Genomic DNA, 115,343 nt, shown 5'->3' with positions numbered 1-115,343 from the left:
ACTGGAATCGAAACAAGTGAAATTGTCCACGGGATCGTTGAAAAATCTAAACCTGACGTAGTAGTAGCCATTGATGCTTTAGCTTCTATGGCCTTAGATCGTGTAAATACAACGATACAAATTGCTGATACAGGTATTCATCCTGGTTCTGGGATTGGGAACAAGAGAAAAGGACTAAATAAAGAAACGTTAGGTGTACCCTGTATTGCAATAGGAGTTCCAACGGTTGTGTATGCTTCCACTATTGTAAATAATAGTATTCAAATGGCGATTAATCATTTTAAAAAACAAACGGACAATACAGAATTTATTTTTGGAGCTTTGGATAAAATGACGGATCAAGAACGATTAAATTTAGTAAGAGAAGTTCTAAATCCCATGGGACATGATTTACTAGTTACACCGAAGGAAATAGATGAATTTATTGAGGATATTGCAAATATTATTGCTAATGGCTTAAATGCATCTCTTCATGAGGCAGTGGATACAGATAATGTAGCAGCATACACACATTAATGATTATAGGAGATATCCATGAGAAAAAAGCTACTATTGTACCTTTTCATTTTTTTATTTTTAATTTTACCCAACAATTCTTTAGGATTAGAAAAAAGGTCAAATCAGAATTTAAAACAAATCGTTATTCAAATACAGAGCTCAGAATCATCCAACCACACGTCCACTTTAGCGATAAGATCCAAAGAATTATTTAAAATGGTTGAGAAAATACTAACAGATAAAGATACAATGAAAACCAAAGTAACATATCATGAATTGTCTGATGCCACGCTAACAATACAAAACAAGAATCAAACAAAAACCTACGTGATAAATGAAATGTTCAATCTAATAGATGAAAAACAGGGTATATTATTACAATTGCCAAGTGATTTTAAAAAAAAATTAAATAAATATGTAAGTATCGTTCGCCAAAAACATTATGGGCAATTAATAACTTGGGATCAGGCAAGGCAAAAATTACCGAAATATTCGATCTTTACAGTCATTGATTTAGAATCAGGATTAAGTTTTAAAGTTCAGAGACGAGCTGGGAGTAAACATGCTGATGTACAACCTTTAACAGCAAAAGATTCCAAAATCATGAAACAGATTTATAACGGACAATGGAGTTGGAATCGAAGAGCAGTATTGATACAAGGCGAAGACTATTCGATAGCAGGTTCAATGAATGGCATGCCTCATGGTGGAGATGGCATACCACATAATGATTTCTCTGGTCATTTTTGTATTCATTTTCTAGGGAGCACAACACATCGTTTAAGAAATGCAGATCCATCTCATCAATCCATGTTATATAAAGCTGCAGGATTGTGGAGACAGTACATTCAAAGTGCGACTCCGAATGATGTCATTGAGAGTTTTTTTATTGCACTGAATCAAAAGGATTTGTTTTTATTAAAGACATTATTTCCCCATAAAAACCATGAACAAATTAGATCCTTTAAAGTGGAGATGGAATCCACCTCAAAAATTCGTAGATTATCTTCATATTCTGAAGAACAACATGAGGATTTGTGGTTAGAAATCCCAATTAAAGTAATTTTGACAACAAAACACAATAAAAACCAGATTGTAGTATATACTTTTCATTTACAAAAAAATGCCATCACAAATGAATGGAAAATATACTATGTGACTAAAAATATTTAAATTGTTATTTTCAAAAGATCACCGACAGGTGATCTTTTGCTTTTTTTGCCTGCACAATTATAACTTTTTTGAATTACAATCCATTTGAAAAATAGGTTCTATCTTTTTTTCAAATTCATAGATTATAAATAGATAGATTCAAATAAGACATGCTGCTTTGGAGGAGAGATTATGAACCAATCTACTATTTTCGGGGTGATATTAAGAGTTTTTATTACTTTATCCTTAGGAACACTCACAATGTTTCTGATGCTTTCCATTGGAAGTTATACTCAATCAAAAATGGTTACATCTCCTATTGTTACAATGCAGGGGTTAGGTACTTCTGTATCAAGTCAATTTTTTGTGGATATGATGGCAGTAGAAATACCACAAATGAAAAGTGGGTTAAATAGCACTACATTTTCTCAAAAAAATGTTCTTAATTTTTTGTTTAGATATATGACTAGCATTAATCCAAATGATCCCAAAAGTTTGCTTGCAAGTGAAGTCCCAGGCCTTGCTTTTGAAAAAGTAGTTTTACTTCGAGGAGGATCAGATAAAAATGATGTAGTAGAACCACTTGATTTACCTCCGACTCATTTTGATTTTAATGAAAACAATGATGAAAATCTTCAAAAACTAGATCCAATTATAGAAACTCAACCCCAAGAGGATACTATAGACCAGACCACTGAACCAGGCTCAAGTGATGACAACTTAAATGTAGAAGATCAAGAAGTTAAAGTTGCAGCGGATGGTAACCCTCTTGTTTTTATATACCATTCACATAATAGAGAATCTTGGTTGACAGAATCGGGTCAAGTTTACGATGGGAAAACGAATGTAACAGCTTTAGGTAAACGATTAGAAAAATCCTTAAAAAATTTAGGAATTGTAGCAGTTAGTTCAGATAAAGATTATGAAGAGAGTGTAGGGGGATACAATTGGAACTTCTCATACAAATATTCTTTAAAAACAGTAGAAGAAGCATTTGCTGTAAACCCTACATTTAATTATTTTATAGATATTCATAGGGACAGCCAAGGGAGAGAAGTAACAACAATCAATATTGATGGAGTTGATTATGCCAAATTTTATTTTATCATCGGAGCAAGTAACCCAAACTGGAGAGCTAATGAAGCTTTTGCGACCAAGATTCATGATGCTATAGAAAAACAATATCCTGGTATTTCTCGTGGTATCTGGTCAAAGTCAAGTACTGATGGTAACGGTGAATATAATCAGTCGTTTTCTCCAAATAGTATTGTTATTGAAGTTGGAGGCGTTGAAAATACGATCGAGGAATCAAATCGGACAATCGATCTTTTAGCAAAAGCTTTATCAGATATCGTTTGGGAGGCTGAGAAGGTAGATACTGGAGTGGGAGGTTAATGTTATGGCTCGATTTAGTATCCAACTATTGCTTTTATTTTTTATTGTTAGTTTTTGTGTTTTTTTTGGTGTTGAGCTTGCTAAACAAGGTATTGAAGAAATTCATGGTCCCTTGGAGACGGGGGCAGAGGAGATTTCCACTTCAAGTGAGATCCAATCAGAAAATCAAAAATCGGATGATGAGATATCCGCTGAAGAAGAGGAGGATTCCCCAAGGTTAAGTTTGACCACTCCTACGGAAGAATCTTCTGGATTAAGTGTTAAAATCGGAAATGTTCTCCAATCGACTGCACATAAAGGTATTGAAGTCATAGTTTCTGTATTTCATGCCCTGTTTTCCTAACCTCCAATTGTAAGCAATGTTCACTTTACATACACTTGTGGTATAATAAAGGGAATGTATATTTGCAAGTAATTTATGGGGGTTTAGCATGACAGACGTACATGAAAGACAAAGTCGTATTCGAAATTTTTCAATTATAGCACACATTGATCATGGAAAATCTACTTTAGCAGATCGAATTTTAGAATTTACAGGCGCGTTAACCTCAAGAGAAATGCAGGATCAAGTATTGGACAAGATGGATTTGGAGAGGGAACGCGGCATTACAATAAAATTACAGGCTGTCCGATTAAACTATACTGCGAAGGATGGTCAGGAATATATTCTTAATTTAATTGACACTCCAGGACATGTCGACTTTACATATGAGGTTTCTCGTAGTTTGGCGGCTTGTGAAGGAGCTTTGCTTGTAGTAGACGCAGCACAGGGCACGGAAGCTCAAACCTTAGCTAACGTGTATTTGGCTTTGGACAATAATTTAGAAATATTGCCAGTTATCAATAAAATTGATTTACCAAGTGCTGAACCTGAAAGGGTTAAGCAGGAGGTTGAAGATGTAATTGGCCTGGATGCAAGTGATGCTGTTTTAGCTTCAGCTAAAGCAGGCATTGGTATTGAAGATATTCTTGAACAGGTTGTATCCAAAGTTCCAGCACCAACAGGGGATGCTAACAATCCATTGAAAGCATTGATATTTGATTCACATTATGATGCATATAAAGGTGTCATTGTGTATGTGCGTGTTATTGATGGATCCATTAAATCAGGGACTAAAATTAAAATGATGGCTACGGATAAAACGTTTGAGGTCATTGAAGTAGGAGCATTTAAACCCAATATGTCTATCGTAGATGAGCTTCAAGTAGGTGATGTTGGTTTTATTGTAGCAGGGATTAAAAACGTCAAGGACACAAGAGTAGGGGATACGGTTACAGATGCCACTCATCCTGCACTAGAAGCATTGTCAGGGTATAGAAAAATTAACCCTATGGTGTATTGTGGATTGTATCCGATCGATACAGCCGATTATAATGATCTTAGAGAAGCTTTGGAAAAGCTAGAACTGAATGATGCATCTTTAAAATATGAACCTGAGACCTCAAGTGCATTAGGATTTGGATTCCGTTGTGGATTTTTAGGCTTGCTGCATATGGAGATTATCCAAGAGCGCATAGAACGTGAGTTTAACATACCATTAATCACTACGGCACCGAGTGTCATATTTAGAGTGACTCAAACTAGTGGTGAAATGATTGAAATTGACAATCCGTCTAACATGCCTGATCCGCAAAAAGTCGATTATATAGAAGAGCCTTACGTGAAAGCTTCAATTATTGTACCTAATGACTTTGTGGGGTCTGTAATGGACTTATGTCAAAATAAACGCGGTGATTTTATCAACATGGAGTATCTGGATACAAACCGAGTACAAGTGATTTATGATATACCACTGTCTGAGGTGGTTTATGACTTTTTTGATATTTTGAAATCCAGTACAAAAGGGTATGCTTCCTTCGATTATGAGGTTTCTGATTATAAAAAATCAAAATTAGTAAAAATGGATATCTTATTAAACAGTGAACAGGTGGATGCTCTGTCTTTTATTGTCCACAGAGATAAAGCCTTTTATAGAGGACGTGCAATATGCGGGAAATTAAAGGATCTGATTCCTCGCCAAATGTTTGAGGTACCTATTCAAGCAGCTATAGGTCAAAAAATAATAGCACGTGAAACGGTAAAAGCAATGCGTAAAAACGTACTTGCAAAATGTTATGGCGGTGACATTTCAAGAAAGAGAAAACTACTTGAAAAACAAAAAGAAGGTAAAAAACGAATGAAACAAGTGGGAAATGTTGAAGTTCCGCAAGAAGCATTTATGTCTGTTTTAAAGTTAGATGAATAGTTAATCTGAAATGGTGATAGAAGATAATGAATGACGGAAGGCCGAGAAAATTCTCTCGGTCTTTTAATTGGAATGAACGAGCATTGATTATATGGGAGAGGTCTATATGGATATTTGGGAATTAATTAAATATATGTTTTTAGGTGTTTTACAAGGATTCACTGAGCCTATTCCTGTATCTTCCAGTGGACATGTTTTATTGGCAAGGCACTGGTTTGGGATAGAAGTTGAAGGATTAAGTTTTGAAATCTTAGTGAATTTTGCTTCCTTACTTGCAGTGCTTCTCATTTATAGATCTGATTTAATTCATATATCAAAACAAAGCTTTAAATTTTTACAAACGAAGGACATCAAATATAAAAAAGATTTTATGTTTGTTGTATATTTATTGATTGCTACTATTCCCGCGGCGATATTAGGAATCACTTTAGAAGACTTCATTTCAGGGGCATTTAATGAAAATGATGTGAAAATTATAGGTGCTGCATTAATTATTACAGGTATAGCATTGTGGTTTATCAGAAATTTAAGAGGCAGAAAAAGCGACCAGAATATTACTTTATTAGACGCGATAATCGTTGGTCTAGCACAAGCTATCGCATTAATACCAGGGATTAGTCGTTCAGGGGCAACCATTGTTGCAGCACTTGCTAGGGGATGGAAACAAGAGACGGCGATGCGTTTTTCTTTCTTTTTGTACATCCCAATCAGCGTTGGAGTCATGGTGTTTGGAATGTCCGATATGATGAGTGAACCCGAAATAGAGTCAAGAATCATTCCTTATGTTCTAGCCTTTCTTGGTGCATTAATTGCTTCATATTTTTCACTGAAATGGTTTATGGGTATTATGCAAAGAGGTAATCTAATTATTTTTACAGTGTATTGTTTAATCGTTGGAACCATTGTTTTATTTTTTTAGCCTATATTAGTTGGTATAACCAAAAGGATGTTGATCATGACTACTTTCAATTCTTCTGCCGCAAAGGCTGTATATATTCATATTCCCTTTTGTAAACATAAATGTTATTACTGCGATTTTAATACGTATGCACTTCCAGTACCACCTATCGATGAATATTTAGTAGCATTGGAAAAAGAACTAAAAGCTACAGTTGAGAAGTTTCCACCAGGACAGATAGAAACGATTTTTGTAGGGGGTGGAACGCCTACGATTTTAGACCCTCAACAAATGAAAAGTTTTTTACAATTAGTGAATCATTATTTTCCAAATCAACATGAACAGCTTGAATTTACAATGGAAGCAAACCCAGGTACTACGGACGTAGAAAAATTAAAAGTCATGAAATCAGGTGGAGTGAACCGCATCAGCTTTGGAGTTCAGTCATTTCAAAATGATATATTAAAGGATATAGGGAGAATCCATGATACTTTTGAAGTATATGAAAGTATCAAAAATGCTAAAGAAATAGGTTTTGATAATTTATCCATTGATTTAATGTTTGGTCTTCCAAATCAAACTTTGAAAAATATGGAAGAAAGCTTAAATCAAGCCTTATCACTAGATTTACAGCATTATTCTATATACAGTTTAAAAGTAGAAGAAAACACAGTTTTCCATTCCTTGTATCAGAAAGATAAATTGCCTCTTCCTGCTGAAGAGGAAGAACTGAATATGTTTTTACTGATTATGAACCGGTTAAATGAAGCTGGATATCAACAGTATGAAATCAGTAATTTTGCAAAACCTGGTTTTGAAAGCAATCATAATAAGATGTATTGGAACAATCAAAGTTATTACGGTATAGGTGCGGGAGCTCATAGTTATATGCAAGGAACAAGATATATGAACGTAAGAGGCGTACAAGATTATTTGGATGCCGTTAATCAAGGGCTTCCTGTAATAGAAGAACATCAAGTTAGTCCAAATGAAGCAATGGAAGATTTTATGATGGTTGGATTACGTTTGATGGAAGGTGTCAACAAAGAAGATTTCATTCAACAGTTTTCACATTCTATGGATCAAGTATTTAAGAAGCAACTGAATAAATTAATCAACCATCAACTGTTAGAATCAACTGAAAACGGGTTTAGATTAACAAAAAGAGGAATATTGCTCGGAAATGAAGTGTTTGCTGAGTTTATTTCTTCACTATAATTTTAAAAAACAAGACTGCTGTGATGAAATTGCTGTGTTAAAAAGACTGGATTCACTTGACAACACATGATTTGATTTGGTATTTTGTTATTAGTGATTAGCACTCGACTTGAATGAGTGCTAACGATAAGGTAAAAGTTCATTTTAATTTTAGTTCTTGAAGAGATTCAATTTTGAGATGTTTTCACTTTTTGGCGTATATTTTATACCTCACTTTTGTGGGTAACAATAAGGAGGGGAAGTAATGCTAACAGAACGTCAGAGAATGATCTTAAGTGCGATTGTGAATGATTATATTCACTCTGCAGAGCCAATTGGTTCAAGAAGCATATCAAAACGCAGTGATGTTGGGTTTAGTCCTGCTACGATAAGAAACGAAATGTCTGACTTAGAGGAAATGGGTTTTTTAGAACAACCTCATACCTCTGCTGGACGTATTCCCTCTCATAAAGGTTACAGATATTTTGTGGATCATCTCATTAGTTTAACGAAGTCAAAAAATCAAGAGATAGTATCTATTAAAAATTATTTTAAGAAGAGACTGAATAAAACAGAAGAAATTCTGCAAGAAGTAGCTTCAATTTTATCAGATATGACTCAATATACTTCCATTGCGCTTGGACCTGAATTATTTAATACAACCTTAAAACATCTTCAATTCATCTCCATTAATGATGTTACAGGTGTCCTCATTATTGTTACAGACACAGGTGAAGTTGAAAATAAGAAGGTTCAAATTCCAGAAGGTATATCCATTGACGAAATTGAAAAATGTATTAATGTTTTAAACAGCAGATTGCGTGGAGAACCTCTCATCTCATTGAAATCAAAACTTTACAATGAGCTAAGCAATGAATTGAAAAAATATGTCAACCAACACCATGAATTAATGCACATGTTAGATGAAGTATTTGAAACGAACAAACAAGAGCGCATTTACATGAGTGGCACAACCAATATGTTAACACAACCTGAATTTAACGATGTGTCAACTGTAAAAAATATTTTAGACTTAATCAATGAAACAGAAACATGGGTCGAACTATTTTCTAATGTACCCAAAGGGATTCAAGTAACAATAGGACCTGAAAATGATGTGAAACAAATTCAAAATTGCAGCTTAATTACAGCAACTTATAAAATGGAAGGTCATTCAATTGGAACAATTGGTATCCTGGGCCCCACACGTATGGAATATGAAAGAGTGATAAACTTATTAAATCATTTAACAGATGACTTAGTTAAATTCTATTATAGATAAGTGAAGATGATAGAAATAAATAATATTATTGGAAATGTATTTATTTCACTAAGGAGGTGATTGTATGAGTCAAACAGATCAAGCAAAAACGAATGAACAAGAACAAATACTAAACGATCAAGAGAACGAAGGTTTAGAAAATATGGCTGATGAAAATCTAAGTGACGAAGAAGAGCAAAACGTAGAAGAACAAATACTTATGGATAAACAAGATATTGATGAACTGAAAAAAAATGCTGATGAAAGTCAACAGAAATTACTTAGAACTCAGGCAGACTTTGATAACTTCCGTCGCAGAACTAGACTGGAAAAGGAAGAAGCTCTAAAATACGCTTCAAAAGGACTCATCGAGCAGCTGCTTCCTGTTATAGATAATTTTGAAAGAGCCATTTCATCAAGTGCTGAAACGAAAGATTTCGATTCATTGATGAAAGGAATTGAAATGGTATTTGATCAAATGAAACAAACATTTGACAGTGAGGATTTAAAACCAATAGAATCCGTAGGTCAACCATTTAATCCAGAATACCATCAAGCTATCATGCAGGTAGAATCTGAAGAACATGAGGAAGGTATCGTAGTGGAAGAAGTTCAAAAAGGTTACATTCTAAAAGATAAGGTACTCAGACCTGCGATGGTTAAAGTAAGTAGTTAATAATACACAAATCATCATGATTAATAAAAATAAAAGTAGGATTATTATAAGGAGGGTTACTCATAGATGAGTAAAGTAATAGGTATTGATTTAGGAACTACAAATTCATGTGTTGCTGTTATGGAAGGTGGAGAAGCGATCGTTATTCCTAATCCAGAAGGGAATAGAACTACACCGTCCGTTATTGGATTTAAAAAAGATGGTGAACGAATCGTTGGTGAAACGGCTAAACGTCAAGCGATCACAAACCCAGATGGAACAGTTATTTCCATCAAACGTCATATGGGAACTGATTTTAAAACTACAATTGAGGGTAAAGAGTATAGCCCACAAGAATTATCTGCAATTATATTACAGAAATTAAAGTCAGATGCAGAAGCATATTTAGGATCAACGGTTACACAAGCAGTTATTACTGTACCAGCTTATTTTAATGATAGTCAGCGTCAAGCAACTAAAGATGCTGGTAAAATTGCTGGACTAGAGGTGCTTCGTATTGTAAATGAACCAACAGCTGCAGCTTTAGCATATGGTTTGGAAAAAGATGAAGACCAAACGATTTTAGTATATGATTTAGGTGGAGGTACATTTGATGTATCTATTCTTGAATTAGGTGATGGATTTTTTGAAGTAAAAGCTACAAGTGGGAATAATCGTTTAGGTGGAGACGATTTTGACCAAGTGATTATCGATCATCTAGTATCCGAGTTCAAAAAAGAACATGGAATTGATTTAAGTAAAGATAAAGCGGCTGTTCAACGTTTGAAAGATGCTGCTGAAAAAGCGAAAAAAGAACTTTCTGGAATAGTGACTACTACGATTTCATTACCGTTTATTACAGTAGTAGATGGAGTTCCTCAGCATTTAGAAGTGAACTTAACTAGAGCGAAGTTTGAAGAATTATCAACAGATTTAATAGAAAAGACGTTAGCACCTACTAGACAAGCAATCAGTGATTCTGGTTTAAGTGCTAGTGAAATAGATAAAATTGTATTAGTTGGTGGTTCTACTAGAATTCCAGCAGTACAAGAAGCAGTAAAAAAATTAACGGGTAAAGAACCTCATAAAGGTGTAAATCCAGATGAAGTAGTAGCACTTGGAGCTGCGGTTCAAGCAGGTGTACTTACAGGTGATGTTCAAGACGTTGTATTATTAGATGTTACGCCTCTTACATTGGGTATTGAAACTGCTGGTGGTGTATTTACGAAGATGATTGACCGCAATACAACAATCCCAACAAGTAAATCACAAGTGTATTCAACATATGCTGATAACCAAACAAGTGTTGAAATCCATGTTCTTCAAGGGGAACGTGCAATGGCAGCAGATAATAAAACATTAGGACGTTTTATGTTAGGAGATATTCCTCCTGCACCACGTGGAATCCCTCAAATTGAAGTTACATTTGATATCGATGCGAATGGAATCGTGAATGTATCAGCTTTAGATAAAGGTACTGGTAAGAGTCAAAAAATCACGATTACTTCTTCCAGCGGTTTATCTGATGACGAAATTGAACAAATGACTCAGGATGCTGAGAAATTTAAAGAAGAAGATGAGAAGCGCAAAGCAGCTGTAGAAGCAAGAAATGAGGCAGATCAGTTAGTTTATACTGCTGAAAAAACATTAAATGATCTTGGAGATAAAGTGGATCAAGCAGAAATTGATAAAACGAACGAAGCTAAGGATAAAGTGAAAAAGGCTTTAGAAGGCGATGATACTGATGAGATCAAAAAAGCTTCTGAAGAACTTACTGAAATAGTACAACAATTATCTGTAAAATTATACGAGCAAGCAGCTCAAGAAGCACAAGCAGCTGAAGGGGCAGATGGAAATGCAGAGCCTGGTAATGCTGCAAAAGATAACGTCGTAGATGCAGATTACGAAGTTGTAGATGAAAAAGAGAACAAATAATCTTAAACAAAAATAAAAGGTTTAAAGAATAGTCAAAGTCAAGCAATATCTTGGCTTTGACTATAAACTTGTATATACAAAGGTAGTTCAAAAAGTCCACTTTTGCCGGCACAGGACGTGCTGGTACTGCGTTAGTCACAGGGAAGTGACTGGTATTAAGTAGTGATCACGAAGTTTTTCGAGGAAGTGGTTTCGACATCGAATAAAGACTATACCCAAAAAAGTGTAGAAGCACGGTGTAATTAAACCTATTACTTTTTCGGGGCCCTAACATTCAAAGAAGCCAGCCCTGTGCTCATGTAATCTAGTGCTCCGTTGTTTTCGGGGTCCCCGAAAAGTATTCGGAATTACATCTATGGGGTTCTTCACTTTTTGGGGTGATCTAAATGTTCGTACAATCTTCTCGGTACTGAAAACTGAACTTTTTGAACACTCATTTAAAGGTTATATGTTTAATTGGAATAGAATGGAGTGAAGTGATGAGTAAACGAGATTATTATGAAGTTCTCGGTTTAGGCAAAGATGTTTCAGGCGATGAAATCAAAAAAGCTTATCGCAAGTTAGCTCGTCAATATCATCCGGATGTAAATAAATCTTCTGATGCTGAAGAGAAATTTAAAGAGGTTAAAGAAGCATATGATGTATTAAGTGATGATCAAAAAAGAGCGACCTATGATCAGTTTGGTCATGTGGACCCCAACCAAGGAATGGGCGGAGCAGGTGGTGCTGACTTTGGTGGTTTCGGTGATATCTTCGATATGTTTTTTGGTGGTGGCGGCGGACAAAGACGTAATCCAAATGCACCACAAAGAGGTGCAGATTTACAATATACGATGACGATTGAATTTAAAGAAGCGGTTTTTGGGAAGGAAACGGAAATTAAAATTCCTCGTACAGAAACATGTGATCGTTGTTCAGGTTCCGGGGCTAAACCAGGTACTAAAAAGGAAACTTGTTCTACATGTAATGGATCAGGTCAACAGGAGGTTGTTCAGAATACTGCATTTGGACGTATCGTAAATCGTCGAGTATGTACTACATGTAATGGTCAAGGTACGACCATTAAAGATAAATGTGGTAAATGTCATGGTTCAGGACAAGTGAAAAATCAAAGAAAAATCAATGTGAAAATTCCTGCTGGAGTAGATGAAGGATCACAAATTAGAATCTCAGGTGAAGGTGAAGCAGGGAAAAAAGGTGGACCTTCAGGTGATTTATATATCGTTTTACGTGTTAAATCTCATGAGTTTTTTGAAAGAGATGGCGATGATATATATTGTGAAATACCACTTACCTTTGCACAAGCGGCTTTAGGTGATGAAATTGAAATCCCCACTCTAACTGAAAAAGTGAAATTGAAAATCCCTGCAGGAACACAGACAGGTACCTATTTTCGTTTGAAAGGAAAAGGTGTGCAGCGTGTTAGAGGATACGGACAAGGTGATCAACATGTAAAAGTGGTTGTTGTAACGCCTTCCAAATTATCCGAAGACCAAAAGAAATTATTACGAGACTTTTCAGCGTTAAATGGAGAGCATACTCATGAAAAACACCAGTCCATTTTTGAAAGAATGAAAAAAGCAATTTTAGGTGACTGATAAATTTATCATTTCTAAATAGAACCAAAAAACCGTGAGAGCAATCTTGCGGTTTTTTTCTTAGAGGGCATACAACAAGTAATTTCGTTACAGAGCAAGGGTTATTTCCGGTCACTGTAAAATCGCAAATTATTGATTAGATCAAAAGGATTATTTGCGATTTTAAAAGCGAACGTTCCACTCCTCCAACAATCCCTTGCACTTCCACTGACTTCTGAAAACCCTCTAATTACTTTTTTTATTAAAGGGGTGAGATGATGGAAATCAAACGAATCAGCAAAGAACAAACTTGGGGTTTGAGACATATAGTCATGTGGCCCAATAAAGAATTCGATTACATAAAATTAGATCAAGATGACTTAGGAATTCATTTTGGACTATTTCAAAAGGGTCATCTTATAACCGTAGTATCTCTTTTCATTGAAAAAAATACTGCTCAATTTAGAAAATTTGCTACACTTCAGAGTGAGCAAGGTAAAGGGTATGGTGGCATGTTGTTACATCATGTTATTGAGGAAGCAAAAAAAATGGGTCTTACAAAGATATGGTGTAATGCGAGGGAAAACAAAACAAGTTTTTATGAGAAATTTGGACTTAAGAAATCCAAACAAACGTTTCAAAAGAGTGGAATAAATTATATTATTATGGAAAGAGTATTGAATTAGGGTAAAGGAGATTAAAATGAGATATGAAGATTTGAAGACATATTGTTTAAAGAAACAAGGAGCTGTGGAAGATTATCCTTTTGGACCAGAACCATTAGTGATCAAGGTAAGCAATAAAATGTTTGCATTGATTTCAGATGGTCAAGAGCATCCTTCCATTAGTCTTAAGTGTGATCCATTTTTAGCAGAAATTTTACGTGAAAAGTATAAAGCAGTTACAGGAGGTTATCATCTAAATAAGAGACATTGGAATACGGTTTTAATGGATGGTAGTATTCCAGATGAAGAGATATTAGAGATGGTCGATCAGTCATATCAGCTAGTATTTAATAGTTTAAAAAAAGCAGATAAACAAATAGTATTGAATTCTTAAAAACTCGCCAATCGGTGAGTTTTTTTGCTGAATAAAATTACTGATTGTTGTAAAACATATATGGAGTTTGAGGAGATTCAGAAAGGAGGGTAAAAATGAATCAAAAAAAGCCAGAGAAAAAGTTACCTATTGCCAGAAATGAAGATGTGGAATTTTCAGAATCATTAGCAGATGAAGATGATTTGAAAGCTCAAGAAAGAGCAAAGGAAGCTGATCAAAGACAAATTAATAAATAGGGAGTTTTTGTTATGGGTAATAAACATATTATTGCTTATTTTGACACAGAAGATCAGGCGGAAGGTGTGGCAATCAAGTTACAAAAATTAAAAACAAAAGATATCTCTGTAGAAAGAATACTAACTGATAAACAAGTAACAGATAATTTTCCAGCAATGCCTCAGAGCCTTGGGAATTATTTTCAAGGATCATTAGGTTTTGTTTATCCGGCAGCATGGGGGTTCACAAACATAGGCAACCAAAACCTTAACTCCAAAAATATTATGCTTAGTTTTGTTACTGCACAAGAATCAATCAATGATGCAATTGATTTTATTCATCAGGGTCGGGGTCAAATAAAATGACAAAAAAAAACATATTAGCGTATTTTAATTCTCCAGAACAAGCAGAAGGAGCTGCAGTGAAATTAAAATCTTTAAGGGCAAGCAACCTCAATATAAACCGCTTTAGTAAATATCAAGGGGAAGGGATAACTAAAATATCAAATCCAGTGAATGGGGATACTACGAGTATAGGAAAGTTGTCCTTACATGCTGATTTTAGCGAGCCAGATGCTGGCATATTAGCTGCGGCTGATGTAAGTGCAAGTGGAATGAGTGATGGAGGGCAAGGAGCCCCAACTGGTAAAGATATTTTATTAACTGTAAGCATAGATGAGGCTCAATATCAACATGCACTTCAAGTTATTGAAGTTTGTGGAGGTATGGTATAGATACTTAAAAAAGTAAGTGATTAGTACTTGCATACCTAAACAGTCAAAAGCCCTACTTGACATAGCAGGGCTTTTATTTTATCTAAAATTATTACTGTGTTAAATGTTGTTCTAATAACTTGTCTAAAGATTTTGCTACTTCAGAAGTATATAAATAATTAGCATCATCTAGGTTCTGTAAATACTCTTTTATAATAAGAGTGGTACGTGAATCAGGATATGTTTCAATCCATTGTGTATAGTTATCAATGAGTTCTTGATTGAATTTTTTTGATTCTATATCATATGCTGGTGAGTTAGGTAATCCTTGTAAATATGGTATCAAATAATTTAAGTACATTCTTTCTACCACATTTGCTCTGACTGACTCTGGATAAGAGGATAAGAATTTTTCAGTATGAGCTAAACGATCTGAGAGTTCGTCCCACGTAATGGTTAACATTAAATCTTCCTCGTATAGTTCTGAAGATTCCTTCGCTTGAATCGTAATATATTCAGACATTTCTTCAGTCACATTCACTTTGTATTTTTCCATTTGAGTATAATCAATTTTAATTGAATAAAATCCTTTTAATAATTCGATTTTATATCCATTCTGTACGATTTCAGATAATTCTTCTTTTAGTGTTTCATCTTGTATTTCTTCAATCTCAAAAGTGTTTTCATTGAATATTTCCTCTAGTGTTAATTGAACCTCATCACCTTGTAGAACTTGACTAAAGTCTTCAAATTGTGCTGATAACTGATCCTCTATACCTATTAATAAATTCGTAAGAACATCCTTAGAAATATTATCTAATTGTTCATCTATGAACTCATATAATTGACCTGGTTTTGTATTATCTTCAATGAGTTCTTGAAATTCAACCGTTATTTTGAAAGACTGTTCATCAGTTTGATTTTCTCCAACAGGTTGATCTGTTAGATCTTCATTAGTACAACCTATTACAGTGATAAAAATGATAACTAATAAAATATAAAGCAAGTTTTTGATACTCTTTAACATGGTGTCTCCTCCTGATGTCTTCTATATCTATTCCTGATGTAGGATTTTACCACGATTGCAAACTATTTTCAATACAATTCATTATTCCATTTAATATACAAAAATATGAATGGAATTGGATTTTGTCTTAAGATGAAACTATGATAAAATAATAGGTCAGATAAAATAAGTGCGGAGGGTTAATGATGAATTGGTACGAAATATGTATTTATACAACTGAGGAAGCTAGTGAGCAAATATCAAATTATTTTCATGAAAACGGAGCTGGTGGAGTTTCAATAGAAGAATCAGGGTCTTTGAATAAAGAAAGAGATACTTCTTTAGGTCAGTGGTATGAAAAACCTTTAAATGATTTCCCAGAAGGAGATGCAGAAATAAAAGCCTATTTTCCAGAAGAAGTTGATATGGATGAACTTCTGATGGGCATAGAACGTTTTGTTAAAAACTTAATCGAATTAAATATTAACGTAGGAAAAGCGGATGTGAAATCACAAGTAGTAAACGAAGAAGATTGGGCAAATGCTTGGAAACAATATTTTAAACCTGTTCGTATTACGGAAAAGATTACGATTAAACCTACCTGGGAAAATTATGATGCAGATGAAAATGAGTGTGTGGTTGAGCTTGATCCAGGGATGGCTTTTGGTACAGGAACTCATGCAACTACATCCTTATGTTTGAAAGCATTAGAAAAAGCACAAGTAGAAGGCAAAAACGTCATAGATGTCGGGACAGGTTCTGGTATATTATCCATAGCAGCTATGAAATTGGGAGCGAATCAAGTGTTAGCTTTGGATTTAGATCCAGTTGCAGTTTCAAGTGCAAAGGAAAATGTACGTATCAATCAATTAGAACAAAAAATTACTGTGCAACAAAGTGATTTGTTACAAGTCTTTCAAAAAAATCAAAATAACACTGATCAACCAAAGACACAGATTGTTGTAGCAAATATTTTAGCAGAAATTATATTAACGTTTATTGATGATGTATACCATGTTTTGGAACATAATGGATTATACATTGCTTCAGGAATTATAAAACAAAAAGAAAAAGATGTAATACAGGCATTAGAAGAAGCCCATTTTGAAATTTTGGAAAAACTTGAGCAGGAAGATTGGGTTGCTATCATTGCAAAAAAAAGATAGGAGAATACTATGGAGTTTTTGGATCTTTTGATTTTTTTTGATTTAGATGAACTGCCATTTGTTTTATTAGCATTTTTATTTGCTATTACCATACATGGATTTACACAGGCCTTTACATCGAATAAGTTTAATGACCTAACTGCTAAAAAAAAGGGAAGAGTTACTCTTAATCCACAGACTCACCTTGATTCTTTAGGGATGCTTCTATTTCTTTTTGCTGGTTTTGGTTGGGGTAAACCTGTTCCAGTAAATAGACATCATTTTAAAAAACCGAAACTCATGGGGGTAATCACATCTCTCGTTGGACCACTCAGTAATTTGTGTTTTGTCTTGATTGGTTTTTTATTTTGGTATTTATTATTTATGGATTCGATTCATGTATGGTTTTCACCTGAAGTTTTTAATGCCTTAAATACCTTTTTAGAATGGTTTATACGAATTAATCTCTTGTTACTTGTATTTAATTTCATCCCTCTTCCACCATTGGATGGTTATAGGATATTAGAGGACATAGCTCCAAATCATGTTCGAGCAAAAATGACAACTTTTGAACCATACTCTATTTACATCTTTTTATTACTAGCTTTTATTCCGCCACTTAGAATGGTGACTATCCAACCCATATTGGACTTGCAATTTGTTATATATCATGTACTAGATCGTTTTTTTGCTGCCATTTTTTAAATCTAACTTATTTTATGGTAAAACTAAACAAATGTGGCGTAATCAGCTTTGTTTGTAGTAAGATATATTTTGGGTATTTATATATAATAATTATTAGAGGTTGGTAACATGCAGCGATATTTTATTTCAAAAAATCAATTTGTTGAAAATAAAGTTCACATTGTAGATGAAGATGCGTTTCATCTTATCAAAGTAATGCGAGCAAAAATTGAAGACCAATTTATCGTTAGCGATGGAGAGACACGTGACGTTTTGGTTGAAATAGAAGAGATGACAAAAAGTAAGGTCATAGCTTCGATAATAAAAGAATTAGATCGGACCAACGAACCGATTATAAATGTTTGGATTGCTCAAAGTTTACCTAAAGGTGATAAAATGGATACCATCATTCAAAAGAATACAGAAATTGGTGCAGTACAATTTATTCCTTTTATTTCGAAGCGAACGATCGTACAGTATGATCAGAAAAAAACGAAAAAACGAATGGAACGTTGGAATAAAATTGCAAAGGAAGCTGCTGAACAGGCTCATAGAAACATAGTTCCCCAGATTAAAGAAATTAGTACTTGGAAGGAACTTCTAAAAACTATTCCTGAAGTTGATGCAAGTTTTGTTTTTTATGAAAATGAAGATCAAATCTACTTAAAGGATATAATAAATAGTAAGAAAACTGATCATGATACAACTCCAACCTTTTTAATGGTAATAGGACCAGAGGGTGGATTTACTGAAAAAGAAATTTTACTGCTAGAAGAAGCAGGATGTCATATCGTGAGTTTAGGAAAAAGAATATTAAGAACAGAAACAGCAGCCATGGTAGGGCTGACGTGTTTGTTATATGAATACGGTGAGATAGGAGGATCTTAACATGAAAAAAGTTGCGTTTCACACATTAGGGTGCAAAGTGAATTTTTATGATACAGAAGCGATATGGCAGCTTTTTAAAAATGAAGGATACGGACAAGTAGACTTTGACGATACAAATGAAACAGCGGATGTTTATGTGATAAATACATGTTCTGTAACAAATACAGGCGATAAAAAAAGCAGACAAATGATTCGTAGAGCAATTCGTAGAAACCCAGAGGCAATTATAGCCGTCACAGGTTGTTATGCTCAAACGGCATCAAAAGAAATCTTAGAGATCGATGGTGTTGATCTTGTCATAGGTACACAAGATAGAGAGAAAATAATGGATTATGTCAAACAAATCCAAAAGGAAAGACAACCGATTAATGCTGTAAGAAATATTATGAAAACTCGTAACTTTGAAGAATTAGATGTACCAGATTTTTCTGATCGTACTAGAGCATTTTTGAAAATACAAGAAGGCTGCAACAATTTTTGCACATTTTGTATTATTCCTTGGACACGTGGATTAAGTCGCAGTCGAGATCCTGAGGATGTGATCAAACAAGCAAGAAAGTTAGTAAACTCTGGTTATCAAGAGATTGTTTTAACAGGGATTCATACGGGTGGATACGGTGATGACTTAGACAACTATAAATTAGCTGATTTATTATGGGATTTGGATAAAGTAGAAGGTTTGAAACGTATTCGAATTAGTTCCATAGAAGCAAGTCAGATTACAGATGAAGTGATTGAGGTATTAAAAACATCAGATAAAATGTGCCGTCATCTGCACATCCCATTGCAGGCCGGGGATAATGATGTTCTTAAAGCGATGCGTAGAAAATATACCATTGAAGAGTTTGGGGAAAAGATAAATAAAATTCATGAAATTATGCCAGACGTTGCAATTACGACAGACATCATCGTAGGGTTTCCAGGGGAAGACGAAGAAAAGTTTAATAACAGCTATAAGTTCATAGAAAAGTGTAAATTTTCTGAGCTGCATGTATTCCCTTATTCTAAACGTACAGGTACTCCCGCGGCGAAGATGGATCAGCAAGTGGATATGGAGGAGAAAAATCGTCGTGTTCATGAATTGATTGATCTATCAGAAAAAATGCAATTTGAATATGCAAAAAAATTCGAGAGTCAAGTAATTGAAGTAATTCCAGAGACAGCAAAAAATAATGAAGATACTCAAGTCATTACTGGGCATTCAGATAACTATTTACAGGTTATAATGGAGGGTACTGATGATTTAATAGGAAAAGTGTGTAAAGTGAAAATTACCGAAGCTGGAGTGAATGAATGTCAAGGTAAAATCGTAAGAGTTTTAGAGCCTTCGAATGTGAATGTTGTATAAATTAATAAGTTCTTAGAATAACGGGATTGAAGTTTTGTTAGACCCCATATAAAGGTGATTCCTAACTTTTGTGGGGTTGAGTCAAGGGGAATTATTATTGAGGTGTGGTGAAAGATGAATATGAAAACAGAAGTTTCAGCCGGTGGTGTTGTATATAAATATGACAATGGTAAATTACTCATACAAATGATACAGGATCGCTTTGGAATAACGACTTTAGCTAAAGGTAAGATGGAGCAGGGGGAAACGATAGAACAAACTGCTCTTAGAGAGATTGAAGAAGAAACAGGTATGAAGGGTACAATCAAGGAATCAGTTCCTCTGAAGATTGTTAATTATCAATATGATTCACCTCAATTAGGCATTGTGGATAAGGAAGTTCACTATTTTTTAATTGAAGCCAAAGAGGGAATTTTACAAGCTCAGGTAGAGGAAATATCTGATGTAGAATGGTTGACTCCAGAAGAAGCTTGGCACAAACAATTACATAATGGGTATGATAACAATAATGATGTTTTACAAAAGGGATTAATAAAATTAGGATATGAGGTGCAAAGGAATGAGTAAACCTATTGATGTATCACAATTACCAAAATATATTGATCATACATTATTAAAAGCAGATGCAACGAAAGCGCAAATTGCAAAGTTATGTGAGGAAGCGAAAACCTATCAGTTTTTCAGTGTATGTGTAAATAGTTACTGGGTTCCAACCTGTAGAGAACTATTAGAGGGATCAGAAGTGAAAATAGCAGCAGTCGCTGGGTTTCCTTTAGGAGCTAATTCTAGTAAAACCAAAGCTTTTGAAGCGGCTAACTGTGTAGAAAATGGGGCTAAGGAAATTGATATGGTACTTGCAGTTGGTTCTATGTTAGATGGAGACACTGATACCGTATTTAAAGATATTCAAGCAGTAACAAAGGCGGTTGAAAATAAAGCGATCGTGAAAGTGATATTAGAAACAGGTTTTCTAAATAATGATCAGATCAAGGAAGCGTGCCAATTATCTGAGCAGGCTGGAGCACATTTTGTAAAAACCTCAACTGGTTTTGGACCAGGAGGAGCAACTGTGGATCATGTACGATTAATGAGAGCAACAGTTTCTGATAAAATGGAAGTGAAAGCTTCTGGTGGAATTCGTGACTTAACGACAGCATTACAAATGATCGAAGCAGGTGCCACTCGTTTAGGTGCTAGCTCAGGTGTATCGATTATGAAAGGAACATCTGGTACGAGTACTTATTAATTTCAGAAATCTTTAAATAAAGAAAAACGAAAGACGTCTCTGGTGAGGCGTTTTTTACTTTCTACATTTTATAAGATGAGCACTATTAATAGCTTTGATAATTGAATAAAGTGCTTACGTTTTTCCGTTGACAATTCATATAAACCAAGCTAGAGTAAATATTAGTAAATTCATAATATTCAGACTTCATCATTCTATCTTGGGAGGGTTATAATGAGTGGAATTTGGATAGCTGTTTTTGGAATTCTGATGTTCACAGTAGGTTATCGTTACTATTCCAAATTTGTAGCAGAAAGGATTTATCGATTAGACCCAAATTATGAAACACCAGCACATAAGTTTCAAGACGGAGTAGATTTTGTTCCAACGAATAAATTTGTACTATGGGGTCATCACTTTACCTCTGTGGCTGGTGCGGCTCCGATTGTAGGACCAGCAATTGCAGTGTACTGGGGTTGGTTGCCTGCTTTAATATGGGTAACTTTTGGTACTGTTTTTGCAGCTGGAGTTCATGATTTTGGTGCGTTAGTATTGTCCGTTCGTAATAAAGGGCAATCGGTCGGTACGATTGCTAGTAAATTAATAGGCAAGCGTGCGAAAACATTATTTTTGTTCATTATTTTAATTCTAGTGTTAATGGTTAATGCGGTATTTGCATGGGTCATTTCTAGATTATTCATTTCATATCCGGCCTCAGTTCTTCCCGTATTTCTTGAAATCCCACTAGCAGTATGGATTGGTTATAAAGTTTATAAGAAAAAAGGCAGCATGTTATTACCTTCCATTATTGCTTTAGCCGTAATGTATATAACTGCAGTGATTGCAAGTAATGTACCCGCTTTACAAATTGATCTTGTTAGTTACTTTGGAGGAGAAGAAAGTCAGACTTTGTTTGGATTAAATGGATTATCCATGGCATTTTTTATTTGGATTATCGTACTTATGGTTTATGCTTATATTTCATCTACTCTTCCAGTTTGGAAGTTATTACAACCACGTGATTACATCAATTCTCATCAGTTAGTGGTTGGTTTAGCTATATTGTACTTAGGTTTGTTATTTTTAAATCCGACTGTGACAGCACCGATGACGAATGGTAAAGCTGAAGTTTCCTGGTTCCCTCTTTTATTTATTACTATCGCATGTGGAGCCATATCTGGTTTCCATGGTCTTGTTTCCTCGGGGACTTCATCAAAACAACTCAACAAGGAAACAGATGCTCGTTTCGTTGGATATTTTGGGGCAGTAGGAGAAGGTACATTAGCTTTAATTGCAATTATTGCAGTAGTTACATTCTTTGCAAGCCCTGGTGATTTCACTGCAACATATAGCAGCTTTCAAAATGCAAGTGCAGGTGGACTAGGTGCATTTATAGGTGGTGCAGGTCAACTTGCTACAGGTTTATTTATTCCTGAAGGTATTGCTTCAACAATTGTAGCTGTAATTGTGGTTAGTTTTGCAGCTACAACGCTAGATACTTCAGTACGTTTAATGCGTTATATTATTGCTGAATTAGGTAGTGAATATAAAGTATCGGCATTAACAAGAACTCATGTAGCAACATCCATCGCTGTTATCTCAAGCGCAGCTCTAGTTTTACTCCCAGAAGGACCTAAAGGTTTTGGTTCAGGTGGTTACTTATTATGGCCTCTATTTGGCACATCAAATCAGTTACTAGCAGGTATAACTTTATTACTTATATCGATTTGGTTGAAAAATCAAAATAGAAATTATCTAGTTACATTAGTTCCAATGATATTTTTATTATTTATGACTTTGTGGGCAATGATTCAGCAAGTTGTATTTGATTGGTCAGGGCTTGGAGAAACAGAAGGAAATATGTTGCTCTTTATTTTTGGCTCTCTCATATTAGGATTTACACTATGGATATTATTAGAGGCAATTTCAGCTCTTTCTACAAAAAACAAATTTTCAGATATAGATTATAAAGCATAAAAATTAAAACAAACAGGATCAGATCACTCAATAACTGGTCCTGTTTTTTTGAATTAAGTAGAGAAGGGAGTGTCCATGATGAAAATAAAAAATTCTTTTAAAAAACTTATACAAGGATATGATGAGATGTTAAGCTTGTCTCATCGAACTGAAATAGCACGAGAATTAAGAGATGAAGATGATTTATTTTTATTTTTATGTTTTTCTGAAATGTTTGGTATTCCGAATCCAGCATTTTATTATACGTTAGAATTATATCCCTATATGCTTGAAAAGTTTCATGATTGGCACTTAAGAATGGGGATGGAAAACTCGCCATTAGATGGAGTGAGATGTTGTTAATTTTAATATGTGAATAGAAAGGTAGGGGAAACAGAATGAATCAATTATTAAACAAAAAAATTATATTTGTTGGAGGTAAAGGAGGAGTTGGAAAGTCAACAAGTGCCTCTGCCATTGCTATGGGATTTGCGAAAGCTGGGAAAAAAACACTTTTAATCTCAACAGATCCTGCTCACAATACAGGTGACATTTTTCAAATAAAAATAAATAATACTCCTACCAAAATATTGAAAAATTTATCAGGTATTGAGGTTGATTCTGAACAAGAAACAAAAAAATACATAAAACAAGTAAAAATGAATATTCAAGAGGTTGTGAAAGTGAAGATGCTTGAAGAAGTACATCGTCAGATCGATACTGCTGCAAGTGCACCAGGTGCAGAGGAAGCTGCATTGTTTGATAGAATAGTTTCCATTATTTTGGATGAACAAGATCATTATGACCTGTTAATATTTGATACGGCTCCGACTGGACACACGATAAGGCTGCTTTCCTTACCAGACCTGCTTGAGGTATGGATAAATGGGATGTTGGAAAAACGAAAATCAACAACAGATCGATATTCAAAATTATTAAATGATGGAGAACCGATAGAAGATCCCATATATGAGGTTTTATTAAAGAGAAAACAGCGTTTTTCTGCTGTACGTTCAGTTTTATTAGATGGAACAAAAACGGGGATAGTTTTTGTACTGAACCCTGAACGATTGCCAATTGTTGAAACAGAAAAAGCAATCTTGTTATTAAAACAGCATGATCTACAAGTTCAATCACTTATCGTCAATAAAGTATTACCTGAGGAAGCAGATGGACAGTTTTTAGAACAAAGAAGGAGGATAGAGAAGAATTATTTAAGTGAAATAGAAACACGTTTTAGTGCACAGTCAAAAATTTATGTTCCTTTGTTTGCAAATGATATATCTTCAATCGATGATATTCAAAAAATATCATCCTATATAGCTGGTTAATTTAATAAATGAATGAACAAAACTAACTTTCCATTCTCTTAATAAAAGATAAGTAACAAAACGGTAAAGCAATTAAAGAACTAACAACATTATAAATGGTCTGAGCATGAGCTATTTGCTCGGATGGGGTGGAGGAGATAGAAGCAGAAATGTTAGCTAGTAATGACAGTAATGGGAAAAACAAAATAGCGCCCCCAACATTTAAAATAACATGTGACAACGCAACAAATTGCCCCGATTTACTTCCTCCTACACTTGCAATCAATGATGTTACACATGTTCCAATATTTGCTCCTACAATAATGGCAATGCCTAATTCAAGTGAAAAAGCATCTAATGTAATTAAACTCATTGTAATGGCAACCATTGCTGCACTGCTTTGAATAATCGCCGTTATACACATACCTGCAATGATACCCCATAATAAACTTTGCTGAGATTGTTCCAAAAACCAAGTGAACATCCCTCTTGACTGTAAAGCTGGAACCATAACCTGCATGATTTCCACACCTAATAGTACACATGAGAATCCCATAATTGCTAAAGAGATATATCTTAAAATCAATACGAAACGAATGAAACTAGTTGGTTCTTTTTGTTCTTGGAAAAACCAACTGAACATCCAAATGATAAAACATATAATAAGCATTGGGAGTGCAAGATGGCTAATATTTAATCCTATTAATTCTGTTGTAATACAGGTACCGATATTTGTACCTAATATAATTCCTAATGTTCTTGGGAAGGTCATTATTCTAGCATTCACCAAACCAATTGTAATTACTGTAATCGCACTGCTACTTTGTAAAAATGCTGTTAAAGCAGTCCCTGTCACCATCCCCCTTAGAGGTGTCTTCGTAAACCGTTCTAAAATATTTTTAAGATGAGAGCCCGCCCAGTTATGTAAAGCTAACTCCATAATTTTCATTCCAAATAAGAACAAACATAATCCAGCAAATAAAGGAAGTAATATATCATTTATCATTCTATGAAAATCCTCTCCAAAAAGATATACTTATATAAGAACTTTAATAAGTGACTTTTTAATGGCTCTGGGTCCCCGGAAAGTATTTGGAGTTAGCGACTATGACTATCTTCATTTTTTGGGGTGTAACTATATATATGAAAAATAATAGACAAGCATGACAGCAGCAACTGAACAAGAGCATAATTATGGAATTATAATTGAAATACAATGGATTAATTGCTGGTATTTCAATTTGTTTTGAACTAGGGGGTTATTAGGTTGTCAGTTCAATTTGTAATTGGTAGAGCAGGGACTGGTAAAAGTCAGTTCTGTATAAATGAAATTAGTAAGGAGTTAAGAGAGAATCCAATGGGAGATCCTCTCATAATGTTAGTCCCTGAGCAGGTCAGCTTTCAAATGGAACATGCGATTGTCACAGCACCAGATCTAACTGGAATGATGCGTGCTCAGGTTTTAAGTTTTCGAAGACTAGCTTATCAAATTATGCAGGAGACGGGAGGTACAACACTTTCTCCTATAGATGATACAGGTAAAAAACTACTATTATATAAAATCTTAAAAGAACATACTAGTAAGTTGAAATGTTTTCATCAATCTGCCAGAAAGATTGGTTTTTTAGATGAGATAAATGATTTATTTAATGAATTTAAAAGATATTGTGTAACGTCTCCAAATATAAAAAAATATTTACAAAAATTTGAGGATCAGTTCAAAGGTGAAGACCAAACTTTTGAGGATAAATTACATGATATTCATTTGTTATATGAACATTATGAAAACTTGTTTCAATCACAATATATTGATGCAGAGGATTATCTAGATTTATTGGCCAACCAAATTAAAGATTCACAATACATAAAACAAGCAGAACTATGGGTGGATGGATTTCATGGTTTCACACCATTAGAATTTAAAATCTTAGGACAGATTCTTCAAACTGCAAAAAAAGTGAAGATAACACTTACAATTGATCAAGAATATCAAATACAGGATGAAACAAACGAATTACATTTATTCCATCCTACAGCTAAAACCATGATTCAACTGCAAAAAATGATTCAGGAATTTAATCTTCAACAAAAAGAAACAATCATATTAAATCAAACAAAACGTTTTATTAATAATGCACCTATTGCTCATTTAGAACAGCATATAGAAACAGGTCAAAAGTGGACAGGTCAAGATGTTAACGAACATATAGAATTACATGCTGCAGTTCATCGTAGAGCGGAAGTTGAAGGAGTAGCTCGTCAAATGGTTCAATTGGTGCGTGAACAAGATTATCGCTGGCGAGATTTTGCAGTATTAATAAGAAATATGCAGGATTATCAAGATCTCTTCGCTACTATTCTTTCAGATTATGAGATTCCGTATTTTATTGACGAAAAACGTGAAGTGATGAATCATCCATTAGTTGAATTCATTCGATCTGCGTTAGAAATCGTGAATTATTATTGGAAGTATGAAGCCGTTTTTCGCTGTATAAAAACAGGGTTTTTCCAGCCGATTGAGCAGTCGGATGATCATGAATCTCAATTTTATACATTTGATGAATTAGAGAACTATGTTTTAGCTTTTGGCATTCAAGGTTCTAAGTGGACAGATAACACGCCTTGGAAATATAAAATGAAATCACTAGAAGATGAAGAACAGTTCACAAATAAAAAAGAAGAAGCCCTGTTTTTTAAACGTTTGAATCTCACGAAAGACCTTGTAGTACAACCGATTCTAAAGCTTCAAAATCAAATGAGTAGGGCTAAAAAAGTACGTGAAAAAGTTTCAGCACTTTTTGAATTGATGGAATCTATGCATATTTATGAGAGATTGGAGCAATGGAGTATAGAAAGTTTAGAACAAGGAGAGACGGAGCAATCCAAAGTTCATACCCAAATATGGGGTAATGCAATGGATGTGTTTGATCAGCTAGTAGAAGTGATCGGTGAAGAAGAAATCACAAACGAATTATTTGCGGAGTTAATCGATACAGGATTAGAAGGGATAAAGCTGGGACTTGTTCCTCCATCTATAGATCAAGTATTAGTTGGAAGCATGGAACGCACACGCTCCAGTTTAATTAAATATAGTTTTTTGGTTGGGTTAAATGATGGCATTCTACCTGCGACAATGAAAGAAGATGGGATGTTAACTGAACATGAACGTGAATTTTTACTAGAGACTGGAATTGAACTAGCCCCTAACAGTAGAAAAAAACTAATGGAAGAACAATTCTTAATCTATACAACATTAACAACAAGTAATGATAAGTTATGGATTAGCTATCCTATGGCTGATGAAGAAGGGAAAACACTCTTATCCTCTGAGGTTGTATTTAAAATCAAAAAAATGTTTCCAGATCTTGAAACAAAACTTCTTTTAGCTGATCCATCTGGTTTAACTAATATGGATCAAATCATCCCATTTTTTGAGCACCCAGAGCGTGTTTTATCTTATTTGATGGTGCAATTACAGCAATGGAAAAATGGAATTCCGATATCTGATATATGGCAGCAAGTTTTTCAATGGTTTCATGTTAATGAAAAGTGGAAAGACAAATTGGAACGTTTATGTTACGGTGTTTTTTTTACAAATGAAGAGCAATCCTTATCGTTGGATACAGGTTTAAAAATATATGGGGATAAGTTATATTCCAGTGTGTCTCGAATGGAGAAGTTTATTTCATGTCCGTATGCGCACTTTGTTTCTTATGGATTACAATTAAAAGAAAGAAAAGTTTATCGTTTAGAAGCACCAGATATTGGACAGCTTTTTCATGCTGCGTTAAAGATGATTTCTGAGCAATTACTAGAGAGTAAGATGAAATGGTCTGATTTATCCAAAGAGGACTGTATTCAACGTGCACAACAAACAGTGGAGCTGTTATCTCCCAAGTTACAGAGTGAAATCTTATTCAGCTCTAAAAGGTATTTATACATTACAAAAAAATTAACTAACATTATCAGCCGAGCAACATTAATATTAAGTGAGCAAGCCAAAAGATCAGATTTTGAACCGATTGGTTTGGAAATCGATTTTGGTTTAAATGGCACATTACCCCCCTTAAAGCTAGAGTTAGATCAAGGATATGAAATGGAGATAAAGGGGAGAATCGACCGCGTTGATCGCGCTTATAATGATCAAGGGGTTTTACTCCGAGTTATTGATTATAAGTCAAGTGAAAAAACTTTAAATTTGTCAGAGGTTTTTTATGGTCTGTCCTTGCAAATGCTCACGTATCTAGATGTAATCATTACTCATTCTGAAAAATGGTTAGGGGAGCAAGCGAAACCAGCAGGTGTATTATATTTTCATGTACAAAATCCAATGTTGAGTTTATCAAATCACCTTTCCCCTGAACAAGCAGAAGAACAGTTGTTTAAACGTTTTAAAATGAAGGGCCTTTTGCTTGCAGATGAAGATATGGTGAAAAAGATGGACTTACAATTAAATAGTGGTCATTCAAATATGATTCCAGTAGCTGTTAAGTCTAAAGGTGGATTTTATAAAACATCTTCAGTTGTAGAACAAAAGCAATGGGAGCAGTTAAGAGGTTATACAAGACAAATGATGGTTAATATCGGTTCAGAGATTATGAATGGAAATGTTGGTATCAAACCGTATCGAATGGCTAAGAAAATGGCTTGTACTTATTGTGAATATAAATCGATTTGCCAATTTAATACTTTATATGAAAACAATGATTATCGTGAATTACAAATGAAATCCAATGATGAGGTATTAGCAACAATGGAGCAAGAAACTGAGGAAAGAGGTGAGTCGACGTGAATTCAGTACCAAAACCAAAAGGTAGTTTTTGGACAGAAGATCAATGGTTAGCCATTTCAACTAGAGGAGATAATGTACTCATTTCAGCAGCAGCTGGATCAGGAAAAACAGCTGTTCTTGTAGAACGCATTATACGTCTGATTTCTTCTGAAGAGGAGGGTATTGATGTCGATCGTTTGCTTGTTGCAACATTTACGAAAGCTGCTGCTTCAGAGATGAGACATAGAATTAGAGAAGCTTTGGAAAAAGAGTTATCCCAAAAACCTCACTCAGGGCATTTGAAAAAACAACTTACTTTAGTTCATAAAGCCAATATTACAACCTTACATTCTTTCTGTTTGGAAGTGATTCAGCAAAATTTTCAATCTATTCAAATGGACCCTAAATTCAGGATAGGTAATGATACAGAAACAGAATTAATTAGACAGGAAGTTTTAGAAGAACTATTTGAAAGACATTATGAGAACAGCCCTCCAGATAGTGAATTCTGGAAGCTTGTAGAAGCTTATACTGGAGAAAGGAACGATGATTTACTATTTCATTTAGTACTCCGTTTATATCATTACTCTCGAAGCCACCCATGGCCAGATAGATGGTTACAACAAATGGCAGATACATTTCAAACTGTAAGCAAACATCATAAAGATGACGACGTTGAACATGGTCAGTTATGGTTGCAAAGTTTAATACAAAGTGTGCAAATTGAATTAAATGGTATTTTAGAGTTGTTAAAAGAAGCGATAAAATTAGCAAATGAACCGAATGGACCTTTCGTTTATGTGGATAACATATTGGAAGACATTCAATTAGTTGAGCAACTATTATCTGCAGCTAATGAAAAGGATTGGAAACGATTATATCTTTCCTTTCAAAATATTCAATTTCTAAAACTCAAATCAACTAGGAATCAAGAAATAGATCCAAAATTACAAGATCAAGTGAAGGAACTAAGAAATGAAGCCAAGAAACTAATTGGTGGAATACGTGAGGAACTGTTTGAAAGATCACCAGAAACCTTTTATCAAGAATTGAAAGAAATTGCTCCACTTATGCAAGTACTGGTAAATCTGATTCAAGAATTTTCTGAACAATATCAACTTGCAAAAGCAGATAAAGGTTTAGTGGATTACGGGGATTTAGAGCATTTTTGTTTGCAAATTTTATGTGATGTAGATCATGACCTTTATGGTTTTCAACCTTCTCAGATCGCATTGAATTATCAAAGTTATTTTGAAGAGGTATTGATAGACGAGTATCAGGATACAAATATGGTCCAAGAAGCCATTTTATCTTTAATTTCCAAAGCTAAACCTGGTAATAGATTTATGGTAGGGGATGTAAAACAAAGTATTTATCGCTTTCGTTTAGCAGAGCCCGGATTATTTTTGGATAAGTATAATAAATATGAGAATGTGGATACAGCAGTCCAATATCAAAATGGAATTAAAATTGATCTTTCAAAAAACTTTAGAAGTCGTAAAGAAGTCATTAATGGAGTAAATTATATATTCAAACAATTGATGAATAAATCAGTGGGAGAGATGGCGTATGATGAGAAAGCTGCTTTAATTTATGGGGATGGTTTTTCTAAAATAGAACAACTAGGAGATGCTAACTCATCGATTCACATTCAGCTCATTGATAGATCATCTGAAGTAAATCATCAACAGGATATTGATCATGAGTCAGATTTATCTATATCTATTGATTCACAAGATTTAGAAACGGCTCAATTGGAAGCATTAAATATTATTAAACAAATTAAAAAAATAGTAGGTGAAAATGGAGAGCCTTTTTACGTCATAGATAAACAATTAGGAAATGCTCGTCCAGTAACATATAAGGATATCGTTATTTTACTTAGATCCACTCAACAATGGTCTCCCATTTTTACAGAAGAATTTAAAAAGGCAAACATCCCCTGTTATGCAGATTTGGATTCAGGTTATTTCGAAGCAGGGGAAGTAGAAGTGATGTTGTCTGTATTAAAAGTAATAGATAACCCTTATCAAGATATTGCTTTAGCGGCGGTTTTACGTTCTCCAATCGTTCAACTTTCTGCTGATGAGATGGCACTAATCCGTCTTGCTGATCCGAACCAGTCCTATTTTGAAGCGCTGCAGGTTTTTATAAATCAAGAGGAAAACAACGAGCATAAACTAAAGAAAAAATTGGATCAATTTTCAATTCAACTGGAAAGCTGGCGTATAAAAGCTAGACAAGGGTCCCTTTCCGATTTAATTTGGCATATTTATCGCGAGACACTGTTTTATGATATGGTAGGCGGAATGCCTGGAGGGATACAAAAACAAGCGAATCTTCGTTTATTATATGATCGAGCTAAGCAGTATGAAAAAACTTCTTTTAGAGGTTTGTTTCGTTTCTTAACTTTTATTAATCAAATGCGTGATCGTGGTGGAGACTTAGGAACAGCAAGAACAATAGGGGAACAAGAAAATGTGGTAAGGTTAATGTCCATCCATAAGAGTAAAGGTTTGGAATTTCCAGTTGTTTTTGTTGCGGGAATAAATAAAATGTTTAATTTTCAAGATTTGCACAATCCATTTTTAATGCATAAGCAGTTGGGTTTTGGTCCTAAATATATGGATATAACCAATAGAATATCATATCCTACATTGCCTAGCTTAGCTATTAAAAGAAGACTGCAACTAGAAATGTTAGCTGAAGAAATGCGTATACTTTATGTTGCATTAACACGTGCAAAAGAAAAACTATTTTTAGTAGGTACCGTTAAAGATTTGAAGAAGAAGTTATTGAAATGGCGTCCAATCATTGAAAATACTTCTCCACAGCTCCCTGATTATGTATTAGTCAAAGCTCGCTGCTATTTCGATTGGTTAGGTCCTGCATTAATACGTCATGATAATGCAAAACCAATGAGGGATTTATTAGACCATCATTTGGCACCTAGATTTAAAGAAAATAGTTATGATTCGGAATGGGAATTTGAGATTGTTCCTGCTCATGAATTAGTAGAGGAACAAAAAGAAGATGAATTAATGACAGAAACTAGAAATCTAGCGTCTCTTACTCACTTACAAAAATTTGAACATAAAACAGATTCAGGCATATTCGATTTGTTATCTTATAAATTTAATTGGAAAGATCAAAATAAATTATCTCAAACTTTGTTATCTAAAACCTCCGTTTCAGAAATGAAGAGGATTACTGAAATTAAGACAGAGATGATTTCTAAAAATGATGAAGAGACGATTAATTCTTTATTAAAACCATTCCCTCAAAAAAATAATTTAAAGAGAAGACCTCGATTTATGGAGCAAAAACAAGTGAATGCTGCAGAAAGAGGGACAGTGTATCATGCTATCATGCAGCACATTCCGATACATGAACCTATTTCTTTAAAGGTAATACAACAAACTATAGATCATCTATTAATGAAAAACATGATTTCTATAGAGCAAAGCGAACAGGTTGATATTTCTGTTATTCATACTTTTTTTCAAAGTGAATTAGGAACAAGGTTAAATTTGTCTAAAAGGTTCTACCGTGAAGTACCCTTTAGTTATGGACTACCTGCTAAAGATGTATATGGTAGTCGTGAAACTGGAACTTCTAGTGAAATTGTATTAGTACAAGGAATTATAGACTGCTTATTTTTAGAAAATGATCACTTTATACTCATTGATTATAAAACAGATGCGATTTATGGAAATAAATTAAATGAAATAAAAGAAAGATATAAAATGCAAATTGAAATGTATTCAAAAGCGGTAGAACACATATGGAAAATTCCTGTTTTAGAACATTACTTGTATCTTTTTGATGGTGCTCATACTGTAAAAATAAACTAGGTAAACACCCATTTTTAATCTTTTAGTAGCCTTTTGCCTACGGGTGAATATCATGGTTGGTGTAGGAGGTGTTTACTAAAAATGAATAATAATAATGCTGGGGTATCCCCTATATCAAATAACACAAATGCTGGGATATCCCCTATATCAAATAATAATGTAGCTCCAATATCAAAGGCAGGAGTATCTCCTGTGTCAAATGAAAATATAGGTCCGATATCAAAAAATGGAGTATCTCCAATATCAAATGAAAACATATCCCCTATGTCAAAAGCAGGTGTAGCACCATCACATATGAATGGTATGAAAGACGTTTGTTGTGAAAATATGCATCGATATGTCATGGTTGAAATGATGGATGGAACTACCCAAGATGGATTTGTTGAGGGTGCTGATGAGGAAAATTTATATCTAGCTTGTCCAAGATGTGAGAATGTAATGGCAGCTGAAGATCATATGATGCCAAACAACATGCATCACTCTCATCAATATCATCAATCTCACCATATGAGACAATTTGGTTATGGTGGGTTTGGTGGATTTGGATTTCCAGGATATGGGTATGGTTTCCCATATGGTAGAAGATTAGGTTTCTACAGAAGAATATTTCCTTTCGGCTTTATAAGAAGATTCGGCAGATTACCGTATTATTGATATATATTCATCTAAAGTAATTTATTAGGATAATTTAATAGTTATTTATTTTTTAGAGATTAGGTCAATTTGATTTAGTCTCTTATTTTTTTATTTGCGAATCATTTTATCCACTGATTTTCGTTATACACTACATGATTGTTCTTCTTTTGTTTTGTTGGTACCTAATGAATCATTTTCCATATATTAATATATAACATATCTCTACGAATGGAAATGTATAATTGAATATGATTTATGGGTTTTTGTAAAAGTAACTATGAACTTTTTGAGGCAGGAGAAGATAATATGGGGAGCGTTACAATTAGTCTTTGTATGATCGTAAAAAATGAAGAGGAAGTCCTTGGTCGATGTTTATCATCTGTCACTGATTTCGTAGATGAAATTATTATAGTGGATACCGGTTCAACGGACCGTACCAAAGAGATTGCAAAACAATACACGGACAAGATATATGATTTTGAGTGGGTAGATGATTTTTCCAAAGCGAGAAACTACTCTTTTTCAAAAGCGACAAAAGATTATATTATGTGGTTGGATGCAGATGACATTGTGCCAGAAGAAAGTCGTTTACAAATATTGGAGCTAAAAAATAACCAGATCAACAATCAAAAAATGGATTGTATTTTTATGGAATATCAATATTCATTTGATGCTGAAGGTATTTTAATCTCTACTCACCGTCGAGAGCGTATGGTAAAAAGAGAATGCAATTTTAAATGGGTAGGGCTAGTTCACGAGAGGCTTGAAGTTTCTGGAGAAGCATTTATAACCAATATTAATATAAAACATATGAAAAACAAGCCACATTCAGGTAACTATATAAAAATTTATGAAAAAGCGATGGAGCAAGGAAAGAAGTTAATTGCAAAAGATAAATTGCACTTTGCGAATGAATGTTTTGAATATAAACAATATAAAAAAGCGATGAAGTTGTATGAAGAAGTGTTGAACAGTAAAACAGTAATTAAAAATGAACAAATTTATGTCTATTTAAAGATTGCTGATTGTCATATCCAGTTTAATGAACTAGATCAAGCGATTACAAGTTGCCTGGATTCTTTCAAATTAGATTCACCTAAAGGTGAAGTTTGTTGCAGGTTAGGTTATATTTATTTACTAAAAAAACAGATTCATATGGCTATTGATTGGTATAAAATATCTTCTAACATTGATGTTTCAGGTGAAAGCACCTACACACAACAACCTTGTTATACATGGCTCCCACATACACAGTTGTGTGCTTGTTATATGTTGTTAGGTGAATTTGAAGAAGCAAAAAAATATAATGATATCGCAGCTAAATATATCCCTAATAGTTCTTATGTTAACACTAATGAGAGGTTACTAGAGGAAATGAAGTCTAAAGAGAACATGTAAAAAGTCATGCAGAATTACATCGTTAGCTAATGGGTGTATCGATAACGTTGTAAAGCTCAGAAGGATACTCCCCTATTTCGGGGAGTGAGGGAAAACCGTTTTTGTCTGTGACCATATTATTATGAGATGTAATCTTCAACTTTTGTAATATGGCATGTTGATATGGCAAGATGAGAAAGAGTACCTACAGAATCATTCATTAGAGTCACTATACCTTCTCCGACTTTTTCAATGATCCCCAAGTTGAAAAAGGTACCTCCTGATGTTGTTCCTATTCTACCATCATATTCAACTCTCACTGTTTTTCCAATCTTAGATTTTAATTCTTCTGTAGCAGGGTCTTCACAACAGCTACACTCACCTTTTTCATCCACTCGCACTGGTTTTAAAGTAAGATCAAAATTTGGGTCTGACAGGGTCCTTGCTCTGTCAATTCCTACTGCAGTGACATTACATATCGGATACGACCCATTAATAATGGCCCCTGATGCCTCTCTACTGGTTTTTGCTAAAAAATTATCTGCAGAATTGATTGTGACATAAACATCATTAACAAGAGAAGTAGTGGCAATTGCCACCGCACCTTCGCGATCCGTTAATTGTTGCATAACACATTGCATTGGACATACACAACAATCGCAGACACTTCGATCGAATTTACCCATGTTTTCACCTCCGTTCTAGATCAATTCTTGTTATTTTATGTTATAAGCACTTGACTAGATTGTGCGAATGACCAGATGAATACCTCTTTTATGTAAAATCCGCATTTGTCTGTATTAAAGAAATTGCTAGGTGTTTTATTAATTCTGGTACTTTAGATATGAGTCCACTCCTTTTTTTATGTTTTGAATATATTATATTAACTAATCAAACTAAAATAGAAAAGGAGTGGTATGTATGACTGTTTTTAATGTGCCTGACCCAATACCCACCATTACAGCTGCCCTTGCTATGGCAGGCCCAAATGACACAATTAGGATAGGGTCTGGAACTTTTCCTGAAGCTTTAATTATTGGTGGTGGCAAAGATGGTATAAGAATCATAGGATCAGGAGTTAAAACGATTATTGAGGGGAATAATGCTCTTACAACAGCATTTGATATTACCGGTTCACAATTAGTAACCATTGAATGCCTTACAGTTCAAAACTATACAAATGATGGAATTGAGATCAATACCAATAGTAATATTCTTAAAAATCTTTTAGTGACTGGAAATGGCGCAGAAGGAATCCATATAACAGCGGGAACTCACAATCTTATCATGGACGTTGAATCAATAGGAAACTCTAGTGATGGTATTGATTTAGATACTAATTTTAATTATTGTATCAATTGTATCGTGAAAGATAATGGGATTGATGGGATTTCAATTACTGCTGATTGTAATTTTATATTTAATAATTTAATTCAAGGAAATGGCGATGGGATTTTCACAACACCTGCAGCAACTGATAATTTGTTTATAAATAACTGCCTAATCAGTAACACAGATTCTGGTTTAGATGCTGAAGGCGATGGAAACTTAATTTATTGTAATCAAGCACTAAGTAATACGAATTTTGGTTTTGAATTCGAAGAAAACAATTTAGTGCTTGGCAATAAAGTAGCCAAAAATGGAGCAGATGGAATCATGACCGCTGATGGATCATCTGGGACTGACAATCGAATATTGAAAAATAAAATCATTCAAAATCTGATGAACGGTATAAATATTACAGGTATAGATAGTATTATAGACAACAATTGTGTTATAGATAATACTTTAGCAGGTATATTATTGTCGGCTACATCTGATAATAATGGAGTCCGTTCAAATTGTTTAGAAGGAAATAATCCGGATATACAGAATGATGGAGGACCAGCCAATGTCATTGATGAAAATAAATGTGAAACAAGTGTACCCGATGGACTTTGTGAAAACTGTGGATTCAACTCAATCAAAACAAAAGGTCGGTTTTTTACCCCACATTTCAAATGATATAGTTTGCTGTATATCTGCATAAAATTAGCCGTCTGAACATATTCAGACGGCTAAATGAAGTTTAGAATATTATTTTTTGAAATTATAATTTCTGTTCACTTTTTTGGTTGCTTAAAAAGGATGTTGATTCCATTGTTGTCCGCCATCTAATGTTATGCATTCGCCATTCATATAAAGAGCCTTGTCTGAGAACATGAAATAAGCTAATTCTGCTATTTCTTCAGGTTTTCCAACTCTTCTTAAAGGAATACTGTTTAATGTTCTTTTAGCTGCAGCTTCAGATTGGAATAGTTTTTCAGCTCCACCAGTTCTTTCTATTGGTCCTGGTGCGATAGCGTTTACACGAATGCCATAACTTCTACCCCATTCAACAGCTAATGTTCTAGTCATAGCAAGTACCCCTGCTTTAGCTGACGCTGAATGAATCACTCCTGGACCTGCGTCCCAAGCATACGTTGCAACAATGTTCAAAATGCTTCCTTGCATATGTCTATCAATCCAATATCTGCCTACCGCTGAACTGCAATAGAATGTTCCATTTAATACAATATTAATGACTGCATTCCAACCATTAACGGATAGATCCTCTGCCATACAAATGAAGTTTCCAGCGGCATTATTAACTAGAAAATCTATTCTACCAAAAGTTTGATCTGTTTTTTGTATCATTTGATCCACTTGATCTGGTTCTCGAACATCCATTTGAATACATAAAACCTGTCCATCATAAGTTTCAATTTCTTTTTTTGTTGCTTCTAATTTCTCTAGAGTTCGTCCTGTGATAGCGACCTTTGCACCTTCCTGAGCAAATTTTTGTGCCATATGTTTGCCCATTCCATTAGAACCACCTGTAACAATGACTACTTTATCTTTCATAGTTATTCCCCTTTCAATATTGTACAATTTTATATTTAGAGAAAATTCTCAGGAGCCCGATGTTCATGTGTATAAAATATATTTTTAATAGAGACCAGATTTATTTAAGATCTGGTCTCTAATGTTGAACGTTTTACATGTTTATTTACGAAACTGCTTTGGAATTTTGCGAGCTACGTTCGTATTTATAGCTGCTTCAATGACATTACTTCTGACTTTCTCTACAACCTTTTGATTGAAAACACTAGGGATGATGTAATAACTGTTTCTTTCTTCTTCTGATATAACTGATGCAATCGCTTCAGCGGCTGCTAGTTTCATCTCTTCGTTAACTTCTGTTGCTCTGCAGTCTAAAGCCCCTCTGAAAATACCAGGGAAAGATAATACATTATTAATTTGGTTAGGATAATCTGATCTTCCTGTCGCCATCACACCTACGATGTCTTCAATTTCTTTAGGATCAATTTCAGGTGTAGGGTTAGCCATAGCAAAAACAATCGGATCTGCCGCCATGTTTTCAACATCTTTCCTCTTTAAAATTCCTCCAGCAGATAATCCAATAAACACATCTGCATCCTTAATGACATCACTTAAGCTTCCACTTAATTGATTAGGATTTGTATTATCAGCATACCAATTCCACATTTCGTTATTATAGGATTGACTATTAACTAGTGCACCTTCACGATCGACACCAATAATTTCTTTTACTCCTGCCGCCATTAATATCTTGCTGCATGCTATTCCTGCAGCTCCAATTCCAGTAATCACTACTTTTATTTCATTTATTGATTTTTTCACAATTTTTAAAGCACTGATTAATGCAGCATATAACACAATCGCTGTTCCATGTTGATCATCATGGAAAACAGGAATATCTAACTCTTCATTTAATCTAGACTCGATTTCAAAACAACGCGGAGACGAAATATCTTCAAGGTTGATCCCACCAAATGTTGGAGACAGCGCTTTCACTATGCTAATAATCTCTTCAGTGTCTTGTGTATCTAAACAGATTGGAAATGCATCAACTTCAGCTAACTGTTTAAACAGCATCGCTTTACCTTCCATGACAGGCATGGCGGCATGAGGTCCGATATTACCTAAGCCTAAAACAGCACTTCCGTCAGAAATAACAGCTACTGTATTTTTTTTAATGGTTAATGTATGAGCCTTTTTCTCATCCTCATGAATGGCAGAACAGATTCGCGCTACTTCGGGTGTATACACACGGGATAAATCCTCACGATTTTTAATCGGTGTTTTTGGTTGCATTTCAATTTTTCCACCTAAATGCAGTAAAAAGGTTCGGTCAGATACGTGAATTATTTTTGCACCCTTTAATAATTTTACCCGATCAATGATTTCATTAATTTGAGTTGTTTCAGAAACGGTAACAGTAAGGTCACGGACTGTAATTTGTCTATCTGTTTGTATGACATCAATCGCAATAACATCTCCACCTGATTCTGATATAGCGGTTACTACTCTACCAAATTTGATTTCTTCTGTATCCATTTCGATACGGAGTATGATGCTTTTCCCACCTAGGTCTCTACTTGACACGATGATTTCCTCCTAATTCCAATCCATTAATTTTAGATAAAAAAGATAATTATCTTTTTTATAACTTAAGAATTTATAAATTTTTCAAATTCTAAGATAAGAGCTTTTGTTTAATTTTCTCTTAAAAATTCGTATTAATCAATAATAAATAATATGGATTATATATATTATATAACATATATAACTAATATCTAGTTGATTCCTTCAAATTACTAATAGAACTAAAATATCAATATGAACAAAAAAATTAATTGGCATCAAAAATTTGTAAATATTGGACTCTGTATGATTTTTTCGATATGATTAATATTTAATATGTACTTAGGAGGTGATTGAAATGGATTGTATTTTTTGTAAAATTGTCAAAGGGGAGCTTCCTTCAAAAAAGGTATTTGAAAGTGAACAAATTGTAGCTTTTCACGATATACAACATGATGCACCTGTACATATATTGTTTATTCCGAAAAAACATATTCCATCGATGAATGATATTACAGCAGAAGATGCAGATGCGATTTCAGAAATTCATCTAGCAATAAAAAAAGTTGCTAAGGAATTGGATATACATGAAAGTGGGTACAGAATCGTTAATAACTGTGGTAATGACGGGGGACAATTGATTCCTCATTTGCATTATCACTTGCTTGGTGGAGACAAATTAGGACCACTAAATGCAAAATAATTTGTTTTAACAATAAGTGATAGGTTGACACTATCTTCTAATATAACATATAATTTTTATGATAAGCCGTTTTTATGTTGGACGGTCTGTTTGGAGGGAGGGAAAACTGGTGTCTGAAACTAAAGTTCGTAAAAATGAATCACTAGATGCAGCACTTCGTCGTTTTAAACGTTCTATGGCAAAAGATGGAGTGATTGCTGAAATAAAAAAACGTAAACATTATGAGAAACCTAGTGTTAAACGTAAAAAGAAATCTGAGGCTGCGCGTAAGAGAAAGTTCTAGGGGGATTTTTAAATGAGTTTAAGCGAAAGATTAACTACGGATATGAAACAAGCAATGAGAGATAAAGAAAAATTAAAACTTACCGTTATCAGAATGATTCGTTCAGCAATCAAGGATGTAGAGATTAATGAACGAAGAACACCAGATGATAACGATGTGCTTGCTATCATTTCTCGTGAGATAAAACAAAGAAAAGATTCCCTCCAAGAATTTAAAAACGCAGGTAGAGATGATCTTGTAGAAAAATTAGAAGCAGAAATCAATATCATTAATGAGTACCTTCCGCAACAGCTAAGCGAAGAAGAAATTATCGAAATTGTTCAACAGACCATCCAAGAAGTTGGGGCTTCTTCAAAAGCGGACATGGGCAAAGTGATGGGTGCACTCATGCCTAAAGTAAAAGGTCGTGCTGATGGCAAGATAGTGAATCAAACTGTTCAAAACTTTCTACAATAAAAAAATTAATGAAGTTATTTTTGAATAAAAAGAAACAAAAGACATCTCCTAATGGAGGTGTCTTCGTTTTATACTTTCATTTATAAGGATCTTTTTATTGAAACCTGATCAATACATTTACGTATTAAGTGAATATGAGTTATCATTAAACCGAAAGGAGGAATATCATTGAAACGGAATTTATTTAGGCTTATTTATATAAGCGCTTTAATTTGTTTCATATTATCATCTTTTATTTCAATACAAGCCAAAACAAATGATCCTACAAAAGATTTGGTTTATGTCATTCCAATTGAACAAAGTATCGAGTCAGGTTTACAAAAGTTTCTAGAGCGTGCTTTTGATGAAGCATATGAAAATGGTGCAGATCAAATCATATTAACTGTGAATACATTTGGTGGTTTAATTACCGATGCAATTGATATAGGTGAAATGATAAGAATGAGTCCTGTACCTACTACCGCTTATATACAAGGAAAGGCACTTTCGGCTGGAAGTTATATTTCACTTAATGCTAATCAAATTATGATGCAGCCGGGTAGCTCCATTGGTGCAGCTGCGGTTGTAGATCTTGCAGGAAATAAAATCGAAGATTCTAAGGTCATTTCAGGATGGTTGAGCTCTATGAAGGGCGCTGCAGAATTAAATGGCCGTAATCCTGAATATGCAATGGGTATGGTAGATGATAACTTGATTATCAACGTAACTGAAATTGATCGCACCTTTGGTAAAGGAGAATTAATCTCTTTTTCTGCTAAAGAAGCCGTACAAGCGGGATATGCAGAGGGTGAAGCGAGAAATATTAATGAAGTTTTGGAGAACTTAAATATTGTGGATTACGAAATTGTTGAAATAAATCAGTCTCCTGCAGAAACATTGGCAAGATTTGTTACAAACCCTATAGTAATGAGTTTATTATTACTTGTTGGTCTTGTAGGTGTTGCTTTTGAAGTGTTAATGCCTGGTTTTGGGTTCCCTGGAATAATTGGCGTGAGCGCTTTTGCATTATATTTCTTTGGTCATTATATTGCTGGTTTTGCTACAATTGAGCATGTTCTTTTATTTGCAGCAGGTGTGGTATTATTACTAATAGAAATATTTGTTCCAAGTTTTGGGGTTTTTGGGATCTTAGGTATTGTTTCTTTAACAAGTAGCGTAATATTAGCCGCTTCAAACACAGGAAACGCTATGTTATCACTCATCATAGCTATGGTGACGGCTATTGTTGTAATTGCTATTTCCATTAAATATTTAGGTCACAAAGGGATTTGGAATCGTTTTATTTTACGGGAATCTCTTACAAGTGAAGAGGGATTTAATTCAACCGAATTAAAGGGAAATTTAGTTGGTGTGAAAGGCGAGACACTAACTCCTTTGCGCCCATCTGGGATGGCGAGATTACAAGAGGAAAGAGTGGATGTAGTTACAAGAGGAGAGTTTATTGATAGGAATGCGAAAGTTGTTGTTGTAAAAGTAGAAGGAACACGAATTGTAGTTAGGGAAGTGTAAAACAATATTCATTTTGATTAAATTTTAGGAGGTTATTATTATGGCAGGTCTAGACCCTTTAGTAATTTATCTGGTTTTAGGTGCTTTGATTGTAATTGTTATATCTGTATTTTTAAGTTTTGTGCCTATTATGCTTTGGATATCCGCACTCGCATCAGGAGTGAAAATCGGTATTTTCACTTTAGTAGCGATGAAAATTCGTAGAGTTGTTCCAAGTCGCATAGTAAACCCTATGATTAAAGCAACAAAAGCTGGATTAGGATTATCCATCAATCAGTTGGAAAGTCATTATTTAGCTGGTGGTAATGTGGATCGCGTTGTAAATGCTTTAATTGCAGCGCAAAGAGCAAATATAGACCTTGTATTTGAAAGAGCAGCTGCGATCGATTTAGCTGGACGTGATGTACTACAAGCAGTACAAATGAGTGTTAATCCGAAAGTGATTGAGACACCACTAGTAGCAGCTGTTGCAAGTGATGGAATTGAAGTTAAGGTTAGAGCTCGTGTTACAGTTCGTGCCAATATAGATCGTTTAGTTGGTGGTGCTGGTGAAGAAACCATTATTGCCAGAGTTGGTGAAGGAATTGTAACTACAGTAGGTTCAGCTAGTTCTCATAAAGAAACATTGGAGAATCCTGATACCATTTCTAGAGTAGTTCTAGAAAAAGGGTTAGATTCTGGTACAGCCTTTGAGATTTTATCTATAGATATTGCTGACGTAGATGTAGGTAAAAATATTGGTGCAAATTTACAAACTGAACAAGCGGAAGCGGATAAACAAATTGCTCAAGCGAAAGCCGAAGAAAGACGTGCCATGGCAGTTGCTCAAGAGCAAGAAATGAAAGCTAAAGTAGAAGAGATGAGAGCTAAAGTAGTAGAAGCAGAATCCAAGGTACCTCTTGCTATGGCAGATGCATTAAGAGATGGGAAGCTTGGTGTCATGGATTATATGAATCTGAAAAATATTGATGCAGATACAAATATGCGCGATTCATTTGGAAAATCTACAGACCCTGATAAAACGGAGTGATGACGCATGGATTTTAAGTTTATCATAGCGATCATAGCATTTTTTGTCATTAGCAATCTATTCAGAAAGCTTAGTAAACAAGTTCAAACGAATAGAATGCCGACTTTCGGAGGGTCTGATGATGAAGGACCCATGAATTTGGAACCAACTGAAATTGAACATACGATTGTAATGGAAGAAAGGAAAAATGAAAAGCCAATTCACTCTTTTAATTCAACAAATTTGGGTGAACACAAGGTTTTGATGGAAAAATATCAAACATCAAGTAGTGGGTTTGGGAATGAAATCTTGAATAACCCAAGTATAACACCTAAAAAAAAGAATGAAGTTTTAGAAAAAAAGGGGCTTAATCCTAATCAGGCTATACAAGGTATGATGTGGTCTGAAGTTTTTGGTCCACCTAGAGCAAAAAAAACTTACAGATATCCACAAAAGTAGGATTCAGGGACTCAGGAACAAAAATACCCAAAAATGTGAAGTGAACTGTGTTCTACAAATAAGTAGAGGAAAATAATATCCTTTTTAAGGATAAAAAATTTCCCTCTACTTTTTTTTCTCATATTAATTGAGCTTACTGATGAATTATGAGTTAACCTGTTTGTCATCTCTTTAATACTCTTTCCTAACTTAGTATCTTGTGTCATAATTCTCCATTTCGTTTCATATCGATTTGTATATGGTTATAGTTGTGTGCTGACCCTTTAAAGGAGGGGCTTTATGAGCCGCATTAAAAAAAAGCTACGAAAATTTACAGCAAATGTTCTTGACTTACCGAAGGATGTCATATTTGATTTGCCAAGAATAACGATGATTGGAAATATGCAACTGTATGTAGAAAATCATAAAGGTGTTCTTCAATTTACAAGTGAGAAATTAACTTTGAAGTTAGATGTAGGTAAGTTAGAAATTAAAGGTAAGGAACTTGTGATTAGAGCCATTTTGTCAGAGGAAGTATTTATCGAAGGAGTTATCGAAGATGTTGATTACATTCAGTAGATATTAAGATTTTAAGGGGGGAGAAAGGTGCAATACCAACTTATTACATATTTTAAGGGTCATGTTAAAATTGAAGTAAGAGGAAAAGATATAGAAAGGCTTATGAATGAGCTTATTCTAAATAAAATAAAAATTTGGGATGCAAGAAGAGTATCTGAGGGCTCAATTGAATTTCATATCCAATTGAATGATTTTTTTAAGCTTCGCCCGTTTTTAAAAAAGACAGGCTGTAGAATGAGTGTATTAAAACGATTTGGTGCGCCATTTTTTTTAAATAAATTTTTGAAGAGAAAATTTTTTATTTCTGGCATTGCATTGTTCTTAATAGGAATTTATATTTTATCAACGATGGTCTGGAATATAGAAGTGATAGGTAATGATAATTTAAGCTCCGAACAGATTTTGGAAGAAGCAGAGGCGTTGGGTATACATAAATATCAATTTAAATTTAAAATGGACGACCTAGATATCGTTTCGAAGGAGCTAACAAGAAATCTGCCAGAGAGTAGCTGGATCGGTGTAACAATGAAAGGAACAAAAGTTCAAATTAAGGTTGTTGAGTCAACTATCCCTGATGAGCCCCCATTACTAAACCCTAGAAATCTTGTATCAAATTCTGATGCCATCATTACTGAAATCTTTGCAGAAAAGGGAAACCCTTTAGTCAAGGTTAATTATCGAGTGAAAAAAGGGGATGTTCTTATATCTGGTGTTATAGGTGACGAAGAGAATCAAGAAATTGTTGTTGCCAAAGGAAGAATCAGAGGTTTGGTCTGGTATGAATATAACGTTAAAGTTCCTTTAAAACAAGAAGTGAAAGTTTATACAGGGAGTGTAGTGGATAGAAAATATTTAGTTTTTGGAAATCGAGCTTTAAAAATAAGGGGTTTTGGAAGTTTGGAATTTGAAAAATCTGAAAATATACTGTCTAAACATATGCTTGGTTGGAGAGAATATCCTTTACATATCGGATGGATGGATGAAAAAGTGCTGGAATCTGAAGTAATGGAAAGAGAATTAAGTTTGGAGGAAGCACGATCTGTTGGAATCCAACAGGCAAAATCGGATATTCTTTTTAGTACAGGAGTTGAATCTAAAATACAAGCACAAAATATGATTGAAGCAAAGGAAAAAGATGGGGTTGTATATATGAAAATCCTTTTTGAGGTAGAACAGGATATTATGACTGAACAACCTATTACTGAATTTAATGAAATATTTTAGAATATATTGTTGCAATCCTCTACAGTTATCAGATACACTTGGACATATAGATATATAGCTTTTACACTTACTAAGGAGTATGAGATATTTGATTGAACACAAAAACAAAGAATCTATAAAATTAGAAGATACATCGGAAGCATTATCTTTATTTGGACCACACGATAAATTTTTGAAGATTATTGAGCAGCATAGTGACTCGAAAATACTATCTAGGGAAGCTGAAATCTCCATTGAAGGTAATGCGAATGAAGTTGCATATTTAAAACATTTGTTTGAAGTTTTACTTGATTTAATTCGGAGCGGATATACACTTTCAGAAAGAGATATATTGTATGCTCTTGAATTAAGCAAAAAGTTCCAAGCGGATCAGTTACTTGAATTATATAAAAATGAAATAACTACAACCTTTAAAGGAAAGCCAATTCATATTAAAACCATTGGACAGAACCATTATGTTTCTGCGATAAAAAAGAAGGACATCGTATTTGGGATCGGTCCAGCTGGTACTGGAAAAACTTATCTTGCAGTAGCTTTGGCAGTTAAAGCTTTGAAAATGGGTGATGTTAAAAGAATCATTCTTACACGTCCTGCTGTTGAAGCAGGCGAAAGTTTGGGTTTTTTACCAGGAGATCTACAAGAAAAGGTAGACCCTTATTTAAGACCACTGTATGACGCTTTACATGATATTTTAGGTGCAGATCAAGTTGTAAAAGCAATTGAAAGAGGAATTATTGAAATTGCTCCTCTTGCTTATATGAGAGGGCGTACATTAGATGACTCATTTATCATATTAGATGAGGCACAAAATACAACGCCTGAACAAATGAAAATGTTTTTAACGAGACTTGGGTTTGGATCGAAAATGGTCATAACAGGTGATAAAACACAAATTGATTTACCTAGAGGGAAAAAATCTGGTTTAATCGAAGCGGAAAAGGTATTAAATAATATTGAGGAAATTGGATTGATCCAATTTACAGAACAAGATGTTATTCGCCATTCTTTAGTACAACAAATAATTGTGGCCTATCAGAACTATACGAATTTGGAATAAGAGGGGCTGAACATTTCATGATTTCTACAAAATCCAGTGAGAAAAAACAAGCCTTCATTAATGGTTGGAAACAAAGTAAACTGGTTAGGGTGTTTCTTTACTTCATCTTAATATTAGTTTTCTTTTTATCCGCCTTTCAACATGTAATTGTCCCAGATAAAAATATGGGGGATACTACTTCAGAGAAGGATTTAAATCAAGATACTCCTATTTATACTGAGTATTCTATTAATCCATTGGATTTTTTAGATCTTATATTTGACAAGCTAGAGCAAATTAATTTAGATGCTACGTTAACTGACGAAGAAAAAACAGAAATTTATAGATTGTATTTTTTTGAAGAATACAATAAATTTGTTGAAGATAATGTGAAAAAAATGCAGGAATCTGAAGATTCCCTAGATGCATCTTTTATACAGGAAATAGAGAAACAACTTTTAAATCAACAGTATGTTTTTCCTGTGGAAGCATTTTTTAAACTCCCCCGTTTGAGTCAGGCGGAAATCATAAAGATGAGTCCAGTGGCTGAAAGCATCGTTAATAATTTAATGAAAGAGCAAATAAAAGAAGCGGATATCATCCGTGGAAAAGTTGCAGAGATGGTCAATGCTTCAAATTTAAGTGATGATGATTCAAGGGTACTGGTTACTGAAATTGCTCGATTTAGTATATTTCCTAATTATTTCTATGATGCTGCTGCGACAAAAGAGGCTTTATCTTCCACTAAAACAACAGGAACAAATTACTTACAGGTGATTGGATTAATATTACTTGTCATATTATTTGTAATCTTTTTGTACATGTATATTAAACAAAGTAGTTTACAAATTCGAAATAATAATGTTCAACTATTAATGTTGGTATTTATATTTATCATTAATTTGTTGGGCATGAAGATAGTAGCTCTAGGACACAATTTAGATTATCCATATCTTGGATTTTTAGCACCTGTGGCAATGGGGAGTATGTTAATTGCAATTTTGTTAGATTATAAACTTGCATTTATTTCCTCTATAATATTTAGTGTTTTTGCCAGCATCATTTTTAATTTTGAAAATCAAATGTTTTTGTTTGATTATAGATATGGTCTAGTTGCCTCCGTCATTTGTTTCACATCCATTTTTGCAGTACATAAAGCAAGTCAAAGATCGAGTATATTAAAAGCAGGTATATTTATAACTATAGCCGCATGCACAAGTATTACTGCTATATTTTTAATAACAGGTGAAAACGTAATTTCTAATTATATATTTTCAATGACTTTTGCTCTTATGAATGGTTTATTAACGGCTGTATTTGTGATAGGAATACTACCATTTTTTGAGGCAGCTTTTGGCATTCTTTCACCAGTTAAATTAGTGGAGTTATCTAACCCTAATCACCCATTGTTAAGGAAACTTTTGACTGAAACCCCAGGAACCTATCATCATAGTGTCATGGTTGCAAATTTATCAGAAGCAGCTGCAGAATCCATTGGAGCAAATGGTTTATTATGTAGGGTAGGTTCATTTTATCATGATGTAGGAAAAACGAAGCGACCAAATTATTTTATCGAAAATCAAGTAAATAGTGAAAATCCACATGATACAATAGATCCTGATTTAAGTAAGTCAATCATTATATCTCATGCTCGAGATGGGGTAGAATTGTTAAAAGAGTATAAAATGCCTAAGTCGATCTGTGATATTGCAGAACAGCACCATGGTACAACATTACTAAAATATTTTTATTTTAAAGCAAAAAAACAACAAGAATTAGAAGGGGATCTAGAAGAGGAAATTCAAGAATCCGATTTTCGTTATCCTGGACCTAAAGCACAATTTAAAGAGGCTGCAATTGTTGGTTTATGCGATTGTGTAGAAGCAGCAGTACGATCATTATCAAACCCTACAATGGATCAAATTAATACAATGGTTGATAAAATCATAAAGGATCGATTAGAGGATCATCAATTAAATGAATGTGACTTAACGCTTAAAGAAATTGATACCATCGCTAAATCACTAAAAGAAACTTTACTTGGGATTTTCCATTCAAGGATCGAATATCCTGAATTACCAAGTCGAGATAAAAAAGGAGTCACAAAAGATGAAGCTACAGTTAGCTTGTAGTAACGATCAGAACGAAATTGAAATAACAGAGGAATGGATACAAAAATTAGATGAATTATTACAAGTAGCAGGTAAAATTGAAAACATTTCATCTGGTGAAGTGACATTAACTTTTGTCGATGATAAGGCTATTCATCAATTAAATAAGGAATATAGGGGCATAGATCGCCCGACAGATGTACTTTCCTTTGCTATGCAGGAGTCTGGGGTCGAAGAGACTGAGATTTTTTATGAAGATGATGTTGAAATAGATGAATTAAGTACAATGCTTGGAGACGTGGTTATTTCAGTAACAACAGCAAAAAGGCAAAGTGAAGAATATGGACATTCCTTGCAACGAGAAATAGGTTTTTTGTTCGTACACGGATTTCTTCATCTAGTAGGATACGATCATCAGGATGAACAATCAGAAAAAGAGATGTTTAATAAACAAGAACGAATCTTGCAAGAAGCAGGATTAACAAGATGAACAGGTGGCTCCACAGTTTTAAATATGCATATGAAGGTTTAAGTTATGCTTATTCAACTCAAAAAAATATGAGATTTCATTTTTTTGCTGGAATCATCGTACTTATTTTTGCTATTTATTTTGAATTACCTCAGTTGGAAATCCTTTTTGTATGTACAGTGATTTGTTTAGTTATCGTAATGGAATTAATAAACACAGCGATTGAAAAAACGATAGATCTGACTGTAAAAGATAAGCATCCTATTGCTAAAATTGCAAAAGATGTTGCCGCAGCTGCTGTATTAGTATCTGCGGTTTTTGCTGTAATTGTTGGTCTAGTCGTGTTTTATAATCCCATACTAATTTGGATCAATGGCGAGTTTGTGAAAACTCATGAAATCTCGAGAGTAATAACATTAGTAGTGCTTAGCTTGGTATTTTTGTGTACAATAGTAATTCAACAAACTATATTCAATAAAAAAAACACAACTCAAATTAATCTAATGTCAGCTTTAAATGCTTCCGCACTTACGATGGTTGTATTAAGTGATACAAATGCAATTCATATACTACTAACATGTTTTATATCTATACTGCTTGTATCAGTTTTATTAGCTCAAAAAGAAATAAAGATAAGTTCCATTTTATATGGGGGAGTATTAGGTACCATCCTGACATTGTTTATTTATTTTTTTATATAGGGTAAAGTAAAAAAAAGATATTTGGAGGAGAAAAATATGGATAAGGAAACCTTAATTAAAAAAGCAATTGAAGCTATGGATAGTGCATATGCACCGTATTCCAATTTTAGAGTAGGTGCTGCATTATTAAGTGATGATGGTGTCATACATATCGGTTGTAATGTTGAAAATGCTGCATATGGCCCTACTAACTGTGCAGAAAGAACGGCAATGTTTCGTGCGATTGCAGATGGGTATAAACCTAAATCATTTAAAGCGATAGCTGTTGCAGGAGATACAGAAGATCCAATAAGCCCTTGTGGTGTCTGTCGACAAGTATTAGTGGAATTATGTTCTGAAAAAATGCCAGTGATATTAGTAAATCTAAAAGGTGATCAATTAGAAACAACCGTTTCTGAATTGTTACCGGGAGCATTTCAACTTTAGGAGGAATAGAATCATTATGAGTAAATCGCATAAATCGGGGTTTGTATCTATTATTGGTAGACCTAATGTTGGTAAATCCACTTTTTTAAACCAAGTAATTGGACAAAAAATAGCCATTATGTCAGATAAACCTCAAACAACAAGAAATAAAATTCAAGGTGTATATACACAAGAGGATACACAAATTGTGTTTATAGATACGCCAGGAATTCATAAGCCTAAGTCAAAATTAGGTAGGTATATGCTAAGTATCGTAGAAAATACATTAAGTGAAGTTGATGTTATTTTATTTGTGGTGGATGTGGAACAGGGGATTGGTCAAGGGGATCGTTATATTATTGAACAACTAAAAACGGTCAGAACACATGTTATTTTAGTATTAAATAAAATTGATCTTGTACATCCTGAAAAATTATTGCCGACAATTACCTCCTATAAAGATTTATATGATTTTGCAGAAATCGTTCCAATTTCAGCTAAAATGGGGAACAACATTCAACCATTATTAGATCAGATTCGGAAATATTTGCCAGAAGGTCCACGGTATTACCCGGAAGATCAAGTTACTGATCATCCAGAGCAGTTCATTTGTGCTGAATTGGTACGAGAAAAATTGTTAGAGGTAACACGTGAGGAAGTACCGCATTCCATTGCTGTACAAATCGAACAAATGAAAAAAGAAGATAATGGTGTTGTGCATATTTCCGCATTAATCTTTGTAGAAAGAAAATCTCAAAAAGGAATAATTATTGGTAAACACGGTGCTGTCTTAAAAGAAATTGGTAGAAAATCTAGACAGGATATGCAGAGGTTGTTAGGATCAAAAATATTTCTTGAGCTTTGGGTAAAAGTGAAAAAAGATTGGAGAAATCAAGATGTTGTGTTAAAGGACTTAGGATTCCATCACGATTAGAAATATTAAGTTTCACTTTTCACGAAACATCAGATTTCCTGCTTTGAAAGAAAGGTTCACTAATTTGGTACGAATTACTTCGGATATTCTTTTCATAACTGTTTAACCTAATAATAGACATCAATCATTTTACGACATAGCCACTGAAAGGAATGACTACCATGCGAGATTTTTCGTGGAAGTATTTTATTAACACTGGAGATGTCGACGCCTACTTATTATTTAAAGAAATTCATGAAAAAGTTGACGAAGAACCTAATCAGGAAGAAATTCAGGATGATGTATGGATTGATTAATTAGGGAAGAGGAAGAAGGATGTTATTTAAAGTTGATGGTATTGTCATCCGCACAATTGATTATGGTGAAGGTAACAAAATTATTGTAATATACACGAAAGAAACGGGGAAAGCAAGCATTATGGCTAGAGGGGCGAAAAAATTAAAAAGTCGCCTTTCTAGCGTCACTCAGTTATTTACTTATGCTGAGTTTACATACTATAAAAAAGGGAAGATGGGGACCCTGAATGATGGTGAAACCATAAAATCCTTTCACGATCTGAATTTAGATTTATTTAAATCTACTTATGCGGCTTATCTTGTTGAATTAGTTGATCGCATGATAGATGAACAAGAAGGAAGCTCTTATATTTTTGAGCAATTATTAGCATCTTTGGAATTTATAGAGGAGGGGAAAGACCCACAAGTCATTACCCATTTATTTGAGATGAAAATGCTTGAATTAGCAGGTTATTATCCAGTTTTAACAGAGTGCATTTCATGTGGTGCAGAATTAGCTGATAGTTCTTTTTTTTCAGTTTCTCTCGGAGGCACCCTTTGCTATAAATGCAAAACCAGAGAGCAATATGTTAAAAAAATAAATACAAGATCTTTAAAGTTACTTCGATTGTTTCAAGAGATGGATATAAGAAGGTTGGGGAAAATAAATATCTCAGATCCAATAAAAAATGAAGTGAAAATGTTGATGCGTGATTTTATGGATACACATGTGAATATTAATTGGAAGTCTCGATATGTAATGGATCAAATAAGCAAAACTACCCCAAACAATTTAGAACACCCCAAAAAGTAAAAAAAGATCAACAGGTGAGAAGAACAAAATTTGACTTTTTAATTATGCCGTAATATACTATTAATTAAATGTTTTTTAACTTAATAGGTACAAAGAAGGAAAAGAGTAACCAAATGTTTTGTTTAGCGAGTCAGGGATGGTGGAAGCCTGATCAAAGGATTTGATGAACGGCATTCTGGAGTATCTTAATAATAAAGCGGATAGTTATGAGTTCAACTATCAAATAGGGTGGAACCGCGGGTAACTTCTCGTCCCTATGTCATTTTATTGACATAGGGATTTTTTTTATTTACCCACAAAAGTGAAGTGAAGCTTTGAAGTGTATACCCAGCCAATTTAATACCTAGTAAAAAAGGAGAGTGGTTTTATTGAATTTTCAAAATATGATTTTAACTCTGCAGCAATTTTGGTCTGAGCAAAATTGTATTATTGTTCAACCTTATGATGTTGAAAAAGGTGCAGGGACGTTAAATCCGATGACATTTTTACGCAGCATTGGACCAGAACCATGGAATGTGGCATATATTGAACCTTCTAGAAGACCAGCGGATGGTCGATATGGTGAGAATCCAAACCGTTTATATCAGCATCATCAATATCAAGTTATTATGAAGCCTTCTCCAGATAACATTCAAGAAATATATTTGGAAAGTTTAAAAAAGTTAGGCATTCATGCTGAAAATCATGATATACGTTTTGTTGAAGATAATTGGGAACATCCTGCTTTAGGAGCATGGGGGTTAGGCTGGGAAGTATGGTTAGATGGAATGGAAATCACACAATTTACATATTTTCAGCAAGTGGGGGGGATTGATATGAACCCCGTTGCAGTAGAAATTACGTATGGATTAGAACGTCTTGCATCCTATATTCAAGATAAAGAAAATGTGTTTGATTTAGAATGGGTTGAAGGAGTAAAGTATGGAGATGTGTTTCTTCAACCAGAGTATGAGCACTCAAAATATACTTTTGAAATATCAGATACAAAAATGTTATTTACTCTTTTTAATATGTATGAAGAGGAAGCTAATAAAACATTGGAACAAAATTTGGTTTTTCCTGCTTACGATTACGTTTTAAAATGTTCCCATACATTTAACCTATTAGACGCAAGAGGAGCTATTAGCGTAACAGAACGAACAGGTTATATTACAAGGGTAAGGAATCTATCAAGATTATGTGCATCAACCTATTTACAAGAAAGGGAACGTTTGGGATTTCCACTTTTAATGGAAAAAGGGGTGAGCATCAATGAATAAAGATTTGTTGATTGAAATTGGAATGGAAGAAATACCTTCTAGATTTATTCGTGATGCTGTTAAATTACTAGAGAAAAAAATAAGTGAATGGTTAATGGAGTCTAGAATTCATTTTTCTAGAACTAAAATTTACGCTACTCCGCGTCGATTGGCTGTTATTGTTGATAATGTATCATCAAAGCAATCAGATCTTAGAAGTGAAGTGAAGGGTCCTTCCAAAAAAATTGCTCAAAACGATCTTGGTGAATGGAGCAAAGCTGCATTAGGTTTTGCAAGGAGCCAAGGAGTTGAACCATCTAACTTGTTTTTTAAAGAGTTAAATGGTGTAGAGTATGTCTATGCTGTTAAAAATGAGGTTGGCATTGAAACAAAAAATATATTATCCTTGGGGATCAGTAAGATCGTCACCTCTATGGTGTATCCCAAAAATATGCGTTGGGGAAAGTATGAATTAAAATATGTTCGCCCCATTCGATGGATTGTTGCCTTATATGGTGACGAAGTGATTCCAATGGAAATCACAGAAGTAAATGCTGGTAGAAAGTCAAGAGGACACCGTTTTCTTGGTAGTGAGGTAAACATCGATTTTCCATCTACATATGTAACTCAATTAAAAGAGGAATATGTATACGTAGATATAGAGGAAAGACAACAGCTTATTGTTGAACAAATTAATACATTAGCTGAAAATAAAAGCTGGGATATATCTGTAAAAGGGGACTTATTAGAAGAAGTGCTTTTTCTAGTTGAATACCCTACTGTCCTTTTTGGATCCTTTCAACCAGAGTTTTTAGAAATACCCCAGGAAGTATTAATTACATCCATGAGAGAACATCAACGTTATTTTCCTGTTTTTGATCAAAATAATAAATTATTACCTCATTTTGTTACGGTTAGAAACGGAGATAAAAAATCTTTAGACGTAGTAGCAAGAGGTAATGAAAAAGTATTAAAAGCTAGATTGGCAGATGCAAGATTTTTTTATCAAGAAGACCAGAATTCCCCAATAGAAAAAGCGCTAGCTAAATTAGAGAAGATTGTATATCATGAAGAACTGGGTACAGTTGGAGATAAGGTGAGAAGAACCCGTTTAATATCGGGTCAAATTTCTAGGTTTTTATCCGTAGATGAACAAGTGAAAGATCAAGTGTCGAGAGCTTCTACCATCTGTAAGTTTGATCTTGTAACCCAAATGGTTAATGAATTTCCTGAATTACAAGGTGTAATGGGAGAAGATTATGCTTTAAAAGCTGGAGAAGACCCAGTGGTATCACGAGCTATTTTTGAGCATTACCAACCTCGTTTTTCTGGTGATTCTTCACCTGAATCCATGGTTGGTGCAATTGTTAGTATTGCAGATAAAATGGATAGTATTATTGGTTGTTTTTCTATTGGTATTATCCCTACAGGGTCTCAAGATCCATATGCGTTACGTAGGAGCGCAGCTGGGATTGTTCAGATCATATTGGACCATAATCTGAAAATCAACTTATTTAATTTATTTGATATTTGTATTGAAGTGTATGAAGAGAGTAGTTTTTTAAAGACGGAAATTTCAGAGCTTCGAGCAAAATATTTGGAATTTTTCTCATTAAGAATTAAAAATGTACTTACGGATATGAAAATAAGATATGATGTGATTGATGCAGTAATGGCAACTGACATTACTAATATTCCATCTGTAATAAGACGGGGTAAAGCTTTAATGGGGTTTGTAAAACAACCTGATATAAAGATCATTGTCGAATCGTTCAATCGTGTAGAAAATTTAGCATCAAAAGCAGAAGATGAAATCATTATAGAAGAACACTTTGAAGAAACGGTTGAAATAGAATTATTTAAAACATGGGAACAAATACATCCTACGTTTACAGAAAAATTAAATGCATCATTAGAATTTGAAGCGTTAGAGATGTTAAAACAACTGCAAACTCCAATTACTGCTTTTTTTGAAAAAGTCATGGTCATGAGTGAGGATGAAAACTTAAAAAGAAATCGTTTAGCTTTGTTAGCGAATATATCTTCTGATATTGTTAAAATTGCTGATTTCCAAAAAATAGTATTATAAATTAAACAGATAAGTACTTAACTATGAGTAGTGATATACAAAGGATAACATTGTTTGTCACAAATAAAGGATTTTATATTTATTTCTCGTATATAATAAACTAAAGCTACTCTAAATAGAAATTGGTGATTCACAATTAAAAATATTTTTATTTTTGTTGATGCTGATGCGTGTCCCGTGAAGAACGAAATTGTCAAACTAGGTAAGCAATTTCAAATCAAGATTGTAATGGTTGCATCTTTTGATCACTCATTAAAAAATGAAGATGGTGTCGAAAACATTCAGGTTGATCGTTCTGATCAATCAGCAGACTTATATATTTCAAATCATATTTCTGCGAATGATATTTTAATTACACATGATTTTGGTTTAGCTTCTATTTGTTTGGGGAAAGGGGCTAAAGTAGTGTCACCTCGTGGTAAATTTTACTCTGCTCAATCCATTGATTTTTTATTGGAAAACAGACATGAAAGTGCTAAAAAGAGAAGAAATGGTCAATATAGCAAGGGACCAAAACCATTTACAAAAGAGGATCGAAATGTTTTTCTACAAACAATGACAAATTTTTTAAAAGATTTGCAGGAGATTTAGTCAAAGTATCGAAATATAAGATTGTTAATAATAGATGAAGGTGGTTAAGTGTCAAATTTAGGTATCCCGGATGAAATTATTGAAACTGTCTTGAAACATCATGATATTGTAGATGTGATTAGTAAGTATGTTCATTTATCAAAGCAAGGTAAAAATCTAAAAGGACTTTGTCCGTTTCATTCTGAGAAAACCCCTTCATTTACAGTTTCACCCGATAAACAAATTTTCAATTGCTTTGGTTGTGGAATTGGTGGTAATGTAGTTAAATTCATGATGGAAATTGAAAATTATTCGTTTCCTGAGGCCATTCAACAATTGTCTGAAGATGCTGACATTCCTTTTCATTGGCATAATCAAAGTGAGCATCCAGAACAGCAGAAAGAAAAGTCTGATTTATTAAGAGCACATGAGCTATCTCAAACTTTGTTTCATTATATATTAAAAAATACTGCACATGGAAAAATTGCTTTAGAATACTTGAACAATAGAGGTTTCTCATTAAAGCTTATGAATCAATTTCAAATCGGTTATGCCCCGTCGATGCGAAATACTTTGACTGAGTTTTTGCATAAAAGAGAGTTTTTACTTCCTTTGATGGAACAAGGTGGACTTTTATCTAAAACGGGTCAACAGCAGTACGTAGATCGATTTCGGGATCGGATCATCTTTCCTATTACAAATGTTAGAGGAAAAGTAATTGCCTTTGCAGGAAGAGCCTTAGGAGATGGTCAACCAAAATATTTAAATTCACCCGAAACCATTCTATTTAATAAGAGTAAAACATTGTATAACTTCTCTCAGGCAAAAACTGAAATTAGACGAACTGGGCGAATTGTCTTATTTGAAGGGTATGCAGATGTGATCAAAGCGTGGGATGCAGGGGTATTGAATGGAGTAGCAACAATGGGGACTGCTGTTACTCGGGAACATGCAACCACCTTAAAGCGATATGCTGATCAAATTATTTTGTGTTTTGATGGAGATGAAGCTGGTCAAACAGCAGCCATAAAAAATCTATCGATATTAGAAAAAATGAAATTTCAAGTTTATGTTGCTATGCTTCCTGACCAAATGGATCCTGATGAATACATTACAGCTCATGGTTCAGATCGTTTTAATAAAGAAATTGTTGAGAATGCTGTAACTGCTACAAAGTATAAAATATTGTATTCACAAAAAAGATTTAGGCTAAATGATGCTAATGAAAAATTACGTTATATTCGATCCACTTTAAAAATTATTGCTGAACTTGAATCACCGACTGAAAGAGAACATTATATAAAAGAAATAGCAAATGATTTCGATTATTCATTTGAAACTTTAAAACAAGAAATGTTTGAGATCAGACAGGATACAGAAAAAAAACGCTTCAAAGGGGATAATAACGTAAATCGGTGGAATAATGTAATGAATGGAAGTGGCAGGGAGGTTGTCCCTTCATTATTACCTGCTTTTCATAATGCCGAAAAGAATTTGTTGGCCATTATGATGCATAGTCGAGAAATAACGATTTATGTAGAAAAAGAGATAGGTGATCAGTTTAATGTTGAAGTTCATGGGGCCATAGCAGCTTATTTATATGCATTTTTTGCTCAGCATGAAAAACCTGATATTAGTAAATTCTTAACAATGCTGCGGAACGATGAATTGGAAAATGTAGCTAGTTCAATTTCACTTATAGGTGATCATCATGCTACGAATTCTAAAGTTATTGATGATTACATTAAACAAATCAAAAATAATTCACAAAAACATATTATAAAACAAAAGAAAATAGAAAGAGATCAAGCAGAACGAGTAGGAGATTATATACGGGCTGCAGAAATAGGAAAAGAGATTATAACCCTAGAGAGAAACCATAAATTATAAAGCTAAATGATTAATCTAGGGAGGAGGGAGTTGGATCAAATGACGAACGATCAACGAACTCAAATTGACGAAACTGAATTAAGCTTGGAACAAGTGAAAGAACAGTTAATTGATTTGGGTAAAAAACGTTCATCACTTACTTATAAAGTTATTATGGAGAAATTATCTCCATTTGACCAAGAACCAGAACAAATTGATGATTTTTTCGAGCATTTATCTGAATTAGGTATTGAAATTGCTAATGAAACAGATGAGAATATACCAGCTTCTGCTTCAGGAGCGAATCAACAAGAAGATTTTACGTTGGATGATGACTTATCATTACCCCCAGGAATAAAAATTAATGATCCAGTTCGCATGTACTTAAAAGAAATCGGACGTGTACCATTATTATCTGCAAAGGAAGAAGTAAATCTAGCTATTCGAATTGAACAAGGTGATGAGGAAGCCAAGAAAAGATTAGCTGAGGCAAACCTTCGACTTGTTGTTAGTATTGCTAAGAGATATGTAGGCCGTGGAATGTTATTCTTGGATTTAATACAAGAAGGGAATATGGGTCTAATTAAAGCTGTTGAAAAATTTGATTATACAAAAGGTTATAAATTTAGCACTTATGCAACTTGGTGGATCCGTCAGGCTATAACACGAGCGATAGCAGATCAAGCTAGAACGATTCGAATCCCTGTACATATGGTTGAAACCATTAATAAATTAATACGTGTTTCTCGTCAATTGCTTCAAGATTTAGGTCGTGAGCCTGCACCAGAAGAAATCGCAAAAGAGATGGAATTGAGTACAGATAAAGTGCGTGAGATTATGAAAATTGCACAGGAACCGGTTTCTTTAGAAACACCGATTGGGGAAGAGGATGATTCACACCTTGGTGATTTTATTGAAGATCAAGAAGCATTAGCACCATCAGATGCCGCAGCTTATGAATTGCTTAAGGAGCAGTTAGAGGACGTTCTTGACACATTAACAGAACGTGAAGAAAATGTGTTGCGCTTAAGATTCGGATTGGATGACGGTCGTACTAGAACGCTAGAGGAAGTTGGAAAAGTATTCGGAGTTACTCGCGAACGTATTAGACAAATAGAAGCAAAAGCCTTAAGAAAGCTTAGACATCCAAGCCGAAGTAAAAGATTAAAGGATTTTCTCGAATAATTTTTGTGTTTTTTTACCATTTAAAGACCTTTCTGCTTGCAGTGAGGTCTTTTGCTTGCACACTTTAATTTTTTTAAAACTTTACCATTTTTATTTTAGTGTTTTCTGTTTAGCTCATATTTAGTTTAACCTTTTTCCATTTTTAATGCAAATTTTTAAAAAAATGTTTTTTTATGATTTTATTTCTATAAATGATAAAAATTGAAATAATTAATGGAGTTGTTCCTATATGGTGATAATATCTCAAAGACTGAAAAAAATAGCAAATAAAATACTGCCTAATAGTAAATTAGCAGATATTGGTTCAGATCATGCTTTATTACCTACATACTTAGCGCAGAAAAATATTATCCAAATGGCAGTTGCGGGTGAGGTTAATAAAGGACCTTATGAAGCTGCAAAAAAACAGGTTGAAAACTCAAATTTACAACATATGATTCAAGTGAGGTTAGGTAACGGATTGGAAGTACTCGATAAAGAGGAAGTAGATACGATTGTGATTGCTGGAATGGGCGGAGGATTGATTACAGATATCTTAAATCATTCTTATGATTATACCGGTGTAAAGCGACTTGTATTACAACCAAATGTTGCAGAGGATAAGGTGAGGCGCTGGTGTATACAAAATCACTGGCAATTAATTGAGGAAGATATTTTGGAAGAGGATCGTAAGATTTATGAAATTCTAGTTGCAGAGCGCAGTGAGAATGCATATGAAGAATCTAATGAACAAATATTTTCCGAAGAAATGTACGAATGGAATTGTGATTGTCATATTCAGCTTACTCGTAAATTGAAAATATTAATGGGACCACATTTATTAAATAATCCATCTCCTGTTTTTATAAAAAAGTGGAATAGGGAAATTGCAAAGAGAGAAAAGGTAATTGAACAATTATCACAATCTAATTTAGAAGAAGCAGTTCATAAGAAAAGTGAATTTTCTGCAGAAGTTGATCAACTGAAGGAGGTACTCAAGTGTTTGCAAAGGGACAAACAATAACTCAAATCTTAGAACATTGGACACCTAAATATTATGCTGTTCCTGATGATAAAATTGGTTTGCAACTTGGGACGTTAAATAAAGAAATTAAAAATGTAATGGTGACTTTGGATGTAACAGAACAAGTTGTTGATGAAGCGATCGAAAAAGATATTCAATTGATTATTGCCCATCATCCCATTATTTTCAGACCATTAAAACATATACAAACAGATTTATCAGCAGGTAAAATTTATGAAAAATGTATCAAAAACGATATTGCTGTGTACGTTGCACATACCAATCTAGATGTTGCAGAAGGTGGCATTAATGATATGATGGCAAATGCGCTGGGATTAACAAAACTTTCACCACTTGAAGAAGTACATACTGAGAAATTAAGTAAACTTGTTGTTTTCGTACCAGAAGAAGCACATAACAATGTATTGAAGTCCATATTTGCTGCTGGTGCTGGATGGATAGGTGATTATAGTCATTGCAGCTTTAATATTAAAGGAGAAGGTACATTTTTGGCTCAAGAAAATACAGATCCTTACATCGGGGAAAAAGGGAAACTAACTAAAGCAAATGAAATTCGTATAGAAACAATTGTACCTCAGAATATTCAGAGAAAAGTAGTTCAAGCGATGTTAAAAGCACATCCTTATGAAGAAGTTGCTTATGATTTATATCCGATGGATTTAAAAGGGAAGTCCTTTGGTTTGGGTAGAGTAGGACGTTTACCTGATAAGAAAACCTTAGCTGAATTAGTATCAACTGTAAAAGAAAATTTTGAAGTACCTATGGTAAGAACGGTTGGAGATCTAAATAAAGAAATAAGTAAGGTTGCTGTTCTAGGGGGATCAGGAAGTAGATATGTACAACAAGCAAAATATGCTGGTGCTGATGTTTTAATAACAGGAGATATCGATTTTCATACTGCTCAAGATGCTTTAGCAGATGGATTATCTATCATAGATCCTGGACATCATGCTGAAAAAATAATGATCAAACATGTTTCTGATTATTTGCAAACAGAATTTTTTACTAAAAAAATAGGAACAAATGTAATTCAGTCAACTACAGATACCGATCCTTTCACTTTTTTATAAGATTCAAAGGACTTTGATTCCTAAAAAATAACATAATAAGTTGTTATGTTTGTTTAAGTGTAAAATTTTCTATAATTTCTAAAATTAAGTGCTTGTTATTTATGATTTCAATCTGTTATACTAATCTTCGTGACGGAAAGTTTGACGAACAATCGCTGGAGATATTCTCGAGAGGAAAGTCCGGGCTCCACAGGGCAGGGTGCTGGATAACGTCCAGTCAGCGCGAGTTGAAGGATAGTGCCACAGAAATGGACCGCCGATGGCATACATTTATTTGTATGCACAGGTAAGGGTGGAACCGTGGTGTAAGAGACCACGAGGATTTATGGTGACATATTTCCTGGTAAACCCCACTTGGAGCAAGACCTAATGAAACGCAGTGATTTCTAATCACAACTTTAGCCCGAGGTGCGTTTAGGTTGGTCGCTTGAGCTGTATAGCAATATACAGCCTAGATAGATGATTGTTACTTCATTGGTGGGAGGGATGACACCCGTTAATACCACTGGAAGATACAGAACCCGGCTTATGGCAAGCTTTCCAATATTAGGTCGTTAAAAGGGAGTGGATTTTTCCACTCCCTTATTTTATAACTTAAGAATTTAATAAATTTACAAATTTTAAGTTTTAAAGAAAAAGTAAACTCTAAGATGTTAATCCTAGTACATCTTTTGTTTCTTCTCAATCAAACTTACTGTATCAATTCTAATATTGAAAGTTTATCTAACTTCAGAGGGGTTTTTATTAGGATTTAATGAGTCGATTAATCTCTGAAACCAAGATTTTTTCTCCTTTGATTGGACTGTCTGATTTCCACTTGCATTTTCCAATGCATTTACAACATGAATTAATCCAAAACCATAATAATTATCTTTTCCAGCATCACCTAAATCTACAGCCGTGTTCCGAATTATTTCCATAACTTCAACATTTTTTAGTTTTGGATTTATTGACCGAATCATCGCGGCTAAAGCAGATACATGTGGACTAGCCATAGAAGTGCCAGACAATGCAGCATACTGTTTGTCAGGGTACGTACTTGGAATGCTGACACCCGGTGCCATCACATCTAAATAATCACCAAAATTAGAAAATTCAGCCTTATTTGATGATTCATCTGTAGCTGATACAGCAATCACTTCAGGGTATGCAGCTGGATAGCCTGGTTGATTTGTATTATCGTTTCCTGTTGCAGCAATCAATACAACATCTTTATCATAGGCATATTTTATTGCATCATGGAGAAACTGAGTCTCTGCATAATTACCTAAGCTCATATTAATCACTTTAGCCCCCTGATCAGTTGCCCATATGACACCTTGAGCTACTGCATAGGTACTACCAGCCCCAGTTGAATCAAGTACTTTAATTGGTAAGATTTTATTATACCAGCTCATTCCTGCAATCCCTTCAGAGTTATCTACTTTGGCTGATATAATACCTGCAACATGTGTTCCGTGTCCAACATCATCTAAAGGTTGTGCCTCTTCATCCACGAAATTAGCCCCTTCTAACAATTGACCTTGTAAATCAGGGTGGTTTAAATCCACACCAGTATCTATAACTGCTACGATAATTTGATTACTCCCTTTGCTTAAATCCCAGCCATTTAAAGTATCAATATTAGGGAGATTCCACTGATAAGGGTCATATAAAATATCATTAGGTTCATTTTCAGCAGATTGAATTGTTTCATTGGTCATATATAAATAATGCGGTTCTGTATATTCCACATCCCATTTGTTAAAATAACTCATCATTTGTTCTGCATCCATAGTATTGGAGCTAAATACATAAGTATATCCTAATTTTTTCATAGAAGTTGCCTGAATATCAGATTTAATTTTCTTTAAATCTGATGCTGAAGGTTCAATTTTGAATTTAACTACGATTTCTTTCAGATGATAATGACTTGTTCCTACATTCTCTTCAGGATGATCTACTTTTACATCTTGAAGTGTATCAGAATCAACGGATTTTATGCCATATCTTTTATCACTTGGATAGGGAACTATTCTTAAATTTTTTCTTTGCTCGATTTCTACCTGATTTAGAAAATCTTGTTTAATCACACCTATTAAGGCAGAATTTTTTTCTTGGGAAGGTACTGCTAAAACAAAATACTTCTCTTTGCCAACTTGAATTGTTTCAGATTGATAAAGTTTATTTTCTTTTAGGACTTTTTTCCCTTCATTAATTAAAGGTGATACTTTACTTTTCAATTCTCCACTAAGATTGCCTATCGCTTCATTCTTATTGTTATTATTGTCCATCCAAACAACTTGAACCACATTGGTGTGATTTTCTTTTATCTGTGATAAGATTGATTTTTTATCGTTTGAGCCATTCATATTATCCAAAGCTTGAGTGAAATGCCTTGTGCATTGAATGCGACATAGTTCATTTGTTTTGCTTACATCTTGATTCATTAGTGATTCTTTCATCTTTAATTCAGAATTTGTATTCATTTGTATTTTCATATTTTCATCAATTTTTTGATCACCAACTGGGAATATTAGTAAACCAATTACAGTTAAAATAAAAACAGGAAAAGCAATTTTAACAAATTTCATATGAAACCCTCCTAATATATATTGAAACTTTATTGATGTAGGTATAGAATATCTTTAGATTCTAAAAAAAGCAGTTCTTTTATTCATTTTCATTTACATCAATTACATGAAAAGCTGTGCAATCTATGTTACGATTGAAATGTAGTCATTATAGGATGGTTGTCAGTTTAAGGAGGATCTATTTTTATGACTAAAGACAATGTAAAAAATTTATGTGAAATTACAAAAGGAAAATTAAAGGGAGTCATTGATAAAACAGAAGAATTTTTAAATCATCATTCGCTAACTCAACTAAACATAGACAATGATATTGAAATGGAACAGTTTTATCGAGATATTTTATCTGATGTACGGCATTTGCTTGTGTTTTCAGAAGTTTTTTATGAGAAAATTGGAATCTGCTTACGAAGACCTAATTTTAATTTAGATTTTTCCGAAAAGGTTTTGTTTGATGTATACCATAAGTGTATAGCTTCATTTTTCTACCCTAAGCACGAATGTTATGCAGAAGATGGCAGATATGCATATACAGGTCAAGATGCGATTCGATTTAGAAAAAAACCATCACGTGAAATTAGAGATCTTATTCTAGGGTTATCTAAAACATTTGAGGAATTACGTGATGATCTTGCGTTTTATGAAACAGATTATTTAACAGAGAAAAAATTACAAGGTAAAAGTGTATAAAAAATTAATGATGATGTTGGAGACCATCCTATGGGATGGTTTTTTTGTTATGGGTAAATTTATTAAGTATAGATCATCATCAATACGGAAAAATAAAAATGGGGGTGATCAATAATGCCGCAAGTAAAATGCAGCGTGGCAAATTGTGAATATTGGGCAGCAGGTAATAACTGTAATGCAGATAAAATTAATATTGAAGTAGATGAACATGCAAATATCAATTTTAATGAAGAATTCGCAGGCGAAAATTTTGATTCCAATCATCAGGATAAAGCTTCAAAGGAATCGAATACGTGTTGTCACACGTTTAAAAAGAAGTCTTAACATGTCCCTGTTGAAAGGAGGTCAAACATGGATTCAGAAAACATGAACATCGGAAATAGAAATGAACGAAATCAAATGAACGATAACTTATCTAATGATAATGTTGAACCATTTGATGAGGAATATGCTGAAGAATATGCTCCTTTTAATGTAGCTAATTTCAATAGGGAACGAAATGAGACAATACAATCTGATGTGGAAGAGGCAAGAGATATAGGTGCTAATACTACATTAGGCATAATATCCCTTGTATTTGCACTTGCATCATGGTTTATTTATCCCTTGATTTTAGGTCCTGCTGCTGCTGTATTCGGTTTTGTTGCATGGTATCAGGGGAGCCGTACACTTGGCGGTTGGTCCATTGCATTGGGAGTCATTGCTTTTCTCGCATATATGGTATTACCTTTATACACCTAGGATATACAAAAAACAAACCCTTTTTATTGGGTTTGTTTTTTATATATCTTATGTGTGCATCCAAACTGAGAGCAACTTAAAAGGTTTTACTTCACTTTTGTGGGTGTATTAGTGTAAAATCGTTGAAGGAGTGAAATCATAGTGTTTTAAAGGGGTTTATGAAAAATGTATTATTTTGACCACTCTGCTACAACACCTCCATTTAATGAAGTGACGGATACTGTCCTTGAGGTTATGAAAAATTATTATGGTAATCCATCTTCACTTCATCAATTTGGAATAGATGCAGAACAATTGATGAGAAGAGCTAGACATGTAATCTCAGAGTCGTTAGATGTAAATGGAGAACAGCTTATATTTACTTCTGGAGGGACTGAGAGCAACAACATGGCAATTAAAGGGGTTGCATTTCAATATCAAAACAGAGGGAAACACTTAATTACGACAGAAATTGAACATGCCTCTGTATATGAAAGCTTTAAACAACTTGAACAATTAGGTTATCAAGTAACTTATTTACCTGTGAATCATACAGGTCAAGTTTCAATAGAAGATCTACAGAATGCACTTACAGATGAAACAATCTTAGTGAGTATTATGCATGTAAATAATGAAGTTGGACGAATACAGCCGATTAAAAAAATAGCTAGTTTGTTAAAAAAACATAAACGTATTTTTTTTCATGTTGATGCAATACAAAGTATAGGTAAAATACCTCTATATCCTGAAGAGTGGGGGATTGATCTAATGAGTGTTTCTGCTCATAAGTTAAATGGTCCAAAAGGGGTTGGGGTATTATACTATAGGAAAGGAATTAAATTATTTCCTTTATTGTCAGGTGGTGGACAGGAAGCAGGCTATCGTTCAGGAACTGAAAATGTCCCACTGATTGTTGGTATGGCTAAAGCAATAAGAATTTCAATGGATAAACAGAAAGGTAATCTCGAACATTTGTATCGTTTAAGAAAAAAATTAACAGATTTTATTCTTCAAATTCCTGAACTTAAATTAAATGGATCAGTTGATCCTGAACATATGGCACCTCATATCGTACATTTTTCATTTACTGGTATGAAATCTGAAGTGATCGTCCACGCATTGGAAAAAAAAGGAATTTATGTTTCCACAAGATCTGCATGTGCTTCTGGTGAAAGTAAAGCAAGCCGTGTACTTAAAGCTATGGGAACATCTGAGAATAATGCGAATAGCGGTATACGTATTAGCATGTCTGCTGAACACTCTGTAGAAGATATTGATACGTTGTGTAATCAGTTAAAGCAAGTTGTTCATGATTATAAAGGGTTTACAAAATAGGGGGACACAATAAGATGAAGCCAGATTATATATTACTTCGTTTGGGAGAACTTACACTTAAAGGTAGAAATCGAAGCGTCTTTGAGAATCGAGTTCTAACTCATATTCGTGATTTTTTGAAATCATATCCTAATATTCAAATTATAAAAAACTATGGTAGGGTATATATTCAATTAAATGGTGAGTCATTTGAAGGCATTGCTGAACAATTAAAAAAAATTTTTGGACTTGTATCGTTTAGTCCTGTGAAAAAAGTAGATACAGAACTTGAAGCAATGAGAGAAGTAAGCCTAGAATTAATGAATAACTTGGTACCAAAACCAAATACTTTTAAAGTTAATGTTCGCAGAGCATATAAACATTTTCCTCATGACTCACAAGAGCTTAATCACTTAATTGGAGGATATGTATTACATCATACACCAGGATTAAAAGTAAATGTTCATGAACCAGATGTGATTTTAAAAGTAGAAGTAAGAGAAGAAGGAACATTTATTTATTCGGAGACGATATCAGGATTAGGTGGTTTTCCGCTAGGAAGCAGTGGTAAATCTATGTTAATGTTATCAGGAGGGATTGATAGCCCTGTTGCTGGTTATCTTGCGATGAAACGCGGAATGAAACTAGAGGCAGTCCACTTTCATAGCGCACCTTTTACTAGCGAACGTGCTAAACAAAAGGTAATTGATTTGGCAAAAGAATTAACGAATTACTCTGGAAAAATGAAAGTGCATATCGTACCGTTTACAGAAATACAAACACAGTTTAATGAACATGCTCGTAAGAACTTAATCATTACATTCATGAGAAGAGCGATGCTTCGAATTACTGAAAAATTAGCTGAGAAGAACGGAAATCTAGGCATCATTACTGGAGATAATTTAGGTCAGGTGGCAAGTCAAACGTTATCTAGCTTGAATGTTATTGGACGTGCGACTGGAATGCCAATCTTACGTCCTTTAATTACGATGGATAAAAACGAAATTATTAAAATTGCACAAGATATTAATACATTTGAGACTTCCATACTTCCTTATGAGGATTGCTGTACTATTTTCCTACCTAAAAATCCAGCTACAAACCCAAATCTAGGTTTAGTTGAAAGAATTGAAGACTCGATGGAATGGCTTCCGCAAAGTATTGAAGATGCAGTGGAAAATACGGAAACCATCATCGTTTCTAATCAAGAAGAAGAAAAACTAAGTCATTTATTTTGAGCCTTTTAACTGGGCTCTCTTTTTTTCTTTGCTTACGTTAACTAGCTTACCTATTGCTACTACACCGATAACAATTACAGCAACAAGGGTCCACTTTAAAGAGGCATTGTTTTCAAAAAAGTGTACTAACTTTGGTTCATCTGTAATCATTTTTGCTGCTGTGTAAGCTAAGATGCCGGAACCGAAATAAATGATAACAGGATAACGATCAATGACTTTTATAAACAACGTACTACCCCATACGATAATTGGGACACTAATGATTAATCCCAGGATAACAAGAATAAATTCTCCTTCTGCTGCCCCCGCGACAGCGATAACATTATCAAATCCCATCGATGCATCTGCAACAACAATGGTCCATACTGCTGCCCACAAACTTTTTGCAGCATTCACATCATGATCACCGTCTTCAACCAAAAGTTTATAAGCGATCCATATTAACAGCAGCCCTCCAGCGAGTAACAGCCATGGAACCTTTAGTAACCACACAACAAATACCGTTGCAACAATACGTATACCTACAGCACCTATCGTTCCTAAAATGACTACTTTTTTCTGTTGGTTTTGTGGTAAGTTTCTTGCAGCTAAACCAATCACTATTGCGTTGTCACCAGCTAAAACTAAATCAATAAAAATAATGGTGATTAGTGCAGACAAAAATTCAAGTGTAAAAAAATCCATTCCGTGTACGCTCCTTCAGTTTTATTCATCGTAAGAGTCAAACAAAAAGACCCTTACCATGGTATTGGTAAAGGTCTTGCTAACAACGTATTGTTGCCAACAAAGCCGGGGAAAATTTTTCCCGAATTGACGACTTTGTTGTGACAGCTACTCCCCTAAACTCATTACAACCATTATAAATGAATGTTAATTTATTCGTCAAGAAAATCAAAGGACAACTTTAATACATGAATCTCTTTTTATTGAATAAACATGTACAAACTGTAGTAGGTGGTGTAATGAGTGGTAGAAAATATATTCATTATGGTAGAAATCATTGTTATTAATATTGTACTAAGTGGAGATAATGCAATTGTCATTGCATTAGCAAGTAAAAACCTTCCACAACAACAGCAAAAAAAAGCAGTGTGGTGGGGGGCCTTGGGTGCAGTTTTTCTTAGATTAGCTTTAACTGTAGGTGCAGTTTTTCTTCTGGATATCCCATATATTCAGGCTATTGGATCAGGACTCTTGTTGTACATTGCTATCGCTCTTCTGATCAATGACAGTGACCATTCTGTCAAGGAGGTTTTTTCACTTGGAGCAGCGATTTGGACCATCGTCGTTGCAGATTTCGTGATGAGTTTAGATAATGTGTTAGCGATAGCTGCAATAGCACAAGATGATTATATTTTATTGTTTTTGGGAATTGGTATGAGTATTCCATTGATCGTTTGGGGTAGCACTTTTTTTATGAAATTGCTTGAGAAATATACTTTTTTAGTTTATATTGGTGCGGGTATTTTAGGGTACACTGCTGGTGAAATGTTATTAAATGATCAAAAAGCGATTGAACTGCTTAGAGATACTCACCATTCATTGCATTGGTTTATCCCAGCTTTTTGTACGGCGGTTGTATTATTAGCAGGATTATTCTTTTCTAAGAAGACATAGAAAACATTTTCTTATTAACAACCTTCTAACTCACTTTACTAGTGAATTAGAAGGTTGTTCGATTATTGAAATAGCTGTCGTATATATATTTAGAGAGGGGTTTAATGCAACTTTTACCAATGGTAAGGGTATATAATTAGTGTTGAATGATGTATTGTGACATATAATTCAACCTTTTATTGATTATTAGCAGCTAAAAATAGAAGGAAAAATAATTTGGAGGGAGGAATTATATAATAATGGAAAGGAATCGAGCAACAATAGGTTTACTCATTATAGCAATAGGAATCGTATTAATTTTATTCAAATTAGATACTTTTGATTTTGTTTTTGATTTCTCATGGCCGTTTATATTTATCTTCGTGTCCATCGTATTTCATGTATTATTTTTCATAAGAATCTTTCCAACCGGTGTTCTAATTCCAGGTGGTATTCTTGGTACATACGGTTTGTTGTTTTTATTTCTGAATTTCACGGATTGGCATTATTTGCAGTATTTATGGCCGATCTTTGTTTTTGGTGTTGCGGTTGGTTTATTTGAATTTTATTTCTTTAACAGACAAAATCCAAAAGATGTACTTACAGCGGGGATTGTTTTAACAATCATTTCAATTGTGTTCATGTCATTTTCACTATTGTATTCGATTGGTATTTACTTTATAGCAGGTATTTTAATTCTCTTTGGAATATGGTTGATTTTTGGCAGAAGATGATTTTAAAAACATTGCTTTTTATTGTTTCACATAATATAATGTATTTAGCTTAAAGCGTCGGAGTATGTCCGACGCTTATTTTATGAAAAAAATAAACAATTTTTATGTTGAACTCATACAGATTGTTATTATACAGTGGAGGGAAAAAACAAACATGTTTAACAGAGAAATGATCAGAAATATTGCAATTATTGCTCACGTTGATCACGGGAAAACGACATTAGTGGATAAATTATTACAACAGTCAGGTGTATTTCGTGATAACGAAGCAATTCAGGATAGAATGATGGATTCTAATGACTTGGAAAGAGAACGTGGAATTACAATTCTTGCAAAAAATACAGCAATTGAATATAAAGATTATTTAATCAACATCGTAGATACACCAGGTCACTCTGACTTTGGTGGTGAAGTAGAACGAATTATGAAAATGGTTGATGGTGTATTATTAGTTGTAGATGCTTTTGAAGGATGTATGCCGCAGACTAAATTTGTACTCAAAAAAGCTTTGGAACAAAACTTAACACCTATCGTCGTTTTAAATAAAATTGACCGTCCTAATGCTCGTCCTGCAGAAGTGATTGACGAAGTTTTAGAGTTGTTTATTGAGTTAGAAGCATCAGATGAACAGTTAGATTTTCCTGTTGTTTATGCTTCAGCATTACAAGGAACCTCAAGCTTAGATGCAGATAAACAAGAAGACAATATGTTCTCCATGTTTGAAACGATTACAGAACATATTCCATCTCCTAAAGAAAGTGTAAAAGAACCATTACAATTTCTAGTTACTTTGATGGATTATAATGAATATTTAGGTAGAATTGGTGTTGGGCGTGTAAATCGTGGTAAGATTTCACAAGGTCAGGTTGTGACCGTCATCAATAGAGAAGGAAAACACAAACAAGCACGTATTGAAAAATTGTTTGGTTTTCAAGGATTAAAAAGAGTTGAAATCCAAGAAGCTGGAGCAGGCGATATTATTGCTATCGCAGGTATTAAAGATATCAACATTGGTGAAACAATTGCAGACCCTACTAATCCTGAAGCCCTTCCTGTGCTTAAAATTGATGAACCAACACTTCAAATGACATTTTTAGTTAATAACAGTCCTTTTGCAGGTAAAGAAGGAAAATATGTTACGTCAAGTAAACTTCGTGAACGACTGTATAAAGAAATTGAAACTGATGTTAGTTTAAAAGTAGAAGATACAGATAGTCCAGATGCTTTCATTGTATCAGGAAGAGGAGAACTTCACTTAGGAATTCTGATTGAAAATATGCGTAGAGAAGGTTTTGAACTGCAGGTTTCTAAACCTGAAGTCATCATTAAAGAAATTGATGGTGTAAAATGTGAACCAATGGAACATCTTTTAATTGACGTACCAGAGGAAAGCATGGGTGCTGTAATGGAAAGTTTGGGAACACGTAAAGCAGAAATGCAGAATATGATCAACAATGGAAATGGTCAAGTAAGACTTGAATTTATGATTCCAGCAAGAGGGTTAATTGGATATGGAACAGAATTTTTAACTATGACTCGTGGATATGGAATAATGAATCACTCCTTTGAACGTTATGCACCATATGCTGGTCAAGGTGTTGGTGGGAGACAAAAAGGTGTACTGGTATCTACAGAAACCGGAATAAGTAAATTATATGGTATCTTGAATGTAGAGGATCGTGGAACGTTATTCTTAAAACCTGGTACAGAAATATATGAAGGTATGATTGTTGGAGAACATACAAGAGATAATGATATTGTTGTGAATATTTGTAAAGAAAAAGCACTAAATAATATTCGAACTGCGAATAAAGAAGAAACAGTAAAAATGAAAACTCCTCGTATTTTTTCATTAGAGGAAGCATTAGAATATTTGAATGAAGATGAATATTGTGAAATCACACCAGAATCTATCCGTTTACGCAAAAAGATCTTAAATAAAAGTGAACGTGAACGCAGTGAAAAAAATCGTAAATTAGCAAAAGCTAATGCTTAATGTTTAATGATTGATATAGTAAGGAGGGGTTTAGATGTTTTTATTAACAGCTGAACCAGTAGATATTCAACCTATTGATTGGGGTGCATTTATCCAAGATCATTGGTATAAATATATTATCATTTTTATTTGCCTTATTTATGTGTTTAACAAGGTGTTTAGAGTGAAAAAGTTACCAATATTAAAAGACTTGGTTATTTATTCAATCATTGCACTGTTTTCATTTATTTTATTAATATTTGAAATTGATGTTGATTTACCTATAATTTTTAGTTTAATGATTGCAGTTGCACTCATGTTCACAGTTCGCATCCGTTATTTTTTCGAAGATCGTAAAAAGAAAAATTAAATGTTATATAAAGATGGGAATATATAAATTATGAATTTACAAGATGCTTTTTTTAACTGGTTACAAATGAAAGTAGTTTATAATGCACGTCCAAACGACAACTCTGCATTAAAAACATTAGAATTTTTTGAAACCATCCTTTTAGAAGATCACCATCTGACAAATATTGATATGTGTTTGTCAGATGATGATTTGATGTATCAAATCACATATACTCAACAAGGTGAAGTTAAAACGAAAAAGTTCGATCGAGAAATTGTGGATAAACTTTTAGACGAAATTAATTCAAACCCCAAATATAACTAGTTAAAGTGGTTCGATGAAAAATCCTATGTTATAATTTACCTGAGATGTGGATACATAAATAGGAGGGTTGAATAGTGACAGATATTTTGACCGAGTTAAATGAAACGATATTTTCTCAACTCCAAAAAGAAAAATTAGTTTTGTTGCATACGATGGATGATGAGTCAGGTTCACCAACAAGTAGTGTTATTTCTTGGATTTACGCAGTGGATTCAATAACAGTTAGATTTGCCGTTGATCAACGCTCTAGAATTGTTAATAACCTAAAAAATAATAAGCTTGTGTCTTTAACAACTTTCGCTTCAGCAACGGTATATGAAATTGCTGGATCAGCTGAGCTTTTAACTGAAGCAATGGAAGAAGTGCCATTCAAATTAGCTTGTATAGAGATAAAAATAAAAAGTGTAAGAGATGTGATGTTTTACGGAGCGCGCATTTCTACAGAACCTGAATATGAAAAAACCTACGACAAAAGGGCAGCAGAGAAGCTGGATAATCAGGTTTTTGAAGCAATTAAAAAGTGCTGAGTAAACGGAGATTGGGATCTAACCAATCTCCGTTTTTATTACGTAAAGGTAACAAGTATATTCTACAAGAATATGCTACAAAGCATTTCTTCACTTTTTGCAGGATATTTCAGTATTATTAAGTGAACTTACTACATATATGTCTAATATTAGGTTGATCATCTTTTATTGATGGGTGTTAAGTTGATTTTTATCTGCTTCATTTTTTGGCTTGTTTATTTGCTTATTTTGCTGGTTTTGTATTGCATTCTGTGGAAACTGTGGAATGACTCGACCTACAATATCAGCTAATTCTTCAGCGAAACCAGAAATTGGTTTACCTTTCATGATATCGTTTCTGATTTCTTTAATTCGTACATTTAAATCCATGTCAGCTGTAATTACTGCATTTGCACCGTAAGGATCTTTACTTAAAGCTTCTGCAACAGAATATTTTACACTTCCAACTTTTGACCTTTCTAAAGTTCCATCAATATCGATACCTACTAGTGCTGTATTTCCAATTACTACAATATTTGCTGCATTCACTTCTGGTATAGAAAGGGTTAGTGTTTCTAACCTTTTTGTCACCTCTGCTTGATTCATATTTTTATTTTCTGATGAAGTTTGAAGTTCTTTGACAGTTTGTTTATCAGTGTAATTTTCAGATTGTTGATTACATCCGAAGAGTATACACAACAAACTCATAAATAAAATTAACATTCTCATTGCTTTTCTCCCCTTCAGTTAATTTCCATTTTACTTGTAATGCGACCTTAGCAAGTAAAAGAAATTTTAAATGCGTGTATTTTATTTTAGTTTGTCCTCTAGATTGTTATCTATGTATTTCCTACTTTGAACTCATTTAGCGGAGGAGATTTTAATGAAAAAGATATATGTGTTAGATACGAATGTTCTTTTACATGATCCGAACGCACTTTTTAGCTTTTTAGAACATGATGTAATTGTTCCGGCTATCGTATTGGAGGAAATCGATTCAAAGAAAAGAAATGCTGATGAAATTGGAAGGAATGCAAGATATGTATCGAGATTATTAGATGGATTTCGAGAAAAAGGGAAACTTCAAGAAGGAATTTCGTTGGAAAATGGTGGTCGACTAAAAGTTGAACTTAATCATCTTAGTTTTTTAAAAATGAAAAATATATTTGCAGAAATTACTAATGATAATCGTATATTGGCTGTAGCATTAAATTACAAATTAGAGGAGGAAGAAAAATCACACCCTAAATCTGTAGTATTAGTCAGCAAAGATACTCTTGTAAGAATAAAAGCAGATGTTTTGGGAATAAAAGCAGAGGATTATCTATCTGATCGAGTTGAAAAAACAACCGATTATACTGGGTATAATACGTTGAATATACATCCTTCAATTATTGATGAGTTTTATACTTTCAGAAATATAACGATTGATCATTTAAAATTCAAACATAACTTAAATCCACATGAATTTGTTATTTTGAAAGATGAGTTAGGAACTTCGAAATCAGCTCTTTTAAAAGTGGATGAGCAAATCAAAAAGTTGGATGCTTTATATTTGAGTAATGATCCGATTTGGGGGATTGCTGCAAGAAACGTACAACAAAGAATGGTTCTAGAGTTATTATTAAACGATGATATCCCGCTAGTAACGATTACTGGAAGAGCGGGTACTGGTAAAACTTTACTGGCGCTTGCTTCTGGTTTATTGAAAGTAGAGGATGAAAATAAATATAAAAAATTGCTTATTGCAAGACCTGTCGTACCTATGGGTAAGGATTTAGGATATCTCCCGGGTGAAAAAGAAGAAAAATTACGACCTTGGATGCAACCTATATATGATAATCTTGAATTTCTATTTAATACAAAAAAATCAGGTGATTTAGATAAAATATTAGCTGGATTAGGTAGTATTCAAGTTGAGGCATTAACCTATATAAGAGGACGTTCTATTCCGAATCAGTTTATCATTATAGATGAAGCTCAAAATTTATCCAAACACGAAGTGAAGACCATTTTATCACGTGTAGGTGAAGGTAGTAAAATTGTTCTTATGGGTGATCCTGAACAGATTGATCATCCATATTTAGATGCTTCTAGTAATGGTTTAACACATGTAGTTGAAAGATTTAAAAATGAAATGGTTAGTGGTCATATTACCCTAAAAAAAGGGGAAAGGTCTCATTTGGCTCAGCTAGCAACAGATTTATTATGATTTCTTACAATTTTTCGATTAAGTTTGATTCCAAGATTGCTCTAACTTCATATGATATTGAAATAATGAAATTTTGGGGCGGTATATGATATGAGTTTCAAAACTATGGAGAGAATGAAAAGAGTAACTTTGAAACATTTGGAGGATATTCAGAAGAATCTGAATAGAACCAGACATCAGCAAGATAAGTCAAGATCTAATTACGATATGGATTTAATGATAAAGCAAGTTTTATATCAACGAAAATCTCCCATTAAAAATACGATAGATCAATTTGAAAAAAGAATTTCAAAAGCAAATGATATTTCAAGTGTTGAGCAATTGGTTCATATGAAAAAAGAACTAAAGAAATTATTAATCTCCTTAGAGGAAAAGATGTAACAGATTTTAGATCTCTAACGAATAATTAGTTTCAGCAAGGGAGAGTATTATCCCTTGCTGAAACTAAGTTAGATAAATTTAATTTCACAATGATATGCTTTAGATATCCCTTCCACTAATTCCTCTAGATGTTTTTCTACTGCATAGTATGTGACCATATCTAAGCTATACTCAGCTAACTTATGCTCTTCAATTTGATGAATGGCTTGACTAGTGTTTGATTCTTGAACTTGAGTAAAATAAAATATACTCGTGAGATTCTCATATAAATAAGTATTTCCAAACTTACTCGTAAATCCAAAATCTGAAAAATAGGTTGTTAGTTTGGCATCCTCTGGCAATAGGAAAAGAGTACATGTTTCGAAGTTAATTTTAAAATGATTCATTACTTCTATAACAGACTCTAACTCATTTTTTGAGTTAACTATAAGAACTTCTTTATCTCTGTCAAATAAATTTGTTTTATTTGCTAATGATTTGACTACTTGAGCGTAATAACCTGGTATTTTACCCTCAGGTAAATCCATTATAACTGCATGTTTAATCATAACTATTCTCCTTATGTTTGATATCACTTTTTCTATTATCCAATAAAACCTAATTTAACTCAATGTACATTTTTGTTATTATAGAAGTAAGTATGATTACTATAGGGGAGAAACCGATGTTAAATAAAAAGGGTTTATTTATGTTTTTTGGGATTATATTAATTTCCTTTAGTATAGTTACTTTCATTGGAGGTACTGAGCCTAATATAACAATTAATGAGAAAGAAACAAATGAGGAGGAAAGACCTTTTTACAATCAGAGAGAATTTCAATCAGCCAACATTTTGGAGATTTCAGTTTCACTTGATGAAAATCAGTTACAATTATTAAAAGAATTTAATAATAAATATGAAAAGACTCACTCAGGGGTATATATACGTTTGAATTCATATCATAAAGAGCAAGCTTACGATGAGTTTATACAAGCATCACAAATTGGATCTGCTTCAGATATTTTTCTAGTGGAAAATGAATGGATCAATGAGTTTGCAGCGAGTGGATATTTGATACAATTGGATGAAATTATTAATAGTATGGATATTGAAGTTCATAACTTGTTACATTCTCAAACGAAATGGAATGGTTTTGACTGGGCAGTTCCAATCGATTCAGATATGTATGTTTGGGTTTGGAACCCAGATCAATTGAAAGAAACTAATGTATTCATTCAACCAAATACAATAGAAAACTTAATTGAAATCATGGCTCTTCATCCAGAAAAAGTATATGTAGATCAAAAAGATCCTTATAGTATGCTTCAAATCATTTCTATGTTAAATTCTATAATAAATGATGGATCATTTGTTCAAAGTAATGCTTCGGAGATACAATGGGATATTGTAACTAGATTTGCAGTTGCTGAAAACACGTGGGAATTACTAAATAATGGAGAAATATTGTTGAAGTTAACGACATTAAAAGACTATTATAATCATCAGGACGAAAATTACGAATATACACCCATATATTTAGAATCTGAATCTGTGAATTCATCTCCAATAGGAGGAGTAATCAAAGGGAGCAGCTTTGTAGTTTCATCAAATACGAATGTACAAAAAGAAGCCTTTGAATGGCTTCAAACGCTTCTTGTAGATCCATATTATTCAAAGATTTTTGATAATAAACGGGTAGATGACATTCAGCTTGATGATATGAAAGCTTTAAAACCTAATCCAAATCTACCAGATCAGTTAAATCGATTTATACAAGATCTAAACCAATTGTATAGTGTGAATCAGAGTAGCTTTTTAGAACAATATTCAACCCTTTGGACTTCACAATGGATGGGTTATGATCAAAACTAAATAAATCAACAATTAATTTAGTAATTTTAAAAATATTTTCAGATTACCTTCACTCAAATCTATTTCTTTTGCCTCAACAAAAGGGGCTATTTTTTTTGGATAAAAAGCTAAGTCAAACTCCTCTTCCAATGCTCTAATCGTTGTGTCTGGCAGTAAGAAATCGTTATATTGTAACTCATTAACTTGAAACTGAATGATGTTTTCGGGCTCAAACACAATCTGATACATACCAGATAATTTGATATTTATTTGTTCATTCGTTCCGTAGGCAACAATTTCATCTTTTTGAAATTCAAATTGAAAAGGTTCAAACAAAGGATCTTGTTTCCTTAGGAATTCATTGAGTTCATCGTCTGTAATTTGAAAAACAAATTGGAGTCCTTCTAATTGAAGATGTTGTTTATTGTCAGTAAGGATATCGGGTAAATTTTGCATTGCATCTGCTAGAGCTTGAAAGTATGTTTTAAATAAAGGTAAACCTTTACTTTCCCAAGCCATCGTTAGTTGATCAATTTGCTCTAAAATGCTTTCTCCATCCTCTAGTTGTTCTATTTCATCATCTAGTTCATGTTGCAAAGAGATTAAACGTTCTTTTTCAAAAACAAGTGCTTTTTTAATATGAACTAGTTCTGTCTGAGTGTTTAATAATTCATGATACAGAATTTGAAGTTCATCATAATCATTCTGGAAATCAGATAAGATTTTTTGATCTCTTGATACAATAGCTTGCATAAATTCCAGTACAGATAGAACTTCCGATATAGATTCACTTGAAAATAAAAGATGAATAAGATCATCTCGTTCTTTTGTATAGTATTTTTTTAATACTTCTCCTGATTTTTTTCTGCTTTTTTCTACCAATTTATGTTGTGTTAGGATATTAGCTTCTGTAACTGAAATGGCTTTTTCAACTTCTTTTTCTTTTATGTTTAGCCTTTCTAATTCCTGGTCTATTTCAAAGATAGTTAGTCCTTTTTCTAGCAATTTTATTGTTTCATCTAAGGAGAGATCATCTGTTTGCAAAGCATAAGATAGATTTGAATAGTAAAAAGATAAAAAGATGCATAAATAAAAGATTAGTATTTTTTTAAAAAACTGCATAAAGATTCTCCTCCATATCTATCCTACATAGTATATCATTTATATGACAATTTTGACGATAAGATGATTATAAGCAAGAAAATACCCATTTAGATTGAACAAAAGATGATACTTTGATCAATCCGAATGGGTATGTTAAAAACGTAAATCTATTATTTGATTTTTTGAATTTTCCATTCTGATTCTACTTTACTTATTGTAAATGTGAAACCACTCATGAAAGGTTTTTGATCTGGGTTTGCTTCATCAACGGATTCGTATAATACACCAACATTAAAAGATTTTCCTGATTTATTTTTAAACTGCAGATCTTCAACTTGTAAAAATCGATATAAATTGTTTTGTATAAGCTCCCAGCCCACTTCAGCATTTTTTTCAGAAGAAAATGTAGAGAAGAACTGGTCTTTATTTTTTTCGATCATGGATTCTAAATTTTTGTTTATAAGATTAAGAATTTCTTGCTCTGTCGATTGATCAGAATATTGAGTTACGGGAATGAAGATTCCAGGTTCAAATGTAAACTCTGGCAAACTTCCTAACTCTTCTAAATATGTAAAAAAGTCAAATAGTGACAATGTTTGTTCTGGTGTTTTGACTAGTGAATTAGAGTTTTGATTGCTAATGATTTGATGATGAATAGTTAGTGCTTGATCCATCAAACTCAACTTTAAATCTTGGTCCGTAATCTCTCCGTTTGCATTCATTACAAAAGTGATTAAATTAGACTGAGCTTCCGCTGTCTCTGTATTTTCTGTAGTAAGATAAGAATTTAAAGATCGATCCATATTTGAACGTAGATCATCTGGGATGATCTCCTTCATTTCATTTAATAAAAAATCTTTAACAACTAACACTAAATCTTGTTGAGATATTTCTATTTCAATGATTTTTTGTTCCTGAAGCTCTTCATTTGTTTCAGTAGTTTTGTCCTGAAACTTTTGCGCATCTGTTTTACTTATTAATTCTAACAAAAATTGCGTATATAACGACTCAAAATTAAGGTCTGCATTCGCTAATAATTCATTTTTCTCTGCTTCAAAATATTCATCTTCAGGATTAATGACTGGTATATTAAAAAATAATTTGTCATTTGTAATAATAATAGGTACATTTAAAGAAGTTTGATTTGATTCAAATAAAGTGTTTATTTCTATTGAATCATCAACGATGTTGCCATCCCAACTTAGTTGTCCATTTTCTGAAAAAGTTTGTATTATAGTGTAAAATGGATTGGATTCATTTGAAGGTAATTGTAAATGCAGCTTTGCGCTACCGCTAAATGCAATATCTGATAAATTGCTCTCCTTCATTAAGGAGGTTTCTACTTGTTCTTTTAATGCGTCTTTTTGTGAGGTACAGCCCGTAATGAATAAAAAGAATAAAATAAAAGTGCTAAGAAATGTTAAAAATAAAATCTTTTGACTGGTTTTTTTCATAATTTTGTTTCTCCTTCTTTATGTAATGAATCCATGGTATGAACAGATTATATTATAACATAAGACAGACGCTGAAGGGATAAAACATACAGGTGGTTTTTTAATTAAAATCTTATTAAGGGAGTATATTTTTATGACTAATATAGGGTGTATGCCATTAGTGGAAATTATTAAAAAAAAAATAAATAACTGTGAGATGAAAGCTATTTCATTTTATGATTACATGTCATTGTGTTTGTATCACGAACAGTATGGCTACTACGTTAATAACCAGACCAAAATTGGTAAAAAAGGTGACTTCTATACAAGTTCGTCAGTAGGGACAATCATGGGAGAAATGCTTGCTAATTACATTTCCAATCAACTCCAAACAAATGATGGAAAAAATATTAGTATAGTTGAATGGGGAGGAGGGACAGGTAGATTAGCTAAGCAGGTATTAGATGAATTACAAGATAACCATATTGAGATCTATGAGCTTATAAAATTCATCTCTATTGAAGAAAGTGCTTATCATAAACAACTTCAATCAAATTCTTTAATTGAACATATTGGGAAAGTACAATTTGTTTCAGCAGAAGAATGGCTAAATGAGAAGCATTCAGAGAATGTAATCATATTCAGCAATGAACTTTTGGATGCATTTCCTGTTCATCGCTTGATTTATGATGATGAGGAATATAATGAAATATTTGTTAGCTGGGATGATCAAGAGAATAAATTTATTGAAAAATACATAAAATGCACAGATCAACTTTTACTAGTTTATATAAAAAATGAAAATCTACAATTGAAACAAGGGCAAAAATTTGAAGTCAACTTAGCAGCAACGAAATGGTTGAGAAAGTTAATGAATAATTTAACTTCTTCAACGATCATTACCATTGATTATGGAGATTTAAAGGATGAGATATATGCAGCACACCGAATGAAAGGAACACTAATGTGTTATTACAAACATCAAGCTTCACAGCAGCCATATTACCATGTCGGCGAACAAGATATAACTTCACACGTTAATTTTTCTGCTTGTATCTCGGTAGGTGAAAATATGGGGTTTAGTTATAGTTACATGACACAGAAAGAATTTTTATTTCAATCAGGGATTTTAAACAAATTACAGCAGCATAACATTACTGATCCTTTTCATCCTACTGTAAAAAGAAATAGAACAATTAGGCAATTGTTATTGAGTGATCAAATGAGTGAATTATTTAAAGTGTTAATTCAAAAAAAAGATGTGTAAAAAGAAAAAAAGGGATAGCTATAAGCTATCCCTAATCTATACATGCTTTCATAAAAACACACGATATTAATAAAGCGGCATTTTAAAGAAAGACCAGTAAGTAATTCCAATACCTGCTACTAATAAATAACCCCAAAAAATCAATATGTATGCTTTTTCAGATAAATTCATATATCCTAATAAAACAAAAACAGCTGTTTGAGCAAAAGATATTAAAGCTAGCTCAATCATATGACCAGCTAATGCCATTAAACCAATTGCTAAAGTCCAAAAACCCATGACACGGTACATTCTTGGCATACAGCATCCCCCTTTCCGTTTGCAAACTCACTCCAATATATCATAAATTATAAGGTTTTTAAACATTCATGTAAACCACACAAAATTGACGAAAATAGTAACATTTTTTGAATTTTAATCATCAAGTAATGTATGAACCTTATTTTGTAAGAAGATACTAAATCAACTTCACTTATTGTTCGTGTTAAAAAAAGTTCAATTTTAGACCGAGAAGGTGACTCGGTCATGAAGAATCAATATCATTTCGGCCTAAAAAAGTAATAGGTCTAAGCTTCAACGCTTTACTACATACTTTTTAGGTAGAACAGGGTTTTTTGAACAACCTCTATTAGGATGTTTATAGTTTGACCATATATCAAAAAAATATGTATGAGGTTGAAAAAAATTGGTAATACCAAATAGTATCAAACAAATAGATTCTATGAACTCTATTATAGGCATAAAGATAAAATAAGGAAACTTTGCCAAACACATTGAAATCACGATTAGGAGGTTTAACATGACAGCAGTAAGACAAGATGCTTGGACTCCGGATGATGATTTGATTTTAGCTGAAATCACATTACGTCACATTCGAGAGGGAAGTACACAGTTATCAGGGTTTGAAGAGGTAGGTCAGAGAATTGGAAGAACTGCAGCAGCTTGTGGATTTAGATGGAATAGTTGTGTCAGGAAAAAATATGAGGCTGCAATACAAATTGCAAAAGGACAAAGACAAAAAAGAAATCAAACTAAAAAAGAAGTTAGTCCATCACCTTTATCGATTGAAAATCATGATCCTTTACCATCAAAAGGAGAGATGCCTAATTTAGAGCAAGCTATTTCAATCGAATCCGTCATTCGTTTTTTGCGTCAATGGAAAACAACTTATCAAGAATTAACACAACACATTAAATATTTAGAAAAAGAATTGCAGAAAAAAGATGAAATACTTATGGAAGTATCATCTGAAAATGAACAAATTAAAAGAGAAGTTAATGAAGTACAGTCGGATTATAGAACAGTAAATGATGATTACAAAGCGCTCATTCAAATTATGGATAGAGCTCGTAAAATGGCGTTTTTAGCTGCTGATGAAGAAGATGCTTCAAAACCAAAGTTTAAAATGGATGCAAATGGAAATCTTGAAAGAATTGATTAATGTTGTTCAACTCGTTATTGAACAGTCTTTTTAAAAAACTAACTAAATGGTATATTTAATGAGTAGTTACATTTGAAGAAGGTGACATGATGAAGTTCTGTATTGTCGGTGGCGGCTCATTAGGTCTATTATTAACTGCAAAGTACACTCTAGCTAATATACCAGTAGTATTAATCACTAGAACGAAAGAACAGGCCAAAATCATAAGAAGATATGGGCTGCAGCTCACTGAGGAAAAAAGAGAGCATGCAGCCAATTTTGCATGTTATTCTATGGTTGAAATAAAGGAAAATGATGTGGATTTGAATTTGGATTGGATATTTTTAATGGTGAAACAACATCATATTAATCTATCATTAGGTCAAGACATATCGACTTTAATGAAGGCACATACTAAATTGCTTTGTTTTCAAAATGGAATTGGTCATGAGGAGAAATTATCATCATGGATTCCAAGTAATAAAATCTATCTCGCAATTACTACTGAAGCAGCTAAAAAAAACTCTGCTCATAAGGTAGAACATACAGGTAAAGGCAATATATGGATAGGACAAGAATCTCAGAAATCGGAATCTTTTGATAAAAGTGAAAAAAAATTGATAAAATCGTTAAGTGATGCAGGATTTAAAGCACAAATGACGAACAATATGAGTAGCATAATTTGGAATAAGCTATTAATTAATTCCGTAATCAATCCTCTGACAGCCATATTAAAAGTTTCTAATGGAAAATTGCTTACATCTGAAAATTGGATGCAGCTTATGAAAAATTTATTGGAAGAAGGTAAATTAGTTGCAAAAGCAGCAGGTATAGAAACAGAAGTACACCTATGGGATCAACTCATAGAGGTTTGTCAAAAAACGTCAAATAATACATCATCTATGTTACAAGATATTCTTGAAGGAAGAGAAACAGAAATTGATAGGATTAACGGCGGACTGATTCGTTTAGCTTCTGATTACAAAATTGATGTGCCAAATCATCAAGTAGTTTTCAATATGGTAAAAGGATTGACCAATTAAAAGTCAGTTGGATAAATAAATTCATGAGGTTATTATCTCCATTGTAAAAAAACTGGAGTTAAATATATGATGAAATTGCAGGTGGATTTTATGGGGTATGTGATAGACACGGTATCAATAATCTATGCTATTTTTTCCATTTTACCCTTTATATCATTTGGGTTATTTTGGATCATATTGTTCTTTATGTATGAAAATAAAAAAAAGGTTACAAATTTAGCCATGGATTTTACAACACCTTTTTTAATAGGTGCGGTAGCAGTTATGTATGATATTATTTTTCAAAGCTCAAGTTTTGGTGGGATTTGGATCATTGTATTGATCTTCTTAATTTTTGGAGGTTTAGTTGGTAATTTACAAAACCGATTAAAAGGAAAGGTACAGATTAAAAAATTATTTAGAGTGATTTGGAGATTAGGATTTTTGGTATTAAGTACATCTTACATTTTGTTTTTATTCATAGGTGTTGGAATATACTTTGCGAATTCATAACTTTAGATTTTTTATTTACATAAGATTTTGGATGTAATCTTTTTATACTACTCAAAGATTACCAAGTCATAGTCAATTATTGCAGTTTCCCATTTGTAAACAGATAATTCATAATCAGTTCCAGGGGAAAGATTCTGATTAAGAAGATAAAGAAAAAGAAGGAGGGGGGCCTCCTTCTTTTAAAAAGATTTTTTACTATTGTTTATTCTACAAGCAAATGATAATCAATCTGTAAATTTTCCCATGTATAAACCGAAATTTCATAAAGTGTTCCAGGACTAAGATTCATTGTTTTTTCATGGACATTGCCATTTTGGGATGCCCAGTCTACCCTTACCCCAGTATTAGCTTCGTACAATACCCAGGTGATTGCATCATTAGCGCTTGAAGCTGTTAATGTGATCGTGGTTGTGCCGTTACCTTCAGCGGTAAAGTAATAATATACACCTGTGTTAGTACTGTCCAAAGTTCCATTTTCCTCAAGGATAACACCAGGAGGTGTTGTATCTCCTACAGTAATTATACTTGCAGTAGTATCTGTACCTCCTTGATCATCCGTAACAGTTAACCTCACAGTATATGTTCCTGCCGCTGTAAAGGTGTGTGCAGGATTTGCTTCTGTACTTGAATTGCCATCCCCAAAGTTCCAATCATATGATACCAGAGTACCGTCTGGGTCATTAGAACCATCGCTTGAGAAATTAACCGTTTCGTTTACAAGAACATTACTTGGAAAACTCATTTGTGCAATTGGTAGTTCATTTGTTGGAGTTGTCGAACTATCACCAGTAACTAACAGGCTATAAGGAATGGTAGCTGTATCTCGAGTAGATACACTAACTCTATATTCTGTTCCAGGAGTTAAATCATGTGTTCCTTCAAAAACATTTCCATTTTGAACGCCTCTTGCAATTCTTGTTGAAGTACTGATATCAGTTAATGTCCAATTAATTTGGTCATTTGCACTAGGGGCGGTTAAAGTAATTGTAGTGGTACCGCTTCCTTCAGCAGTAAACACATAACTATCTCTAGTATTTTGACTATCCAGTGTTCCACTTACATCTAAAATAATTTCAGTTGGAGGTTCACCAACATCGTTTACAGTAATTGTAACTCTATCCGTATTCGTAGCTCCCTGATCATCCGTAACAGTTAAAGAAACGTTGTAAGTGCCAACAGTTAAGAAGGTGTGTGTTGGGTTTGTTAAGGTGCTTGTCATCCCATCATCAAAGTTCCACTCATGAGATACAATTGTTCCATCACTGTCAGATGAACCATCACCATTGAATGAAACCAATTGATCTACATCAACAGTTGTAGGAGTAGCAGTAGCATTCGCTACAGGTGGAATATTATCAGGAGGTGTACCTTCCCCGGTATATAAACCATGGAAGACAACATCAAACTCATAATCTCCGCCAACAGTACTATGATCTACGAAGTATGCTGTAACAGTACTGTATCCACTCCATAAATTACTGTTTTCTAATTGGATTAAAGCATTATTGATGATTGTATTCATTTCGTTGACATCATCTGATTGACCATTTGAACCATTACCACGATAAGTTCCTGTTAAAGTGAATGTTTCAAAGAAACGAGATGAATTGTCTGTAGAGATAGTAACGTTAGATAAGTTTAATCCGTTAATATTTGTAATGTCATTTTGTATCGTTTCTAAGGAGCGTTCTACATGGTTTTCTAAATAATCGTCTGGTACGAGTACCGTTCTATATTCTCCTTGTTGGTAAGCTGCTAGTATATCGTCCAAATGATTTTGAAAATCTCTATTGAATGTGGTGTTATTAGAGAGATCATCAACATAATTCAAGAAATTTTGTACTCTTGTATTTTCATTCACATTTGCAGTGATGATATCTATCAAATCGTTTAACACATATAGATATTCTCCGTTGTTAAATTTAGTTAAAAAGTCGAAAAAGGCGTAATAGTAATCATAATAATCAAAAAAGTCTGCTACTTCGAAATCAGGATGAAGGATTTCATCTACAGTGAAAAATCTGCCTAATGGTGGGTTTTCAATCTCTGCAAACTGTGTTTCTCGACCCTCAACAGCTATTCTAGTTGATCCAGCTAAATGCTCTGCTATACCTTCACTGAACCATGTAAAATAATCATTATCGTAGTCAGTTAATGGGGTTTCACCATTTAGTCCAGGAACAAGGTACTTACCAACTAAATAATGTGTAAATTCATGTCTGAATAGTTCTTCAAACTCTAAAGCGCTATCTGTTGGTACAACTCTGTCATATGAGTTAAATCTACCAGCAAAATCATAATAAATACCACCAGAGCCAACTCTTGAATTATAACCATCAGTTGAATGTGTAAAGAACCAATTAGCTTGATATTCATGTCTGTTATTAAAGACTACTGCTGTTAAACTATCATCTGGATTGCCAACTCCGTCAACTGGAGAAACCGTACCAGCTAAACGGAAGAACTGAGACTGCACTTCTTTTATAGCCCAATAACTTCTTTTGATTTTTTCCTGTGAAATATCACCACCAGCGAGGATAGTGATTTCCCCATTATCAAAAACATACTCTTCTGGAAGGAATCGGTTCATAAAATCAGGAGTAGGATCATTAACTCTGTTACCATAAACATCTTGACCGTACACATCATGTAGGAAGTATTCTAAATAGTATCGTTTCCAAGACCATTGACTTTGAGCGTTGCGAGCATCTGTAATAGTTTGATGACCATAGTTATTATCTTGGTGATTCCCAAACAGCCAGTTAACATCTTCTAAATACCAGAGTAAAGTTCGAGTTAAATAAGCGAACTGCCAGTGATCATTAGTATTAAACAAATAACTTGAAATTTGATCTAACATATAGTCCATAGCGTTGCTCTCGCCAGGTTGAAAATAGGATACTGATTGATTTATGCCATCGATTAAATCAAGAAATAATTCTTGACTTTCTTCTAATAATGCTTCTTCATCAGAATATATCACTGCAAGATCGGTGTAGTAATCAACATTATTCATATAGTCTCTATATAAATCTCCTATATCATAAAGAAAATCTGCAGTAGGGTTTGCGTACTCAGTTGAGTATCTTATTTCCGTAATTAACCTATGATCTCCTTCTGATTCACCGAGTCTTACATTTGTATTATTTAGTACTGCAGATACTAAGCTAGCCATATCAGTTGCGTAGCTTAAATCTAAAATATAATCTAGTGAGGGATCATTTGAGGCATAAGCTGTTCCAAATCCTTGACTGTAAACATCTAATAATGCAACTAGACCAGCATCGTTAGATGATGTCCAAATATAAGATTGATCTATAATTGCATCATATAACGCTTGATGTCGGCTTCGATCAGAATAAAAACTAATAGCATCAGCACCAGCTGCTCTAAAATCAGTAATATCTTCGGCTGTGTTTTGAATATCATTAATGATAAAATCGATCAATTGTGCATTACTCATTCTTTCTAGGTCAGAAAAGGTTGTTATGGCTAAAATTTTAACAACTTTTTTTTCTTCTGCAGCAAAACTGTTTACACTAGGGATTAATAAACATAAGGCTAAGAATAAAATAAATGTATTGCTAAATAATTTCTTGAATGAATTCATGTAATACCTCCATTTAATAAATAGATTATTACCGATTAGACATAGACAAGTAAACGCTTACATTATATGGAAGGTACATATTAAAAGCTGTGAAAATTAGATTGTCGAAATATGATATTAAAAAACAAATTTATAGAACTAGTTAGATTGAAATATACAATTACAAGTAGCCTATAAATGATTTGAAATATATTGGATTAGAATATGTAGGGGTAGATATAATATAAAAGTTATATTCTTATGTTAGTAGATCTATAAATAACGAAGTAATAAAGATATTAATCTTATGTCGAGTTAAATGAGGAAGATCATTAGGCTAATCATATATTCAACAATTTACTTATAGTGGTAAAACCTCACTCTCCTTTTCTTTAATGATTTAACGTTTAAAAATCTAAATGTTATATTGTCTAAAAATCTAATGGTATGACCTTATTATAAATTTGAGTGAATGTTTTTGCAATATATAATTTTATTTTTACTTAGTGAGTTTTTGCTAGTATATTACTTTTTTATTTTTTTTACTTGAAGACATTTAATAATACGTGTAAAATCAAAGTTGGTTTTAAACACATACATTTTAAAATATTGGAGGTCAGTTCATGAAAACTGAACCCTTTTACATAGAGGCTAACCAACCATTAGCAAATGATTATTTACATCATTATGAACGTGTGAATGGCCTGTATGATTTTAATCCCTTGGATAGAAACTCAATATCAGATCGATTGAATTGGTTAGAGACTAATTCTCATTTAAAAGCAGATCGAAATGATCTCTCGGCGTGTTTAAATTATTTTAATCAAAAAATAGGAAACTCGGAATTAGCACTACAAAATATTGAAGCTTTAAAAGAGAGTGAGACGCTTGTTGTTGTAGGCGGTCAGCAAGCAGGGTTGTTTTCTGGTCCCTTACTTACCATTTATAAAATCATAACGATCATTAAACAAGCTCGTGAAGCATCCAGACAACTGAATAGAAAGGTAGTACCTGTTTTTTGGATTGCTGGAGAAGACCATGATTTTGATGAGGTGAATCACATTCAATCGTTGTCTTCCAATTTAAAAATTAAGAAAATAAAAGTGATACCTGCAGAAGAAGGCACAAAATCAACGATTAGTGAATTGAAAATCCATCTTGATGATTGGAAGCAAGTATTAGAATCAATAAGTGAAGATTTAATTGAAACAGAGTTTAAAGCGGAGATTTTAGATCGATTAAATTCTATAGTAGAACATTCTGATACCCTAGTTGAAGTTTTTGCAAAAATGATGGTTTGGTTATTTGGTACATCAGGTTTAATTCTACTTGATTCAAATGATGAACAATTACGCCAATTAGAAATACCAATGTTTAAAAAGCTCATTGAGCAAAATGCTGTTTTTAACGAAAGTATAATTTACGGGAAAAAGCGAGTAGAATCCCTTGCATATTCTCCTCAGGCTGATATTCATGAAAACCAATCTAATCTTTTTTACATCCATGAGAGAGAAAGGTTGTTATTGCATAGAACTGATCAAGGCGAATATGCTGATAAGCAAAATATAGTTACTTTTACTGAAGAAGAATTAATTCTATTATTAAATCAACATCCAGAACGGTTCAGCAATAACGTATTTACCCGCCCTATTATGCAGGAATATTTATTTCCAGTATGGAGCACAGTATTAGGTCCGAGTGAAATTGCTTACTGGGGATTGCTAAAAGATGTCTTTCATTTATTTGATATGAAGCTGCCAATCATACAACCTCGGTTTGAATATACGATATTAGAAAGTACGATTGACAAGCATATGAGGAAATATGATTTATCAATGAAGGATGTACTAAAATATTTTGAAGATAAAAAGAAAAACTGGTTATTAGAGCAGGATGAATTAAATATTGAACAACAATTTTCAGATGTGAAGAAGAGCTTTAAGGAACTATATGAACCCGTGTTATCAACTATAGAAAATATCAACCCAGGAATGGTAAAGCTTGGTCTTACAAATAAACAAAAAATTATAGAACAGATAAGTTTTTTAGAAAAGCGCTCCTTAAATGCTTTTCAATCACAACATGAATCTTCGATTCGTCAATTAGACCGAATACAATTATCGATTAAACCATTAGAAAAACCGCAAGAAAGAGTATATAATGTTATTACCTATTTAAATAAATACGGTTTTGATTGGATTCAGCAATTAATAGATGAACCAATAGATAATGATAATTTACATTCAATTATTTATTTACCATAATCATAAAGGGAGGAAATGATATTGAACACAGTAGAAAAAAGTGTGATAACAGATATAACATTAGCACCACAAGGTCATTTGAAAATTGATTGGGTAAAGGCACATATGCCTGTACTAAATCATATTCGCGAGCAATTTGAAAAGGAACAACCATTTAAAGGTTTGAAGGTTGCAATCTCACTGCATTTAGAGGCGAAAACAGCCTATTTGGCGAAGGTAGTTAAAGCAGGTGGTGCTGAGGTTACTATTACTGGAAGTAATCCATTGTCAACGCAAGATGATGTTTGCGCAGCATTAGTAGAGGATGGTATTACAGTATTTGCAAAATATAATCCTGATCCTGTTGAATACAAAGAATTAATGGTTAAAGCTTTAGAAATAAAACCTGATCTAATTATTGATGATGGTGGGGATTTAGTTTCAATTCTTCATTCTGAAAGACAGGACTTATTATTAAATGTTAGAGGCGGCGCAGAAGAAACAACAACCGGAATTTTAAGATTAAAAGCAATGGAAAAAGAAGGGGAATTAAAGTTCCCAGTTGTTGCGGTTAATGATGCTTTTTGTAAATATTTATTTGATAATCGCTACGGAACTGGTCAATCTGTATGGGACGGTATAAATCGAACGACTAATCTTGTTGTTGCAGGTAAAACAGTTGTTGTTGTAGGTTATGGTTGGTGTGGTCGAGGGGTCGCAATGAGAGCAAAAGGACTCGGAGCTAATGTAGTGGTTACAGAAATAGATGCAATTAAAGCAGTTGAAGCTTACATGGATGGTTTTGAAGTGATGTCTATGGACAATGCAGCAAAAGTAGGGGACTTCTTTGTTACTGTTACAGGGAATAAAGATGTTATTCGTGGTCAGCATTACAAGGTGATGAAGGATGGAGCCATTCTTTCAAACGCTGGCCATTTTGACATAGAAGTTAATAAACCTGAATTAATAGAACAATCTTCTTCTGTAAGAACGGTTAGAAATAATATAGAGGAGTATCAATTGAAAGATGGTCGTAAAATTTATTTACTTGCTGAAGGTAGATTAGTTAACCTCGCTGCGGGTGATGGACATCCTGCTGAAATTATGGATATGACGTTTGCACTTCAAGCGATGTCCCTGAAATATGTAAATGAACAATACAAAAACATTGGAAATAAAGTAGAAAGTGTACCTTATGAACTAGATGAGCAGGTAGCTAGAATTAAGTTAGAATCATTGGGAATAAATATTGATACATTGTCTGAGGAGCAAAGAAGTTATTTGGATAGCTGGTCAGCACACTAAAAAAATAACCCGATATCATCGGACTATAGAACTATTTTTTAAAAAAATCCTGTAAAAAGCAGGATTTTTTTTATTTTTGTAGAAATTAGCTAGTCATAGTGGTAGAAAGTGGTGTAAAGTGGTACATAGGGGTGAGAGAGGGGTAAGATCGTATGTTCATGGGTGAATATCAACATAACATAGATGAAAAAGGTAGAGTCATTGTACCTTCTAAATTTCGTGATGCCCTTGGATCAACCTTTATCATGACCCGTGGACTAGACCAATGTTTATTTATCTACCCGTCTGAAGAATGGGGAGTTTTAGAAAAAAAGCTAAAAGCGCTGCCCCTTATGAAATCTGATGCAAGAGCATTTACACGGTTTTTCTTTTCTGGGGCAACAGAATGTGAGCTAGACAAACAGGGAAGGGTAAATATACCGAATAACTTAAAATCACATGCGAAATTAGAAAAGGAATCGATCTTCATTGGAGTTTCTAATCGAATTGAAATTTGGAACAAAGAAGTTTGGGAAGGATATTTCCAACAATCTGAAAGTTCTTTTAATGAAATTGCTGAAAAATTAGTCGACCTAGATTTCGATATGTAGAAATTATCATCTTTGGAGGGATCGTAAGTTGTTTCATCACATCACTGTATTAAAAGAAGAGGCTGTAAAGGCATTAAATATTCATCCTGATGGAATATATGTAGATTGTACGTTAGGAGGAGCCGGACATAGTTCATTGATAGCTTCCAAATTGAGTTCAAAAGGTTTATTAATCGCATTCGATCAAGATGACTCAGCAATACATCATGCAAAGGATAAACTCCATCCTTATTTGGATAGAGTCATTTTCATTAAGAGTAATTTTCGCAATCTTAAACAAGCTTTAAGTGAACTAGATATTCCGAAAAAAGAAGGAAAGCCACAAGTGAATGGTATCTTATTTGATCTAGGTGTCTCTTCACCACAATTAGATGAAGCCGAACGGGGTTTTAGCTATAATCATGAGGCTGAATTAGATATGAGGATGGATCAAACCAGTCCACTGACAGCTTTTGAAGTTGTAAATGAATGGTCCGAACAACAGTTGATTCAAATACTATTTGAATATGGCGAGGAGAAATTCTCTAAAAGAATTGCAAAAAAAATTGTACAAACAAGAACAGAGACTCCTATCCATTCAACTAAAGAACTTGCTGAAGTTATTAAGGAAGCCATACCTGCAGCAACAAGAAGAGTAGGTCCGCATCCAGCCAAAAGAAGCTTTCAAGCTATACGTATAGCTGTAAATGATGAATTAGGTGCTTTTGAAACAGCACTTCATCAAACGATAGAGTGTTTGGCTCCAGAAGGAAGGGCTTCTGTGATCACTTTTCATTCCTTAGAAGATCGAATGTGCAAAAAAATATTTTCACATTATATACCTAAGTGTACATGTCCACCAGATTTTCCAATTTGTGTTTGTGAAAATAAAGCAACAATCAAATTAGTTCAAAAGAGACCAATGTTACCGAGTGAGCAAGAGTTAGAAATAAATCGAAGAGCTAGGTCAGCAAAATTGAGAGTAGCGGAAAAGTTATAGTTTTTCTATGAAAAAGGAGGGAGTTTTATGGCATTTCGAGTTCAGGGGAATTTAGCGGTAAAGGAAAATGTAAATAGAAATGTTTATCGAAAAAAGACGCAAATTACAGTGAATCGGAAAAAGACGATTTCTGCACCTGAGAAGCTGCTTTATTTAGTTGCGATTATCATGTGTGTTGTCATTGCTGGGTTTGTTATATTTAAAAACGCACAAATTTATGAATCGAATACGAAAATGCAGCAAATCTCTATTGATATACAGAAAATGGAAAAGGAAAATAAAAATTTAAAACTTGAAGTAAGAAAGATGGAAGATCCTAAGAGATTAATTGAATATGCTGAATCATTAAACTTTGCATTAACGGATGAAGCAAATGTACTTCAAATTTCTCCCACAACAAATAATTCTGAAACAACTGAAGATATCGCATTTAAAGATTAATGGAGTTGAAAATGATGAATAAAAAATCCAAAGTTCGCTCGTTGCTTTTTGGTGGGGTATTTACCCTTCTTTTTTTTGGACTCTTATATCAGGTTTATTGGCTTCAGATTATACAATCCCCTGCTCTTTTACAAAAGGCACAGGATTCTTGGGAAAAAAACCAAGAGATTCCTGCTCAAAGAGGTTTTATTTATGATCGCAACGGTGAAGTATTAGCACAAGATGCAGAAGCGTATACGGTAGCTGTAAGTCCACGTACTATCAATGAAAATGATATGGTTTTTGATGTTATGGATGCTTTGGCACCTTTGTTAAATATGGATGGTCTTATTAAACAGGAGAAATTACATGATATTGTTACGAAACAAAAAGAAGATGGCACCTTTTATGGACAAAGAGAGATTCGTAATGAGGGTTGGAAAATTGATGCCAAAACTGCTGAACAAATCAGAACGGTGATAAGTGAGAAGGAATTAGAGGGTAGTGTATATTTGATTCCAGAAGTAAAACGTACTTATCCTGCTAATGACTTAGCTTCACATGTATTAGGTTATGTTAGGAAAGATGGGGAAGTCCGATCAGGTCTCGAGGCTTATTTTGAAGAATTATTAAATGGAACACCAGGTTACCGAAGCTATCAGAGTGACTCTAAATCTTACGAGATACCAGATAGTAAGGTAGCTTATACACCTCCAGAAAATGGGAAATCTTTGAAACTTACCATTGACGAAAACATACAATTGTTTGTTGAACAAGCGATTGAAACGGCTTATGAACAATATAAACCGAAAAGTATAACTGCAATCGCAGTTGATCCTCATACAATGGAGATTCTAGGCATGGCAAACCTTCCAAATTATAACCCGAATGAATATTGGGATTTTGATTCACAAGATGATTTTAAGAATCATGCTGTGCGTTCCCAATATGAACCAGGTTCAACCTTTAAAATTGTGACTCTAGCAGCGGCTGTAGAAGAAGGTTTGTTTAATCCAGATGCAACGTATCAATCTGGTTCTATTCAAGTACCAGGTGGGAGGTTGAAGGATCATAATAATGGTGCTGGTTGGGGTATTATTTCTTATTTAGAAGGTTTGAAGCGTTCTAGTAATGTTGCATTTGTCAAACTTGGATACGAGCAATTAGGTAAAGAGACTTTAGAACAATATATGAACGATTTTGGCTTTGGTCAACCAACAGGAATAGAACTCCCAGGCGAAGCTTCGGGGAAAATAAGCCTTCAGTGGGATGCTGAAGTTGCTACTGCGACATATGGACAAGGGATCACGGTGACGACAATACAACAAATTGCAGCAATTTCTGCAATTGCAAATGGTGGGAAGTTGTTAAAACCGCAAATTGTAAAAGAAATTATTGATACCGACACGGGTGATGTTATCGAAAGTTTTTCCCCTGAAGTTGCCCGTCAAGTAATTTCGGAAGAAACGGCTAAAGAGGTAGCATTATATTTAGAGCAGGTGATCTCTGATCAATCGATTGGAACAGGTAGATTAGCCTATATGGACGGGTATCGAGCGGCAGGTAAAACAGGGACAGCAAATGTGGTAATTGATGGTAAATATGCAAATGATGTATGGCTAAACTCTTTTATAGGCTTTGCTCCTGTTGAAGATCCAAAAATTGCATTAATTGTAGTGGCAGATCAGCCAGATATTGGTGGGAATTATAAGCTGGGTAGTTCGGTGGTAGCTCCTGTTTTTAAAGAAATCATGCTGAACAGTTTAAGGCATTTAGGCGTTGCCACAAAATCAGATGAAGGATTTACTCAGGAAGAAATAATGATAGAAACACCGAATGTCGTAGATCTTACTGTTTTGGCTGCTGAAAATGAATTCTCAAAAAATGGACTTTCTTATGAGGTGTTAGGAAATGGTACTCATGTGATTGAGCAATTTCCTACGGTGGGTTCTGAAATGGTATTTGGTCAAAGTGGGTATCTTCTAACTGAGTCACCAGAAAAAATATCTGTGCCTGATTTAACAAACAAATCCTTACGAGATGTTTTACAAATTTGTCCATTATTAGAAGTTGAATGTGAAGTGAATGGATCAGCTTATGTTGTTAATCAGGAAGTGGAATATGATGGAAACAAAAGAGTAGTTATATTAGAACTGCAAACTTTAGAACAACAAGCACAAGCCAAGCTTGAACAATCAGAGGAAAGTGAACAAGAAAATGATGATGCTTCTGCATCAGATCAAAATACGGAAGGTAGCTGAAGCTTGTTCTAACCCTAATCCTTGTTGAATATCCTTGATATCAAATAGGAATCAACGATTGGGATAAGGGGGAGACCATGAAAATCTCTAATGTAACATTAAGAAAAAGAATATTTATTGCTCTGTTGTTAGGAGTTATAGGTTTTTTAAGCTTGTGGATTAGGCTGGGTTATGTGCAATTATGGACTGGACCTGAACTTTCTCAGAGAGCAGAAGACACTTGGAGAAGAAATATTCCTTTTGAAGCCAAAAGAGGTGAAATTGTAGATCGTAATGGGGAGCAATTAGCTTATAATATTACTTCCCCGTCTGTATTAGCTATTCCTGTTCAAATTGATGATGCAAAGTCCACAGCAAAACAGCTGGCAAGCATTTTGCAAATATCTGAAGAAAAAGTTTATGGTTTAATTACAAAAAAAGAATTAATTGTAAGGATACAACCTGGTGGTCGAAAAATACCAGTTGAAAAGGCACAGGAAATAAGAAAGTTAAATTTACCAGGAATTGTGATTGCAGAGGACAACGAAAGATATTATCCTTACGATAATCTAGCATCACATGTTTTAGGTTTCACAGGTATTGATAATCAAGGTCTTACAGGCGTGGAGTTAACCTATGATAAGTATTTAACAGGAACAAAGGGGAATATATCTTTTTTATCGGACGCAAAAGGTGATTTAATGCCCAACGCTTCTGAACAATATACAGCTCCAAAAGATGGACTAACTTTACAATTAACGTTAGATAAAAATATTCAAATGATCTTAGAACGTGAGTTGGATCAGGCAATGACAAAGTATCAGCCAGATAGTGTATTAGCCATTGCGATGGATCCTCAATCTGGTGAAATACTGGCTATGTCAACAAAACCAGATTATGAACCAGGGAATTATGCTGAATTTGCATCTAGTATTTATAATCGAAATTTACCCATTTGGAAAACATATGAGCCAGGTTCTACTTTCAAAATCATTACGTTGGCAGCGGCATTAGAAGAAAATAAAGTGAATTTGAAGCAAGATACTTTTCATGACCCAGGCAGTATAGAGGTAGCGGGTACTCGTTTACGATGTTGGAGACATGGAGGACATGGTAGTCAGACTTTTTTAGAAGGAGTAGAGAACTCTTGTAACCCTGCCTTTGTTATATTAGGTCAGCGTTTAGGTAAGGAGACCTTATATGATTATATTAAAAATTTCGGATTTGGAACTAAAACCGGCATTGACCTTGGAGGGGAAGAAAACGGGATCTTATTTAATTTGGATCGAGTAGGTCCAGTTGAACTTGCAACAACTTCATTTGGTCAGGGGGTTTCGGTTACACCGATTCAACAAGTGGCAGCTGTATCGGCAGCCATAAATGGAGGAACATTATATACACCTCAAGTTGCAGGAAGATGGATACATCCTGAAACTGGAGAAGTAATAAAAGAATTTGAACCCAAAGCTGTAAGAACAGTCATATCAGCAGAAACATCCAAGCAGGTTCGCGAGGCACTGGAAAGTGTTGTAGCTAATGGAACAGGAAGGAACGCATATATCGATGGATATCGTGTAGGTGGTAAAACAGGAACAGCTCAGAAAGTAATAAACGGAAGGTATTCTCCAAATGAACATATTGTTTCTTTTATTGGTTTTGCACCAGCTGATGATCCGAAAGTCGTTATTTATGTTGCAGTGGATAACCCAAAAGGTATACAATTTGGGGGAGTAGTTGCCGCTCCAATTGTTAAAAATATGATGGAAGACACGTTGCGTTACATGAAAGTAGAGCCTAGGGAGGATCAAATCGAGAAAGAATATAAATATGGTGATGTCAAATATAAAGAGGTACCCAATTTGGTGGGTATGACTACAACTGAAATCATACAAAGTTTAAACCCTAACTTTCAGCTTACAAAATCAGGGGAAGGTAATGTAGTTGTAAGTCAAGCCCCTAAAGCTGGAGAAAGAGTTGAAATAGGCTCCACAATTCGTGTCTATTTATCAAATAATAGTAAATAATGTGCTTAAAGCTACTGTATTATCCATACTTTAGTTTTGGGGGTGTTTTGCCATGTTACTCAAAGAATTCGCCTCATTATTAAAACTTTCTAATCTTCATGGAGATCCAGATACAGTGATTACAGGCATTAAAACTGATTCTAGAAAGGTGAAGTCAGGAGATTTATTTATTTGTATTGTTGGACATCGAGTGGATGGTCACGAATTTGCAGAACAAGCTGTTCAAAATGGTGCTGCCGCCTTGGTCGTACAACAGGATGGTGAATGGAATATTCCAATAATACTTGTAAAAGATAGCAGGTATGCGATGGCTGTATTTGCTTCAGCATTTTATCAATATCCAAGTCATAAACTGAAACTTATCGGAGTGACTGGAACAAATGGAAAAACAACTACAACTTATTTAATAGAAAAAATTTTAAGAGACCAATCCCATCGCACAGGTTTAATGGGCACGATTCAAATGAAAATTGATGATCAATCATATTGTGTAGAAAACACGACACTTGAAGCATTAGAACTACAAAGAAGTTTGGATTTAATGCAAAAAAATAATATTGATTATTGTATAATGGAAGTTTCAAGCCATGCCCTAGAAATGGGGCGGGTGATAGGCTGTCATTACCGCACTGCTATTTTTACAAATTTAACTCAAGATCATTTAGACTATCACGGTACCATGGAGAAATATAAACAGTCTAAGGGTTTATTGTTTTCTAGATTTGGAAATACCTTTTCTGATAATTTTGAATTCAAAAAATATGCTGTATTAAACGGAGATGATCCAGCATCTAATTATTTCAAGAAAATTACAACAGCTGAAGTATTTACATACGGCATTGATCAGGAAGATGTTGATGTTCGAGCAACAGATATCCGTATTACTTCAAAAGGGACCAACTTTAAAGTCATTTCATATGCTGGAACATTGGATTTTCATCTTCAACTTATTGGTAAATTCAATATATACAATGCTTTAGCTGCGATAACGGCGTCAGTTATAGAGGGAATTGCTTTAGAAGAAATCAAAGAAAGCCTGGAGCAGATAAAAGGGATCGATGGACGATTTGAGTCTGTATATGAAAATCAAGATTATTTAGTCATTGTTGATTATTCACATACTCCAGATAGCCTTGAAAATGCTTTAAAAACAATTTCTGAGTTTGCTGAAGGTAATATCATCTGTGTTTTCGGTTGTGGAGGAGATAGAGATCGTACGAAACGACCTTTAATGGGGCAGATTGCGGCAAAATATTGTGATTATGTATATGTCACTTCAGATAACCCTCGTACAGAGAATCCGATTCATATTTTATTGGATATAGAGAAAGGGATCATAAACTCAGGAATGACAAGAAGTCAATATGAACTGATTGAAGATCGTCATCAGGCGATTAACCAAGCGATTTCAAATGCTAATGCAAAGGATGTTTTGTTAATCGCTGGTAAAGGTCATGAAACATATCAGGAAGTTCAAGGGATAAAAAAAGATTTTGACGATAGATTAGTAGCAAAGAATGTGATAAGGAGTATAATAAATGATGATCCGAGCATATGATGATATAATCCGTATGTTACAAGTAGAACAATTTACACAGATAAATTCTCCAGCTATCATTCATGGGGTATCAACAGACTCAAGGCATATAAATCAAGGAAGTTTGTTTATTCCACTAGTTGGCGAAAATTTTGATGGACATCTGTTTGTTGAAGAGGCAATCCACAGGGGGGCGGCAGCTTCATTATGGCAGAAGGATCATGAATCCCCCCCTGATAATATACCACTTATTTTTGTAGAGGATACGTTATTAGCTTTACAGGAACTTGCTAAGCAATATATGAAACAGGTTGAGGTAAGGGTAATAGCCATTACGGGAAGCAATGGGAAAACAACGACTAAAGACATGATTGCTGCTATTTTATCTACCACCTATAAAGTTCATAAAACAGAGGGTAATTTTAATAATCAGATTGGTTTACCGCTCACATTGCTACAAATGAAGGAAGATACTCAATTTGCAGTTCTTGAAATGGGGATGAGTGGCAGGGGAGAAATCGAATTATTAAGTAAATTGGCTGAGCCAGAAATAGCAATTATTACTAATATAGGAGAAGCTCATTTGCTTCAGTTAGGATCCAGAGAAGAAATTGCAAAAGCAAAGTTAGAAATCATAAATGGATTGAAACAAGAGGGAGTATTTATATATCCAGGTGATGAACCTTTACTTAAGAATATTTCTGATTTTGGGTATGACTTACCTCTTTCCACAAAACGAATTCGTTTTGGTAAGAAGGAGTCGAATGAAATATATCCTACTCATATTAAGATGGAACAAGATGGGGTGCATTTTGGCATAAATCATTCACAACCGATGGATTATTACATACCATTAATAGGAAAACACAATGTTATGAACGCTACGGCAGCTATTGCTGTTAGTCAATCTCTAGATATAAAAAAAGAAGATATTATCAAGGGATTAAATCATCTCAAAGTTTCCAGTATGAGGACACAAAAAATTCAATCCAATTCTGGATTTGCGATCATAAATGATGCATATAACTCTAGTCCGAATGCATTAAAAGCAGCAATAGAAATGTTGGAAGAATTAGAGGGATATCAACATAAAATAATTGTAATAGGCGACATGTTGGAATTAGGTGAGAATGAAAAAGAGCTGCATCGAGACATTGGACGCAGACTTGATCCCCAACGAATAGACTATGTTTTTACGTATGGAAATTTGGGGAAAGAGGCAGCTTTAGAAGCATTAAATTTTTATTCAACTGATCATGTTAAATCATTTGAAGAAAAGGAAAAGCTATTAAAAGAACTATTAACAGTTGTAACAAAAAAAGATGTAATTTTAATTAAAGGCTCACGCGGGATGAAACTAGAAGATGTCGTCAGTGAGTTGAAAAATAGATAAGGAGGCAGGGTCTGTGGATTATAATATTATGTATTGGACAATAGGGGTCTCATTCGTACTAGCTTTGATTACAGGACCACTATTTATTCCCATCCTGCGGAGGTTAAAATTTGGACAACAAATTAGAACTGAAGGACCACAGGGGCATTTAAAGAAAAAAGGGACACCAACGATGGGAGGAATCATCATCCTTTTAGCCCTGTCAATTTCATTCTATAGATTTTCAGATCACTTTGGTATGGAATTTTATATTTTAATCATTTCGACTTTCGGTTTTGGATTAATTGGTTTCCTTGATGATTACATTAAAATTGTATTTAAGCGTTCGATGGGTTTAAGTGCTAAGCAAAAACTACTTGGACAACTTTTTGTATCCATTTTAATTTGTGTATTATTGAGTTCTATGGACTTCAGCACAGCTCTACATATACCTATTGCTGACATAAGTATAAACTTAAGCTGGTTTTACTATCTATTTATAATTATCGTGTTACTAGGTACAACCAATGCGGTTAACTTAACAGATGGCTTGGATGGATTAGTATCTGGTACAAGTGCAATTGCATTCGGTGCTTTTGCGATCATCTCTATGATGAACACGCAGTTTGAAACAGCTGTTTTTTGTGCAGCGATGATTGGTGCTGTTTTAGGCTTTTTAGTATTTAATGCACATCCAGCAAAAGTGTTTATGGGTGATACAGGATCATTAAGTATCGGCGGTGGTTTGGCGGCTGTTGCAATACTTACGAAAACAGAGCTTTTATTAGTGGTCATTGGCGGGGTGTTTGTCATTGAGAATTTATCCGTAATTATACAAGTCATTTCATTCAAAACCACGGGTAAACGTGTCTTTAAAATGAGCCCCATTCACCACCATTTTGAATTAAGCGGTTGGTCCGAGTGGAGAGTTGTAATTTCATTTTGGTTGGCAGGTTTAATGTTAGCTGGTATTGGACTATATATTTATTAAGGGGCTGTAATTAATGGAACATCCCAGTTTCTATAAGGATAAAACCGTGCTTGTATTGGGTCTGGCTAAAAGCGGACAGGCCGCTGCACAACTTTTTCAAGAATATGGTGCAAATGTAATTATTAACGATAAAAAAGAAAAAGAATTTTGTCCTGAGGCCGAGGCATTAGAGGCATTAGGAATTACTGTCATCTGTGGAGGGCATCCTCCTGATTTAATTCATTCTGATATTACGCTCGTTGTTAAAAATCCTGGTATACCTTATCATGTGCCATTGATTCAAAAAGCTATAGAAATGGAAATCGAAGTTGTTACTGAAATTGAAGTAGCTTATCATATCAGTGAGGCTCCTATGATTGGAATTACTGGTTCTAATGGTAAAACAACAACGACTAGTATAGTCGGTGATATACTATCAGCTGCTAATCAACTACCTATTGTGGCAGGGAATATCGGTACTCCATTATGTGAAGTCGCAAAAGATGCAAAATCCAACCAATGGATTGTAGCAGAGTTAAGCAGCTTTCAATTAAAAGGGATTCGTCAGTTTAAGCCTAAAATATCTTGTTTGTTAAACATATATGAAACCCATTTAGATTATCATCGTACTTTAGAAGATTATATTGAATCCAAAAAAAATCTTTTTAAAAATCAAACAATTGAAGACATTGCCGTTGTGAATTGGGATGATGAAATTTGTCGTAATTTAGCTAAAGAGATTGAAGCTACAGTCCTACCAATTTCGTCAAAAAAACAATTGGAATACGGGGTATATATATCAAAGGGGAAAATTGTATATAAGGATAACAATGGAATTGAACATTTCATAATTGAAACTCAGTCCCTGGGGGTGGGTGTAAAACATAATCAAGAAAATGCATTGTCTGCAGCTGCGATTGCGATTGCAGCAAATACAGAATTGAAAGTTATACGTGGTGTATTAGAACATTTTAATGGCATTGAACATCGACTTGAGTTTGTTGCTTTTAAGGATGGAATTGAATTTTATAACGATTCAAAAGCTACGAATCCGACTGCTACGAACAAAGCACTAGAAGCATTTGAGGAAAATGTGATTTTAATCGCAGGAGGTTTAGATAGAGGTTCGGATTATATGGAACTGTTGCCATTGTTTAAAACTAGAATTAAGGCACTAGTGACATTAGGCGAAACTCGTGAAAAATTAAAAAAAATTGCTGAATTAGCAGAAATAAATTTTTTTCAATCAGTGGAAACCTATCAGAATGAAAATGATGCGATGAATCAAGCCGTGATTTTATCAAAACAAATAGCTGGTAAAGGTGACGTTGTATTACTATCTCCAGCAAGTGCTAGCTGGGACATGTTTAAAACCTTCGAGGAACGTGGAAGAATGTTTAAGGAAGCGGTGCATAACCTTTAATAAATAAGGTTGTACTAGGAGGAGGATTTAATGTCAAAAATCCGTTCTGCACCAGATTCCTTAATCATTGTATCCACTTTATTACTTTTAGGAATTGGTTTAATTATGGTTTACAGTGCAAGTGCTGTTCTGGCTTTTCACAATTTTGGTGATTCCTTATTTTATTTAAAAAGACAGTTTATTTTTGCTGTTTTAGGTATCATTGCATTATTTGTCACAATGAACATCGATTATTGGTCTTGGAAAAAATTTGCCAAAGTGATCTTGATTTCAGGTTTTATCATGTTAATACTCGTTTTAATCATAGGAGATGTGCGAGGTGGAGCAAAAAGCTGGTTAGGAGTTGGCTCATTGGGTATCCAACCTTCAGAATTTATGAAGCTAGCTATTGTTTTATTTTTAGCAAAGTTCTTAGCTGAACGGCAAACTGAAATTACTTCATTTTTTAAAGGTTTGATGCCACCGTTATTATTAGTTGGTACATCATTTGCTATGATCATGCTGCAACCCGATTTAGGGACGGGTGCTGTACTTGTAGGAGCTTCTATTATTGTTATTTATGTAGCGGGTGCAAAGATTTCTCATCTTGTTAGTTTAGCCATGATTGGAGTAGTAGGGCTAGTAGGTTTAATTATAACGGCACCCTATCGTTTAAAACGTATTACTGGTTTTTTAAATCCATGGGAGGATCCATTAGGATCTGGTTACCAAATCATACAATCATTATATGCTATTGGCCCTGGTGGGTTAGTTGGATTAGGTTTGGGGAGAAGCCGTCAAAAGTACAATTATTTACCCGAACCGCAAACTGATTTTATTTTTTCTATTATTTCCGAAGAACTTGGTTTTATAGGTGGAAGTGTTGTATTGCTTTTATTCTTGATATTGATATGGAGAGGATTTAGAGTTGCAATTACTGCACCAGATTCATTTGGAAGTTTACTTGCAGTAGGAATCATAGGTATTATTGGAGTACAAGTGATGATTAATATCGGTGTTGTCATCGGGATGTTTCCAGTAACTGGAATCACACTGCCTTTGATCAGCGCTGGTGGCTCATCTTTAACTTTATTACTAACTGCAATCGGAATTTTACTTAATATCTCAAGATATTCAAGGTGAAAGAAGGAGATATCTTTCTACACTATATTCTGATTTCCTGAAGTCTGTCTTGTAACCAATTGTCATGATAAAACATAAAATAACCTATAATCGTGACAAAGCTAACTTATAACCCTGCAGAAGGAGGTTTATCCCATGAAAAAAGTCATTGATGAATTGCATGCAGCTGGGATTACTGAGGTGTATTTAAATGAACCAATGGCTGAATATACGACTTGGAAAATTGGTGGTCCTGCCGATTTATTCATTGAGCCAGAAAATATAGAAATGTTAACGGAAACGATTAAAATCTTAAATAAACATCAAATCCCGTGGACACAAATTGGTAGAGGTTCAAATCTACTTGTCTCGGATAAAGGAATCAGAGGAGCTGTTATCAAACTAGGAAAAGGATTTGAAACGATACATTTTGATAATAGTCGGGTATATGCAGGTGGATCATATTCTCTAATCAAGTTGAGTGTTCTGGCTGGCAAAGAAGGATTAACGGGATTGGAATTTGCAGGAGGTATACCAGGCACTGTGGGAGGGGGCGTGTATATGAATGCAGGAGCTCTCGGGTCAGATATGTCACGAATACTATCAACAGCTAAGATTGTACTGGAGACAGGGGAATTGGTTGAATGGTCAGCAGATGATTTGAAATTTGCCTATCGTAATTCTATTCTTCATGCCAAAAAAGGTATCGTTGCTGAAGTTGTTTTAAATCTTGAGTACGGTGATCGTAAAGAAATTGCCCATTCAATGGCAACGCATAAAGAATATAGATTAAGGACTCAACCGTTGCAATTAGCATGTTCGGGGAGTGTGTTTCGAAACCCTGATCAGCATCACGCTGCTAAACTGATTGAACAAGCCGGTCTGAAAGGAACGCGTATCGGTGGAGCAGAGGTATCGACCCTACATGCCAATTTCATTGTCAATACAGATCAAGCGACAGCTAGAGACGTCATCACCTTAATGGAGCATATTCAGAAAGTAGTATATGAAAAATTCGATGTACTTCTAGTTCCGGAAGTTCTGCAAGTAGGTGAGCGTTAATTCGGAGGTGAGACATTGGAGAAATTGGTTATCGAAGGTGGGAAACCTCTTACAGGAACGATACGTATTCACGGATCAAAAAATGCAGCTTTACCTATTCTAGCAGCCTGTATACTAGTTGACGGTAAACATACAGTAGAGAATGTTCCAGATTTATTAGATATAAAGGTTATGATAGAAATATTACATGCAATAGGCTGTAAGGCTAACCACCAAGATGGAAGCGTAATACTGGATACATCATCTATATATTCACATCATATTCCTGAAGATTTAATGAAACAAATGAGATCATCCATATTTATGATGGGACCTCTATTAGCTAGGTTTGGTCAAGTGCAGGTTTATCAACCTGGTGGATGTGCAATTGGAGAAAGAAAAATAGACTTGCACCTAAAAGGACTAAAAGCGTTAGGGGCTACCATTGAAGAATCTAACAACACTATCATTTGTCGTGCAAATAAATTATTCGGAGCAGATATTCACTTAGATTTTCCTAGTGTTGGTGCAACTGAAAATATTTTAATGGCAGCCGTATTGGCTGAAGGAGAAACAACGATCCATCAGGCAGCGAAGGAACCTGAGATCGTAGATTTGCAAAATTTTTTGAATGCTCTGGGAGCTAAAATTACAGGAGCAGGTACGGATAAAATTCATATTGTAGGTGTGAAAAAATTAACGCCACGCCGTTACCGGATTATTCCTGATCGAATTGTAGCAGGAACACTAATGATTGCTACAGCTGTTACAGGTGGGAATGTGGAACTTACATCCACATGTCCACAGCATTTGGAATCCTTAATTCATGTGTTAAAAAAAGTGGATGTTCAAATTACTTTGAAAAATGATATAATTAAAATTACTAGTTTAGGTAGACCAAAATCACTAGATCGAATTGTTACATCACCATACCCTGCTTTTCCTACAGATTTACAATCACAGATCATGGTATTGTTATCTTTGTCTGAAGGCATCACTACCATAAAGGAAAAAATTTTCGAGCAACGATTTAAACATGTTGATGAATTGAAAAAAATGGGTGCAGATATTCAGGTGAACAATAATATTGCATATGTTCGGGGTGTCCCTAGATTGTATGGGGCTTCAGTCAAAGCTACTGATTTAAGAGCTGGTGCAGCTTTAGTAGTGGCTGGATTAGCCGGAAAAGGAACAACTACAATTGAACATATTCATCATATCGATAGAGGATATGTAAACATCGAAAGTATTTTTAATCAATTAGGTGCTAAAATAACTAGATGTGTTGAATCACCTGTGTCAAAATGATATATTTATAAATCAACATTGAAAACTTTGGTAAGTAGTCAGGGAGCCTTTTAGGTGGTGAACTTATGAAAAGACAAAATAGTGTGCCCGTATTGCGTAATCAAAAAACTAAACCACGCAGCAACCGAAAGCTGTTGCTGCTTCTTTTTTTGTTTTTCACTGTTATATTGTTTATTTTATTTTTTAATTCATCATTAAGTAAAATCAATCAAATTTCAATTCAAGGTACTCATTTTTTATCAGAAAACGAACTTAAACAAGCTCTATTATTAAATGAGGGAGATTCTTATTTTTTTATTGAGGAAGAAAAAGCTTTAGAGCAGTTAAAATCAAATAAAGTGATTCACTCGATCCAGCTCAATAAGAAATTTCCAGGAAAAATTGAAATTACAATTACAGAGTTTCCAATTGTGGCTTATGAAATGAATGCAATAACAAATCAATTAGAAGTTATATTTTCGAATGGTTTTACTATGGAAGTAGAAAATCAAGAGATTATAATAGACAAGCCTATACTAACTGGCTGGTCAGAAGAGTATGAAGACGTTAAAATTGAGCTGAGTCATGTGTTAGAAGGGATACCTGATCAGTTGCTGATTGAAATATCTGAAATCAGACCACTCCCCCCTACTTTATCGTATAATGATAAAATTATGATGTACACACGTTCCTCTTATGAAGTGGTTACAACTGTTAGTTATTTAGAAGAGAAAATTGTATATTTGGATAATGCGATTAATAAATTAAAACAAAACGACAAAATGTCCGGTAGAATACATTTGTTGGATTCTGATACATATGAACCAATTGATTCAATTGATATAGGAGAAAATACTCAGATTAATAGTACAAAAGATACGATTGAAATCGATTGAATATTATATTAAAATATTACTTCTAAATATTAAGAAAAAATGTTAAAATTGTATTTATGGAATTAGATAGAGTTAGATTTATATTTTCAAATAAATTTTACATAAAAAAGAGGGAAAAATTAAGCTGTGTTGAATATGTTACAGAAGTGTATTCAAAAATATAATCTTTTTGAAACAGGAGGTGCCAAGGGTGAGCAACAATGAAACCATTGTTAGTTTAGACATCGGTACATCCAAAGTTCGAGTAATTATAGGTGAAATCCATAACGGTGCTATTAATATTGTAGGAGTTGGGTCTTCTGACTCTCAAGGAATTCGAAAAGGTGCTATCGTTGATATTGACCAAACTGTGCAATCTATTAAAAAAGCAGTTGATCATGCTGAGCGTATGGTAGGTCTTCAAATTTCTGAAGTTTATGTCGGAATTACTGGCAACCATATTGATTTACAGTCAAGTCATGGTGTAGTAGCTGTATCGAATGATGATCGAGAGATCGGTTATGAAGATATAGAACGAGTCCTCCAAGCATCTAAAGTGATCGCATTGCCGCCAGAACGGGAGATCATCGGAGTTGTACCAAAGCAGTATTTGGTTGATGGGTTGGAAGGAATACAAGATCCAAAAGGCATGATAGGGGTTAGACTTGAAGTCGAAGCAACGATCATAACAGGTGCAAAAACAAATGTTCATAATTTACTTCGTTGTGTAGAAAAAGCAGATCTAAAAATTTCTGGACTAACCTTATTGTCACTTGCTTCTGCTCAATTGGCATTATCAAAAGATGAAAAAACTTTGGGAACCGTATTAGTAGATATAGGTGCTGGTGCAACTACACTAGCCATTTTCGATCAAGGTAATTTAGTAAAAACAACAACATTACCTGTCGGAGGGGATTATATCACAAATGACATTTCCATAGGGTTAAGAACCCAAACTGGAATTGCTGAAATGATTAAAATGAAATATGGATGTGCTTTAGTTGGAGACGCAGCTGAAGATCAGGTATTTAAAGTACCACGCGTAGGAAGTAATTCTGAGAAGCAATATTCACAAGTGGATTTGGCTCATATTATTGAACCACGTGTAAGGGAAATTTTTCAGCTCATTCAAAAAGAAGTGAACCAACTTACTGATAACGATATCGCTGGAGGATATGTTATAACAGGTGGATCAGTTTCTATGCCAGGTTTACTAGAAACAGCTCAAGAAGAATTGAAATCTTCAGTTAGAGTAGCAGTGCCAGATTTTATTGGTGTTCGAGATCCATCTTATACAAATGGGGTTGGTATCATACAGTATGTTTATAAATATGCAATGTATCAATCTCTAGAAGATGATTCATCAAATTATAATCAGAATAAAGCTGTGAAAAGACCAACTAGAACAACAAATAAACCAGGTGCATTCGAAAGATTTAAAAGCTGGTTAAGTGAATTTATATAATTTTCCTAACCAATTTTAATCTTAGAGAATAACTTCTAGTTCAACTTAGTGTATTGTTTAAAAGAGGGGGAAAAAACCTACTATGTTAGAATTTGATATGGAAGTGGATCAACTAGCTAAAATAAAAGTAATTGGTGTCGGTGGTGGAGGAAGTAATGCAGTAAATCGTATGATCGAGTTTGGAGTTCAAGGCGTTGATTTTATTACTGTAAATACGGATGCTCAGGCACTTCATTTGGCGAAGTCTAACGATAAATTGCAAATTGGAGAAAAGTTGACAAGAGGGTTAGGTGCAGGTGCTAATCCAGATATAGGTAAGAAGGCTGCAGAAGAATCCAGAGAAATGATCATTCAACAATTACAGGGAGCTGATATGGTTTTTGTAACTGCTGGAATGGGAGGCGGAACTGGAACAGGAGCAGCTTCTGTTATCGCTGAAATTGCAAAAGAATGTGGAGCCCTAACTGTAGGGGTAGTTACACGTCCCTTTACATTTGAAGGTAGAAAACGTTCTTTACAAGCAGAACATGGAATCGCTGCTTTAAAGGAAAAAGTAGATACTTTGATCATTATTCCTAATGATCGTTTACTTGAAATTGTGGACAAAAAAACACCGATGCTTGAAGCTTTTGGTGAAGCTGATAATGTTTTGAGACAAGCTGTACAGGGGATTTCAGACCTTATAGCTGTACCGGGACTTATTAATCTGGATTTTGCCGATGTGAAAACGATTATGGCAGAACGTGGTTCAGCATTGATGGGAATCGGGGAAGGAACAGGCGAGAACCGTGCAGCAGAAGCAGCAAAAAAAGCGATTATGAGTCCTCTACTTGAAACCTCAATTGAGGGTGCTCGTGGTGTAATCATGAATATTACTGGTGGTTCAAATCTTAGTTTATTTGAAGTGAATGAAGCAGTAGAGATGGTTACAGCTGCCTCTGATCCAGAAGTGAACATGATTTTTGGTGCGATTATTGATGATAAAATGAAAGACGACATTAAGGTCACTGTTATTGCAACAGGTTTTCAAAATCAAGCAGCATCTAATCCATCAACATCAACACCAACACAGAAGCAAAGTGCAAAATCTGTAGACTCTAGACTATCCAATTTAAAACCTTTTGGAAACTATTCTGATAGTGAAGATCAATTGGATATTCCAACGTTCCTAAGAAATAAAAACAGAAATCGACATGATGATTAATAATTGAAATAAAATAGTTTGTTAAACTTAGAAACCTTCCAAAAATGGGGAGGTTTTTTTGTCTGTCTTCCTCTTTTGAGGCTGTAATTTTTTTGCAATCTTTTATACTTATAGTCCGTCTAGAATATGAATCATTTGTTTTGCCCATGGGAATTCTTTTATTTTAAAAGAATTTGACTTAAATCTAGCACATGTAGAAATTGAAAAAGAGATAGAATCTAATCAATGGATGAACAAAAGAACAATTTTCACAGATACTAACTGGAGCTTGCCAAATGTGCAGCTCTTTTTTTTGTTTATTTTATTAGTTGTTAATCAACTCAAATTCCACTCCTTGAATTATATGTAAAAATATCCTTTCATTCGACAAAAAAAGTTATTCCAAAGAGGCAAGTTTAGACAGACTTCGGAATAGAGTTACTATATACTGTTTTTATCTCAAATGTTAGGGAAGTTTGCAGATGATAATTTATTTGGATCTCGTATTTTTAATCAACTTCTTCATTGATGTAGTCATATTACAATCAACAGCTTGGACGTGTAAGTACAAATTGAAATGGTGGAGATTAGTTTGTTCAGCATCTTTTGGAGCTTTATATGCGATGATGATGTTTTTCCCCTCGTTAACTTTTATGTATACTTTTTTGATTAAATGTGCATTTTCTATCATTATGATTTTCTTTGCGTTTGGGTTTAAACGGCTACAATCTTTTTTAAGGCACCTTGCAACCTTTTATTTTATCAATTTTATCGTTGCTGGTGGAATGTTTGCACTACATTATTTTTTTCAAACATCAAATGAGATTTATAATGGGATGATATTTACACAATCAGGAGGTCAAGTTTTTCCTTTGCAAATCAGCTTTTTCTTTTTACTTTTTTTATTTTTCATCATGCTTTGGTTTTATAGAGGTGTCTTTAAAAGTTTGAAAAGTAAAGAGAGAATCACAAATTTCTTAGTAGATGTTGAGATTGTTATAGATGATTATACTGCTAGATGTAAAGGATTGATTGACACTGGGAATCAACTATATGATCCACTTACGAGAACACCTGTGATGGTTATGGATGTAATCTATTGGAAAGATGCACTTCCTGAAAACTGGCTAACCTATGTATCCCAAATGAATACTGAAATGATGTTTGATAGCTTTGGCAGTGAAGATTTTAAATGGCAAGAACGAGTAAGGTTAGTACCATACAAAGGTATTCATGCTACCAGTCAATTCATGCTTGCTGTAAAACCTGATAAGGTGGTGATTTTACAAGATGGTAAAAGCTTTGAGGTACACAAAGTATTGGTTGGAATGAAGGATGGAAAACTTTGTACAGATAACTCTTATCAGGCGATTATTCATCCATCGTTAATAGAAGTGTAATAATGTTTAACAGAATATTCTCTCAGGGAGGAAAACATGCTTTCTAAATGGCGATTCGAATTACAAATTTATATTTTTAAAATTTTATTCTTATTAGGCTACAAAAATGATGAAATTTATTATATTGGTGGAAGTGAAGCTCTACCTCCACCTTTGAGTCGTGAAGAGGAGGAGGTTTTGCTAAAAAAACTTTCTTCAGGTGATGCTGCCATTCGAGCAATGTTAATTGAAAGAAATCTAAGACTTGTTGTGTATATTGCAAGGAAGTTTGAAAATACAGGAATCAATATTGAAGATTTGGTTTCGATTGGAGCTATCGGTTTAATTAAAGCAGTAAATACTTTTGATCCTACTAAAAAAATTAAATTGGCTACATATGCATCACGATGTATTGAAAATGAAATTTTGATGTATCTTAGAAGAAATAATAAAGTAAGAACTGAGATTTCCTTTGACGAACCTTTGAATATTGATTGGGACGGTAATGAATTATTATTATCCGATGTGATGGGTACAGAGAATGATGTCATTTATCGAAATATTGAAGAACAAGTAGATCGCAAACTGCTAAAAAAGGCATTGGAAAAGTTGTCTGATCGAGAAAAAGTAATCATGGAATTGAGATTTGGTTTAGCAGATGGAGAAGAAAAAACCCAAAAAGATGTAGCTGATATGCTGGGTATATCACAATCCTATATTTCACGATTAGAGAAGAGAATTATTAAACGTTTGAGAAAAGAATTTAATAAAATGGTCTAAATTCAATGAGGTAGTATGATTAATGAATTTTGAGAAAAATGTATAAAAGTTGTATTTTTATATTGGAATAAAAAAAAATTCCAAGGGGATAATTAACATTAATGTTTCTCCTTGGGAGGTAATCACATTGACTCGAAACAAAGTTGAGATCTGTGGTGTTGACACCGCAAAGCTTCCAGTATTGAAAAATGCAGAAATGAGGGAATTATTCGTACAGTTACAGACTCACAATGAAATTTCAGCAAGAGAAAAGTTAGTCAATGGCAATTTAAGATTAGTTTTAAGTGTCATTCAGAGGTTTAATAATCGAGGAGAGTTTGTCGATGATTTATTTCAAGTGGGATGCATAGGACTTATGAAAGCAATTGATAATTTTGATTTAAGTCAAAATGTTAGATTTTCAACCTATGCTGTTCCCATGATTATTGGAGAGATTCGTCGATATCTGAGGGATAATAACCCGATTAGAGTTTCACGTTCACTACGTGATATAGCCTACAAAGCATTACAAGTTAGGGATAGTTTAACGAATCAAAACAACAGAGAACCTACCATATTTGAAATTTCTGAAGTTTTGAATGTTCCTAAAGAAGATGTCGTATTTGCACTGGATGCAATTCAAGATCCTGTTTCCTTATTTGAGCCTATTTATCATGATGGAGGAGATCCAATTTATGTTATGGATCAAATAAGTGACGATAATAATAAGGATGTTTCTTGGATTGAAGAAATCGCGTTAAGAGAAGCGATGAGAAAGCTAAATGACAGGGAAAAAATGATTCTTTCAATGAGATTTTTTGAAGGGAAAACACAAATGGAGGTAGCAGATGAAATCGGGATTTCTCAAGCACAGGTGTCCCGACTGGAAAAAACAGCAATATCACAAATGCAAAAGCATGTTAAAACTTACGAGAATTAGAGCATAACAAATAGAGACTTGTCCTTTAGTTGAAATTAAAGGACAGTCTCTTTTCTATTTCTGAAAGTCACCGATAGGTGATTTTTTTTATTTTCACTTTTTGATGTATATATGGACATTTTACCTAACTTACACATATATTAATATAAATACTTTAAAGATTGTGGTGATAACATGAAAATATCTGACTTCCAAACTAAGGATGTTATCAACATAGTGGATGGCAAAAAACTTGGTTCGGTAAGTGACTTAGAATTAGATCTTAGACAAGGTAAAATTGATTCCATTGTTGTACCGAGTCAGGGGAAATTTTTTGGGTTATTTAGTGGGGATAATGAGGTTGTTATACCATGGAGAAATATAGTTAAAATCGGAATGGATGTTGTACTTGTAAAACTTGATGACACAAGAGGATATCGAGCACCTGATGAAGATGGAGAGTATTATCATAACTATTAAGGAGGTAGTATACAGATCCCTAAGATTCAAGTTTATGACATGGGATTCCCGGATGAAATGAAGGATCGTTCCATAAACGATCTTTTTTCGGGGTGTTTTAAATAGTCCTATTCTATGTGTGACAATGGGTAGATATTTTTCTCTACTCTATTTTAGAGTGTACTATTATGTTAAAATATAGCTAATGAGGTGAGATTATGGAGCCTTTTGTCAAAGTAACTGAAGCACAAAAACCTACTCTATTGTATTTATCTAAATGGATGGAACAATACCCTCAATTATCCACAGGTTTCACAACAAGAGCAGGAGGAGTAAGTGAAGGTGATTTTGCATCTTTAAACTGTGGTTTACATGTAAATGATAATCAAGAAGATGTTGTCACTAATCGTAAGATGATAGCTGAAGCGATTGGGTTTTCATTTGATGCAGTAACTTGTGCAAATCAGGTTCATGGTGATCAAATAGCAGTTATATCTAAAAGTGAAAAAGGAAAAGGAAGATCATCGCAAGAAGATTCGATTCCTTTCAAAGATGCTTTAATTACAAATGAACCAAATATTTGTTTAATTTCTTTTTATGCAGACTGTGTCCCCCTTTATTTTTTTGATCCTGTTCAACAAGTGATAGGTATTGCACACGCTGGGTGGAAGGGTACACACTTAGAAATTGCTGAAAAAACAATTGGCAAAATGAGTGAAGAATATGGAAGTAATCCTGAAAATACTTTGGTGGGAATCGGACCTTCCATTGGGGACTGTTGTTATGAAGTAGATGAGCGGATCATCAATCATTTTGAAAATACTCAATACTTTCATTCTTCGATTCAAAGTAAAGGGAATGGGAAATATACGCTTAATTTAAAAGAAATGAATCGACAAATTATGCTGAATGCAGGTATTTTACCAACTCATATTGAAATAACTCAATATTGTACTGGCTGTTCCACAGAACTATTTTATTCTCATCGAATAGAAAAGGGTTCAACAGGACGTATGATGAGCTGGATTGGATTAAAGGAGAGGTAACCTTGGATTTACAAGAAAGAATTCAACATATAGAATCACGTGTACAAGCAGCATGTAATCGTTCAAATCGTAATAGGAAAGAGATAGAGATCATAGCTGTGACCAAGTATGTCTCATTGGAAACCGCAGTAAATGCAGTGAAATTTGGTTGCAAGCACATAGGAGAGAATAGATGGCCAGATGCAGAGAAGAAGGTGAGTTTACTGGGATCAAAATCTACCATGCATTTTATTGGGCATTTGCAGTCTAAAAAAGTAAAACACATCATCGGGAAGTTTCCATATATTCATTCCATTGATAGAAACTCTTTAGCTAAAGAAATAGAAAAACAAGCAATAATCCATGATGTAAATGTAAATTGTTTTATTCAAGTGAATGTTTCTGGCGAAGAGTCTAAATATGGAGTATCACCTGATGAACTTTTTACGTTTGCTGAAAGTTTAACACCATATAAACATCTAAATATCATTGGATTGATGACGATGGCTCCATTTGAACAAGATAAAGAAAAAACT

At 33.9% G+C, this 115,343-nt stretch carries 107 protein-coding genes, 1 other RNA gene and 1 other annotated feature (2 of these 109 only partly in view); of the genes, 95 read left to right on the top strand and 13 right to left on the bottom strand.

Features of this window, described 5'->3' with window-relative positions:
• The 16 genes from gpr to EPK97_RS03075 all read left to right on the top strand — a co-directional run.
• Nucleotides 1–516: the 3' portion of a GPR endopeptidase gene (gene gpr, locus EPK97_RS03150; RefSeq protein WP_162035133.1), read on the top strand. It extends 474 nt beyond the left edge of the window; the window shows 516 of its 990 coding nt (coding positions 475–990); its start codon lies off the left edge, out of view; it ends in the stop codon at nt 514–516.
• An 18-nt stretch (nt 517–534) separates the two neighbouring features.
• On the top strand, nt 535–1,671 hold the full coding sequence (locus tag EPK97_RS03145; RefSeq protein WP_162035132.1) for a hypothetical protein: 1,137 nt from the start codon (nt 535–537) through the stop codon (nt 1,669–1,671).
• Between the two features lie 171 nt (nt 1,672–1,842).
• Nucleotides 1,843–3,045, top strand: a complete 1,203-nt coding sequence (spoIIP, locus tag EPK97_RS03140; RefSeq protein ID WP_162035131.1) for a stage II sporulation protein P — start codon at nt 1,843–1,845, stop codon at nt 3,043–3,045.
• A 4-nt stretch (nt 3,046–3,049) separates the two neighbouring features.
• The gene (locus EPK97_RS03135; protein ID WP_162035130.1) at nt 3,050–3,388 is read left to right on the top strand and encodes a DUF3679 domain-containing protein; all 339 of its coding nucleotides are present in this window, start codon (nt 3,050–3,052) and stop codon (nt 3,386–3,388) included.
• Between the two features lie 88 nt (nt 3,389–3,476).
• On the top strand, nt 3,477–5,291 hold the full coding sequence (gene lepA, locus EPK97_RS03130) for a translation elongation factor 4 (protein WP_162035129.1): 1,815 nt from the start codon (nt 3,477–3,479) through the stop codon (nt 5,289–5,291).
• 106 nt (nt 5,292–5,397) lie between these two features.
• Nucleotides 5,398–6,210, top strand: a complete 813-nt coding sequence (locus EPK97_RS03125) for an undecaprenyl-diphosphate phosphatase (protein ID WP_162035128.1) — start codon at nt 5,398–5,400, stop codon at nt 6,208–6,210.
• Nucleotides 6,211–6,246: 36 nt separating this feature from the next.
• The gene (hemW, locus tag EPK97_RS03120) at nt 6,247–7,407 is read left to right on the top strand and encodes a radical SAM family heme chaperone HemW (protein ID WP_162035127.1); all 1,161 of its coding nucleotides are present in this window, start codon (nt 6,247–6,249) and stop codon (nt 7,405–7,407) included.
• A 244-nt stretch (nt 7,408–7,651) separates the two neighbouring features.
• Nucleotides 7,652–8,668, top strand: a complete 1,017-nt coding sequence (gene hrcA / locus EPK97_RS03115; protein ID WP_162035126.1) for a heat-inducible transcriptional repressor HrcA — start codon at nt 7,652–7,654, stop codon at nt 8,666–8,668.
• A gap of 64 nt (nt 8,669–8,732) precedes the next feature.
• On the top strand, nt 8,733–9,323 hold the full coding sequence (gene grpE / locus EPK97_RS03110; protein ID WP_162035125.1) for a nucleotide exchange factor GrpE: 591 nt from the start codon (nt 8,733–8,735) through the stop codon (nt 9,321–9,323).
• Nucleotides 9,324–9,389: 66 nt separating this feature from the next.
• Nucleotides 9,390–11,237, top strand: coding sequence for a molecular chaperone DnaK (gene dnaK, locus EPK97_RS03105; protein ID WP_162035124.1), 1,848 nt, complete (start codon nt 9,390–9,392; stop codon nt 11,235–11,237).
• Nucleotides 11,238–11,716: 479 nt separating this feature from the next.
• A complete protein-coding gene (dnaJ, locus tag EPK97_RS03100) occupies nt 11,717–12,835 on the top strand; it encodes a molecular chaperone DnaJ (protein ID WP_162035123.1) in 1,119 nt (372 codons plus the stop codon).
• 257 nt (nt 12,836–13,092) lie between these two features.
• Complete coding sequence (locus EPK97_RS03095) at nt 13,093–13,500, top strand: GNAT family N-acetyltransferase (RefSeq protein WP_162035122.1); 408 nt, start codon at nt 13,093–13,095, stop codon at nt 13,498–13,500.
• 16 nt (nt 13,501–13,516) lie between these two features.
• Nucleotides 13,517–13,873, top strand: coding sequence for an MmcQ/YjbR family DNA-binding protein (locus tag EPK97_RS03090; protein ID WP_162035121.1), 357 nt, complete (start codon nt 13,517–13,519; stop codon nt 13,871–13,873).
• Nucleotides 13,874–13,968: 95 nt separating this feature from the next.
• On the top strand, nt 13,969–14,109 hold the full coding sequence (locus EPK97_RS03085; RefSeq protein WP_162035120.1) for a YfhD family protein: 141 nt from the start codon (nt 13,969–13,971) through the stop codon (nt 14,107–14,109).
• Nucleotides 14,110–14,121: 12 nt separating this feature from the next.
• Nucleotides 14,122–14,454 (top strand): hypothetical protein, encoded by a 333-nt coding sequence (locus tag EPK97_RS03080; protein WP_162035119.1) that lies wholly within the window; start codon nt 14,122–14,124, stop codon nt 14,452–14,454.
• Nucleotides 14,451–14,822, top strand: coding sequence for a hypothetical protein (locus EPK97_RS03075; protein WP_162035118.1), 372 nt, complete (start codon nt 14,451–14,453; stop codon nt 14,820–14,822). The genes EPK97_RS03080 and EPK97_RS03075 overlap by 4 nt, the downstream gene beginning before the upstream one ends.
• 91 nt (nt 14,823–14,913) lie before the next feature.
• Here the strand turns inward: EPK97_RS03075 and EPK97_RS03070 are convergent, their stop codons facing one another.
• Nucleotides 14,914–15,828, bottom strand: a complete 915-nt coding sequence (locus EPK97_RS03070; RefSeq protein ID WP_162035117.1) for a hypothetical protein — start codon at nt 15,826–15,828, stop codon at nt 14,914–14,916.
• Between the two features lie 185 nt (nt 15,829–16,013).
• Between EPK97_RS03070 and prmA the strand changes: the two genes are divergently transcribed.
• The 9 genes from prmA (at nt 16,014) to EPK97_RS03025 (ending at nt 24,384) form a co-directional block, all read left to right on the top strand.
• Nucleotides 16,014–16,973 (top strand): 50S ribosomal protein L11 methyltransferase, encoded by a 960-nt coding sequence (gene prmA / locus EPK97_RS03065; protein WP_162035116.1) that lies wholly within the window; start codon nt 16,014–16,016, stop codon nt 16,971–16,973.
• 27 nt (nt 16,974–17,000) lie between these two features.
• Nucleotides 17,001–17,657, top strand: coding sequence for a site-2 protease family protein (locus EPK97_RS03060; RefSeq protein ID WP_240903668.1), 657 nt, complete (start codon nt 17,001–17,003; stop codon nt 17,655–17,657).
• A gap of 108 nt (nt 17,658–17,765) precedes the next feature.
• Entirely contained in the window at nt 17,766–18,524 is a 759-nt protein-coding gene (locus EPK97_RS03055) for a 16S rRNA (uracil(1498)-N(3))-methyltransferase (RefSeq protein WP_162035114.1), read from the top strand.
• Between the two features lies 1 nt (nt 18,525).
• The gene (mtaB, locus tag EPK97_RS03050) at nt 18,526–19,872 is read left to right on the top strand and encodes a tRNA (N(6)-L-threonylcarbamoyladenosine(37)-C(2))-methylthiotransferase MtaB (protein ID WP_162035113.1); all 1,347 of its coding nucleotides are present in this window, start codon (nt 18,526–18,528) and stop codon (nt 19,870–19,872) included.
• Nucleotides 19,873–19,986: 114 nt separating this feature from the next.
• The gene (locus EPK97_RS03045) at nt 19,987–20,439 is read left to right on the top strand and encodes an NUDIX hydrolase (protein WP_205690217.1); all 453 of its coding nucleotides are present in this window, start codon (nt 19,987–19,989) and stop codon (nt 20,437–20,439) included.
• The gene (gene deoC / locus EPK97_RS03040; RefSeq protein WP_162035112.1) at nt 20,432–21,118 is read left to right on the top strand and encodes a deoxyribose-phosphate aldolase; all 687 of its coding nucleotides are present in this window, start codon (nt 20,432–20,434) and stop codon (nt 21,116–21,118) included. Before EPK97_RS03045 ends, deoC begins: the two co-directional genes overlap by 8 nt.
• Nucleotides 21,119–21,331: 213 nt before the next feature.
• On the top strand, nt 21,332–23,074 hold the full coding sequence (locus EPK97_RS03035) for a carbon starvation CstA family protein (protein ID WP_162035111.1): 1,743 nt from the start codon (nt 21,332–21,334) through the stop codon (nt 23,072–23,074).
• A gap of 78 nt (nt 23,075–23,152) precedes the next feature.
• Nucleotides 23,153–23,416: a cory-CC-star protein gene (locus tag EPK97_RS03030; protein ID WP_162035110.1), complete on the top strand. Its 264-nt coding sequence runs from the start codon at nt 23,153–23,155 to the stop codon at nt 23,414–23,416.
• Between the two features lie 35 nt (nt 23,417–23,451).
• Nucleotides 23,452–24,384 carry an ArsA family ATPase gene (locus EPK97_RS03025; protein WP_162035109.1) on the top strand — a complete coding sequence of 311 codons (933 nt, stop codon included), beginning with the start codon at nt 23,452–23,454 and terminating at the stop codon, nt 24,382–24,384.
• A 22-nt stretch (nt 24,385–24,406) separates the two neighbouring features.
• Here EPK97_RS03025 and EPK97_RS03020 read toward each other — a convergent pair whose 3' ends face one another.
• A complete protein-coding gene (locus EPK97_RS03020; RefSeq protein ID WP_162035108.1) occupies nt 24,407–25,369 on the bottom strand; it encodes a Na/Pi cotransporter family protein in 963 nt (320 codons plus the stop codon).
• Between the two features lie 261 nt (nt 25,370–25,630).
• Between EPK97_RS03020 and addB the strand changes: the two genes are divergently transcribed.
• The 4 genes from addB to EPK97_RS03000 all read left to right on the top strand — a co-directional run bounded on the left by addB (nt 25,631) and on the right by EPK97_RS03000 (nt 35,022).
• Nucleotides 25,631–29,155, top strand: a complete 3,525-nt coding sequence (gene addB / locus EPK97_RS03015) for a helicase-exonuclease AddAB subunit AddB (protein WP_162035107.1) — start codon at nt 25,631–25,633, stop codon at nt 29,153–29,155.
• On the top strand, nt 29,152–32,988 hold the full coding sequence (gene addA, locus EPK97_RS03010) for a helicase-exonuclease AddAB subunit AddA (RefSeq protein WP_162035106.1): 3,837 nt from the start codon (nt 29,152–29,154) through the stop codon (nt 32,986–32,988). Before addB ends, addA begins: the two co-directional genes overlap by 4 nt.
• A gap of 81 nt (nt 32,989–33,069) precedes the next feature.
• Nucleotides 33,070–33,642: a hypothetical protein gene (locus EPK97_RS03005; RefSeq protein WP_162035105.1), complete on the top strand. Its 573-nt coding sequence runs from the start codon at nt 33,070–33,072 to the stop codon at nt 33,640–33,642.
• 288 nt (nt 33,643–33,930) lie between these two features.
• Complete coding sequence (locus EPK97_RS03000; protein WP_162035104.1) at nt 33,931–35,022, top strand: tetratricopeptide repeat-containing glycosyltransferase family 2 protein; 1,092 nt, start codon at nt 33,931–33,933, stop codon at nt 35,020–35,022.
• A gap of 119 nt (nt 35,023–35,141) precedes the next feature.
• Here the strand turns inward: EPK97_RS03000 and EPK97_RS02995 are convergent, their stop codons facing one another.
• Nucleotides 35,142–35,687: a hypothetical protein gene (locus EPK97_RS02995; RefSeq protein WP_162035103.1), complete on the bottom strand. Its 546-nt coding sequence runs from the start codon at nt 35,685–35,687 to the stop codon at nt 35,142–35,144.
• Between the two features lie 235 nt (nt 35,688–35,922).
• On the opposite strand from EPK97_RS02995, the gene EPK97_RS02990 reads away from it, so the two are divergent.
• Nucleotides 35,923–37,005, top strand: a complete 1,083-nt coding sequence (locus EPK97_RS02990) for a right-handed parallel beta-helix repeat-containing protein (protein ID WP_162035102.1) — start codon at nt 35,923–35,925, stop codon at nt 37,003–37,005.
• A gap of 114 nt (nt 37,006–37,119) precedes the next feature.
• Here EPK97_RS02990 and fadH read toward each other — a convergent pair whose 3' ends face one another.
• A complete protein-coding gene (gene fadH / locus EPK97_RS02985) occupies nt 37,120–37,884 on the bottom strand; it encodes a 2,4-dienoyl-CoA reductase (protein ID WP_162035101.1) in 765 nt (254 codons plus the stop codon).
• Nucleotides 37,885–38,025: 141 nt separating this feature from the next.
• A complete protein-coding gene (locus EPK97_RS02980) occupies nt 38,026–39,402 on the bottom strand; it encodes an NAD-dependent malic enzyme (protein ID WP_162035440.1) in 1,377 nt (458 codons plus the stop codon).
• A 385-nt stretch (nt 39,403–39,787) separates the two neighbouring features.
• Between EPK97_RS02980 and EPK97_RS02975 the strand changes: the two genes are divergently transcribed.
• From EPK97_RS02975 to rnpB, 24 genes are all read left to right on the top strand, one after another.
• A complete protein-coding gene (locus EPK97_RS02975) occupies nt 39,788–40,132 on the top strand; it encodes a histidine triad nucleotide-binding protein (protein WP_162035100.1) in 345 nt (114 codons plus the stop codon).
• A gap of 109 nt (nt 40,133–40,241) precedes the next feature.
• Nucleotides 40,242–40,415: a 30S ribosomal protein S21 gene (rpsU, locus tag EPK97_RS02970; protein ID WP_160646171.1), complete on the top strand. Its 174-nt coding sequence runs from the start codon at nt 40,242–40,244 to the stop codon at nt 40,413–40,415.
• A 12-nt stretch (nt 40,416–40,427) separates the two neighbouring features.
• The gene (locus EPK97_RS02965) at nt 40,428–40,871 is read left to right on the top strand and encodes a GatB/YqeY domain-containing protein (RefSeq protein ID WP_162035099.1); all 444 of its coding nucleotides are present in this window, start codon (nt 40,428–40,430) and stop codon (nt 40,869–40,871) included.
• A gap of 168 nt (nt 40,872–41,039) precedes the next feature.
• Nucleotides 41,040–42,380 (top strand): NfeD family protein, encoded by a 1,341-nt coding sequence (locus tag EPK97_RS02960; RefSeq protein ID WP_162035098.1) that lies wholly within the window; start codon nt 41,040–41,042, stop codon nt 42,378–42,380.
• 40 nt (nt 42,381–42,420) lie between these two features.
• Entirely contained in the window at nt 42,421–43,410 is a 990-nt protein-coding gene (floA, locus tag EPK97_RS02955; protein WP_162035097.1) for a flotillin-like protein FloA, read from the top strand.
• A 6-nt stretch (nt 43,411–43,416) separates the two neighbouring features.
• Entirely contained in the window at nt 43,417–43,848 is a 432-nt protein-coding gene (locus tag EPK97_RS02950; protein WP_162035096.1) for a hypothetical protein, read from the top strand.
• A gap of 279 nt (nt 43,849–44,127) precedes the next feature.
• Entirely contained in the window at nt 44,128–44,406 is a 279-nt protein-coding gene (yqfC, locus tag EPK97_RS02945; protein ID WP_162035095.1) for a sporulation protein YqfC, read from the top strand.
• A gap of 27 nt (nt 44,407–44,433) precedes the next feature.
• Nucleotides 44,434–45,630: a sporulation protein YqfD gene (gene yqfD / locus EPK97_RS02940; protein ID WP_162035094.1), complete on the top strand. Its 1,197-nt coding sequence runs from the start codon at nt 44,434–44,436 to the stop codon at nt 45,628–45,630.
• A gap of 88 nt (nt 45,631–45,718) precedes the next feature.
• Complete coding sequence (locus EPK97_RS02935) at nt 45,719–46,687, top strand: PhoH family protein (protein WP_240903667.1); 969 nt, start codon at nt 45,719–45,721, stop codon at nt 46,685–46,687.
• A gap of 17 nt (nt 46,688–46,704) precedes the next feature.
• Nucleotides 46,705–48,798, top strand: coding sequence for an HD family phosphohydrolase (locus tag EPK97_RS02930; RefSeq protein WP_162035092.1), 2,094 nt, complete (start codon nt 46,705–46,707; stop codon nt 48,796–48,798).
• Nucleotides 48,776–49,267: an rRNA maturation RNase YbeY gene (gene ybeY / locus EPK97_RS02925; RefSeq protein WP_162035091.1), complete on the top strand. Its 492-nt coding sequence runs from the start codon at nt 48,776–48,778 to the stop codon at nt 49,265–49,267. Before EPK97_RS02930 ends, ybeY begins: the two co-directional genes overlap by 23 nt.
• Entirely contained in the window at nt 49,264–49,947 is a 684-nt protein-coding gene (locus EPK97_RS02920) for a diacylglycerol kinase family protein (RefSeq protein WP_162035090.1), read from the top strand. Before ybeY ends, EPK97_RS02920 begins: the two co-directional genes overlap by 4 nt.
• A gap of 36 nt (nt 49,948–49,983) precedes the next feature.
• The gene (locus EPK97_RS02915) at nt 49,984–50,373 is read left to right on the top strand and encodes a cytidine deaminase (RefSeq protein ID WP_162035089.1); all 390 of its coding nucleotides are present in this window, start codon (nt 49,984–49,986) and stop codon (nt 50,371–50,373) included.
• Nucleotides 50,374–50,389: 16 nt separating this feature from the next.
• Nucleotides 50,390–51,286, top strand: coding sequence for a GTPase Era (gene era / locus EPK97_RS02910; RefSeq protein ID WP_162035088.1), 897 nt, complete (start codon nt 50,390–50,392; stop codon nt 51,284–51,286).
• Nucleotides 51,287–51,447: 161 nt separating this feature from the next.
• Nucleotides 51,448–51,582 carry a YqzL family protein gene (locus EPK97_RS02905; protein ID WP_162035087.1) on the top strand — a complete coding sequence of 45 codons (135 nt, stop codon included), beginning with the start codon at nt 51,448–51,450 and terminating at the stop codon, nt 51,580–51,582.
• 19 nt (nt 51,583–51,601) lie between these two features.
• Nucleotides 51,602–52,375: a DNA repair protein RecO gene (recO, locus tag EPK97_RS02900; protein WP_162035086.1), complete on the top strand. Its 774-nt coding sequence runs from the start codon at nt 51,602–51,604 to the stop codon at nt 52,373–52,375.
• Between the two features lie 83 nt (nt 52,376–52,458).
• Nucleotides 52,459–52,634: a binding site (T-box leader), on the top strand.
• 109 nt (nt 52,635–52,743) lie between these two features.
• Nucleotides 52,744–53,634: a glycine--tRNA ligase subunit alpha gene (gene glyQ, locus EPK97_RS02895; RefSeq protein ID WP_162035085.1), complete on the top strand. Its 891-nt coding sequence runs from the start codon at nt 52,744–52,746 to the stop codon at nt 53,632–53,634.
• A complete protein-coding gene (gene glyS / locus EPK97_RS02890) occupies nt 53,627–55,702 on the top strand; it encodes a glycine--tRNA ligase subunit beta (protein WP_162035084.1) in 2,076 nt (691 codons plus the stop codon). The genes glyQ and glyS overlap by 8 nt, the downstream gene beginning before the upstream one ends.
• 135 nt (nt 55,703–55,837) lie before the next feature.
• Nucleotides 55,838–56,293, top strand: a complete 456-nt coding sequence (locus tag EPK97_RS02885) for a YaiI/YqxD family protein (protein ID WP_162035439.1) — start codon at nt 55,838–55,840, stop codon at nt 56,291–56,293.
• Between the two features lie 48 nt (nt 56,294–56,341).
• A complete protein-coding gene (dnaG, locus tag EPK97_RS02880; protein ID WP_162035083.1) occupies nt 56,342–58,162 on the top strand; it encodes a DNA primase in 1,821 nt (606 codons plus the stop codon).
• A gap of 39 nt (nt 58,163–58,201) precedes the next feature.
• Nucleotides 58,202–59,326 carry an RNA polymerase sigma factor RpoD gene (gene rpoD, locus EPK97_RS02875; RefSeq protein WP_162035082.1) on the top strand — a complete coding sequence of 375 codons (1,125 nt, stop codon included), beginning with the start codon at nt 58,202–58,204 and terminating at the stop codon, nt 59,324–59,326.
• A gap of 229 nt (nt 59,327–59,555) precedes the next feature.
• Entirely contained in the window at nt 59,556–60,329 is a 774-nt protein-coding gene (locus tag EPK97_RS02870; RefSeq protein WP_162035081.1) for a tRNA (adenine(22)-N(1))-methyltransferase, read from the top strand.
• Nucleotides 60,305–61,420 (top strand): Nif3-like dinuclear metal center hexameric protein, encoded by a 1,116-nt coding sequence (locus EPK97_RS02865; RefSeq protein WP_162035080.1) that lies wholly within the window; start codon nt 60,305–60,307, stop codon nt 61,418–61,420. Before EPK97_RS02870 ends, EPK97_RS02865 begins: the two co-directional genes overlap by 25 nt.
• Nucleotides 61,421–61,556: 136 nt before the next feature.
• An RNA gene (gene rnpB, locus EPK97_RS02860) (RNase P RNA component class A) lies at nt 61,557–61,964 on the top strand.
• 175 nt (nt 61,965–62,139) lie between these two features.
• Here the strand turns inward: rnpB and EPK97_RS02855 are convergent.
• Nucleotides 62,140–63,993 carry a S8 family peptidase gene (locus EPK97_RS02855; RefSeq protein ID WP_162035079.1) on the bottom strand — a complete coding sequence of 618 codons (1,854 nt, stop codon included), beginning with the start codon at nt 63,991–63,993 and terminating at the stop codon, nt 62,140–62,142.
• Nucleotides 63,994–64,179: 186 nt separating this feature from the next.
• Here EPK97_RS02855 and EPK97_RS02850 point away from each other — a divergent pair, with 186 nt between their 5' ends.
• The 5 genes from EPK97_RS02850 (at nt 64,180) to thiI (ending at nt 67,952) form a co-directional block, all read left to right on the top strand.
• Nucleotides 64,180–64,680 (top strand): YpuI family protein, encoded by a 501-nt coding sequence (locus tag EPK97_RS02850; protein WP_162035078.1) that lies wholly within the window; start codon nt 64,180–64,182, stop codon nt 64,678–64,680.
• Between the two features lie 114 nt (nt 64,681–64,794).
• Nucleotides 64,795–65,004 carry a DUF1540 domain-containing protein gene (locus EPK97_RS02845; RefSeq protein WP_162035077.1) on the top strand — a complete coding sequence of 70 codons (210 nt, stop codon included), beginning with the start codon at nt 64,795–64,797 and terminating at the stop codon, nt 65,002–65,004.
• A 27-nt stretch (nt 65,005–65,031) separates the two neighbouring features.
• Nucleotides 65,032–65,421: a DUF4190 domain-containing protein gene (locus EPK97_RS02840; protein ID WP_162035076.1), complete on the top strand. Its 390-nt coding sequence runs from the start codon at nt 65,032–65,034 to the stop codon at nt 65,419–65,421.
• A gap of 165 nt (nt 65,422–65,586) precedes the next feature.
• On the top strand, nt 65,587–66,735 hold the full coding sequence (locus EPK97_RS02835) for a cysteine desulfurase family protein (protein WP_162035075.1): 1,149 nt from the start codon (nt 65,587–65,589) through the stop codon (nt 66,733–66,735).
• Nucleotides 66,736–66,749: 14 nt separating this feature from the next.
• A complete protein-coding gene (gene thiI / locus EPK97_RS02830; protein WP_162035074.1) occupies nt 66,750–67,952 on the top strand; it encodes a tRNA uracil 4-sulfurtransferase ThiI in 1,203 nt (400 codons plus the stop codon).
• Here the strand turns inward: thiI and EPK97_RS02825 are convergent.
• On the bottom strand, nt 67,944–68,636 hold the full coding sequence (locus EPK97_RS02825; RefSeq protein ID WP_162035073.1) for a TerC family protein: 693 nt from the start codon (nt 68,634–68,636) through the stop codon (nt 67,944–67,946). The two genes, thiI and EPK97_RS02825, sit on opposite strands and share 9 nt — an antisense overlap.
• A 282-nt stretch (nt 68,637–68,918) precedes the next feature.
• Here EPK97_RS02825 and EPK97_RS02820 point away from each other — a divergent pair, with 282 nt between their 5' ends.
• The 6 genes from EPK97_RS02820 (at nt 68,919) to EPK97_RS02795 (ending at nt 73,460) form a co-directional block, all read left to right on the top strand.
• On the top strand, nt 68,919–69,569 hold the full coding sequence (locus tag EPK97_RS02820; protein ID WP_162035072.1) for a YjbE family putative metal transport protein: 651 nt from the start codon (nt 68,919–68,921) through the stop codon (nt 69,567–69,569).
• A 239-nt stretch (nt 69,570–69,808) separates the two neighbouring features.
• The gene (locus EPK97_RS02815; protein WP_162035071.1) at nt 69,809–70,282 is read left to right on the top strand and encodes a hypothetical protein; all 474 of its coding nucleotides are present in this window, start codon (nt 69,809–69,811) and stop codon (nt 70,280–70,282) included.
• A gap of 154 nt (nt 70,283–70,436) precedes the next feature.
• Nucleotides 70,437–72,278: a translational GTPase TypA gene (gene typA, locus EPK97_RS02810; RefSeq protein WP_162035070.1), complete on the top strand. Its 1,842-nt coding sequence runs from the start codon at nt 70,437–70,439 to the stop codon at nt 72,276–72,278.
• A gap of 34 nt (nt 72,279–72,312) precedes the next feature.
• Nucleotides 72,313–72,627, top strand: a complete 315-nt coding sequence (locus tag EPK97_RS02805) for a YlaH-like family protein (RefSeq protein WP_162035069.1) — start codon at nt 72,313–72,315, stop codon at nt 72,625–72,627.
• Nucleotides 72,628–72,657: 30 nt separating this feature from the next.
• Entirely contained in the window at nt 72,658–72,933 is a 276-nt protein-coding gene (locus tag EPK97_RS02800; RefSeq protein ID WP_162035068.1) for a hypothetical protein, read from the top strand.
• Nucleotides 72,934–73,007: 74 nt separating this feature from the next.
• On the top strand, nt 73,008–73,460 hold the full coding sequence (locus tag EPK97_RS02795; RefSeq protein WP_162035067.1) for a pyridoxamine 5'-phosphate oxidase family protein: 453 nt from the start codon (nt 73,008–73,010) through the stop codon (nt 73,458–73,460).
• Between the two features lie 165 nt (nt 73,461–73,625).
• Here the strand turns inward: EPK97_RS02795 and EPK97_RS02790 are convergent, their stop codons facing one another.
• Nucleotides 73,626–74,168: a YhcN/YlaJ family sporulation lipoprotein gene (locus EPK97_RS02790; protein WP_162035066.1), complete on the bottom strand. Its 543-nt coding sequence runs from the start codon at nt 74,166–74,168 to the stop codon at nt 73,626–73,628.
• Between the two features lie 154 nt (nt 74,169–74,322).
• Here EPK97_RS02790 and EPK97_RS02785 point away from each other — a divergent pair, with 154 nt between their 5' ends.
• Nucleotides 74,323–75,651, top strand: coding sequence for a PhoH family protein (locus EPK97_RS02785; protein WP_162035065.1), 1,329 nt, complete (start codon nt 74,323–74,325; stop codon nt 75,649–75,651).
• Nucleotides 75,652–75,741: 90 nt separating this feature from the next.
• A complete protein-coding gene (locus EPK97_RS02780) occupies nt 75,742–76,032 on the top strand; it encodes a hypothetical protein (RefSeq protein ID WP_162035064.1) in 291 nt (96 codons plus the stop codon).
• A gap of 68 nt (nt 76,033–76,100) precedes the next feature.
• On the opposite strand, the gene EPK97_RS02775 is transcribed toward EPK97_RS02780, so the two are convergent.
• The gene (locus tag EPK97_RS02775) at nt 76,101–76,580 is read right to left on the bottom strand and encodes a hypothetical protein (RefSeq protein WP_162035063.1); all 480 of its coding nucleotides are present in this window, start codon (nt 76,578–76,580) and stop codon (nt 76,101–76,103) included.
• A gap of 116 nt (nt 76,581–76,696) precedes the next feature.
• Here EPK97_RS02775 and EPK97_RS02770 point away from each other — a divergent pair, with 116 nt between their 5' ends.
• Nucleotides 76,697–77,884, top strand: a complete 1,188-nt coding sequence (locus tag EPK97_RS02770; protein WP_162035062.1) for an extracellular solute-binding protein — start codon at nt 76,697–76,699, stop codon at nt 77,882–77,884.
• Nucleotides 77,885–77,896: 12 nt separating this feature from the next.
• On the opposite strand, the gene EPK97_RS02765 is transcribed toward EPK97_RS02770, so the two are convergent.
• Together EPK97_RS02765 and EPK97_RS02760 are read right to left on the bottom strand one after the other, a co-directional pair.
• Nucleotides 77,897–78,985 (bottom strand): coiled-coil domain-containing protein, encoded by a 1,089-nt coding sequence (locus tag EPK97_RS02765; protein ID WP_162035061.1) that lies wholly within the window; start codon nt 78,983–78,985, stop codon nt 77,897–77,899.
• Nucleotides 78,986–79,137: 152 nt separating this feature from the next.
• Entirely contained in the window at nt 79,138–80,421 is a 1,284-nt protein-coding gene (locus EPK97_RS02760; protein ID WP_162035060.1) for a hypothetical protein, read from the bottom strand.
• 133 nt (nt 80,422–80,554) lie between these two features.
• Here EPK97_RS02760 and EPK97_RS02755 point away from each other — a divergent pair, with 133 nt between their 5' ends.
• Nucleotides 80,555–81,667 carry a class I SAM-dependent methyltransferase gene (locus EPK97_RS02755; protein WP_162035059.1) on the top strand — a complete coding sequence of 371 codons (1,113 nt, stop codon included), beginning with the start codon at nt 80,555–80,557 and terminating at the stop codon, nt 81,665–81,667.
• 66 nt (nt 81,668–81,733) lie between these two features.
• Here EPK97_RS02755 and EPK97_RS02750 read toward each other — a convergent pair whose 3' ends face one another.
• On the bottom strand, nt 81,734–81,967 hold the full coding sequence (locus tag EPK97_RS02750) for a DUF2626 domain-containing protein (protein WP_162035058.1): 234 nt from the start codon (nt 81,965–81,967) through the stop codon (nt 81,734–81,736).
• 499 nt (nt 81,968–82,466) lie between these two features.
• On the opposite strand from EPK97_RS02750, the gene EPK97_RS02745 reads away from it, so the two are divergent.
• From EPK97_RS02745 to EPK97_RS02735, 3 genes are all read left to right on the top strand, one after another.
• Nucleotides 82,467–83,108 carry an RsfA family transcriptional regulator gene (locus EPK97_RS02745; protein ID WP_162035057.1) on the top strand — a complete coding sequence of 214 codons (642 nt, stop codon included), beginning with the start codon at nt 82,467–82,469 and terminating at the stop codon, nt 83,106–83,108.
• A gap of 89 nt (nt 83,109–83,197) precedes the next feature.
• Entirely contained in the window at nt 83,198–84,130 is a 933-nt protein-coding gene (locus EPK97_RS02740; RefSeq protein ID WP_162035056.1) for a 2-dehydropantoate 2-reductase, read from the top strand.
• A gap of 66 nt (nt 84,131–84,196) precedes the next feature.
• Nucleotides 84,197–84,622, top strand: coding sequence for a DUF3397 domain-containing protein (locus EPK97_RS02735; protein ID WP_162035055.1), 426 nt, complete (start codon nt 84,197–84,199; stop codon nt 84,620–84,622).
• 202 nt (nt 84,623–84,824) lie between these two features.
• Here EPK97_RS02735 and EPK97_RS02730 read toward each other — a convergent pair whose 3' ends face one another.
• A complete protein-coding gene (locus tag EPK97_RS02730; RefSeq protein WP_162035054.1) occupies nt 84,825–88,232 on the bottom strand; it encodes a PKD domain-containing protein in 3,408 nt (1,135 codons plus the stop codon).
• 602 nt (nt 88,233–88,834) lie between these two features.
• Between EPK97_RS02730 and bshC the strand changes: the two genes are divergently transcribed.
• The 23 genes from bshC to EPK97_RS02615 all read left to right on the top strand — a co-directional run.
• Entirely contained in the window at nt 88,835–90,475 is a 1,641-nt protein-coding gene (gene bshC, locus EPK97_RS02725; protein ID WP_162035053.1) for a bacillithiol biosynthesis cysteine-adding enzyme BshC, read from the top strand.
• A gap of 21 nt (nt 90,476–90,496) precedes the next feature.
• Entirely contained in the window at nt 90,497–91,759 is a 1,263-nt protein-coding gene (locus EPK97_RS02720) for an adenosylhomocysteinase (RefSeq protein ID WP_420826767.1), read from the top strand.
• 152 nt (nt 91,760–91,911) lie between these two features.
• A complete protein-coding gene (gene mraZ, locus EPK97_RS02715; RefSeq protein WP_162035051.1) occupies nt 91,912–92,349 on the top strand; it encodes a division/cell wall cluster transcriptional repressor MraZ in 438 nt (145 codons plus the stop codon).
• A 28-nt stretch (nt 92,350–92,377) separates the two neighbouring features.
• Nucleotides 92,378–93,328: a 16S rRNA (cytosine(1402)-N(4))-methyltransferase RsmH gene (gene rsmH, locus EPK97_RS02710; RefSeq protein WP_162035050.1), complete on the top strand. Its 951-nt coding sequence runs from the start codon at nt 92,378–92,380 to the stop codon at nt 93,326–93,328.
• A 27-nt stretch (nt 93,329–93,355) separates the two neighbouring features.
• The gene (locus tag EPK97_RS02705) at nt 93,356–93,769 is read left to right on the top strand and encodes a cell division protein FtsL (protein WP_162035049.1); all 414 of its coding nucleotides are present in this window, start codon (nt 93,356–93,358) and stop codon (nt 93,767–93,769) included.
• 14 nt (nt 93,770–93,783) lie between these two features.
• Nucleotides 93,784–96,009, top strand: coding sequence for a penicillin-binding transpeptidase domain-containing protein (locus EPK97_RS02700; RefSeq protein WP_162035048.1), 2,226 nt, complete (start codon nt 93,784–93,786; stop codon nt 96,007–96,009).
• Nucleotides 96,010–96,086: 77 nt separating this feature from the next.
• Nucleotides 96,087–98,012: a stage V sporulation protein D gene (locus EPK97_RS02695; protein WP_162035047.1), complete on the top strand. Its 1,926-nt coding sequence runs from the start codon at nt 96,087–96,089 to the stop codon at nt 98,010–98,012.
• A 52-nt stretch (nt 98,013–98,064) separates the two neighbouring features.
• Nucleotides 98,065–99,570, top strand: coding sequence for a UDP-N-acetylmuramoyl-L-alanyl-D-glutamate--2,6-diaminopimelate ligase (locus EPK97_RS02690; RefSeq protein WP_162035046.1), 1,506 nt, complete (start codon nt 98,065–98,067; stop codon nt 99,568–99,570).
• Nucleotides 99,551–100,942 carry a UDP-N-acetylmuramoyl-tripeptide--D-alanyl-D-alanine ligase gene (locus EPK97_RS02685; RefSeq protein ID WP_240903666.1) on the top strand — a complete coding sequence of 464 codons (1,392 nt, stop codon included), beginning with the start codon at nt 99,551–99,553 and terminating at the stop codon, nt 100,940–100,942. The genes EPK97_RS02690 and EPK97_RS02685 overlap by 20 nt, the downstream gene beginning before the upstream one ends.
• Before the next feature lie 13 nt (nt 100,943–100,955).
• Nucleotides 100,956–101,912: a phospho-N-acetylmuramoyl-pentapeptide-transferase gene (gene mraY, locus EPK97_RS02680; protein WP_162035045.1), complete on the top strand. Its 957-nt coding sequence runs from the start codon at nt 100,956–100,958 to the stop codon at nt 101,910–101,912.
• Nucleotides 101,913–101,925: 13 nt separating this feature from the next.
• Complete coding sequence (murD, locus tag EPK97_RS02675) at nt 101,926–103,314, top strand: UDP-N-acetylmuramoyl-L-alanine--D-glutamate ligase (RefSeq protein ID WP_162035044.1); 1,389 nt, start codon at nt 101,926–101,928, stop codon at nt 103,312–103,314.
• 30 nt (nt 103,315–103,344) lie between these two features.
• Nucleotides 103,345–104,436 carry a stage V sporulation protein E gene (spoVE, locus tag EPK97_RS02670; protein WP_162035043.1) on the top strand — a complete coding sequence of 364 codons (1,092 nt, stop codon included), beginning with the start codon at nt 103,345–103,347 and terminating at the stop codon, nt 104,434–104,436.
• Nucleotides 104,437–104,571: 135 nt separating this feature from the next.
• On the top strand, nt 104,572–105,477 hold the full coding sequence (gene murB, locus EPK97_RS02665; RefSeq protein WP_162035042.1) for a UDP-N-acetylmuramate dehydrogenase: 906 nt from the start codon (nt 104,572–104,574) through the stop codon (nt 105,475–105,477).
• Nucleotides 105,478–105,492: 15 nt separating this feature from the next.
• On the top strand, nt 105,493–106,764 hold the full coding sequence (murA, locus tag EPK97_RS02660; RefSeq protein WP_162035041.1) for a UDP-N-acetylglucosamine 1-carboxyvinyltransferase: 1,272 nt from the start codon (nt 105,493–105,495) through the stop codon (nt 106,762–106,764).
• Nucleotides 106,765–106,829: 65 nt separating this feature from the next.
• A complete protein-coding gene (locus tag EPK97_RS02655) occupies nt 106,830–107,639 on the top strand; it encodes a cell division protein FtsQ/DivIB (protein ID WP_162035040.1) in 810 nt (269 codons plus the stop codon).
• A gap of 190 nt (nt 107,640–107,829) precedes the next feature.
• Nucleotides 107,830–109,083, top strand: coding sequence for a cell division protein FtsA (ftsA, locus tag EPK97_RS02650; RefSeq protein WP_162035039.1), 1,254 nt, complete (start codon nt 107,830–107,832; stop codon nt 109,081–109,083).
• Nucleotides 109,084–109,165: 82 nt separating this feature from the next.
• Entirely contained in the window at nt 109,166–110,287 is a 1,122-nt protein-coding gene (ftsZ, locus tag EPK97_RS02645; RefSeq protein WP_162035038.1) for a cell division protein FtsZ, read from the top strand.
• Between the two features lie 461 nt (nt 110,288–110,748).
• Nucleotides 110,749–111,666 (top strand): sigma-E processing peptidase SpoIIGA, encoded by a 918-nt coding sequence (gene spoIIGA, locus EPK97_RS02640; protein WP_162035037.1) that lies wholly within the window; start codon nt 110,749–110,751, stop codon nt 111,664–111,666.
• Between the two features lie 36 nt (nt 111,667–111,702).
• Nucleotides 111,703–112,425 carry an RNA polymerase sporulation sigma factor SigE gene (gene sigE / locus EPK97_RS02635; RefSeq protein WP_162035036.1) on the top strand — a complete coding sequence of 241 codons (723 nt, stop codon included), beginning with the start codon at nt 111,703–111,705 and terminating at the stop codon, nt 112,423–112,425.
• A 127-nt stretch (nt 112,426–112,552) separates the two neighbouring features.
• Nucleotides 112,553–113,344, top strand: coding sequence for an RNA polymerase sporulation sigma factor SigG (gene sigG, locus EPK97_RS02630; protein ID WP_162035035.1), 792 nt, complete (start codon nt 112,553–112,555; stop codon nt 113,342–113,344).
• A gap of 174 nt (nt 113,345–113,518) precedes the next feature.
• Nucleotides 113,519–113,803 (top strand): YlmC/YmxH family sporulation protein, encoded by a 285-nt coding sequence (locus EPK97_RS02625; protein WP_162035034.1) that lies wholly within the window; start codon nt 113,519–113,521, stop codon nt 113,801–113,803.
• A 197-nt stretch (nt 113,804–114,000) separates the two neighbouring features.
• Nucleotides 114,001–114,828: a peptidoglycan editing factor PgeF gene (pgeF, locus tag EPK97_RS02620; protein WP_162035033.1), complete on the top strand. Its 828-nt coding sequence runs from the start codon at nt 114,001–114,003 to the stop codon at nt 114,826–114,828.
• 2 nt (nt 114,829–114,830) lie between these two features.
• Nucleotides 114,831–115,343 carry the 5' portion of a YggS family pyridoxal phosphate-dependent enzyme gene (locus EPK97_RS02615; RefSeq protein ID WP_162035032.1) on the top strand. 171 nt of this gene lie beyond the right edge of the window, so only the first 513 of its 684 coding nucleotides appear in the window; it begins with the start codon at nt 114,831–114,833; its stop codon lies off the right edge, out of view.

This window comes from Chengkuizengella sediminis, assembly GCF_010078385.1.
Lineage (GTDB): Bacteria > Bacillota > Bacilli > Paenibacillales > KCTC-33759 > Chengkuizengella > Chengkuizengella sediminis.
This window is presented reverse-complemented; position numbering and strand designations above follow the sequence as displayed.

Bases quoted from the DNA above. Each gene is read 5' to 3' on its own strand.
- EPK97_RS03045 (WP_205690217.1), top strand. From the start codon at position 19,987: ATGAATATGAAAACAGAAGTTTCAGCCGGTGGTGTTGTATATAAATAT.
- EPK97_RS02785 (WP_162035065.1), top strand. From the start codon at position 74,323: ATGAAAAAGATATATGTGTTAGATACGAATGTTCTTTTACATGATCCG.
- bshC (WP_162035053.1), top strand. From the start codon at position 88,835: ATGAAAACTGAACCCTTTTACATAGAGGCTAACCAACCATTAGCAAAT.
- glyS (WP_162035084.1), top strand. From the start codon at position 53,627: ATGAATAAAGATTTGTTGATTGAAATTGGAATGGAAGAAATACCTTCT.
- EPK97_RS03070 (WP_162035117.1), bottom strand. From the start codon at position 15,828: ATGTTAAAGAGTATCAAAAACTTGCTTTATATTTTATTAGTTATCATT.
- dnaJ (WP_162035123.1), top strand. From the start codon at position 11,717: ATGAGTAAACGAGATTATTATGAAGTTCTCGGTTTAGGCAAAGATGTT.
- EPK97_RS02930 (WP_162035092.1), top strand. From the start codon at position 46,705: ATGATTTCTACAAAATCCAGTGAGAAAAAACAAGCCTTCATTAATGGT.
- mraZ (WP_162035051.1), top strand. From the start codon at position 91,912: ATGTTCATGGGTGAATATCAACATAACATAGATGAAAAAGGTAGAGTC.
- EPK97_RS02840 (WP_162035076.1), top strand. From the start codon at position 65,032: ATGGATTCAGAAAACATGAACATCGGAAATAGAAATGAACGAAATCAA.
- EPK97_RS02765 (WP_162035061.1), bottom strand. From the start codon at position 78,985: ATGCAGTTTTTTAAAAAAATACTAATCTTTTATTTATGCATCTTTTTA.
- murD (WP_162035044.1), top strand. From the start codon at position 101,926: ATGGAACATCCCAGTTTCTATAAGGATAAAACCGTGCTTGTATTGGGT.
- EPK97_RS03125 (WP_162035128.1), top strand. From the start codon at position 5,398: ATGGATATTTGGGAATTAATTAAATATATGTTTTTAGGTGTTTTACAA.
- EPK97_RS03085 (WP_162035120.1), top strand. From the start codon at position 13,969: ATGAATCAAAAAAAGCCAGAGAAAAAGTTACCTATTGCCAGAAATGAA.
- dnaK (WP_162035124.1), top strand. From the start codon at position 9,390: ATGAGTAAAGTAATAGGTATTGATTTAGGAACTACAAATTCATGTGTT.
- EPK97_RS02760 (WP_162035060.1), bottom strand. From the start codon at position 80,421: ATGAAAAAAACCAGTCAAAAGATTTTATTTTTAACATTTCTTAGCACT.
- EPK97_RS02780 (WP_162035064.1), top strand. From the start codon at position 75,742: ATGAGTTTCAAAACTATGGAGAGAATGAAAAGAGTAACTTTGAAACAT.
- EPK97_RS02730 (WP_162035054.1), bottom strand. From the start codon at position 88,232: ATGAATTCATTCAAGAAATTATTTAGCAATACATTTATTTTATTCTTA.
- EPK97_RS02990 (WP_162035102.1), top strand. From the start codon at position 35,923: ATGACTGTTTTTAATGTGCCTGACCCAATACCCACCATTACAGCTGCC.
- EPK97_RS03080 (WP_162035119.1), top strand. From the start codon at position 14,122: ATGGGTAATAAACATATTATTGCTTATTTTGACACAGAAGATCAGGCG.
- hrcA (WP_162035126.1), top strand. From the start codon at position 7,652: ATGCTAACAGAACGTCAGAGAATGATCTTAAGTGCGATTGTGAATGAT.
- EPK97_RS02685 (WP_240903666.1), top strand. From the start codon at position 99,551: ATGATGATCCGAGCATATGATGATATAATCCGTATGTTACAAGTAGAA.
- deoC (WP_162035112.1), top strand. From the start codon at position 20,432: ATGAGTAAACCTATTGATGTATCACAATTACCAAAATATATTGATCAT.
- EPK97_RS02905 (WP_162035087.1), top strand. From the start codon at position 51,448: ATGCGAGATTTTTCGTGGAAGTATTTTATTAACACTGGAGATGTCGAC.
- EPK97_RS03030 (WP_162035110.1), top strand. From the start codon at position 23,153: ATGAAAATAAAAAATTCTTTTAAAAAACTTATACAAGGATATGATGAG.
- EPK97_RS03020 (WP_162035108.1), bottom strand. From the start codon at position 25,369: ATGATAAATGATATATTACTTCCTTTATTTGCTGGATTATGTTTGTTC.
- EPK97_RS02740 (WP_162035056.1), top strand. From the start codon at position 83,198: ATGAAGTTCTGTATTGTCGGTGGCGGCTCATTAGGTCTATTATTAACT.
- era (WP_162035088.1), top strand. From the start codon at position 50,390: ATGAGTAAATCGCATAAATCGGGGTTTGTATCTATTATTGGTAGACCT.
- spoVE (WP_162035043.1), top strand. From the start codon at position 103,345: ATGTCAAAAATCCGTTCTGCACCAGATTCCTTAATCATTGTATCCACT.
- EPK97_RS03025 (WP_162035109.1), top strand. From the start codon at position 23,452: ATGAATCAATTATTAAACAAAAAAATTATATTTGTTGGAGGTAAAGGA.
- EPK97_RS02800 (WP_162035068.1), top strand. From the start codon at position 72,658: ATGAATTTACAAGATGCTTTTTTTAACTGGTTACAAATGAAAGTAGTT.
- ybeY (WP_162035091.1), top strand. From the start codon at position 48,776: ATGAAGCTACAGTTAGCTTGTAGTAACGATCAGAACGAAATTGAAATA.
- EPK97_RS03055 (WP_162035114.1), top strand. From the start codon at position 17,766: ATGCAGCGATATTTTATTTCAAAAAATCAATTTGTTGAAAATAAAGTT.
- EPK97_RS02775 (WP_162035063.1), bottom strand. From the start codon at position 76,580: ATGATTAAACATGCAGTTATAATGGATTTACCTGAGGGTAAAATACCA.
- EPK97_RS02845 (WP_162035077.1), top strand. From the start codon at position 64,795: ATGCCGCAAGTAAAATGCAGCGTGGCAAATTGTGAATATTGGGCAGCA.
- EPK97_RS02965 (WP_162035099.1), top strand. From the start codon at position 40,428: ATGAGTTTAAGCGAAAGATTAACTACGGATATGAAACAAGCAATGAGA.
- EPK97_RS02915 (WP_162035089.1), top strand. From the start codon at position 49,984: ATGGATAAGGAAACCTTAATTAAAAAAGCAATTGAAGCTATGGATAGT.
- EPK97_RS02805 (WP_162035069.1), top strand. From the start codon at position 72,313: ATGTTTTTATTAACAGCTGAACCAGTAGATATTCAACCTATTGATTGG.
- mtaB (WP_162035113.1), top strand. From the start codon at position 18,526: ATGAAAAAAGTTGCGTTTCACACATTAGGGTGCAAAGTGAATTTTTAT.
- EPK97_RS03090 (WP_162035121.1), top strand. From the start codon at position 13,517: ATGAGATATGAAGATTTGAAGACATATTGTTTAAAGAAACAAGGAGCT.
- EPK97_RS02995 (WP_162035103.1), bottom strand. From the start codon at position 35,687: ATGGGTAAATTCGATCGAAGTGTCTGCGATTGTTGTGTATGTCCAATG.
- murB (WP_162035042.1), top strand. From the start codon at position 104,572: ATGAAAAAAGTCATTGATGAATTGCATGCAGCTGGGATTACTGAGGTG.
- EPK97_RS02920 (WP_162035090.1), top strand. From the start codon at position 49,264: ATGAACAGGTGGCTCCACAGTTTTAAATATGCATATGAAGGTTTAAGT.
- typA (WP_162035070.1), top strand. From the start codon at position 70,437: ATGTTTAACAGAGAAATGATCAGAAATATTGCAATTATTGCTCACGTT.
- EPK97_RS02870 (WP_162035081.1), top strand. From the start codon at position 59,556: ATGGTGATAATATCTCAAAGACTGAAAAAAATAGCAAATAAAATACTG.
- spoIIP (WP_162035131.1), top strand. From the start codon at position 1,843: ATGAACCAATCTACTATTTTCGGGGTGATATTAAGAGTTTTTATTACT.
- rpoD (WP_162035082.1), top strand. From the start codon at position 58,202: ATGACGAACGATCAACGAACTCAAATTGACGAAACTGAATTAAGCTTG.
- EPK97_RS02755 (WP_162035059.1), top strand. From the start codon at position 80,555: ATGACTAATATAGGGTGTATGCCATTAGTGGAAATTATTAAAAAAAAA.
- ftsZ (WP_162035038.1), top strand. From the start codon at position 109,166: ATGTTAGAATTTGATATGGAAGTGGATCAACTAGCTAAAATAAAAGTA.
- hemW (WP_162035127.1), top strand. From the start codon at position 6,247: ATGACTACTTTCAATTCTTCTGCCGCAAAGGCTGTATATATTCATATT.
- EPK97_RS02695 (WP_162035047.1), top strand. From the start codon at position 96,087: ATGAAAATCTCTAATGTAACATTAAGAAAAAGAATATTTATTGCTCTG.
- EPK97_RS03035 (WP_162035111.1), top strand. From the start codon at position 21,332: ATGAGTGGAATTTGGATAGCTGTTTTTGGAATTCTGATGTTCACAGTA.
- EPK97_RS02855 (WP_162035079.1), bottom strand. From the start codon at position 63,993: ATGAAATTTGTTAAAATTGCTTTTCCTGTTTTTATTTTAACTGTAATT.
- EPK97_RS03000 (WP_162035104.1), top strand. From the start codon at position 33,931: ATGGGGAGCGTTACAATTAGTCTTTGTATGATCGTAAAAAATGAAGAG.
- prmA (WP_162035116.1), top strand. From the start codon at position 16,014: ATGAATTGGTACGAAATATGTATTTATACAACTGAGGAAGCTAGTGAG.
- lepA (WP_162035129.1), top strand. From the start codon at position 3,477: ATGACAGACGTACATGAAAGACAAAGTCGTATTCGAAATTTTTCAATT.
- EPK97_RS02790 (WP_162035066.1), bottom strand. From the start codon at position 74,168: ATGAGAATGTTAATTTTATTTATGAGTTTGTTGTGTATACTCTTCGGA.
- EPK97_RS02825 (WP_162035073.1), bottom strand. From the start codon at position 68,636: ATGGATTTTTTTACACTTGAATTTTTGTCTGCACTAATCACCATTATT.
- EPK97_RS02850 (WP_162035078.1), top strand. From the start codon at position 64,180: ATGACTAAAGACAATGTAAAAAATTTATGTGAAATTACAAAAGGAAAA.
- pgeF (WP_162035033.1), top strand. From the start codon at position 114,001: ATGGAGCCTTTTGTCAAAGTAACTGAAGCACAAAAACCTACTCTATTG.
- floA (WP_162035097.1), top strand. From the start codon at position 42,421: ATGGCAGGTCTAGACCCTTTAGTAATTTATCTGGTTTTAGGTGCTTTG.
- sigE (WP_162035036.1), top strand. From the start codon at position 111,703: ATGCTTTCTAAATGGCGATTCGAATTACAAATTTATATTTTTAAAATT.
- EPK97_RS03145 (WP_162035132.1), top strand. From the start codon at position 535: ATGAGAAAAAAGCTACTATTGTACCTTTTCATTTTTTTATTTTTAATT.
- EPK97_RS02655 (WP_162035040.1), top strand. From the start codon at position 106,830: ATGAAAAGACAAAATAGTGTGCCCGTATTGCGTAATCAAAAAACTAAA.
- EPK97_RS02625 (WP_162035034.1), top strand. From the start codon at position 113,519: ATGAAAATATCTGACTTCCAAACTAAGGATGTTATCAACATAGTGGAT.
- EPK97_RS02980 (WP_162035440.1), bottom strand. From the start codon at position 39,402: ATGGATACAGAAGAAATCAAATTTGGTAGAGTAGTAACCGCTATATCA.
- EPK97_RS02705 (WP_162035049.1), top strand. From the start codon at position 93,356: ATGGCATTTCGAGTTCAGGGGAATTTAGCGGTAAAGGAAAATGTAAAT.
- recO (WP_162035086.1), top strand. From the start codon at position 51,602: ATGTTATTTAAAGTTGATGGTATTGTCATCCGCACAATTGATTATGGT.
- spoIIGA (WP_162035037.1), top strand. From the start codon at position 110,749: ATGATAATTTATTTGGATCTCGTATTTTTAATCAACTTCTTCATTGAT.
- grpE (WP_162035125.1), top strand. From the start codon at position 8,733: ATGAGTCAAACAGATCAAGCAAAAACGAATGAACAAGAACAAATACTA.
- EPK97_RS02690 (WP_162035046.1), top strand. From the start codon at position 98,065: ATGTTACTCAAAGAATTCGCCTCATTATTAAAACTTTCTAATCTTCAT.
- fadH (WP_162035101.1), bottom strand. From the start codon at position 37,884: ATGAAAGATAAAGTAGTCATTGTTACAGGTGGTTCTAATGGAATGGGC.
- EPK97_RS02815 (WP_162035071.1), top strand. From the start codon at position 69,809: ATGGAAAGGAATCGAGCAACAATAGGTTTACTCATTATAGCAATAGGA.
- EPK97_RS03005 (WP_162035105.1), top strand. From the start codon at position 33,070: ATGAATAATAATAATGCTGGGGTATCCCCTATATCAAATAACACAAAT.
- EPK97_RS02735 (WP_162035055.1), top strand. From the start codon at position 84,197: ATGATGAAATTGCAGGTGGATTTTATGGGGTATGTGATAGACACGGTA.
- EPK97_RS02750 (WP_162035058.1), bottom strand. From the start codon at position 81,967: ATGCCAAGAATGTACCGTGTCATGGGTTTTTGGACTTTAGCAATTGGT.
- EPK97_RS02745 (WP_162035057.1), top strand. From the start codon at position 82,467: ATGACAGCAGTAAGACAAGATGCTTGGACTCCGGATGATGATTTGATT.
- EPK97_RS02950 (WP_162035096.1), top strand. From the start codon at position 43,417: ATGGATTTTAAGTTTATCATAGCGATCATAGCATTTTTTGTCATTAGC.
- EPK97_RS02975 (WP_162035100.1), top strand. From the start codon at position 39,788: ATGGATTGTATTTTTTGTAAAATTGTCAAAGGGGAGCTTCCTTCAAAA.
- EPK97_RS03075 (WP_162035118.1), top strand. From the start codon at position 14,451: ATGACAAAAAAAAACATATTAGCGTATTTTAATTCTCCAGAACAAGCA.
- EPK97_RS02770 (WP_162035062.1), top strand. From the start codon at position 76,697: ATGTTAAATAAAAAGGGTTTATTTATGTTTTTTGGGATTATATTAATT.
- EPK97_RS02700 (WP_162035048.1), top strand. From the start codon at position 93,784: ATGAATAAAAAATCCAAAGTTCGCTCGTTGCTTTTTGGTGGGGTATTT.
- EPK97_RS02835 (WP_162035075.1), top strand. From the start codon at position 65,587: ATGTATTATTTTGACCACTCTGCTACAACACCTCCATTTAATGAAGTG.
- EPK97_RS03095 (WP_162035122.1), top strand. From the start codon at position 13,093: ATGGAAATCAAACGAATCAGCAAAGAACAAACTTGGGGTTTGAGACAT.
- thiI (WP_162035074.1), top strand. From the start codon at position 66,750: ATGAAGCCAGATTATATATTACTTCGTTTGGGAGAACTTACACTTAAA.
- EPK97_RS03135 (WP_162035130.1), top strand. From the start codon at position 3,050: ATGGCTCGATTTAGTATCCAACTATTGCTTTTATTTTTTATTGTTAGT.
- yqfC (WP_162035095.1), top strand. From the start codon at position 44,128: ATGAGCCGCATTAAAAAAAAGCTACGAAAATTTACAGCAAATGTTCTT.